A 114,719-nucleotide genomic window follows, 5' to 3' on the forward strand; every position below is an offset into this window, starting at 1 on the left:
CCGTGTCTGACCTATCGTCGGATCGACTGACGCATTTGCGGATGCTTGAGGCGGAGTCGATCCACATTCTTCGGGAGGTTGCGTCGGAGTTCCGCAACCCGGTGATGCTGTATTCGATCGGCAAGGATTCGTCGGTGATGCTGCATCTGGCGATGAAGGCGTTCCACCCTTCGCGCCCGCCCTTTCCCCTGATGCATGTCGACACGACGTGGAAGTTCCGCGAGATGATCGCCTTCCGCGACGCCGCCGCCAGGCGCGCGGGGATGGAGCTCATCGTCCATCAGAACGCGGAGGGCATCGCCAAGGGCGTCACGCCCTTCACCCACGGCGCCTCGCTCTACACCAACATCATGAAGACCGACTCCCTCAAGCAGGCGCTGACCCAGCACGGCTTCGACGCCGCCTTCGGCGGGGCGCGGCGCGACGAGGAGAAGAGCCGCGCCAAGGAGCGCATCTTCTCCTTCCGCTCCGAGAACCACGGCTGGGACCCCAAGAACCAGCGCCCCGAGCTCTGGAACGTCTACAATGCCCGCATCCGCAAGGGCGAGTCGATCCGCGCCTTCCCCCTGTCGAACTGGACCGAGCTCGACATCTGGCAGTACATCCTGAAGGAGAACATCCCCATCGTTCCCCTCTACTTCGCCGACCGGCGCCCGGTCGTGGAACGCGACGGCCAGCTCATCATGGTCGACGACGACCGCATGCCGCTCGCCCCCGGCGAGACCCCGCAGATGCGCAAGGTGCGCTTCCGCACGCTCGGCTGCTACCCGCTGACCGCGGCCATGGAGTCGGACGCCACGACCCTGCCCGAGATCGTCTACGAGATGCTGCTGGCCAAGACGTCCGAGCGCTCGGGCCGGCTGATCGACCACGACGAGGCCGGGTCGATGGAGAAGAAGAAGCGCGAGGGATATTTCTGATGGACATCGTCGAACTCGATCCGACCGCCTTCACCGACTATCTCGCCCGCCACGAGGAGAAGGGGCTCCTGCGCTTCCTCACCTGCGGCTCGGTGGACGACGGCAAGTCGACCCTCATCGGGCGCCTGCTCTACGATACCAAGCTGCTCTTCGAGGACCAGCTGGCGAGCCTGGAGCGCGACTCCGTCAAGCACGGCACGGTGGGCGAGGACATCGACTTCGCCCTCCTCGTCGACGGGCTGGAGGCCGAGCGCGAGCAGGGCATCACCATCGACGTCGCCTACCGCTTCTTCGCCACCGACAAGCGCAAGTTCATCGTCGCCGACACGCCCGGCCACGAGCAGTACACGCGCAACATGGCCACCGGCGCCTCCAATGCCGACGTCGCCATCCTCCTCGTCGACGCGCGCAAGGGCATCCTCACCCAGACCCGGCGCCATTCCTTCATCGCCTCGCTTCTGGGCATCCGCCACGTCGTGGTGGCCGTCAACAAGATCGACCTCGTCGGCTATTCGGAGGAGATCTTCGACAGGATCGTCGCCGACTACCGCGAGTTCGCCGTCGATCTCGGCTTCCAGACGCTGCAGCCGATCCCGCTCTCGGCGCGCTTCGGCGACAACGTGACGGGCCGGGGCGAGAACCTGTCCTGGTACGACGGGCCGACGCTGCTGGAGCATCTGGAGACGCTGGACGTTTCGCAGGAGCGCACGAGCCTGCCCTTCCGCTTCCCCGTGCAATGGGTGAACCGGCCGAACCTCGACTTCCGCGGCTATTCCGGCACGATCGCCGGCGGGCGCGTTTCGGTGGGCGACGAGGTGGCGGTGGCCATGTCGGGGCGCACCTCGACGGTGAAGGCGATCTCCACCTTCGACGGCGAGCGTGCGAGCGCCATCGCCGGCGAGGCGGTGACGCTGGTCCTGTCGGACGAGGTGGACATCTCGCGCGGCGACGTGATCGCGGCGGCGGGCGCGCGCCCGGAAGTGACCGACCAGTTCGCCGCCCATCTCATCTGGATGCACGACGACGCGCTGATCCCGGGGCGGCCGTATCTGTTCAAGATCGGCGCCAAGAGCGTGGCCGGCTCGGTGACGGAGATCAAGCACGCGATCGACGTCAACACGTTCCAGCATCTGGCGGCCAAGTCGCTGGAGCTGAACGCGGTGGCGGTGGTCAACGTCTCGCTGCGCGAGCCGGTGGCCTTCGACCCCTATTCGGAGAACCCGCAGACCGGCGGCTTCATCGTGATCGACCGCCTGTCGAACCTGACGGTGGGCGCGGGGATGATCGACTTCGGCCTGCGCCGGGCGACGAACATCCACTGGCAGGCKGTGGACCTGACCAAGCGGCTGCGCGGCGAGGCGATGGGCCAGCGGCCGGCGGTCCTGTGGTTCACGGGTCTTTCGGGGGCGGGCAAGTCGACGGTGGCCAACCTCGTGGAGAAGAAGCTCTTCGCGCTCGGCAAGCACACCTATCTGCTCGACGGCGACAACGTGCGCCACGGGCTGAACCGGGATCTGGGCTTCACCGAGGTGGACCGGGTGGAGAACATCCGGCGCGTGGCGGAGACGGCGCGGCTCTTCGTGGACGCSGGSCTGATCGTGCTGGCCTCGTTCATCTCGCCGTTCCGCTCGGAGCGGCAGATGGCGCGCGAGCTGTTCGATCCGGGCGAGTTCGTGGAGATCTTCGTGGACACGCCGCTGCGCGTGGCCGAGAGCCGGGACCCGAAGGGCCTGTACAAGCGGGCGCGGGAGGGATCGATCAAGAACTTCACGGGTATCGACAGCCCCTACGAGGCGCCCGAGAGCCCCGAACTGCAGCTGGCCGGCGGCATGAACGCCGCCGAGACCCTCGCCGACCAGGTCGTGGCCTATCTCAAGGCCCATCACTACATCGACTGACGACCGACGACCGACGCATCCCCGCGGCGCAAACCGCCGCGGAGGAGATCTTCGTGGACACGCCGCTGCGCGTGGCCGAGAGCCGGGACCCGAAGGGCCTGTACAAGCGGGCGCGGGAGGGATCGATCAAGAACTTCACGGGCATCGACAGCCCCTACGAGGCGCCCGAGAGCCCCGAACTGCAGCTGGCCGGCGGCATGAACGCCGCCGAGACCCTCGCCGACCAGGTCGTGGCCTATCTCAAGGCCCATCACTACATCGACTGACGACCGACGACCGACGCATCCCCGCGGCGCAAACCGCCGCGGAGATGCGCCCAAGCCGAGGGTCGACAGGCCCGGCGCCTCGCAAGGGCGTCAGGCCCGGCGCCGGAAGACCGACACGATCGAACGCCCCGCCGGGAAACCCCCGCGCGGGGCGTTCGCATGTCAAACACGCATCAGATGCGCGGCGACGAGCACCGAGGCGAGGAGGACGAGCGTCGCCACCGCCATGAAGCTGCGGTTCCAGACGATGCCGACATGCAGCGCCGAGACCTCGCCGAGCCGCCCGACAAGGAGCGTCGTGGCGGTGAAGGGCGAGCTTGCGCCCGCCAGCGCCCAGCCGGCGGTGATGGCGACGACGACGGCGTTCGGCGAGACGCCCATCGCCTGGGCCGACGGCAGGAGAGGGGCGAAGAGCGAGACGGACAGGATCGGGTTCATGCCGAGCTGCCCCAGAAGCGGCACCAGGAGAACGAGGCCCGCCAGGATGGCGGGCGTCGGCAGCGCGGCGAGATCGAGGCGCGCGCCCGATCCCGCGAGCCAGGGCTCGATGAGCGCGGCGCCCAGCGTGCCGATGATGCCGGCCATGGCGAGGAGCAGGATCTCCGGCGCGTAGGAGGGGACGTCGACCAGGGCGAGGCGCTGCAGCCGGCCCGTGAACCGGCTCTGCGGTGCCGTCTCCCCGCGCGCCTGCAGCGCGATCCAGCCGAGCGCGACGACCGGCACGAGCGCCATCACGACCGTGATGAACTTCAGCCCCGTCAGGAGCTCCACCACGCCGACGCCGGCGAAGAGGACGAGGAGGAGCACGAAGAGCGGCGCCGCGTCGCGGATCGTGCCGAGCGTGTTGACCGCCAGCGGCACGGCGCGCGGCACTTTCGGCTTGTAGCGGCTGTCCAGCCGCCAGCCGACGAGGGTGAGGAGCGCGGCGTTGACGAGCGCGAAGGGCGCCGCCCCGCTCCAGGAGGAGTGCGGCACGAGCGAGGTCGTGACCGCCATAGCGAAGGCGAGCGGAGACCAGGCGAGGGAGGCGACGAACCCGCGCTGGATGGCGAGCAGCATGCGCCGGTTGCGCACGGTGCGGATCTCGGGATCGGTCTCCTGGCGCGTGACGCTCTCGGTGAGGCCGCCCAGAAGCGTGATCGCGCCGTAGCTGAGGACCAGCGCGAAGAGGTGGCCGCCGCCGGTGAGGGCCAGATAGCGCCGGCCGGGCGGCTGCGTGGCGAGATAGCGCCCGCAGCGGGCGATGGCCGGCGACGTGCTCGCCGGCGAGCGCAACGAGGCGAGGGCCACGAAGAAGGCGCCGATGAAGGCCCCTTGCGAGAGCGCGCGCAGCCCGAGCGCCGGCCAGTCGTCGCGCGTGGCGACGCAGGCGAGGAAGAGAAGCGTGCCGACCGCCACGAAGGCCTGCCGGCCGCGCTGCGCCTTCGGCGTGGCGAGGGCGATGAAGAGAAGCACCGTGCCGGCGGCGAGGCTCCCCGCCACGGCGCTGCCCGCCGCGTCGCGCAGGAGGACGAGCGGCACAAGGGCGACGAGGACGAGGCCGAGGAGGCGGTGGATCACGCGGCAGGTTCGCTTGCGGTCGAGGGGGTTCGTCGGGTGCCCCGTCCTTGGACCGGGACGGCCGGCTTGGCAACGCCCTGCCTTCGGGCCCGTCCGGGGCAGGGCGATTGTGAGGCCCGGCGCGCGGCGCTAAGAGGCGGCATGGAATTCCAGGTCGCCGCCTTCTATCGCTTCGTGCCCCTTTCGGGCCTGCCCGCGCTGAAAACGCGCCTCGAGACCCTGTGCCGCGCGCAGGCCATCCGCGGGACGATCCTCATCGCGCAGGAGGGGATCAACGGCACGGTGGCCGGCGCGCCGGCCAGCGTGGCCGCGCTTCTCGACGCGCTCGACGAGGAGGCCGGCATCCGGCGCGGCGAAGTGAAGCTGTCCTCCGCCGACCGGGCGCCCTTCGCGCGGCTGAAGGTGCGCATCCGCCCGGAGATCATCACGATGCGCGCGCCCGAGGCCGACCCGTCGCGGCGTGTCGGCACCTATGTCGAGCCGGCCGACTGGAACGCGCTGATCGCGGCGCCCGGCACGCTCCTTCTCGACACGCGCAACCGCTACGAGACGCGCGTCGGCACGTTCGAGGGCGCGGTGGACCCGCAGATCGACGCGTTCACCGCCTTCAAGCGCTATGCGCAGGAGCATCTCGATCCCGCGCGCGACGAGACGATCGCCATGTTCTGCACGGGCGGCATCCGCTGCGAGAAGGCCTCGGCCTATCTCCTCGCCCGGGGCTTTCGCAACGTCTTCCACCTGAAGGGCGGCATCCTCGCCTATCTCGAGCAGGTGCCGGCCGAGGAGAGCCGCTGGCAGGGCGACTGCTACGTCTTCGACGGGCGCGTGGCGGTCGGCCACGGGGTCGCGCCGGCGCAGTGGGGCGCCTGCCATGGCTGCGGGGCGCCGCTGTCGACCGATGACCGCGCCAGCGCGGAGTACGAGCCGGGCGTCTCCTGCCCGCAGTGCCGCGCGCAGCTGACGCCGGCAAAGGCCGCCTCGCTTCGCATGCGCCATCGGCAGATCACCGGGGGCTGACGGAAACGGCGCGGTCCGCGGTCAGGCCGTCGCGGCGACCGCATCGTCGCGCGAGTCCGCCGCTGCGGCCGCGGCGAGTTCGGCGAAGACGCGGCCGACGCCGATGAGGATCGGGCGATCGACGCCGATGCGCTCCACGATGGCGCCGAGATCGGCGAGCGTGCCGAGCCCGCGCGTCTCGTCGTGGCGCGAGAGATTGGCGGCGACGGCGACGGGCGTGGAGGCGGGCAGGCCGTTCTCGATCAGCCGCGCGGCGATCTTCGGGGCCATGCGGCCGCCCATGTAGAAGATGGTCGTGGCGTAGTCGTCGGCGAGCGCCTGCCAGTCGAGTTCCTCGGGCAGGCCGCCGGACTTGGAATGGCCGGTGACGAAACGCAGCTGCTGGGCGCGGTCGCGATGGGTGAGCGAGACGCCGAAGCTGGCCGCCAGCGCCGAGGCCGCCGTGATGCCGGGCACGATGGCGACCGGGATGCCCTGCCGCTTCAGCGCGTCGATCTCCTCGCCGGCGCGGCCGAAGACCGAGACGTCGCCCGATTTCAGGCGCACGACGTGCCGGCCGGCCTTGGCGAACTGGATCATCAGCGCGTTGATGTCCTCCTGCCGGCAGCTCTCGCGGCTGGCGCGCTTGCCCACGAGCATGCGCTTGGCCTCGCGGCGCGAGAGCTCCAGGATCTCGTCGGAGACGAGGTCGTCGAAGAGGATGACGTCGGCGGCCTGCAGCGCGCGCACGGCCTTCAGCGTCAGGAGTTCGGCCTCGCCCGGCCCGCAGCCGACGAGGGTCACCCGCCCGCCGGCGGCCGGCGAGCGGGTCAGTTCGTCGAGGAAGCGGCCGGCGTCGGCCTCGGCCTTCTCGTCGGGCGCCGTCGCGGTGAAGGCGCGGTCCGAGAGGCGCTCCCAGAAGGCGCGGCGCGAGGGGCCGGGCTCCAGCCGCTCCATCACCTCTGCCCGCAGCCGCGTGGCGAGCGCCGCCCAGCCGGCGAGCGAGGGCGGAAGCAGCGTCTCGATGCGCCGGCGGATCGACTGGCCGAGAATGGGCGCGGCGCCGTCCGTGGAGATGGAGACGACGACGGGCGAGCGGTTGACGATCGTGCCGAAGCGGAACTGGCAGAAATCGGGCTTGTCGACCGTGTTGACCGGCACGCCCGCGGCCCGCGCCGCGCAGGCGAAGCCCCGCGCCTCGGCCGCGCTTTCGAGGTCGCCGACCGCGATGGCCGCGCCCTCGAAGATGCCGATGCTCCAGGGCCGGTCGTGATGGACGACCGTGCCGGAGGGGCTGCCCGCGACGAGAAGCTCGCGCATCTCCTCGCACAGCGTCTCGTCCGGCGCGTAGAGATGGACCTCGGCTCCGGCCGCGGCGAGAAGCTCCGCCTTCCAGGCCGCACCCGCCGATCCGCCCGCCATCACGGCCCTGCGGCCCTTCAGCTCGAAGAAGACGGGCAGGGTCGCGAGCGCGCCCATGCGCTGCGAGCGCGCCGGCGGCGTCACGTCGGCGGCGTCCTTCCGAGGGGGAAGCGGGGTGGTCGTCTGGATCACGGCAGGGCCCATGGCGAGCGTCGGATGGACATCCTTATACGCCAGGGGCCAAGCCCCTCGCGAGGCCATATTTTCCGCAAGGCCTGCCCGTTTTCGCAGCAGGTCCCAAGCTTCGCCGCCGCACGCAACGCGCGTTGCGCGCGGTCAGCTCTCGACGAGGATCGTGCCGCAGACCTCGATGCCGAAACCGGTGAGGCCGACATAGGAGCGTTCCTGCGTCGCCACCACGGCGATGGAGCGCACGTCGAGATCGCGCAGGATCTGCGCCCCGACGCCGACCTCGCGCCAGCGCTGCTGGCGCTTCAGCGCGGAGCCGTGCTTCTCGCCGTCGACGGGTTCGGACGCCTGGTCGGCGAGCGCGGGGCCGATGGCGTCGAAATCGTCGACGCTCGGGGTGCGAAGGAGCATCAGGATGCCCGCCCCCTCGGGGCGGAAGGCGTCCACCGCCGAATCGACCCAGCTGCGCGCGGAGCTGCGCGAGCGGCCGAACACGTCCAGAACCGGCTGCTCGCGATGGATGCGCGTCGGCACCTTCTCGCGGCCGCGCACGTCGCCGAAGACGGCGACGACGTGCTGCATCGGGTCGAAGGGCGTCTCGTAGATGCGCACGACGCCGTCGAGGCCGGCGACGCGCATGCGCTCCTCCTTCACGCAGCGCACGAAGGACTCGCGGCGGATGCGGTAGGCGATGAGGTCCTCGATCGAGATGATCTTCAGCCCGTGCTCGCGCGCGAAGGGCAGGAGCTGGGGCAGACGCATGACCGTGCCGTCGTCGTTGACGACCTCGGCGAGGATGCCGACGGGCTCGAGCCCGGCGAGCGTGGCGAGATCGGTGCCGGCCTCGGTGTGGCCGGAGCGCGTGAGGACGCCGCCCTCGCGCGAGATCAGCGGGAACATGTGGCCGGGGCGCAGGAAGTCGGTGCCCGAACAGTTGTTGTTGGCGAGCGCGCGCGCCGTGTTGGCGCGCTCCTCGGCCGAGATGCCGGTCGTCATGCCGAGCTTGTAGTCGACCGAGACGGTGAAGGCGGTGCGCATCGGGTCGAGATTGTTGGCGACCATGGGCGGCAGGTTCAGGGCGCTGGCGCGCTCGCCCGTCATCGGCACGCAGAGGATGCCGCTCGTGTGGCGGATCATGAAGGCGAGCTTCTCGGGCACGGCCTTGGAGGCGGCCATGATGAGGTCGCCCTCGTTCTCGCGGTCCGTGTCGTCGACGACGACGACGAGTTCGCCGTTGGCGATCGCGGCGATGGCGTCTTCGATCCGGTCGAGTTCCATGGACTTTCCTCTCCTCGTTGTCCGCTCCCCGCGGGCGCCCTGCGGCGGGTGCCCTTTAGGCCTTTGCGGCGGGCGGTACAATGCGGAGCGTGCGGAGGGACCGTCTCGCCGGTCGGCTCAGCCGCGTCCGCGATAGGGCGGCACGCCCATCTCGGGCAGGAAGGCGCCGGCCGGCGGCTCGCCGCTCTGCCAGAACACGTCGATCGGGATGCCGCCGCGCGGGTACCAGAAGGCGCCGATGCGCAGCCAGCGCGGCTGCGTCGCCGCCATCACGCGCCGGGCGATCGTCAGCGTGCAGTCCTCGTGGAAGGCGCCGTGGTTGCGGAAGCTGGTGAGGAAGAGTTTCAGCGACTTCGATTCGACCAGCCGGCCCGCCGGCGCGTAGTCGAGGACGATATGGGCGAAGTCCGGCTGGCCGGTGACCGGGCAGAGCGAGGTGAATTCGGGGCAGGTGAAGCGCACGATGGCGGCCGGTCCCTCGCCGGGCGCGAAGGGCACGGTCTCCAGAGGCGCCTCCTCGGGGCTGGCGGCGGGGCGGCTGTCGCGGCCGAGCTGGGTGAGGGTCGGGTCGGTCAAACGGGCGGGCTCCGGCGGTTTGCTGTGTCGGCCGTGTATCGGCCGAAGACCGTTTACGGTTCAACCGGCGATTCCATCCCTCGCGACCGTTGAAAATTTGAGTGATCCGCCTTAAAGCCGCCAGCAGCCAGCCCGGGCCCCTCTGGCAGCCACTCCAGGCTGCGATGTCGGACTGGCGGACGATTCCCCACGCGTGCACCGCCGGGATCCGTTGTCCGCCGGAAGACCCGACGGCGAACGGATGCGACGCGGCGGCGCTCGCCTGTTCCGTTCGCGGTCACGAAAGGCTCCCGTATGTTCGAACTCCTCACGCCGGAAGGGTGGCTGGCGCTCGGCCAGATCATCATGATCGACGTCGTCCTCGCCGGCGACAACGCCATCGTCATCGGCCTCGCGGTCGCCGGGCTCCCCAAGGAGCAGCGCACCAAGGCGATCTTCTGGGGCATCGCCGCGGCCACGGGCCTGCGCATCGCCTTCACCCTCGTCGCCACCCAGCTTCTCGGCGTCTTCGGCCTGCTCCTGGCGGGCGGCGTCCTGCTTCTGTGGGTCTGCTGGAAGATGTGGTCCGAACTGCGCCAGTCGCATCACAATGCCGACGAGGTCGACGCATCGGGCGCCGCGGTCGGCGCGCCGCAGAAGACCTTCCGCCAGGCCGCCACGCAGATCATCCTCGCCGACGTCTCGATGTCGCTCGACAACGTGCTCGCCGTGGCCGGCGCCGCGGAGGGCCATCACTGGTCGCTGCTCGCCTTCGGCCTTCTCCTGTCGATCGCGCTGATGGGCCTTGCGGCCAACTTCATCGCCCAGCTCCTCAACCGGCACCGCTGGATCGCCTATGTGGGCCTTGTCGTCATCCTCTACGTGGCGGTGGAGATGGTGCTGAAGGGCCTCGTGCAGGTCTACCCGCCGGTCGGCGAATACATCCCGTTCGCGGTCGAGGACACGGCCCATCCGGCGCTGCCGGCCGGCGTCGAGCGGCCCGGCGCGCCGGTCACAACCGCCCCGGCCACCGCGCCCGCCGTGCAGTAGCCGCCGGCTTGCGATAGGGGTCGCCTCCGGCGGCCCCGCGATGCCAGACTGCGACGCCGCGCATGATCCCCGTGCGCGGCGTTTGACGTTCGGGCGGGGCGGGAGGACGCGAATGATCGACAAGCTCGAATATCTCATCATGCTGGCGAGCGAGAAGCATTTCGGCCGCGCGGCCGAGCGGCTCGGCATCACCCAGCCGACGCTCTCGGCCGGCCTTCGCCAGCTCGAGGAGCGGCTCGGCGTCACGCTCGTCAATCGCGGGTCGCGCTTCCAGGGCATGACGGCGGAGGGCGAGCGGGTGCTGGCCTGGGCGCGGCGCATCACCGACGACATGCGCACCATGCGCGAGGAGATCCGCGCCGTGCGCACCGGCCTTTTCGGCCATATCCGCATCGGCGCCGTGCCGACCGCGCTCGCCGTCGTCGCCAAGCTCGCCACGTCCTTCCGCGAGCGGCACGGCAACGTGACCTTCGAGATCACCTCCCACACCTCGGCGGAGCTCGCCGCGGGGATCGAGAATTTCGAGATCGACCTCGCGCTCACCTATCTCGACGACGAGCGGCTGAAGCGGCTCGACCAGCGCCCGCTTTACCAGGAGCGCTACTGCCTCGTGACGACGCGGGGGAACGCGTTGGCGGGCCGCGCCTCGCTGAGCTGGCAGGAGGCGGCCTCCGCGCCCCTCTGCCTGCTCAGCGCCACCATGCAGAACCGGCAGATCCTCAACCGGCATCTGGGCGAGGGCGGGCGCAGCTTCCAGACGGTGATGGAGTCGAACTCGATGATCGCGCTCCTCGCCAGCGTGCGCGCCGGGCGAGACCTCGCCACGATCATGCCCTATGCGAGCGCGGAGGTGCTGGGCCTCGCCGACCCGATGGTCGCCATCCCCATCACCGACCCGGATGTCGGCTACCGCGTCGGCGTCGTCGCCGCGCGGCGCGATCCGCGCCCGCCCGTGGTGGCGGCCTTCTTCGACGAATGCGCCTCCTTCGCGCCGGACTGACCGATGCCGGCCCGGCCCGGGCGATAGAGGCGCTCTATCGTTGAACGCGAGCGAGGCCATTGATCGGACAGGCGTTTTGGTGTCACCCTCTTGGAATTATTCCAATTGGCTGGGCTGGGAGGCTTGCCGGTGCGATTGAATTCGGCGTTCGATGCTGAGGCGGCCACGGAGATCGTTCGCGAGCTCAGCACCCTCGAAGGCCCGCTTCTGCCCATTCTCCACGCGCTGCAGAACCGTTTCGGCCATGTGAGCGAAGAGGCCATCCGGCTGATCTCGGCCGAGCTGAACCTCTCGCGCGCCGAGGTCTACGGCGTCGTCTCCTTCTATCACGATTACCATCGTGAACCGCAGGGGCGGCACGTGCTCAAGGTCTGCCGGGCGGAGGCCTGCCAGGCGGCGGGGGGCGACGCCATCGCCGCCTCGATCGAGGAGGCGCTCGGCCTCTCCTTCGGGCAGACCTCGCCGGACGGGCAGGTGACGCTCGAAGCCGTCTACTGCCTCGGCCTGTGCGCCACCGCCCCCTCCGCCATGGTCGACAAGCGCCTCGTCGGCCGGCTCAACGCCGCCAAGGTGGCGGCTCTCGTCGACGAGGTGCGCCTGTGACCCGCGTCTACATTCCGCTGGACTCCTTCGCCGTCGCCTGCGGCGCCGACGAGATCGCCGCCGAGCTGCAGCTGCTCGCCGTCTCGCGCAAGCTCGACATCACCATCGTGCGCAACGGATCGCGCGGCATGGCCTTCGCCGAGCCGATGGTCGAGGTCGAGACGCCGCAGGGGCGCATCGCCTACGGGCCGATCGAGCCCGGCGAGATGGAGGGCCTCGTCAAGGCCGGCTTCCTCACCGGCGGCGCGCACGAGAAGCGCATCGGCCGGCCCGAGGAGCATCCGTTCCTCGCCGGCCAGACGCGGCTGACCTTCAAGCGCTGCGGCCTCACCGACCCGCTGTCGATCGAGGACTACGAGGCCCATGGGGGCCTCAAGGGCCTTCGCCGGGCCATCGCCATGACGGCGGCCGAGATCGGCGCGGAGGTCCTGGCATCGGGTCTGCGCGGGCGCGGCGGCGCGGGCTTTCCCACGGGCATCAAGTGGAAGACGGTGCTGGAGGCGAAGGACGACCGCAAGTACATCGTCGCCAATGCCGACGAGGGCGACAGCGGCACCTTCGCCGACCGCATGATCATGGAGGGCGATCCCTACTGCCTGATCGAGGGCATGGCGATCGCCGGCCTCGCGACGGAGGCGCGGAAGGGCTTCGTCTATCTGCGCTCGGAATATCCGGTCGCCATCCGCATCCTCGGCGAGGCGATCGAGCGGGCGCGAGAGGCCGGCCTTCTCGGCGCCTCGGTGCTCGGCTGCGGCCGGGCCTTCGACATCGAGCTGCGCGTGGGCGCCGGCGCCTATGTCTGCGGCGAGGAGACATCGCTCCTGGAAAGCATCGAGGGCAAGCGCGGCCAGGTGCGCTTCAAGCCGCCGCTGCCAGCCCACAAGGGCCTCTTCGGCAAGCCGACCGTCATCAACAATGTCATCACGCTGGCCTCCACGCCCGAGATCCTCGCCGGCGGGGCGGAGGCCTACAAGAATTTCGGCATGGGCCGCTCGCGCGGCACGATCCCGCTGCAGATCGCCGGCAACGTGAAGCATGGCGGCCTCTACGAGACCGCCTTCGGCCTGACGCTCGGCGAGATCGTGGAGGGCATCGCCGGAGGCACGCAGTCCGGCCGGCCGATCCGCGCGGTGCAGGTGGGCGGACCGCTCGGCGCCTATTTCCCCGCCTCCTATTTCGACACGCCCTTCGACTACGAGGCCTTCGCCGCGCGCGACGGGCTGATCGGCCATGCCGGCATCGTCATCTTCGACGACAGCGTCGACATGATGAAGCAGGCCCGCTTCGCCTTCGAGTTCTGCGCCGTGGAATCCTGCGGCAAGTGCACGCCCTGCCGCGTCGGCGCGGTGCGCGGGCGCGAGACGGTGGACAAGATCATCGCCGGCGAGCGCACGGCCGAGAATCTCGCCGTGGTCGAGGACCTCTGCAACACGATGAAGTTCGGCTCGCTCTGCGCGCTCGGCGGCTTCACGCCCTATCCCGTGATGAGCGCCATCCGGCATTTCCCCGAGGATTTCCACGGCCACGGCGCGCCCCTGCGCGAAGCGGCGGAATAGTCCCGGGCCTTCGGCCGGCGCCGCGCATCCCGCGCGCCGGCCGCATTGCACTCAAGCCTTTCGAAAGGGCTCGATCCATGAGTCTCATCCAGGAAATCGACTACGGGACGCCGAAGGCCAAGTCGGAGACGATGGTCACGGTGACGATCGACGGCCATGCGGTGAGCGTGCCGGAAGGCACCTCGCTGATGCGCGCGGCGATGGAGGCGGGCATCCAGGTGCCCAAGCTCTGCGCCACCGACATGATGGACGCCTTCGGCTCCTGCCGCCTCTGCGTCGTCGAGATCGAGGGGCGCAACGGCACGCCCGCCTCCTGCACCACGCCGGCGGTGGAGGGGCTGAAGGTCTTCACGCAGACCGAGCGGCTGAAGAAGATCCGCAAGGGGGTGATGGAGCTCTACATCTCCGACCACCCGCTCGACTGCCTCACCTGCGCGGCGAACGGCGACTGCGAGCTGCAGGACATGGCCGGCGCGGTCGGCCTTCGCGAGGTGCGCTACGGCTATGACGGCGCCAACCATCTCGGCAAGGCCAAGGACCAGTCGAACCCCTATTTCCAGTTCGACGCCTCCAAATGCATCGTCTGCTCGCGCTGCGTGCGGGCCTGCGAGGAAGTGCAGGGCACGTTCGCGCTCACCGTCTCGGGCCGCGGCTTCGACAGCCTGATCTCGGCCGGCACTTCCTACGACGACTTCCTCTCCTCCGAATGCGTCTCCTGCGGCGCCTGCGTGCAGGCCTGCCCAACGGCGACGCTGGAGGAGAAGTCGGTCATCGAGATCGGCACGCCCGAGCATTCGGTCGTCACGACCTGCGCCTATTGCGGCGTCGGCTGCTCCTTCAAGGCCGAGATGCGCGGCGAGGAGCTCGTGCGCATGGTGCCCTACAAGGACGGCAAGGCCAATCGCGGCCATTCCTGCGTCAAGGGCCGCTTCGCGCTCGGCTACGCGACCCACAAGGATCGCATCCTCAATCCGATGATCCGCGACCACTACACGCAGCCCTGGAAGGAAGTCTCCTGGGAGGAGGCGATCGGCTTCGCGGCCGCCAGGATCAAGGAGATCCAGGCGAAATACGGCCGCGGCTCGGTGGGTGGCATCTCCTCCTCGCGCTGCACCAACGAGGAGGTCTACGTCGTCCAGAAGATGATCCGGGCGGGCTTTCTGAACAACAACATCGACACCTGCGCCCGCGTCTGCCACTCGCCGACGGGCTACGGCCTGAAGACGACCTTCGGCACTTCGGCCGGCACGCAGGACTTCGACTCGGTCGAGGAGTCGGACGTCATCCTCGTCATCGGCGCCAACCCGACGGACGGGCATCCCGTCTTCGGCTCGCGCATGAAGAAGCGGCTGCGCGAGGGCGCCCGGCTCATCGTCATCGACCCGCGCCGCATCGATCTCGTCAAGACGCCGCACGTGAAGGCGGACTACCACCTGCCGCTGAAGCCGGGCACCAATGTCGCGATGCTGACGGCGCTCGCCCATGTCATCGTCACCGAAGGGCTGATGGACGAGGCCTTCATCCGCGAGCGCTGCGACTGGGACGAGTTCCAGGACTGGGCCGCCTTCGTGGCCGACGAGACGCGCTCGCCCGAGGCGGTCGCCTCCGTCACCGGCGTTCCCGCCGACCTCGTGCGCAAGGCCGCCCGCCTCTACGCCACCGGCGGCAACGGCGCGATCTATTACGGTCTCGGCGTCACCGAGCATTCCCAGGGCTCGACCTCGGTCATCGCCATCGCGAACCTCGCCATGGCGACCGGCAACATCGGCCGTCGCGGCGTCGGCGTGAACCCGCTGCGCGGGCAGAACAACGTGCAGGGCTCCTGCGACATGGGCTCCTTCCCGCACGAGCTGCCGGGCTACCGCCATGTCTCGGATGCGGCGACGCGCGCGATCTACGAGGAACTGTGGGGCGTCTCCATCGACGAGGAGCCGGGCCTTCGCATTCCCAACATGTTCGACGCGGCCGTGGAGGGGACCTTCAAGGGCCTCTACGTGCAGGGCGAGGACATCCTCCAGTCCGATCCCGACACGAAGCATGTGTCGGCCGGTCTGGCCGCGCTCGACCTCCTCATCGTCCACGATCTCTTCCTGAACGAGACGGCGAACTACGCCACCGTCTTCCTGCCGGGCTCCTCGTTCCTGGAGAAGAACGGCACCTTCACCAATGCCGAGCGGCGCATCAACCGCGTGCGCAAGGTGATGAGCCCGAAGAACGGCTACGAGGACTGGGAAGTGACCCAGCTTCTCGCCCGCGCCATCGGGATGGACATGAACTACACCCATCCCGAACAGATCATGGCCGAGATCGCGGCGACGACGCCCTCCTTCGCGGGCGTGACCTACGCGCTCCTGGAGGAGAAGGGTTCGGTGCAGTGGCCCTGCAACGAGGCCCATCCCGAGGGCTCGCCGATCATGCACATGGACGGGTTCGTGCGCGGCAAGGGCAAGTTCGTCGTCACCGAATACGTGGCGACCGACGAGCGCACCGGCCCGCGCTTCCCGCTGCTCCTCACCACCGGGCGCATCCTCTCGCAGTACAATGTCGGCGCGCAGACACGGCGCACCGAGAACGTCGTCTGGCATGCCGAGGACATGCTGGAGATCCACCCGCACGACGCCGAGCAGCGCGGCATTCGCGACGGCGACTGGGTGAAGCTCGACAGCCGCGCCGGCTCCACCTCGCTCCATGCCAGGATCACCGACCGCGTGGCGCCGGGCGTCGTCTACACGACCTTCCACCACCCGGCGACGCAGGCCAACGTCATCACCACGGACTTCTCCGACTGGGCGACGAACTGCCCGGAATACAAGGTGACGGCGGTGCAGATCTCGCCCTCCAACGGCCCGACCGAATGGCAGGAGGATTATCGCGAGCTCTCCGAGGAAAGCCGGCGCATCGCGCCGGCGGAAGCGGCCGAATAGGGAGTTCGCCCGTGCCCCATCGCGCCAGCGCCACGGCGCGGAGCGTCGCCTTCCGGGACGGCGCCTTCACGGTGACGACCCGCGCGGTGCCGGCGGAGACGGCGATCGCCATCTCCGTCAACGGTTCGACGCACGCCGTGATGATGGCGACGCCCGACCTCGTGGAGGAACTCGGTCTCGGCCTCGCGCTCAACGAGGGCATCGTCTCGCGCCCGGACGAGATCGAGCGGATCGAGGTGGCGCAGAGCGATCTCGGCCTCGACTGCCGCCTCTGGCTCACCGAGGCGCGGGGCGCGACCTATGTCGCGCGGCGCCGCCAGATGACGGGGCCGGTCGGCTGCGGTCTGTGCGGCGTGGAATCGCTGGAACTCGCCCGCCGCGCCTTGCCGCCCGTCTCCTCGGCCTTGAGCGTCTCGCCCGGGGCGATCGCGGCGGCGATGGCGGCGATGGGCGGTGCGCAGGCGCTCGGGCGCGAGACGCGGGCCGTCCATGCCGCGAGCTTCCACCGGGCAGGGCAGGGGATGGTCGCGATGGCCGAGGATGTCGGCCGCCACAACGCGCTCGACAAGGTGACCGGGCTCCTCGCGCGGGCGGGGGAAGACCCCTCCGCCGGCTTCATCGCGCTCACGAGCCGCGTCTCGGTGGAGCTCATCCAGAAGGCCGCCGCCATGGGCTGCGGCCTCGTCGCGGCCGTCTCCGCGCCGACGCAGCTCGCCATCGCGGAAGCCTCGGCCTGCGGGGTGACGCTCGTCGCGGTCGTGCGCGGCGCCGAATTCGAGATCTTCACCCATTTCGGGCGCGTCGAGGGCGCTCCGCAACCGGCCGAGCCCGGCCGCAGCCCCGTTCCGGAGGACGAGACCCGTGCAGCCTGACGCGACCCATGCCAAGCTGATCTACATGGCGAACCAGATCGCCACCTTCTTCCGCTCCTCCCCGGAAGCCGGCCGCACCGACGGCATCGCCGAGCATATCAACGCCTTCTGGGAGCCGCGCATGCGCCGCCAGCTCTTCGAGCGCGTCGATGGCGGTGCGACGGAAGGGATCGACCCGCTGGTGCTGGAGGCCATGCCGAAGATCCGGCGTCCGGCGGCCGAGGGGCAGGTGGCGGCGGCGGGCTGAGGCGCACGCGACGGTGAGACCTCGCGCCTGGGTTGGTGAGCCGGACCTCGTCTGAACCGGGCGTTAACCATGCCCGTTTACCACTCGTCGAGCCAACCCCTCGACGAGCTTGCCCATGGTCCGCTTCCTCCGCCCTCTTCTCCTCGCGGCCACCGCGCTGGCGCTGCCGGCCTGCGCCGGCAACCAGGCGGCGAGCCTGGCGCGCAAGCCCGCCACGGTCCGGACGGCGAGCGTCGATCCGGCGGCGACGGGCACCGTGACGGCGCTCGGTTTCGCGGCGACGGCCGAGGGCAAGACGAGCGACGCCTTCCCGCTTCTCCAGTCCTTCCGTCCCGCCGTCGATTCGCCGCTGGCCGGACGCATCCTGACCGTCTCGCGCATCGCCGATATCCAGCTCGCCGAGAAGGAAGTGGTCCTCACCTTCGACGACGGCCCGGTGCCGGAGAAGACCGAGCGCATCCTCGACACGCTCGACCGCTACGGGGTCGGCGCCACGTTCCTGATGGTCGGCGAGATGGCGAAGGCCCATCCGAAGATCGCGCAGGCCGTCGCCGAGCGCGGCCATACGATCGGGACCCATACCGAACGCCACCGCAACCTCTCCCATATGAGCGACGCGGCGGCCATGGCCGAGATCCGCTCCGGCCAGCTCAGCGTCGCCCGGGCGCTGGAGCCGATCGGGCGCGAACCGGCGCCGTTCTTCCGCTTTCCCTATCTCGCCGACCGCCCCTCGCTGCGCCAGCGGCTGACGGAGGGCGGCATCGTCGCCATCGATGTCGACGTCGATTCCAAGGACTATTTCCAGACGCCGGCCTCGATGGTGAAGGACCGCACGCTCCTGTCCCTGGAAAAGCACGGGCGCGGCATCATCCTCTTCCACGACATCCACCGTCGCACCGCCGAGATGCTGCCGGACCTCCTCGCCGCGCTCCAGACGCGCGGCTTCAAGGTCGTGCGTCTCGTGCCGCCGCAGGAAGCCCCGCTCGTCGCCGCCCTGGACAGGCGGGCGACCGGGCTCTGAGGCCGCGAGACCGCCGCGCATTCGGAACGACCCTCTCGGCCGTTGTCGCGCGGGGGCAGCCCGCGCGGCGATCGAGCGTCTCCCGCTACCCCCCGGAACGATCCGAAGGGCTGTTCCGTAGGCGGGCCGCCTCAGTCCGGATCGGCCTCGACGTCGAGGGCCTGCGCGGCCTCCACGGTCGGCTGGCGCGTGAAGCCCTTCAGCCCGGCATGCACGTTGCGGTCGCGCTCGATCTCGACGGGCGAGGTGGCGTAGGCAGTGATGAGTTCGGCCAGCGAGCGCAGCGCGTGGACATGGATGCGCTCCCAGCCGTGGCTGGCATCGACGCCGAAGGTGATGAGCGCGGTGCGCACGTCGTGGCCGGCCTCGATGGCGGAGGCGGAATCGGAGCGGTAGTAGCGGAAGATGTCCTTCTGGTAGCGGATGTCCTCGTCGCGGCACAGGCGCACGAGCTTCTTGGTCAGGTGGTAGTCGAACGGCCCCGTCTGGTCGGCCATGGCGACGGTCACGCCGAATTCGGACGAGTTCTGCCCCGGCGCCGAGGTGCCGTTGTCGACGGCGACCATGGAGGCGATGTCGGGCGTGAGGATGGAGGCGGCGCCCACTCCCACCTCCTCGGCGATGGTGAAGAGCCAGTGCGTGTCCACCGGCGTCGCGGCGCCTTCGCGCTCCAGCGCCTCGATCGCCGCGAGCATGATCGCCACGCCCGCCTTGTTGTCGAGATGGCGCGAGACGATGAAGCCGTTGTCGAGGAATTCGGGCTGTGGATCGATGGCGACGATGTCGCCGATCTCGATGCCCAGCTTGTGGAGTTCGGGAATGCTGCGGGCGAGCGCGTCGACGCGCAGCTCCACATGGTCCCAGCCGACCGGCGCGGTGTCGATCTCCATGTTGTAGGTGTGGCCGGAGGCCTTGAGCGGCAGGATGGTGCCGCGATAGGTGCCGGCCTCCGAGAAGATCGTGGTGCGCGCGCCCTCGGCGAAGCGCGCCGACCAGGTGCCGATGGGCACGAGTTCGAGGCGCCCGTTGTCCTTCAGGTTCTTCACCTGCGCGCCCAGCGTGTCGACATGGCTGACGATGGCGCGGGCCGAGGCGCGGCGCGAGCCCTGGCGCAGCGCCGTGATCGCGCCGCGGCGCGTCAGCTCCATCGTCAGGCCCAGCCGCTCCAGCTCGTGGCTGACATAGCGCACCACCGTGTCGGTGTAGCCGGTGGGGCTCGGGATCTTGAGCAGCGCCTTCAGCTGGTCCGTCAGATAGTCGGTGTCGATGGCAAGGCGTGGCACTCTGGAACTCCTGGGGCGGCTTGCGGAGGGCGGCGGCTAGGCGGTCTTGGCGCTGCGGCGCCGGCGCACCTGGTTGCGCACGGCGGTCGGCACCGAGAGCGGGAAGAGAAGGTCCACGAAGCGTTCGGCGGTCGGCTGGGGCTCGTGATTGGCAAGGCCCGGCCGCTCGTTGGCCTCGATGAACACGTAGTCGCTCTCGCGCGGCGACTTGACCATGAGATCGATGCCGGTGACGGGAATGTCGATGGCGCGCGCCGCCGCGATGCCGGCCTCCACCAGCGTCGGGTGGACCTCGCCCGTCACGTCGTGGATCGTGCCACCGGTGTGGAGATTGGCGGTCTTGCGCACGGTGAGCGTCTCGCCTTCGGGCGGCACGGCGTCGAGATCGTAGCCGGCGGCCTTCACGCAGCGCTCGGTCTCGGCGTCGAGCGGAATGCGGCTCTCCCCGTGCGTGGCCGCCTCGCGCCGCCGCGACTGGCGCTCGATGAGGGCGCGCACGGTGGAGGTGCCGTCGCCCGTGACGACGGGCGGCCGGCGCAAGGCGGCCGCCACGACCTTGAAGTTGATGACGACGAGGCGCAGGTCGTCGCCCTCGAAGCAGGATTCGATCAGCACGCGCTCGCACTGCTCGCGCGCGGCGGCGACGGCCGCCCTGGCATCGTCCAGCGTCGTCACGCCGACGGAGATGCCGCGGCCCTGTTCGCCGCGCGCCGGCTTGACCACGATCGAGCCGTGCTTCTCCAGGAAGGCGCCGAGCGCCTCGTCGCTGCCGGCGATCGTCTGCGCGGGCACGGCGACGCCCGCAGCCTCCACCAGCCGGCGCGTGACGCTCTTGTCGTCGCAGATCGACATGGCGACGGCGGAGGTGAGTTCGGACAGGCTCTCGCGGCAATGGACCGAGCGCCCGCCGAAGCTGAGGCGGAAGAAGCCGCCGGCCGCGTCCGTCACGTCGACGCGGATGCCGCGGCGCAGCGCCTCGTCCACGATGATGCGGGCATAGGGGTTGAGGTCCTCGTAGCCCTCGGCGGTTCCCGCGAAGAGCTTCTCGTTGATCTCGTTGCGGCGCTTGATGGAGAAGGAGGGCACGCGGAAGAAGCCGAGCTTCTCGTAGAGCGCGATGGCCTGCGCGTTGTCGTGCATGACCGAGAGATCCATGAAGGCGCAGCCGCGCGCCTGGAAATGCTCGGCGAGACGGCGCACCAGCGCCTCGCCGACGCCGCCGTGGGGCGCCTGCGCGTCCACCGCCAGACACCAGAGGGAGGAGCCGTTCTCGGGATCGGCGAAGGCCCGCTCGTTGAAGACGCCCGTGACCGTGCCGAGGATCGCCCCCGTGGCCTCGTCCTCGGCGACGAAATAGGTGAGCGCCCGGCTGTCGCGATGGGCGTGGAAGAAGGCCGGGTCCACCGTCACCATGCCGCGGCTCTGGTAGATGCGGTTCACCTCCGCCGCGTCCGCCGCCGAGGCGAGGCGGCGCACGAAGAAGCCGCGCGGCCGGCGCTGGCCGGGGCGGTAGGTCGCAAGGTCCAGACGGTAGGTATGCGAGGGGTCGAGGAAGAGTTCCTGCGGCGCCTGCGAGAGGAGGACATGCGGGTCGCGCACGTTGAAGGCGATGTCGCGCCGGCCCGAGCCCTCGTCGCGCAGCACCTGCACGAGGCTTTCGGCGTCGGCGAAGGTCTGGCCGAAGACGAGGCGGCCCCAGCCGCAGTCGAGGCAGGCGTCCGCCTGGGGCGCGCCGCCGTCTCCCGCGCCTCTTGCGAGCGGCCTCGGGCCGTCGACGCGGTCGCGGCCGGGATTCGGCGTCCTGGTGCGGCGCTCGGCCATGTCAGACCCCCTGCGCCTGCAGCCAGAGCTCGAGCAGCGCCACCTGCCAGAGCTCCGAGCCGCGCAGCGGCGTGATATGGCCGGCCGGATCGGCGAAGAGCGCGTCGAGATAGGCCGGCGCGAACAGGCCGCGCTCGCGCGCCGCCTTGGCCGAGAGCGTGTCCTTCACCATGGCCAGCGTGTCGCCCGCGAGATATTTCAGCTGCGGGACGGGGAAGTAGCCCTTCTTGCGGTCGATGACCTCGGAGGGGATGACGAGGCGCGCGACCTCCTTCAGGACGCCCTTGCCATCCTGCTTGAGCTTCTCGGCGGTCGGCACGCGGGCGGCGAGCTCCACCAGCTCGTGGTCGAGGAAGGGCACGCGGGCCTCGAGGCCCCAGGCCATGGTCATGTTGTCGACGCGCTTCACGGGATCGTCGACGAGCATGACATTGGTGTCGATGCGCAGCGCCTTGGACACGGGATCGTCGGCGCCGGGCATGGCGAACTGGTCGCGCACGAAGTCGCCGGTCACGTCGCGGTCGAGCACCCAGGCCGGCGACAGATGGCGCTTCAGGGCCGCGTGGTCGCGGTCGAAGAAGGCCGCCGCATAGGCCGCGGCCGGGTCCGCCGCGCCCTGCATCTTCGGATACCAGTGGTAGCCGGCGAAGACCTCGTCGGCGCCCTGGCCGGACTGGACGACCTTGATGTGCTTGGAGACCTCGCGCGACAGGAGGTAGAAGCCGACATTGTCGTAGGAGACCATGGGCTCGGACATGGCCTGGATCGTGCCGGGCAGGTGCTCCATCAGTTCGTGCCCCGGCACGAAGATCTTGTGATGGCGCGTGTCGTAGTGCCGGGCGATGAGGTCGGAGAACTCGAACTCGTTGCCGACCTCGCCATTGGCGTCCTCGAAGCCGATCGAGAACGTGTTGAGATCCTGCTGGCCGGCCTCCGCGAGAAGCCCGACGATGACCGAGCTGTCGACGCCGCCCGACAGGAGGACGCCGACCGGCACGTCGGCGACCATGCGCCGCTTCACCGCCGTCTTCAGGCCCGCCAGCACCATGTCGCGCCAGTCGTCGGGGCTCAGCGCCTCGTCGCCCGGCCGGGGCGCGAAGTCCGGCGCCCAGAAGGTCACGTCGTCGAAAGAGCCGTCCGGCTCGATCATGCGGGTCGTCGCCGGCGGCAGCTTGCGCACGCCCTTCAGGATGGTGAGGGGCGGCGGCACCACGGCGTGGAAGGTCATGTAGTGGGCGAGCGCTTCCGGGTCGATCGCGGTGTCGACCTGCCGCGTCGCGAGGATCGCCTGGAGCGAGGAGGCGAAGAACAGGCGCTTCTCGTCCTGCGCGAGATAGAGCGGCTTGATGCCGAAGCGGTCGCGCGCCAGCATCACGCGGCCGCTCTCGCGCTCGTGGATGGCGAAGGCGAACATGCCGTGGAAGCGCTTCACGCAGTCCCGGCCCCAGGCGTGGTAGGCCTTGACGATGACCTCGGTGTCGCCGCTCGAGAAGAAGCGGTAGCCCTTGGCCGTCAGTTCCGCGCGCAGCTCGGGATAGTTGTAGATGCAGCCGTTGAAGGCGATGGTCAGCCCGAGCTCGGGATCGACCATGGGCTGCGCGGCGCGCTCGGAGAGGTCGATGATCTTCAGGCGCCGATGCGCGAAGCCCACGCGCCCGCGCATGACGAGGCCCGAGCCGTCCGGCCCGCGCCGGGCGAGGCACGCGCCCATCCGCTCGATCGTCTCGGGGGAGGCCTCGCGTCCGTCGAAGCGGATCTCACCGCAAATTCCGCACATGGCTTCTGCCTCGCTGCAACTGTCCCGGCGTCAGGTTTGCAGCGCATATAGGCGGGGGCACCGCGACAGGAACCGCCCGCACGGCACAAATCCCGACGCATCGTCCCTCGTCAGGGCACGAGGACGAGCTTGCCGACGGTGCCGCGCGCATGGATGCGCGCCAGGGCGTCCGCCGCCCGCGCCAGCGGCAGGCGCTCGGAGACGAGGGGGCGGATGCGGCCCTCGGCCACCCAGGCGAAGAGCGTCTCGACATTGGCCGCGAAGGCCGCCGGCTGCTTCCTGGTGAAGGCGCCCCAGAAGACGCCGACCACCGAGAAGCCCTTCACCAGCGCCAGATTGACCGGCAGCGAGGGAATGGTGCCGGAGGCGAAGCCGACGACGAGGAGGCGCCCGTTCCAGGCCATGGAACGGGCGAGCGTGTCGAAGGCCTCGCCGCCGACCGGGTCGAAGGCGACGTCGACGCCGCGTCCCTCCGTCAGCCGTTTCAGGTCGGCGCGCAGGTCCTGGTAGCCGATGGCCTCGTGCGCGCCGGCCTCCAGCGCGACGCGGCGCTTGTCCTTCGTGCTGGCGACGGCGATCACGCGCGCTCCCATGGCGCGGCCGATCTCGATGGCGCCGAGACCCGTGAGGCCCGAGGCGCCGAGGACGAGGAGCGTTTCGCCCGGCCGGAGCGCCGCCCGCTGCTTCAGCGCATGATGCGCGGTGCCGTAGCCGCACAGGAGCGCGCAGGCCACGCCCGCCTCGATCCCGTCCGGCAGGGCGAAGGCGGACGTTTCCGGCGCCAGGACCCGGGTGGCATAGGCGCCGGTGTCGAGGAGCACGGCCACGCGGTCGCCGGGCCCGAAGTGGGTGACGCCCGGACCGACCTCGAGAACGCGGCCCGCCGCCTCCATGCCGGGCACGAAGGGCAGGGCGGGGCGGGCCTGATAGAGTCCCTGGACGAGGAGCCCGTCCGGATAGTTGACGCCGATCGCCTCGGGCGCGATCAGGATCTCGCCGGGGCCCGGCGAAGGGTCCGGCAGGTCCTCGACCTTGAGATCGGCGATCGGCCCGTAGGCCTCGCAGACGACGGCTCGCATGGCGATCCTTTCCTGGCGACCCGTCAGGACAGGTCGTGCAGATCCTTGTCCTCGGCCGGGCCGAGGACGAAATCGGAGAACGCGACCGCAAGGCCCGAGCGCTTGGGCGCGCAGGCCATCGGGCCGACGAGGACGGGGCCCTTCGCCGCGAACGGGCAGAGGCGCAGGAGGCGGAAGTCGCCCGCCGCGTCGCGCACCTGCAGGCGCAGCACGCCGTCCTTCAGGCTCAGGCGCAGGGTGAAGTCGCTCGGATCGCCGGAGAAGGGCGCGCAGGCCCAGTCCGAACGATCCTCCGTCAGCACGCTGCCGATCTGGGCGATGCCGTCGGAGATCTCGACGCCGCCCTTCAGCCAGTGCCGCTCGCTGGCGCGCACCATGAGGCCGGCCTGATCGTAGAGTTCGGCCAGCGCGGCGCGCACGCGCACCTGCGCCGTGAAGGCGGGCGCCGTCTCCAGGCCGAGGAAATGCCCGCTGTCGTGGACGAAGCCGTAATGGGTCTCGCGCCAGAAGTCGGACCCTTCCTCGGCGACGAGCGCGATGCCGTCCGCGGTGCCGCGCCAGTCGGCCGGCTCGTTCAGCCAGCGCCCGTCGGACAGGCTCGGTCCCCTGGTCATTGCCGCTCCTGGCTGTGCTTGGCGAGTTCCCAGCGGGCGACCTGCCGTCGGTGGACGGCGTCCGGCCCGTCGGCGAGGCGCAGGGTGCGAAGATGCGTCCACATGCGGGCGAGCGGCGTGTCCTGGCTGATGCCCATGGCGCCGTGCATCTGCACGGCCGCGTCCACCACCTTCAGCGCCACATTGGGCGCGACGACCTTGATCTGGCTGATCCAGGGCGCGGCGGCGCGCTGGTCGCCCTGGTCCATCATCCAGGCCGCCTTCAGGCAGAGAAGGCGGGCCATCTCGATCTCCATGCGGCACTCGGCGATGAGATCGAAATTGCCGCCGAGCTGCGACAGCGGCTTGCCGAAGGCCTCGCGGCCCAGCGAGCGCTTGCACATCAGCTCCAGCGCCGCCTCCGCCTGGCCGATGGCGCGCATGCAATGGTGGATGCGGCCCGGCCCGAGGCGCCCCTGCGCCACCTCGAAGCCGCGGCCCTCCTCCAGGATGAGGTTGGCCTTCGGCACCCGCGCGTCGGTGAAGCGGATGTGCATGTGCCCGTGCGGCGCGTCGTCCTCGCCGTAGACGGTCATGGCGCGCAGCACCTCTACGCCGGGCGTGTCGGCCGGCACGAGCACCATGGAATGGCGCCGGTGCTTGGGAAGGTCGTCGCCGCCGGTCCTCACCATCACGATATAGATGCGGCAGCGCGGATCGCCGGCGCCGGACGCCCACCACTTGTCGCCGTTGAGGACGTAGTCGTCGCCGTCGCGCACGCAGGAGAGCGAGATGTTGGTCGCGTCCGAGGAGGCGACGTCCGGCTCGGTCATCAGATAGGCCGAGCGGATTTCGCCGGCGAGGAGCTTCGGCAGCCAGGGCGCCTGCTGCTCGGGCGTGCAGTAGCGCTCGAACACTTCCATGTTGCCGGTGTCGGGGGCCGAGCAGTTGAAGGTCTCCGCCCCCAGATGCACCTTGCCCATCTCCTCGGCGAGATAGGCGTATTCCACCGTCGACAGGCCGTAGCCGCGCTCCGAATCCGTCAGCCAGAAATTCCAGAGGTTGCGCTCGCGCGCCTTGGCCTTCAGCCCCTCCAGGATCTGCGACTGGCGCGGCGTGTAGACCCAGCGCCCGTCCTTGGGAACGTCGGCGAGGAACTCCTCGCTCATCGGCCCGATCTCGTCGCGCACCATCGCCGCGACGGCCGCGTGGATGGGTTTCAGCCTCTCGCTCATGCCGAGTGCCATGGTGCTCATCGGGTCAGTTCCTCCTCGAGAATGTCGTCCGGCGTGCCGACGCCGCGCAGGGCGAAGCGCGCCGTGTCGCGCACGAGCCGCCCGCGCTCGGCCTCTCCCTCGCCGGCGCGCGGCCGGTACCAGGCGACGGGCGAGTTGAGGACGGACAGGAGCGTGCGGTTGGCGAAGGACGGCGTGCCGGACAGGGTCACGTCGCCTTCCTTGGCGGCTTCCGCCAGCACGCCCCGGAACAGCGCCTCGTAGCGGTCGCGCTCCTGCGTGAGGCGGGCGAGCGCCGCCGCCTCGCCGCCCTTGACGGCCGTCGTCATCGGCCGGGCGACGCCCTGCAGGATCACGTGCTGGTAGGCGACATGCTCCAGCATCGTCTGGAGATGGGCGATGGACATGCGGCAGAGCCGCGTGGCGGCCCGCTCCTTCGCCCGCGCGTGCGGCTCTACGGCCGTGAAGCACAGCGCCATGCCGCTCAAGGCGACGTCGAAGAACAGGTCCGTCTTGGTCCGGTAGTAGTGGTAGACGAGGCCCTTGGTCGCCCCCAGCCGGCGGGCGACGTCGTCGATCGAGGCGAGCGCGAAGCCGCGCTCGCGGAAAGCCTCGGCCGCCGCCGTCAGGATGGCGGTGCGCGTGGCGTCCATCTCGCCCGGCACGGCGCCGCCGGCGGCCACGAACGCGCGTTCGCGCCGCGAGGGACGGGGCTCGCGCGCCGGCTCGGCTGTGCTTCCTGCCTTGTCCTGCGACGGAGCGTGGGCCATGGCAACACTGGACATACTCTCTCGTATGATGTCAACTCCCGGCAAGCGCCGCCCTGTCCCGCTTTCGGGGCCAAGGCGGCTCGAACGGGAGGGATGCGCATGGGTCTCATCGACGATCTCTTCTCGCTGGACGGGCGCACGGCGCTCGTCACAGGCGGGGCGACCGGCATCGGACGGATGATCGCGACCGGCTTCGCTGGCGCGGGCGCCCGCGTCCTGATCGCCTCGCGCAAGGCCGAGGCCTGCGAGGCGACGGCCGGCGAGATCAACGCAATGGGCCTGCCCGGCCATGTGGAGGCCTTCGGCGGCGACGTGGCGAGCGAGGCCGGCGTGAAGGCGCTCGTCGCTTCGGTGGCCGAGCGCACGCAGGCGCTGCACATCCTCGTCAACAATGCCGGCATCTCCTGGGGCGCGCCCTTCGAGAGCTTCCCGCACGAGGCCTTCGCCCGCGTGATGGGGGTGAACGTCGCCGGGCTCTTCTCGCTGACGCAGGGGCTGATGCCGATGCTCGTCGCCTCGGCGAGCGCGGAGGCGCCCTCGCGCGTCCTCAATCTCGGCTCGGTGATGGGCGCGGTGCCGCTCGCCGAGCGCGTCTATTCCTACGCCGCCTCCAAGGCCGCCGTGCATCACCTCACGCGCTGCCTCGCCAAGGAATTCGCCGCGCGCCACGTGACGGTGAACGCGCTGGCGCCCGGACCCTTCGCCTCGAAGATGACGGCCTTCGCCACGGGCACGGACGAGAAGGCGGCGGCCATCGGCGCCGGCGTGCCGCTCGGGCGCATCGGCCGGCCGGACGACGCGGCGGGCGCCGCGCTCTTCCTTTGCTCGCGCGCGGGTGCATATGTGACCGGCGCCATCCTGCCGCTCGACGGCGGCATCGGCGTTCAGACGGGGCCGGAACTCTTTCCGGAGTGACGGTCCGGCGAAGGGGACGGGAAGGCGAGGCAGCGATGAGCGCGACGGACAGGCAGGCGGCCGAGGAGAGGCTGCGCGAGAAGCTGGTGCCGCTGGAGGCGTTCCGCTCTCATCTCCACGGCGCGGAGTTCGTCTCCGGCTGGATCACCGTCGATCAGGCGATGATCGACACGTTCGCGGACGCCACGATCGACCACCAGTTCATCCATGTCGATCCCGAGCGCGCCAAGGCCGAGACGCCCTATGGCGGCACGATCGCGCACGGGTTCCTGACGCTCTCGCTGCTCTCCACGCTCGCCTACGACGCTCTACCGGGCATCGAGCGCACGCGGATGGGCATCAATTACGGCTTCGACAAGGTCCGCTTCCTGACGCCGGTGAAGGCGGGGGCGCGCGTGCGCGGCCGCTTCCGCCTGATCGGCCTCACCGAGCGGGCGGTGAGCGTGCAGACGGCCTGGGACGCGCAGGTGGAGATCGAGGGGGCGCCAAGGCCCGCGCTCTCGGCCCACTGGATCACGCTGGCGGTGCTGGAGCCGCCGACGGACTGACGCATGGCAGGGCCGGCCGCCGGCGGGACCCGGATCGGGAGGATCGAATGGACACGGGCGCACCGGGCTTCGGCTTCGACATCGGCGAACTCGGCCGCTATCTGGCACGGGAGGTGCCGGGTTTCGGCAGCCTCGTCCATGTCGCCAAGTTCGCGGCCGGCCAGTCCAACCCGACCTACCGGCTCGACGCCTCGGGCGGCTCCTTCGTGCTGCGCGCCAAGCCGCCGGGCGAACTCCTGAAATCCGCCCATCAGGTGGATCGCGAGTTCCGGGTGATGGCGGCGCTCGCCGAGACGCCGGTCCCCGTGCCGCGCGTCTTCCATCTGGCAAGCGACGACGACTCGCCGATCGGGCGCGCCTTCTTCGTGATGGAGTTCCTGGACGGGCGCATCTTCTTCGACCCCGCCGTGCCGCAGGCGCGCGACCGCGCCGAGCGGGCGGCGATCTACGACGCGATGAACGCGGTGCTCGCCGACCTTCACGGCGTCGACGTTTCCGCCGTCGGCCTTGCCGATTACGGCCGGCCCGGCAACTACTTCGCCCGCCAGCTCTCGCGCTGGGCGGAACAGTATCGCCTTTCCGAGATCGAGCCCAATGCCGACATGGCGCGGCTGCGAGACTGGCTGGAGGCGAACCTGCCGGCCGACGACGGCGCCGTTTCGCTCGTCCACGGCGACTTCCGCATCGACAACATGATCTTCGACCCGGAAGCCCCGAAGATCCTGGCGCTGCTCGACTGGGAACTCTCCACGCTCGGCCATCCCTTCGCCGACCTCGCCTACCAGTGCATGCAGTGGCGCCTGCCGAACGAGGGCGCCTTCCGCGGCCTGGGCGGGCTCGACCGCGAGGCGCTCGGCATTCCGACGGAGGCCGCCTATGTCGCGCGCTATTGCGAGCGGCGCGGGCTGGAAGGGATCGGGGACTGGACCTTCCACCTCGCCTTCTCCTTCTTCCGCCTCGCGGCGATCCTGCAGGGCGTCTACAAGCGCTTCACGCTCGGCAACGCCTCCAATCCGGCGCTGGCACAAGTCTACGGGCGCTCGGTGCCGCTCCTCGCCCGCATGGCCAACGAGACGATCGATGCCGGACGCTGAGGGCTTCGAGGGCGCGCGCGTCCTCGTCACGGGGGCGGCCGGCGGCTTCGGGCGGGCGCTGGCGCGCGCCTTCGCGGCCCGCGGGGCGAGCCTCATCCTCTGCGACCTCGACGCCCATGCGCTGGCGGACGCGGCGGCGGCCTTCGACCCGGCGCGCGTGGCGATCCTCTCCGGCGACGTCGCGCGGGAGGAGACGCATCGCCGCCTCGTGGAACTCTCGTCCGAGCGGTTCGGCGGGCTCGACGTCGCGGTCAACAATGCCGGCATCGTCCATCCCTTGCAGCGGCTGGAGACGATCGAGGCGGACCTTGCGGCGCGTGTCCTCGCCGTCGATCTCCTGGGCGTGGTGCTCGCCCTCCAGCATCAGATATCCGCGATGGCCGAAGGCTTCGCCGCCGACGGGCGGGTGCGCTCGATCGTCAATATCGCCTCCATCGCCGGATTGAAGGGCGCGCCGCATCTCTCCGTCTATGCCGCCGCCAAACACGGCGTCGTCGGCCTGACCCGGTCGGCCGCGCTCGAGAACGCGCGCCGCGGCATCCGCATCAACGCCGTCTGCCCCGCCTTCGCGCGCACCGCGATGGTGACGGGCGCAGGTGGGCTCGACGCCGGCGAGGAGGAGCGCCTCGTGCGCGGCGTGCCGATGCGGCGCCTGGGCGAAGTGGAGGAGGTGGTCGGCGCCGTCCTGCATCTTGCGGATCCGCGCTCGGGCTTCACGACCGGCGTCGCGCTGCCGGTGGACGGCGGCCTCTCGGCGCTGTGAGCGCCGCGTTCCGCGGGCTTTGCCTATCGGGCGATGGGAGAGAGCCCGTCGATTTCGGCCTGCGTCCTCCTATACTGCGGTTCGGCGGGCGCCGAGGCGGACGAAGACGGGACGGCGGCGGCGCCATGGCCGATCCGCGCATCCGGCGCATGCGCCGGGCGAAACGGCGGACGCTCCGCTCGCGCCCGGCGGGGGAGCGTCTCGAGGCGCTGCCGGCGGCCGTTCGATCCAAGGGAAGGGAACGCGATGACCTCACATGCCTGGCCGAAGGCCGTGCTCTTCGACCTCGACGGGACGCTCGTCGATTCCGTGCCCGACATCCACGAGGCGCTGAACGAGATGATGGCGATGGAGGGCCGCTCGCTCTTCACCGTCGAGGATGTCGGGCGGATGATCGGCGGCGGCGTGCCCAAGCTCGTCGACCGCGCCTATGGCGCGCTGGGCGTCGCGCTCGCCCCCGACGACCGCGAGCGCCTCGTCGCGCTCTATCTGTCGCTCTACGAGCCGCGCGCCACGCGGCTGACGCGTCTCAACGCGGGAGCGGAGGAGATCCTCTCCCATCTCACGGATCGGGGGCTGAAGGTCGGCGTCGTCACCAACAAGCCGGGCGCCGCGACGGTGGAGATCCTGCGCCATTTCACCCTGGAAGACCGGCTGCACGTGGTGGTGGGCGGCGACAGCGGCCCGCCGGTCAAGCCGGCGCCGGGCCTTCTCCTGATGGCGGCCGAGCGGCTCGGCCTCGATCCCGCCGACATCGTCTTCGTGGGCGACAGCGACAATGACGTGGACGCGGCGAAGGCCGCGGGAATGACCGTGGTCGTCGTGCGCGGCGGCTACACGATCCGCCCGGCCGACGCGCTCGGCGCCCATGCCGTGATCGACCGGCTGGACCTCCTGCCGCACGAGTTCGAAGGCCTCGGCGCCCGGGTCCTCGCCTCGTGACGGCGCTGATCTTCGACGTCGACGGGACGCTGGCCGAGACTGAGGAACTGCACCGGCGCGCCTTCAACGAGGCCTTCGCCGCGGAGGGCCTCGGCTGGCACTGGGACGAGTACCGCTACAAGGATCTTCTCGCCGTGACCGGCGGCAAGGAGCGGATGCATCACTTCATCGAACGCGAGACCATCGCGCTGAAGGAGCCGGCGGAGAGCCTCGTGCCCCGGCTGCACGCGGCCAAGACCGCGCTCTACGCGCGCGCCGTGGAGGCGGGCGCGCTGGACCTTCGCGACGGCATCCTCGATCTGGTGACGGCGGCGAAGGCGGCGGGCGTGCGCCTCGCCATCGCCACCACGACGACGCGCGGCAATGTGGAGGCGCTGCTCGCCAATACGCCGCTCGGCGCCGCGGCCTCCTTCGAGGTCATGGTCTGCGGCGACGAGGTCCGCGCCAAGAAGCCGGCGCCCGACGTCTACCGCCGCGCGCTGGAGCTTCTGGCCCTCGACGCCTCGCAGGCGCTCGCGGTGGAAGATACCGCGAACGGCCTTGCCGCCGCGACGGCCGCCGGGCTGCGCTGCGTCGTCGTCCCCTCCCGCTACAGCCGCGACGAGGATTTCGCGGGCGCCGAACTCGTGCTGGAGCGCCTCGGCGCGCCGCAGGCGGTGCTGCGGCTCCTGACCGCCTGACCGCCGCGCCGGGGCGGAAGGCGCCCCGGACGCCCGCCTCCTCCGCGAGCGCCGTCGACGCGCCGCCGCCGGTCGGCCGGCCCGCCGCAAGGGGCGAGTCACCCGAACGACACGGTCGGCAGACAAACGGGACGAATATTCCCCTAGGTCATCCCGTGGCGCCTTCGATGTATGGACGCCTGACTTTCCATTTCCTTAGATGGTCCATCCAAGTCGAAATGGCTTTCGGCCTGGATGAGTCGAGGTTTCGTTCGGGCAGGCTTTCGCAGTGAGAGGTCTGCCCGCGGCGCGGGGAACGTCCGGGCATGTCGATGGGAACGAAGCCGTCGCGCGACGGCGCTCGCGTGGGCTGCGGCCTGACGGGTCTGGCGGCGGCTGCCACCATGGCGATCGTCGCGGCCGGACCGTGTGCGGCGCAGACGCAGGTGCCGCCGCGCGCCGAGGCCGTCGGCGCCGGCCCGGAGATCGACGCCCGCCGGGACGCCCTGTTCCGGCGGATGATGGCCGACCCGTCCAATCTCGACCTTGCCTTCGACTATGCGGCGCTTTCCTCGCAGGCCGGCGATCTCGAGGCGGCGGTGGCGACGCTGGAGCGCATGCTGATCTTCGCGCCGGGCCTGCCGCGCCTGCAGCTCGAGCTCGGCGTCCTCTACTACCGGCTGGGCGCCACGCAGACCGCGCGTACCTATTTCGAGGCCGCCGTCTCCGGCCCGGACGTTCCGCAGCCCGTGCGCGATCGCGTCGACGTCTATCTCGCGCGGCTCGACGATGCCGACGCGCCCTCGCGCCTCGATGGGCTTGTCACGCTCGGCGGCGCCTACCAGACGAACGCCAATGCCGCCCCGTCCTCGCGCACGATCGGGCTGAACGGCGTCGACTACATTCTCGACGACACGTTCACCGAGCGCCCGGACGTCAACGGCTTCGCCTCGCTTCTCCTCAACTACAGCCACGACCTGCCGGGGCAGGGCGACCGGCTGGAGGCGACCTTCACCGCCTACGGCTCGCTCTATGCCGAGCGCGACGAGCTGAACACCGCGCTCGCCGAACTCACCGTCGGCCCGTCCTTCGACCTCGGCCGCTACGGCCTCGACGACACGCGCCTCTCGGTCTACGGCATCCTGGGCGGGGCGGTTCTTCAGGCCGATCCCTATCTCGCCTCCGGCGGTCTCGGCATCCAGGCCTCGACGCTGATCGACCCGCAGCTGCGCCTCACCGGCAATCTCGAGGCGCGCCACGAGGCCTTCCAGGATTCGACGGACCGGCCGACCTCCTCCGATCGCACGGGCGAGCGCTACAACGCCTCGCTGGCCGCCCAGTACGCTTTGAGCGACCGCACCGTCCTCTTCTCCACGCTGATCGGCGAGCGTCGCCTCGCGGACGCGGACTATCTCAGCTACGGCGAGGTCGGCGGCGTCCTCGGCGTCAGCCACAGTTTCGCCTCGCCGGTCGCCGCGCTGGAGGCGCCCTGGACGCTGACGCTCGCCGCCGGCCTCTCCGGCCGCTGGTTCGACGAGCCGGACCGGCTGGTCGGAAGCGACGAGGAGCACGATCGCGAGTTCTTCCTCCAGGCCACGCAGCTCGTGCCGCTGCGCGACGAATGGGCCATGCAGCTGCAGGCCGGCTACCGCGACGTCGCCTCCAACTACGACATGCGCGACTACGACAATCTTCGCGCCGCCATCGCCATCCTCAAGCGCTTCTGACGGAGACGACGATGCTGAAGACCGGGCTTCTCGCCTCGCTCGCCCTCCTCGCGGCGGCCGGCACCGCCCCCGCGCTCGCGCAGGGGATCGGCGTCGCGGCCGCCGTCAACCAGTCGGCGCGGGGCCTGCCGCCCGGACAGGCGGTGCGCACCATCGCGCTCGGCGACAACCTCATCTTCGACGAGCGCATCGACACCGACACGGTCGGCCTCGTGCAGATCCTGCTTTCGGACGGCACCGCCTTCACCGTGGGGCCGAACTCCTCGATCACGATCGACCGCTTCGTCTACGATCCGCAGGCCGGCACGGCGAAGGTCACGGCGAGCCTCACCAAGGGCGTCTTCCGCTTCGTCGGCGGCAAGACGTCGAAGACGCCGGGCGGCGTGACGCTGAACACGCCGGTCGGCACGGTCGGCATCCGGGGCGCGGTCGCCGATATCGACCTTCAGGGGCAGGGCGGCGGGGCCTCCGGCGTGCCGCCGCACATCTCGCTGATCTTCGGCAAGGAAGTCGTCCTGACCTGCGGTTCGGCGGTCTGCGGGCGGCTCTACCAGCCGGGCTATTCGCTGGCCTTCTCGGGCGGCCAGGTGCGCACGGTCAGGACGCCGGCCGGCTGGGCGAGCCGCATCCAGTCCTCGCTGGCCGGTGGCGCCGGCACGTCGGGCGGCTCGCGCAACCCGCCGACGGAGGGCTATGTCGCCGCCAACCCGTTCGAGCGCACGAATTCGGGCGTCTCCGTCACCCTGAACAGGGTGCCGCTGCCGACGCCCCGGCCCGAACTCGTCCCCGCGCAGCTCGTCGACGTCGCCGAGGCGACGAACGACACGGTGCGGCAGGAGATCGTGGCGACGGTGACCGAGGCGCCGGACGGATCCGACGGCGGGGACGGCGGTGACGACGGCGGCGGCGATGGTGGAGACGGCGGGGGCGATGGCGGCGGCAACGGCGGCGATGGCGGTGGCGGCGATGGCGATGGCGATGGCGATGGCGGCGGCGGCGAGGTGCCGAGCGTCACGCGGTCCTTCCGCGTCCAGACCGCGCGCGTCGGATCGCAGCAGCCGAGCGGGCGGACCGGCGGCTCGGCCGAGGCGGACGGCCTTGCCGATCTCGTCCTCTCCGCCGACGGCACGCTTGCGACCGGCACGTTCGGCGCGCGGGCGCTGACGCTTCCGGTCCGGGACAGCCGGACGCTGACGGGCTGGAACATCGCCGCCGGCTCGGGCGCGTCGCTCGGCGGCCTGCCGCTCACGGGCACACTCTACACCGACAAGGAAGGCTTCTCGGCCTATCTCCTCGCCGAACAGGGCGACATCGCGCGCCCCGTCGTGGCGCTCACCGGCACGACGACGCCGGCAAGCGTCCTCACCGGCACGGATCTGCGGCGCTACGCGCTGACGCGCGATCCGATCCAGGCTTCGGCCCTTCCCTTCACGCTGAATTACGGGCTGGGCGAGGCCGGCGCGCTCGTCTCGGACCTCCTCGTTCTCGAGCAGCCCTCCGGCCCCGGCCGGGTCCTCCAGACCTCTCTCCAGGTGCAGGGCAGCGGCCCCACCCAGAAGAGCCTCCTCTCGGTCAATGTCGGCGCGCTCCTCGTCAACGAGGGCGGCGGCCCCTATGTCTTCGCGCGGCGCGGCGGATCGCTCCGGGCCGAGGGCGAGGCGATCGGGCTCTATCTCGGCGGGCAGGTGGCCTCTTTGGCGGGCGCGGACGCCTCGGCCGGCAGTCTCTTCGGCTCCGACGGCTCCAACTTCCTCATCACGGAGGAACAGTCGCGACCGCTCGGCTATTTCGACACGCTCGCCTATGGCGGCGGGACGGTCTCCGACTATGCGACGACCCATGTCGCCGATCTCCAGTCGGAAGTCGCCGGCCTCACCCGCAGCCTCGACCTGCGCCAGGGCTTCGCCGCGGGCGTCATCGACGCCTATGACGGCTACACGAACGGCAGCCCCGTGCTGCACAACGATCTGTTCCGCAATTTCGACCCGGAGCGCGTCTTCGTCGATTTCGACGCCGCCGCAGCCTCACTGCGGGCGCAGTTCGAGGTCTACAACGTCTATGCGGTGACCGGCGGCGCCCCGCGCTTCTCGATCGCCTTCGGCGGAACGGCACAGGACCGGGTGCGCTCGGCCTATGTCGACGACCGGACCTTCGCCGCCGTCGAGAACGGCGACAATGCCAACACCCGCTTCCGGCGCACCGACACCAATCTCGGCGCCTCGGGCAATCCGAACAGCTATCTCGTCTCGTCCCGCGCCATCCCCAACGTGGAGACGACGGCCTTCCTGCAGGGCAAGACCCTGTGCGAATGCCGCTTCCTGGAATGGGGATTCTGGGGCATGCAGGCCGAGTTCCGCCGCCAGAGCGGCACGACGCAGGTCGGTTTCCACATGGGCGCCTTCGTGACCGGCGACATCACCGCCGCGGCGGACCTCGCGCCGCTCGCCGGCACCACCGCGACCTATGCGGGCCATGCCGTCGGCAGCGTCCGGTCAGCCGGCGCGACCTATCTGGCGGCTGGGCAGATGGCGGCCTCCATCGACCTCGGGAGCCGGAACGGGCGCGTCGACGTCACCGGTTTCGACGGTCGCGACTTCGGCGCCGCGGTCGGCGGCCTTTCAGGCCCTTCGGCCCGCTTCTCCGGCGCGATCGACACGCCGAATCTCGTCGGCTCGCTCGACGGAGCGCTCGTCGACAACGGGGCGATCCCCGCCGCTGGGCTGATCGGCGGCTTCGACGTGGGCACTGGCGACCGGTCCTGGACGGCGACCGGAATCGTGGCCGGCCAGCGGAACTGACGCGGCCGGCCGGGCCGCATCCGCCGCCTGTCGGGACGCGAGGGCCTTCGCGGCCGGCTCAGAGTGCGAGCAGCGCCTCGAGGGCGAGGTGATAGGACTGGTCGCCGAAGCCCGCGATCACGCCCTTGCAGGCCGGCGCGAGATAGGAATGGTGGCGGAATTCCTCGCGCGCATGGACGTTCGACAGATGCACCTCGATGGCGACGGCCTTGGCGCCGCGGATCGCGTCGGCGATGGCGATGGACGTGTGCGTGTAGGCGCCGGCATTGAGGATGACGCCGGCCCCTTCGAGCCCGGCCTCCTGAACGAAGGTGACGAGATCGCCCTCGATATTGGACTGGCGGAAGACGAGCTCGACGCGGTCGCCGGCGCGCGCGCGCAGCTCCGCCTCGATATCGGCCAGCGTCTTGGCGCCGTAGACGCCGGGCTCGCGGCGGCCGAGGAGATTGAGGTTCGGCCCGTTGAGGACGACGATCTTCTGGAAGGCCATGCGTGTCTCCGGCGTGGGGCGCGGTCGCCGGGCCTCTCGCCCCGACCGGCGGTCGCCCGCGCTATAGACCATCGCACGCGCGATCGCACCCGCCCCGTGCCGCCTGGCGAAAGAAGTCCGGCGCGTGCCGCCGGGGGAGGCCGACCCGCCACGCGTTTTGTGCGGGACAGACGCCGCGCCCGGCGATATCACGGCGCGCCGCGGCCTGGCCGGCGGCCTATCCGCGGGAGGGGAGACGACCCATGCTGAAGACCATCGATCCGGCGCTGAACGCCGACATCCTGCACGCGCTGCGGTCCATGGGCCATGGCGACCGGCTGGCGCTCGTCGACACCAACTTTCCCGCCGATTCGATCGCGCGCCGCACGGTTCGCGGCTCGCTCCTGCGCATGGACAACATCTCCGCTCCCCGGGCGATCCGCGCGATCCTCTCGGTCTTTCCCCTCGACACGCCGCTGCAGCCCTCCGTCGGGCGCATGGAGGTGATGGGCGCGCCGGACGAGATGCCGGCCGTGCAGCGCGAGGTGCAGGCGGAGGTGGACCGGGCGGAAGGCGCGTCCGCGCCGCTCTACGGCATCGAGCGCTTCGCCTTCTACGACCGGGCCGCCACCGCCTATTGCGTGATCGCCACGGGCGAGACGCGCTTCTACGGCTGCTTCATGCTGACCAAGGGCGTCGTGGCGCCGGACGCCTCCTGGTCGGCCTGACGCTTCCTTCCCGTCATCAGGCCGCCGCCGGCTCGGGCCAGGACGTTATGGGCCCGCGCCAGGTCTCGTAGAGGCGCGACAGGCGAAGGATGGTCAGATCTGCAAAGCGCGGGCCGACGATCTGGAGGCCGATGGGAAAGCCGTCCGGCGAGAAGCCGCAATTGATCGAGGCGGCCGGCTGGTCCGACATGTTCCACGGCACCGTGAAGGCGATGTGCTCGAAGGGCCGCGCCGGATCGTTGGTGGGCGAGGCCCAGTCGGCGGGGTAGGAGACGATCGGGTTGGTCGGCGAGAGCACCGCGTCGACGCTCTGGAAGAGGGTGCCGCAGGCCCGGCGCATCGCCATCGTCTGGTCGAAGCCGGCGATCGCGGCGACGCCCGAGACCGCATCGCCCGCCTTCGCCCAGTCGAGGATATAGGGCAGGATCGTCGCGCGCCGCGCCTCGTCGAGCTTGAGCATCTCGCCCCAGAAGCGGGCGCGCCAGAAGTCGTCGAGACCGTCGAGCATGGCGCGCGTCAGAACGGGAGGGACCTCGACGAGCGTCGCGCCGGCGGCCTCGAAGCGCTTCGCGGCGGCGACCACGGCCCGACGGACCGCGTCCTCGACCGGCAGGCCGCAGCCGGCGTCGAGCATGAGGCCGATGCGAAGGCCGGCGACGTCGAGCCCGTCCAGCGCCATCCAGTCGATCTCCTGCGGCGGCAGGCTCGTGCCGTCGCGCCAGTCCGGCCGGGCGAGCGTCTCCATGAGAAGCGCGGCATCGGCGACGGTGCGCGTCATCGGGCCGGCGCAGCGGCCGACATAATAGGGATCGACGGGGATGCGTCCCTGGCTCGGCTTGAAGCCGAACGTGCCGGTCCAGCCGGCGGGAAGGCGCACCGAGCCGCCGATATCGGTGCCGACATGCAGGGGGCCGTAGCCGGCCGCCGCCGCCGCGCCCGCCCCGGCGCTGGAGCCGCCGGGATTCATCGCCGTGTTCCAAGGGTTGCGCGAGAGCCGGTGGAAGGAGGAGAGGCCGGAGGAGAGCATGCCGTAGTCGGGGCAGGTCGTCTTGGCGAAGAGGATCGCGCCGTCCTCGCGAAGCCGGGCGGCGGCCGGCGCGTCGGCCTCGGCCGGCACGAGCCGCGTCGCGCGGGTGCCGAGCGGCACGGGGCAGCCCTTCGTCGCGATGAGTTCCTTCACCGTCGCCGGCACGCCGTCGAGCCGCCCGTTCGGCGCGCCCTTCGCCCAGCGCCGCGTCGAGGCTTCGGCCTCGCGCCGCGCGGTCTCGGGATCGTAGGCCCAGAGCGCGGCGATCGCCGGCTCGAAGGCATCGACGCGCTGTTCCACCGCGTCCCAGTAGTCCAGCGGCGAGAGGCGGCGCGCGGCATAGGCGTCGAGGAGGTCGACGGCCGAAAGGTCGAGGGGCGATGTCATGGCTTCTGAGCTTTCGCGGGCGGCAGGCGGTGCGGCTCGGCCGCCATCGCCTCGGCATGGTGGCAGGCGACGAACCGGCCCGGCAGGGAGGGCAGGTCCCGTGGCAGCGGGGTCTCGGCGCGGCAGCGCTCGGTGGCGAGCGGGCAGCGCGGGCGGAAGGCGCAGCCCTGCCAGGTCGCGGGGTCGCCGGCGAAGGGCGCCGGGCGGCGCGGCGGCGGCATCTGCGCCGCGTCCAGACGCGGCTCGGCCTCGAGAAGAAGCCGCGTATAGGGGTGGAGCGGGCGTTCGAAGGCCTCCGCCGCCGGCCCCGTCTCCACGAGACGGCCGAGATACATGACGCCGACGCGGTCGCAGATCGCGTCCACGACGCCGAGATTATGGGTGATGAAGAGGAAGGCGACGCCGTCCCTCTCGCGCAGGTCCAGAACGAGGTTGAGCACCTGCGCCTGCACGGACAGGTCGAGCGCGGAGACCGCCTCGTCGGCGACGACGAGCTTCGGCCCGGTGACGAGCGCGCGGGCGATGGCGATGCGCTGGCGCTGGCCGCCGGAGAACTCGTGCGGGAAGCGCGCGGCATCGCCCGCCCGAAGACCGACGCTTTCCAGAACCTCCGCGACGCGCGCCTCGCGCGCGGCCTTCGAGGGCCGGGGATCGAGGACGTGCAGCGGCTCGGCGACGATGCGCCCGACGCGCTGGCGCGGATCGAGCGAGCCGTAGGGGTCCTGGAAGACCATCTGGAAATCGCGCCGGCGGCGGGCGAGCGCGCGGGCATTGAGCGCGAAGAGATCCTCGCCCTCGAGGAGCACCTCCCCCTGGGTCGGCGTGTCGAGGGCCGCGACGAGGCGCGCGAGGGTGGACTTGCCGCAGCCGCTCTCGCCGACGATACCGAAGATGCTGGCGCGCTCGACCGTCAGCGACACGGCGTCGAGCGCGCGCTGGCCGCCGGCCTTGCCCGTCAGACCGCCGCCATAGTGGCGCGAGAGGTTTCGCAGTTCCAGAAGCGGCGCGGTCATGGCAGGTCTCCGGCGGCGCCGCCGCGGATGCAGCGCAGGCCGCGACCTTCGCCGAGCGCCTCCCAGGCGGGTTCGCGCGCCTCGCATGGGGGCAGGCGGAAGGCGCAGCGCGGCGCGAAGCGGCAGCCGGGCGGCAGGGCCGAGAAGCCCGGCACGGTGCCGGGAATGGTGGCGAGGCGCCCGGCGCCCCCCGCGCCGGGCGAGGGCCGGCGGGGCATGGCGGCGAGGAGTCCGCGCGTATAGGGGTTGCGCGGGGCTTCGAGGACTTCGCGCGTTCGCCCTTCCTCGAGGCGCGCGCCGGCATAGAGGACGAGGACGCGCTCCGTGGCCCGCGCGACGACGCCGAGATCGTGGCTGACGAAGATCATCGCCATCGCGCTCTCGCGCACGAGTTCGGCGAGAATGTCGAGGATCTCGGCCTGGACGGTGACGTCGAGCGCGGTCGTCGGCTCGTCGGCGATGAGGAGGGCGGGTTCGAGCGCGAGCGCGATGGCGATGCCGACGCGCTGGCGCTGGCCGCCGGACATTTCGTGCGGGAAGGCGTCGAGGCGTCGGGCGGCATCGGGAATGCGCACGCGGTCGAGAAGCGCCAGCGCGCGCGCCCGCGCCTCGCGGCGCGACAGGCCGCGGCCGCGCACCAGGCCTTCGGCGATCTGGTCGCCGACGCGCATCGACGGGTTCAGCGCCGTCATCGGCTCCTGGAAGATCATGCCGATCCGGCGGCCGCGCAGCGCGCAGAGTTCGCGCTCGGAGGCGCGCAGGAGATCGGTGCCTTCCAGGAGCGCCTCGCCGTCGGCCTCGGCCCCGCCGGGCAGGAGGCCGATCAGCGCCAGCGCCAGCATCGACTTGCCCGAGCCGCTCTCGCCGACGATGCCGAGCGTCTCGCCCTTGCCGAGGGTGAAGGAGATGTCGGCGAGGATCGGCAGGCGCGCGCCGTCGCGCCCGTTCACCGAGACGCGGAGCGCGCGCACGTCGAGAAGCGGCGGGGGCGTCATCGGCCGAGGCTCCGGCGCGGGTCGAGATGGTCGCGCAACCCGTCGCCGAGGAGGTTGAGGCCGAGGACGGCGAGCGCGATCGTGGCGCCGGGGACGACGGCGAGCCAGGGCGCCTGGGCGAGATAGGTCTGCGCGTCGGCCAGCATGCGGCCCCAGCTCGGGGCTGGCGGCGGCGCCCCGAGCCCGAGGAAGGAGAGCCCCGCCTCGGTGAGGATCGCAAGGCCGAGCTGGATCGTCGCCTGGACGATGATCTGGCCGGAAATGTTGGGCAGGACATGCTCGACCGTGATCGCCGGTCCCGCCTTTCCGGCGCCGCGCGCGGCCATCACATAGTCGCGCGACCAGATCTGGAGCGCGGCGCCGCGCGTGACGCGGGCGAAGACCGGCACCATGAAGACGGCGATGGCGACGATGGCGGTGAGGCGGCCGGGCCCGAGAAGGGCGCCCAGCATCATGGCGGAGACGATGGGCGGGAAGGCGAAGATCACGTCGCAGGCGCGCATCAGGAGCGCCTCCACCGTCCCCCGGCAGGCCGCGACGCCGACGCCGACCAGCGTGCCGACCGCTCCGCCGAGCGCGACCGCGCTGAGGGCGACGGACAGCGAATTGCGCGCGCCGGCCATCAGCATCGACAGGACGTCGCGGCCGAAATGGTCGGTGCCGAGAAGCCCGTGTTCCAGCGGGGCCTTCAGCTTGGCGAGGATCGCGATCTTGGTCGGCGGCAGCGGCGTCCAGACCAGCGAGAGCAGCGCCATGCCGACGAGAAGACCGGTGATGGCGAGCCCGGCCACGAGCCGCGCGGGCAGGGCCGTGCGCCGGCGCGCGGCCGCCGGCGGGGCGGCGAGGGCGCTCATGCCGCGCCCCGGCCGCGCAGGCGCGGATCGAGGACGAGATAGGCGAGGTCCACGAGGAAGTTCACGACGATCACCAGCGCGGCGAAGAAGAGGACGGTGCTCTGCATCACGATGAGGTCGCGCTGGGTGAAGGCCTGGTAGGCGAGGCGCCCGACGCCCGGCAGGGCGAAGATGTTCTCGACCAGCACCGAGCCCGCGATGAGGAAGGTGAACTGCAGGCCGAGAATGGTGACGACCGGCACCAGCGCGTTGGGCACGGCATGGCGCCACAAAGCCGCGCGTCGCGTCAGCCCCTTGGCGCGCGCGGTGCGCACGAAATCCTCGCCGAGCACGTCGAGGACGGCGGTCTTGGTCACGCGCGTCAGGATGCCGGCCTGCGGCAGGGCAAGCGCGACGGCGGGCAGGACGAGCGCGGAGAGCGCGGGCCCCGCGCCGGCCTGCCAGCCGGGAAAGCCGCCGGAGGGCAGCCAGCCGAGCTGCACCGAGAAGAGGAGGATGAGGAGGAGCCCGATCCAGAAGTTCGGCAGGGCGACGCTGCCTTGCGTGAAGGCCGTGACCAGCGCGTCCGGCCAGCGGCCCTGGCGCGAGGCGGCGAGCACCCCGAGCGGGATGGCGAGCGCCATCGAGAGAAGGATCGCCAGGCAGGCGAGGGGAAGCGTCACCGCCAGCCGCTCGGCGATGAGGCCCGCGACGGGCACGCCATAGGTGTAGGATTGCCCGAGATCGCCGGTCGCGGCGGCACCGATCCAGGAGAGGAAGCGCAGGACGGCGGGCTCGTCGAGCCCCATCTGCGTGCGCAGCGCCGCCAGCGTCTCGGGCTGGGCCGAGGTGCCGAGCATGATCGCGGCGGGGTCGCCCGGCAGGACGTCCATCACCAGGAAGATGAGGACGGAGACGGCGAGGAGCGTCGCCGCGAGGCCGAGGGCGCGGCGCGACAGGAGGGCGAGCATCGGCGGGCCTCAGCTTCGGGATGTTCGGTCGACGGTCGGCGGCGGCGGGTTTCCCGGCCGGGCGGGCCTCACTCGCGCCAGCGCACGTCCGTCACGTCGTTGGAGGGGATCGGCTCGTTCTCCCACAGCCCTTCGAGCTTGGCGTTCCACACGCCGAGCTTGGGCATGACGAAGAGGTAGAGGGCGGGCACGTCCTCGGCGAGCATGCGTTGCGCCTCGCCGTAGAGCGAGAGGCGGCTCGCCTCGTCGGTGGCCGCTTCGGCCTTGGCGATCGTCTCGTCGAAGGCGGGATTGCGATAGCCGAAATAGTAGTCGGGGCGGGCGTAGATATCGATGTCGAGCGGCTCGGCATGGGCCACCATCGTCATCTCGAAATCCTTGCCCTTCAGCACCTCCGCCACCCATTTGGCGGGAAACTCCGTCGGCACGATGGTCATCGTCACGCCGATCTCGGAGAAGAGCGCCTGCAGGAGTTCGGCCGAGCGCGTCGCATAGGACATCTGCGGCACCTTGATCGAGAAAGCGAGGCCGTCGGCATGGCCGGCCTCCGCCAGCAGCGCCCTGGCCTTCTCCACGTCGTAGGGGTGGACGCCCGTGAGGTCGACATAGCCCGGATCGTTCGGCGTGTAGTGGCTGCCGATCGGCTGGCCGAAGCCGCTATAGGCGCCCTCGATCAGCATCGCGCGATCGACCGCCATCATCAGGGCCTGGCGCACGCGCCTGTCGTCGAAGGGCTTGCGGGCATTGTTCATGCCGGCGACGACCTTCAGCTCGGTGTTGCCGGCCACCGCCGTGAAGCGCTCGTCGGTCTGGAACGCGCCGAAGAGTTCGGGCGCCGAGAGCTCGGGAAAGGCGTCGATATCGCCCGACTGGAGGGCGGCGACCTGGGCCTGCGGATCGGCGAGGAAGCGGAAGGTGACGCGCTCCAGCGCCGCCGCGCCGGCCGCGTCCCAATAGGAGGGGTTCTTCTCCAGGACGACGCGGTCGCCCTTGGCCCAGCTGGCGAAACGGAAGGGGCCGGTGCCGACCGGCTGCGTGCGGTCGGTCTCGGCGGTCTTGGGCGCCACCATGACGGAGGCGGGCCAGCCCAGCCAGTAGAGGAGGTTGCCGGCGGGCTTCTTCAGCTTCAGCACCAGCGTCGCGGCGTCCGGCGTCTCGATCGCGTCGATCACGGCGTAGAACTGCTTCTGCGGATTGGTGGACGCCTCGCCGCGCGCCCGGTCGAGGGTGAACTTCGCCGTCGAGGCGTCGAAGGGCGTGCCGTCGTGGAAGGCGACCCCGGTCCGCAGGGCGAACGTATAGGTCAGGCCGTCCTCGGAGATCGTCCAGCTGCGCGCGAGCTGCGGCTGGACCGTGCCGTCCCGGTCGAGCCGCACGAGCCCCTCGAAGACGTTCTGCCAGACGACCTGCCCGATGGCGACGGGCGCGGCGACGGTCGGGTCGAGCCCGGCCGGCTCGATGGACATGCCGAGGGTGAGGTCGGTGCGCGGCGCCGCGCCCGCCGTGCCGAGCGGGCCGAGAAGCGAGGCGGCGAGGAGGAGGGGCGCGAGCAACCGGGACAGCGGCATCGTCAGAAACCTTTGCGCGTTCGGCGGCCGGGGCGGGCCCGCCTGCGAGGAGTGGGCCGAGACTGGACCGGAATGAGTGTGGCGACAACGACAATCTGGTTTGCGCCGTGTAGCCGAAAGCGAAGCACTGACGCCTGCGCCGGTCGCGGTCCGCCCGAGGTCACGGGATCAGCGCGCCGAGATGGCGTTCGAGATGGGCGACGAGCTTGGAGGCGGCGAAGGACAGGGGCCGGCCGCGCGCCACGGACAGGACGAGGCGCGTGCGGATCTGCCAGCCGCCGCGGATGGGAACGCTTGTCAGTTCCCCGAGCGCGATCTCCCGCGCGACGGCGAGCGCGGGCAGGATGAGTACGGCGGCGCCGCGCCGGGCGAGTTCCTTCTGCATCTCCAGCGAGTTGGTGACGAAGAGACGCTGGAGCTCGACGCCGGCCTGCGCGGCCGTCTCCTCCAGGGCGAGGCGCGCGCCGAAGCTCTCCTCGGGAATGGCGAGAGGAAAGGCGGCGATCTCGGCCATGGTCACGTGCGGGCGCGCGGCGAGCGGGTGGCCGGGCGCCACCACCGCGGCATGCACCACGTCGCCGCTGAAGCGCATGGCGACGTCGGGATGGGGCGGGGTGAAGATCGTCAGGGCGAGATCGGCCTCCGCGCCGGCGAGAAGGTCGATCGCCGCGCGGGCGCTGGAGATGGCGATGCGGAAGGAGATGCTGGGATAGTCGGCGCTGAAGGCGGCGAGCGCCGGGGCGAGGATGCCGCTCGTCAGCGCGCCGTTGGTGACGATGGCGACCTTTCCGCGGCGCAGGCCCTTCAGGTCGTCGATGAGGTCGTTCACCTGTTCGAGGTCGCGCAGCGTGCGCGACAGGCGGTCGGCGAGGAGTTCGCCGGCGGCGGTGAGGCGGATGCCGCGCGCGCCGCGCTCCACGAGCGGCGTGCCGAACTGGTGCTCCAGATTCTCGACCTGCCGGCTGATCGCGGTCGGGGCGACGTTCAGCCGCTCCGCCGCCTGGCGCATGGAGCGGCAGCGCGCCAGCTCGTTGAAATAGACCAGCGCCCTGATCTGCATGGCGATGCCTTCCAAGAAAAGCGGCCCGGCGCCGGCGGGAGCGGGGCGTCGACCCTTCCCCCATAGACGGTCCGCGCGCCGCGCCAAAGCCGTCGCGCGCCGGGACGTGACGGTGCCGAGGGCCTGCGATGCGGGCGAGGCGTTCGCGCCGCGAGGCGCGCGATGGGGATCGCCTCAGGCGCGACGCATCTCCGGCGTCGCGGGCGCCGGAGCCTCGCCCGACACGAGGCTGCGGGCCGCCGCCCCCGACATCGGGCGGTCGATGAAATAGCCCTGCGCCGCGTCGCAGCCGGTGCGGGCGAGGAGATCGAGCTGTTCTGCCGTCTCCACGCCCTCGCCGATCGTGCGCACGCCGAGATCGCGCGCCACCTGGACGACGCCGCGCAGGATCGCGAGCGCGGCCTTGTCCCGCGGGGCCGCCTGCACGAAGCTGCGGTCGATCTTGATGCGGTCGAGCCCGAAGTCGCGCAGATGCGCGAAGGAGGAGTAGCCGGTGCCGAAATCGTCCATGGCCACGCGCACGCCGAGCGCGCGGAAGGCCGAGAGCGCCATGGCGATGCTCTCCTGATCCTCGACCAGCGCGGTCTCGGTCAGCTCGATCTCGAGCCGCCCGGGCAGGAGGCCGTTGGCGGCGAGCGCCTGCGTCACATGGCCGAGGATGCGGCTCGACTTCAGCTGCACGGGCGAGACGTTGACGGCGACATGCACGTCCCGCGGCCAATGCGCGGCCGCGCGGCAGGCCTCGCCGATCACCCAGTCGCCGATGGGGCAGATGAGGCCCGTGTCCTCGGCGACGGGAATGAACTCGGCCGGCGAGATGGCGCCCTTGCGCGGATGCGTCCAGCGGATGAGGGCCTCGAAGCCGAAGATGCGCCTCTCCGCAATCGAATAGAGCGGCTGGTAGACGAGGGCGAACTGGCGCTCGGCGATGGCGATGCGCAGATCCGCCTCCAGTTCCTGGCGTCGTGCCGCCAGCTCGCTCATCCCCGCCTCGTAGCGCCGGCTGGTGCCGCGCCCGCCGGCCTTGGCGGCGAAGAGGGCGAGATCGGCGAACTGCGCGAGTCGCGCGGCGTCCTGCGTGTCGCGCGTGGTGGCGATGCCGATGCTGCAGCCGACGTCGATGAGATGCCCGCAGACATGGAGCGGCTCGCGGAACGTCGCCCCGAGGCGCTCGGCCAGCCGCTCGTCGCTCGCCGGATCGGCGGCGGGGCGCAGGATCGCCATCTCGTCTCCGCCCAGGCGCGCCACGAGGTCGCGCGGGTTCTCGCAGGCGCCCAGGAGGCGGCGGCCGACCTCGACGAGCAGCGCGTCGCCGACGGCATGGCCGAGCGTGTCGTTGATGCTCTTGAACCGGTCGAGATCGACGACGAAGAGCGACCGGTCGCCGGGCGTCTCCAGCGCCTCGGCGACGGCGGCCTGGAAGGCGCGCCGGTTGGCGAGGCCGGTCAGCGAATCGCGGAAGGCGAGGCGCTCGATCTCGCGCTGGGCGCGCCGCTCGGCGGTCACATCGTCGTAGGTCAGGACCGCGCCGCCGCCCGCGACGGGGCGGCAGGCGACGCTGATCACGCGCCCGTCCTCGCGGTCGTGCTCCAGATAGGTCGACTGCGCCTTGGCGAACCAGTCGTCGTGATTGGCGATGACGCGCTGCAGGCGCTCGGCGTCCCAGCCGTCCGAGGCCCCGATATGCTCGAGATATTCGTGCCAGTGCATGCCGAGGCGAAGCTCGGTCTCGTCGAGACCGAACAGGGCCTTCAGGCGGTCGTTGAAGAGTTTGATGCGGCCCTTGCCGTCGATGAAGACGAGACCGTTCGACATATTGCCGAGCGCCGTCGAGAGAAGGCCGGCCTGAAGCTCCTGCGCCTCCAGCCGCATGGAGGAGACGGCGCAGACCGAGCCGGCGAGGAAGAGGGCGAGCGCCGTGCCGGCGGTGAAGACGCCGATGGTGAAACCGTCGACGCCCGCCCCTTCGGCGAGCGTCGCGGCTTCGAGCGAGAGCCCGCCGATGCCGACGACATGCACGGCCGCGACGGCCGCGACGATCAGGACGAGGCTCGCGCTCCCGGCGAAGCGGCGGGGCCTCAGGGCGAAGGCTGCGCCGAACAGGACGGTGCCGAGGAGCCCGGCCACGGCGTAGGTCGCCGAGGAATGGGTCACGACGCATCCCTGCAGCGCGTTCATGCCCGTGAAATGCATGGCGGCCACGCCGATGCCGGAGAGCATGCCGAGCGGAACGCGCAGGAGGCGCGAGCGCGAGAGCGCGCAGGCGGCGGCCGGCAGGCCGATCAGTCCGGCGCCGACCAGGGCCGAGACGAGGGTCGTGTCCGCGTCGTAGACGAAGGCGATGTCGGGCCGGTAGCCGAGGACGGCGATGAAATGCGTCGTCCACACGCCCATGCCGGCCACCGCCGCCACGCCGCCCATCCAGACCAGCCGGTGCAGCCCGCCATGGGTGCTCGCCCGCTCGAGAAGAACGAGCAACAGCCAGGCCGTCGTCGCACAGATGAGCATCGCCCCCGCGACGAAGGGCAGGGAATGCATCTGGCCGAGATCGAGCAGGGACTGCGTCATGGCCGGAGAATTACCTAGGGAAGCTTACGGATGGATGAAGCAGGACGGCAAGCCGCAAGAATACAACTCCGGCGGGCATGAAACGGGAGCGAAACCAGCGAGAGGACATGCATGGATCGACGCGATGTCAACTCTCGCGGGACCATGTCGGTGGTTCGGGCAGCGGTTCGGCGGATGACGCGGCCTCCCGTCCCCTGTCCGTCAGGCCGTAGAGACCGCGCTCGATCCGCACGAACCAGCCGTAGACGTTGCGCGACAGGATCGAGAGCGCGCGCGGGCTCGCGGGTTTCAGGTCGCGCGGGCGCAGGCACCCGGCGGTTGCAAGGAGCCGCGCGCAGGCGATCGCCTCCTGCCGGTAGGCCGTCATGATCGGCGCCCTCGTTCCGCCGCCGACGACGGGGTCGCCCTTGCGCCGGCGATGCTCGTCGACGAGCCGCGAGCGGCGCTTCGGATCGCGGCGCGGGGCCGGGGCTGCGGGGCTGAGCAGGATGTGCACCGTCTCGTCGGCCGCCACGCCCAGGAGGCCGAAGCCGAGCCGGCGGCAGAGATTGCGGAAGCGCGCGTCGTTCTCGCGCCCGCCGCGCCGGCCCGCGAGGCGGGCGGCCAGCCAGACCTCGTCGCAGGCCGCGGCGCGATCGACGCCCTGGAGGACGAGTTCGAGATTGAAGGAGAGCTTGAGTTCGCAGATCACCGCCACCGGCGTCTCGCCCGGCGACAGGGCGAGGAGATCGCAGCCGCCGATCTCGCCCTTGACCTCGTAGCCGAACGTCTCGAGGAAGCGCTTCACCGGAGCGTAGAGGGTGGTTTCGGATGGGCCGGCCATGGCAAGCGGCCGTATCACTCCGCCGGCGCCCGCGCCAGCGAGGCCGGGCGCAAACGAAGACGCCCGCCGGGGGAGGACCGGCGGGCGTCGAATAGTGCCCTGCAGCTTTGGGAGGAGGATGCTGCGGACAATCCGCTCGGGCCTTTGGGAGGAGGATGGCCCTTGCGAAACTCTATGATCGGAAGATAGCCCGTCGCCTCGCCGAGCAGCAGAGCCAAAAATGCATGGGAGGCCTGCAGGAGACGGAGCGCTCCTCCCCGCCGGGCGACCCGCGTCGGGCCGTCCTCGTCTTCGCCGGGCGCGCCGGAGCCCGGACGCCGCGCCGGGGTCAGGCGGCGATGACGGCATCGTTGGCGGGCGTCTTGCGGGCGACGACGGCGAGGAAGGCGATGACGCAGGCGGGGTCGAACTGGCGGCCGGACTGCTCGGTGATATAGGCGACCGCCTTCTCGCGGGGCCAGGCGCGTTTGTAGGGGCGCACGCTGATGAGGGCGTCGAAGACGTCCGCCACCGCGGCGATGCGCCCGGCGAGCGGAATGGCGGGGCCGGACAGGCCGGACGGATAGCCCGTGCCGTCCCAGCATTCGTGATGCGTCAGGGCGATATCAGAGGCGAGACGCAGGAGGTCGCAGTCCGATCCGTCGAGGATGTCGCCGCCGATGCGCGCATGCTCGCGCATGTGGTCGCGCTCGGCCGCATCGAGGCGGCCCGGCTTCTGCAGGACTTCGTCGCGGATGCCGACCTTGCCGATGTCGTGCATGGTCGCCGCGAGTTCGATGTCCCGGCACTCCGCCGACGGCAGGCCGAGTTCGCGGGCGATGTCGCCGCACATCCGCGCCATCCGCACCGTGTGGGCGGCGGTGTCGTCGTCCTTGTAGCCGGCGGCGAGCGTCAGGCGGTGGATGATCTCCTCCTCCCGGCGGCGCAGCTCGGCCGTCGCCGCCTCCACCTCCTCGCGCAGCCAGGCCGCGTGGTCGGCGAGCTTGCGCTGCGCCTCGCACAGGCGCCCGAGATTGGCGACGCGCGCGGCGAACTCGACGGGATCGATCGGCTTGGAGAGGAACTCCACCGCGCCGGCCTTCAGCGCGGCGAGGCGCAACTCGCTGTCGCTGTCCGCCGTGACCATCACCACGGGCTTGTCGGCATTGCGCGGCACCGCACGGATGTGCCCGATGAGGTCCAGGCCGCTCATGCCGGGCATCTGATAGTCCCCGATCGCCATGTCGAAGGTCAGGCCGGGCAGGGCTTCCGCCGCTTCAACGGGGTCGTGGAAGGAGATCGCGTCGTAGTCGCCGGCTCGCTCCACCAGCTTGCGCATCAGGACGAGGTTCGTGCGGTTGTCCTCGACGAGGAGGACCCTCAGTCGCTTGGTCATGCCGCCCGTTCTCCCTGCAGGACGTCCGCGGTCAGCTGCCGCACTTCCTCGACCAGCCGGCCATGAAGGTCGGGTGCGGCGCTCTCGCGCCGCATGGCCTGCGCCAGCGCGGCGAGGCGGCGATAGCCGATATTGGAGGCGGCGCCCTTGATCGTGTGCAGCACGGCGTCGGTGCGTGCCGCGTCGTTGGCTTCCATGGACGCCCGAAGATCGCCGAGAAGCGCGGCGGCGTCGTCGGCGAAGGCCTCGCGCAATTCGGCGAGCCCGTCCTCGCCGATCGCCTCGACGAGGTCCGCGACGCGCGCCTCGTCGATATCGACGCCCGGCGGGGGGGCGGCCTGCGCCTCGTCATCGAGCGCTGGGGGCGCCGCCTCGACCGGCGCTGCCGCGCGCCGGCCCCCCCAGCGCTCGATGACGAGGCGCAGGCGGTCCATCGGCATGGGTTTGGTCTCGAAGCCTTCCATCCCCACGGCAATGCAGCGCTCGCGGTCGCTCTCGGAGGCATTGGCCGTGAGGGCGACGACCGGAACGGAGCGCGCCTCGCCGGGCAGGGCGCGGATCGCCCGCGTCGCCTCGATCCCGTCCATGACCGGCATCTGCATGTCCATGAGGACGAGGTCGAAACGGCCCTGCCGCACGCGCTCGACGGCATCGCGCCCGTTCTCGCAGAACTCCGCCGTGTGGCCGAGCTTCTCCAGGAAACGGCCGGCGACGCGGCGGTTGAAGGCGTTGTCCTCGACGACGAGGATATGCCGCGAAATGGCCGGGGCCGTCGCCTCGCCGGCAAGATCGTGCGGCCGTCTCGCATCCGCGGGGGCGGGAGCGGCCGGAATCTCGAACCAGAAGCGGCTGCCGACGCCCGGTTCGCTGTCGACCCCGATCTCGCCGCCCGCCGCCTCGACGATGCGCTTGCAGATCGCGAGCCCGAGACCCGTACCGCCGAAGCGCCGGCCGATCGAGCCGTCGACCTGGCTGAAGGGGAGGAACAGGCGATGACGCGACTCGGGCGCGATGCCGATGCCGCTGTCGGTGATCTCGAAGCGCAGGCGCGGATCGTTCGCGGAGCCGGTCTGCGAGAGCTTCACCCGCACGACGCCGTTCTCGGTGAACTTCACGGCATTGCTGAGAAGATTGAGGAGGACGCGGCGCAACCGCGTCGGGTCGCCCATGTAGAGGCCAGCGACATCACCCTCCGCGATCTTGACCGCGTTGCCGCGCTCGCGCGCCCGGCCATGCACGACGACGGCGGCTTCGCGCAGGAGTTCGGCGGGATCGAAGAGCACGCGTTCGGAGCCCGTGTCGCCGTGCTCGATCTTGGCGAAGTCGAGGATCTCGTTGATGATCTCGAGGAGGGCCGTGCCCGAGGAGCGGATCGCGGCGACGCTCTCGCGGTCGTCGCGGGCCAGATCCGACATGGACAGGAGTTCGGCCATGCCGAGGATGGCGTTGAGCGGCGTGCGGATCTCGTGGCCCATCGTGGCCATGAACTCGGACTTCGCCTTGTTGCCCGCCTCGGCGGCGGCGAAGGCGGCCGTCAGCTGCTCGGCGACGCTCTGGAGCTCGTCGCCGATCGCGCGCGTGGCGCGCAGCCGGTAGGCGAGGCTCAGAACGAGAAGACCGAAGGAGACGACGAGGGCGAGCACGATCCAGGCGGCCGCGTGCTGCAGCCGCAGCACCTCGGCGCGTGCGTCGGCGCGCGCGGCCGAGACCACGGAATTGGTGCGCAGGAGAAGGCTCTCGGACGTCTCGACGAGGTCGGTCGCCGTCGGCACGAGGGCTGCGAGAGCCTCGGCGTCCGCGCTCGTCACGGCGTCGAAGACGGGCTCCATCGCCACGATCCCCGTCCGCACCGCCGTGCGCAGGGCGCGGATGTCATCGTCCTCGGCGAAGTAGGCGCCGTAATTGGCGTTGTCGACGACGGACATGCGCGAGTAGACGATGTCGTAGCGCAGCGTGAGCGCCTCGCGCTCGGCGCCGTCGAGCCGGCCGTCGGCCAGGGCGTCGCGCATCTCCTCGGCGAGCGTGCCCGATTCCCGTCCGATCTGGTAGACGGCCCATAGCGCGTCTTCCCGGATGCCGTCCTGCAGGCTGCGGCTGCGGTCCGCGAGGTTGACATAGGCGGCCAGAAGCAGAGCGAGGAGCAGGACCGAGGTGGCGAGCGACAGCCACGTCGCCCGCGTCGACCGGCGGACGGCCTCCCGGCCGACGGCGAGTCCGGGCGTCATTCGACGACCTTGATCTCTTTGATCTGCCAGACGGAGCGGGAGAAATACTTCTCGTTGTAGAGGTCGGCCGACTGGTCGAACGGGTAGATCAGGAAGAGCGGGCCCTTGTCGCGCACCGACATGGGTGCGCCGTCCATGCGCGTGGCCAGCATCGTGTCGAGCTCCGCGGCGTCTTCCACCGGCAGATCGGAGGCGTAGTCGTTGAGCGCGACGAGCCGGATCGTCCGGCCCTTGGCGCCGACGGCGGCGAGCACGCTGCGCAGGAGCGGGCCGCTGAAGGTGGTGGCCTTGGCGGTCCAGGGCGTCTCCATCGTGGCGGAGCGGTCCTGCATGGCCTCGAGGGTCGCCATGTCGAAGCGCGCGAAGCCGTCGACATTGGTGTTGGCGATCGCGCCGCTGACGGTCAGCACCGCCGGGCCGGAGGGCGCGGGGAGCTCGCCCGCGACGGCGGATCCGAGAAAGGCGGCGGCGACGCAGGCGGCCAGGACGAGACGCTTCATGATTCCATACCTTCGACCGGGCGCCGACCTGGAGGGCGTCCGAGACCCGTCTTTGCGTCAACCGCCTCATGGCCGCGTCGACTTGCGCATGAAGTTTGACGTCAGAACCGTGACGAAATCGCCAAAATCAAAGCTCGCCTTCCGTTCATCGGGCGGCAAGGCGAGGACGTGGCTAGCGATTCGTAAAGGCGGGGCATGAGGACTGCGCGAGCCCACGGGGCTCCGCGGCGCCGAAGCCGCCAAGACATCGCGATGCCGCCGAATCGCCCGGAGGCGTGATCGGCGCGAAACCGGCGAGGACGCTTCATCAGGATGGCCGCGACCCGCAGGACGTCGCGAAACGGCCTGCGCTCAAGAAAAAGCCGCCGGCGTCTCACGACACCGGCGGCTGATCACGATCGGATCAGGCGAAGCCTGGAGCCCAATGGGCTCAGAGCGGGATGCCCGTCGACTGGAAGATGAAGTCGCTGTCGTCGATATCGGTCGCCATGACGTTCTTCAGGAGAACGTCCGAGCCGTTGGAGAAGGTCAGCTTGGTGCCGGTCGCCGTCTGTTCCGTGGAGACCACCGTCAGATCGCGCAGGACGATCTTGTCGACGCCGTTCTGGAAGTCGGCGATCTTGTCGTTCGAATCGCTGCCGTCGGAGGCGAGGAAGTAGAAGCGGTCCGCGTCCGCGCCGCCAGCAAGCGTGTCGTCGCCGGAGCCGCCATACAGGTTGTCGAAACCGTCGCCGCCGACCAGCGCGTCGTTGCCTTCGCCGCCCAGGAGCCTGTCGTCGCCTTCGCCGCCGTTGAGCCTGTCGTTGCCCGCGCCGCCGTTGAGAACGTCGTTGCCGTTCGAGCCCTTCAGGAGATCGTCTCCGTTCGAGCCACGGAGGGTGTCGTTGCCGCCTCCACCGTTGATCGAGTCGTTTCCGCCTCCACCGTTGATCGTGTCGTTGCCGGCTTGACCGCTGATCGAGTCGTTGCCGCCAAGACCGTTGATCGTGTCGGGACCGTTCGTGCCGGTGAGCACGTCTGCCTGATTGGTGGGTATGGCCATATCAACCTCTAGGAGCGCTAAGGAGTGGATTTTGTGTGAAGCGCAGCCGCACCTAGCGGCCAAACGTGACCCAAGGTCAATGAGGTGTTAAAACCCGGTCATTCCATTTGCGTGGCTGTGTGATTTTCAGGCAACGGAACTTTGTGGGGAGATCGTTCCGACGGCCTGGCAGTTGTGCCTTTGAATTGAAACGGCATTCTGTCGCCAGCACTGTTCGTCGGCCTTTTGTTCACGACCGTGTGACCCGGTCGACGTCCATTACTCTCATATAAAACAATACCCTATGGAGAATTTTTCGGGCCGGTTCAGGCTTGTCGGCGGCCTTGCCGAGGAGAGTTGTCTCCAACGCCGGCCCTTTGCGTAGCCGAGTACCGGCACGCGCCGAGGTAGCCGTCGCAGAGCGCGAACCGTCCGCTTCGCTTCTCAAATGGCGCGATCAATTTTTCGGCAATCGTGCCAGGAAGGCATGTGCCGACGAGCCGGACCCAGTCGATCGCCGCGTATCCCGCCTGCAGCTTGAAGCTGCGTTTGGGGCGCGGCGTGCTTCGCGGGTCACTGAGGCATCGTGAAGGGCGGGGACCAGTCTGACCCCGAGGCGCTTCGGTTGGGGCACCCGCGGCTTTCAACCTGTCGGACGGGCGAGGCTGCAGGCCGTGCTTCCGGCGGCGTCCCACCGGCGGCGCGGTGCCGAAGGTCCGGTGTCAGCCTATTCTGCGACCTCCCCGGATGGCCGCGGCCCGGCGTCGCCATCATACGAACGACCGTCACATCGAACGCTTCGGCGAACCGCTTTGCCCCCGATTGTCTGCTCTTTCTGGGAAGACCTCTCGTCCGTCTCGAAGCGATCTCGACGGGCAGGCGACCCGAGCTTCCTCAGTGGGCCAGTCTCACCTGATTGATGGAACGCGCTATGCCCGAAAATGCGCTGAGGAGCTTGCTGCGGTTGGAGGCATCGAAATAATGCTTGGCGTCGCTGGCGCATGTCTCCAGCATCGTCTTCGCGGTCGAATTGCTGACCATGAAGGCCACGGTGAAGATCTCGATACGCTTCGACTTCGCATAGGTGCAGATCGACAACGTATCCTTGTTGGTCTCGCTGACCTCTGTCGCGGCCTTCGAGGCCGGCGAACTCAGGGAGATGTGACGACCATTGTTGGCATTGAAGCGAAGCGTGTTGTCGCCATCGGTCATCAGGATGAGGACCTTGCGGGGATCGACATTCTGTTCGTCATAGTCCGCGCCATCGTCGAACGGCTCGGTGCGGGACAGCACGTTCTGCCCCCAGATCATGCCGGCGGGAATGTAGGTGTAAGGTTTGTAATCTCCGACCTTGATGACCATTCCATCGATCGCCTTCAGGAGTGCGGGGCGGTCGTTCGTAAGTTTGACGATGGGGCTCAGGCATTTCTGGCTGGTCTCGAGATAGCCCGGATAACCCACCGTCGGCGACTGGTCGTCCAGACGCGTCGTGCCCGGCTTGCGGGAGCCGACGCACCCATACCACTTGTAATATGTCGTGCTTCCGCCGCCGGAACATGACTTATACGGAGGCACGGTCTGTTTTTCCTGCGATGTGCACTCGCCGCCGCAAGTCGCCGGTTCGGCGACGCCGTCGACGGTCCGCGTGCAGGCGTAGGTCGGCTTCTTCGCGAGACAGATCGTCTTCTCGGTTTTCTCGACGCAGACCTGTTCACTCGGAGGCACGGAGTAATCCTTGCCGACATCCAGCCAGGCGGCGTTTCGGTTAGTCGTTCCCACATTCACGTAGTCCGCATAGGGAACGAGGCCGATCCTGACCGGGCTGTCGTCGGTCGTGATCAACGCATTCACGAGTTCGCGCGACGCCTCCTTCAACGTGTTGATCTTCGATATGCCGCTCGCGTCCTGTTCCGACATCGACCACGTGTTATCGAGGACCAGCGCGAGTTCGACGTTGCGGATCGGCGAGCGCATCGCCCTCGCGTCCGCGTCCAGTTCCACGTCGACGAGGTTCGCCAGCCGCATGAAGGTCAGCGGCATCTTTCCCGACGCCGTCAGTTCGATTTGCTCCGCATCCGCAGACGTGACGCTGACGTCCAGCCCTTCGACATCTGCACCCGACATATTGGCGACGAGATAGGAGGCGGCGAGCTGCCCGAGCACGTCGCGGTCCTGCTCGCTGGAAGCCGCCAGCGCGAGAGCGGCCATATCCGTCGCGTTCTGAAGCTTGGCCCGGGCGGAATAATAACGGGCCCCGTCGACGCCGGATCCGATGGCGAAGATGAGCGGAAGGGCGAGGATCGCGGTGATCACCGCGAAATTCCCAGACGTGTCGTTCGATATCTTCCGCATCGTCTCGTCGGCTTTCGTCGTGTCGTACCAAGGGGAAGTCAGCAGTTCGCGCAGGTGATCGCGGTTCGTCCTCGAGGCCGGGCATAGACCTGTCCGGTCAGGCCGATCGATTTGGTGACGACAAAGCCCGTCAAGGGCGCGTAGGAATAGTTCGACTCGGCGATGATCAGCGATTTCTGTTCTTGTGTCGTCAGTCCGGCGGGCAGCGTCATCCGCGAGCCGATCTGTCGCTTCGTCAAGCCGCGGGACGAGGACCAGGCCACCTTCGCACCGCCATCGGCCTCGATGGTCAACACCGAGACGCGGATCGCGAAGGGCTGCGCACTGTAGGGCTGCAGCACGGCGTCGGCAGCCACGAAAAACCCGCTTATCTCATCGGAGGTGAGTTTGACGGACTGAGCCACAAGGTCCGCCACGACGTTGGTCGCGTGCATGACCTTCTGATTGCAAGTAATCGCCAGTGTCAGGTCTACGCCGCCCAGATAAAGCATGATGATGACGGGAGCGACGATCGCGAATTCGACCGCAGCCGCGCCCGATCTGTCGTCGAGCCCGCGCGCTCGTTTTCCCAGGCGGAACGGCAGCGACAGCCTCATTGGAACGGCTCGGTCTTGAAGACGTCCACCGCCACCAGCATGTGCTGCCCGCTCGGGACATTCGACAGGTAAATGCGCATGATGTCCGTATGGATCGGCCATTCGTAGAACGCGCGCAAAGCCATGATCTGGCCTGGCGAGCCGCGTTCGTACTTCATGTTGTCGGCATCGAGCGAAGCATCCTTCATCGGGATCGTAGAAGGGATTTCGGAAAAGCTTGAATAGCTTCGCAGGTCGATGCTGAGTTTGCTGCAGTCGATCGGCAGGGGAACGAGCGAACAGAGTCTGTTCCGAATGGTCTCGTTCGACGCCTGCTCCTGCGCCACTTCACCGGTGCGCACGGTTCGACCTACACGCATCACGGCATTCTCGAGCGCCAGCTCCCCAATGAAGACAGCTGCCGTCTCAAGCACAGCGAAAGTCAGGAGGAAGAATGGCGGCGCCAGGATCGAGAACTCGACGGCGACGGAGCCCCGTTTGTTACGGAAAAAATTACGGCAAAAGCAAGACATACTCAGCCAATCAGGAGTTCTAGACCGAAGCTGCGGTTCGAGAGAAAGATGTTGTATTGGGGTACTCATAAATCTCACCTGATATCGGTATTATCCGGTAGTGAAATCTTGTTTAAATAAGGTAGGCTTACAATAATTGACGTAGAGATCCTGCCTGCGTCAAGGCGTGAACTCTAGAAAGGATTTCAACTATAGGGGGCGCTCAGGGGCTATCTCGTATGCCGTAAGGTCAGCGATCTATATGCGAGGCGTAGCATGGCAGGGCGTAAAAATATTTTCACCTGTCGCCGATGTGAATGTATTGTCAGATTAACATATGATTTACGTCGATCTGCGGGCGCGGTAACCAATCGTTATTTCTCTACAGGATGATGAGCTTCGGGCGTTCGATCGAAAGCTTGCGGCCCCTCTGGCGTGCCTTGCGGGTGGCCTCTCACCGATTTGCCTTCACGCATGGTGTCCGGATGTCCGACAAGGTGCCGCGACGTCGCGAAGCCGCTGTCGACCGGGTGCTCGTAAAGGACGGTCGGGAGGAGGGGCCGGGTCCGGCGCCGCGCCCCGGCAGACCTTGGTGGCCCTCTGTCGGCGCCTCTCGCGCAGGATGGCCGTGCTCCAGGCGACCTGCCTCCGTCCGCGCCGAAACTTGCGAGGTCACGCCGGCGGGTTCTGCGTTCGTATGGATCGGCTCACCTGAGTGCCATGCCCGGCGGAAGCCAGCGCTGCGATGCGTGGGACCGTGCGGCTTCCGGACCTGTGGCGGAGTTGCCGGAGGCACGTGGCCTGCCCCAACGCCCGGATCGCCGAGGCATGTGGCAAGCACACGTCCGGAACGCAATCGGCTCCCCCGAAGCCTCCGGCCGCCGGGCCAGATCCCGCAAATCGCCATCCGCACAGGCAACGCGATCGCCGACGGGGACGTGTCCATCGAGTGTCTGAAGGTCTTGGTGCCGCTTGCGTGACTCGAACACGCGACCCCATCATTACGAATGATGTGCTCTACCGACTGAGCTAAAGCGGCCGGCCCGGACCGGGCGGCTGGCGCCCGCGGACGAGTGGCTGATAGACGGAAACGGCCGACGGTTCAAGCGGCAATTGAGGGCGGGCTTGCGCGGAGCTTGAGGCCGGCGGCGCGCGGTCAGTTGGCGAGGCGCCGGCGGGCGGCGGCATATTCGGCGGAGAGGCGCGCGACGAGGTCGGCGACGGAGCCCCGCGACTCGACCGCGCCGATGCCCTGGCCCGAGCCCCAGACGTCCTTCCAGGCCTTGGCGCCGCTCGCGCCGAAATCCATGGCGGAGGGATCGCTCTCGGGGAGCTTGTCCGGATCGAGGCCGGCGGCCTCGATGGAGGCGCGCAGGTAGTTGCCGTGAATGCCGGTGAAGAGGTTGGTGTAGACGATGTCGGCCGCGCGTCCGGCGACGATGCCCTGCTTGTAGGCCTCGGCTGCGCGCGCCTCGTGCGTGGCGATGAAGGCCGAGCCGATATAGGCGCCGTCCGCGCCCATGGCCTGCGCGGCCAGCACGTTGCCGCCGGTGGCGATGGCGCCCGACAGGAAGAGCGGGCCGTCGAACCATTGCCGGATCTCGGAGACGAGCGCGAAGGGCGAGAGCGTTCCGGCATGGCCGCCGGCGCCGGCCGCCACGGCCACGAGACCGTCGGCGCCCTTCTCGATCGCCTTGCGGGCGAAACGGTCGTCGATCACGTCGTGGAGGACGAGGCCGCCATAGGAATGGACCGCCTCGTTCACCTCGGGCCGGGCGCCGAGCGAGGTGATGACGATGGGCACCTTGTGGCGCACGCAGGTCTCGAGATCGGCCTCCAGCCGCGCGTTGGAGCGGTGGACGATCTGGTTGACGGCGAAGGGCGCGGCGGGACTTTCGGGATGGTCGCGGTCATGCGCGGCGAGCGTCTCCTCGATCTCGCAGAGCCATTCGTCGAGCTGCGCGGCGGGCCGTGCGTTGAGGGCGGGGAAGGAGCCGACGATCCCCGCCTTGCACTGCGCCATGACGAGGGGAGGATGGGAGATGATGAAGAGCGGCGCCGCGACGACGGGCAGGCGGAGGCGGGCGGCAAGGGGTTCTGGAAGGGCCATCGCGATGCGCTCTCTCTTTTGACGTAAACGTAAGTCGCGGCGACAAGCGCTACCAGATCGGCGGGGCCCGTGCAAAGCCGCCGCCTCTCGGAAGCCTCGGCCGATATCGCGCGGCCCGCTCGGTATGGCGACACGCATCGCGGAGGCGCAGGCCGTGCCGCGACGCCGCGCCGGTCTTGCATGACGGCGCGAACCGTCCGATCCTCTTTGCAATGGATCTCTTCCCGCCCGTCGCCGCAACGCCCTTCCTCTTCGCCGATACGCTACCGACCCTCGTGCGCGTCATCGACACGGAGACGGCCGGGCAGCGGCTGGAGGAGGACGCGGTGATCGAGATCGGCTCGGTCGATCTCGACCTGGCGAACGGGGCGATCCTCAACCCGCTGCAGACCCTGTGCGATCCCGCCGGCGTCGAGATCAACCCGCATGCCCGCCGCGTCCACCGCATCAGCGACGAGATGCTGGCGGGCGCGCCGCCCTTCGCGGAGGCGATCGGCCCGTTTCTCGGCGCGCCGACCTTCGCCGCGCAGCGGGCGAGCTTCGACCGCTCGCGCCTGCGCTTTCCCGGCCGCTGGCTGTGCACCTACAAGCTGGCGCTGAGGGCCTTTCCCCAGGTGCGGGCGCATGGGCTTCAGAGCCTCGTCAAATACGTGCCGCTCGACCTCTCGCCCGTTTCCGGCCTTCTCGCCGACCTTCATCCCCATCGCGCGCTCTACGATGCGGTCTGCACCGCCGTCCTCCTGCGCGAGATCGCCAACGTCCTGATGCCGCGCTGCGCGGGCGTGGAGGATTTCCTGGAGCGCGCCCACCGCGTCTCGAACGAGCCGGCGCTGCTCGCGCGCCTGCGCTTCGGCCGCCACAAGGGCGTGGTGCTCGCGGAAGTGCCAACGGACTATCTGGAATGGCTCGTCGCCGAGCCGGGCATGGAGGCGGACGCCGTCTACACCGCGCGCCACCATCTGGAGCGCCGCGTCATGCGCGGCCTGCGCGCGCTCGCGCCGGAGGCCCGGCTCGAAGGATAGGCGGCAGGGGCGGCGGGACGGGGCGCCCAGAGCGCCCTATCTGCAGCGGAGCCTTCGCTCGGGACCGCCATGAAGCCCTTCGCCGATCTCCTCGACCGACTCGTGCTGACGCCCTCGCGCAACGGCAAGCTGAAGCTCCTCGTCGACTATTTCCGCACCGAGCCGGACCCCGAGCGCGGCACGGCGCTCGCGGCGATCACGGGCGGTCTCGACCTTCGCAGCGTCAAGCCGGCCATGCTGCGGGCGCTCATGGCGGACCGGATGGACGAGATCCTCTTCGGCTATTCCTACGACTATGTCGGCGATCTCGCCGAGACGATCGCTCTCGTCTGGCCGGCGCCGCACGACGGCGCAGAGAGGCCGGTGGATGCCGGGCCGACGCTGGCCGAAGTGGTGGTGGCGCTGAACGCGGCGACGCGGCAGGAGGGGCCGAAGCTCGTGGAGGCCTGGCTCGACCGGCTGGATTCCTCCGGCCGCTACGCGCTGCTCAAGCTCGTCACCGGCTCGATGCGCATCGGCGTCTCCTCGCGCCTCGCCAAGCAGGCGCTGGCCGATTTCGGCGGGCGCGACGTCGCCGAGATCGAGGAGCTCTGGCACGGGCTGGAGCCGCCCTATCTCGATCTCTTCGCCTGGCTGGAGGGACAGGCGGAGAAGCCGGTCTCGGCCGCCGCCTCGCCTTTCCGGCCGGTGATGCTCAGCCAGGCGCTGGAGGCGCCTGACTACGGGCGCATCACGCCGCAGGACTATGCCGCCGAGTGGAAATGGGACGGGATCCGCGTGCAGGCGACCGTGGAGCGCGGCGTGCGCCGGCTCTATTCGCGCACCGGCGACGATATCGGCCACGCCTTTCCCGATCTCCTGGAGGCGATGGACTACGACGGCTCGCTCGACGGCGAACTCCTCGTGGCCCGGCCGGCGGGGGGCAAGCCCGGCGCGCCGCAGGTCGCCCCGCATGAAGGGCCGCCGCGCGACGACATCGTCGTCGGCACCTTCTCGGACCTGCAGCAGCGGCTGAACCGAAAGAGCGTGGCCGCCGCCATCATGAAGAAGCACCCCGTGTTCCTGCGCGCCTACGATCTCCTGCAGGAGGGGCCCGAGGATCTGCGCACGCTGCCCTTCGCCGAGCGCCGCCGCCGGCTCGACCGCTTCGTGGAGGGGCTGGAGCCGACGCGTTTCGACATCTCGCCCTTCGTGCCCTTCGAGAGCTTCGAGACGCTGGCCGGCTTTCGCGCCAGCCCGCCCCATCCGGTGATCGAGGGCGTGATGCTGAAGCGCTGGGACAGCGCCTATGTGCCGGGCCGGCCGAAGGGGCCGTGGTTCAAGTGGAAGCAGGACCCCCATCTCATCGACGCCGTGCTGATGTATGCCCAGCGTGGGCACGGCAAGCGCTCGAGCTTCTATTCCGACTATACGTTCGGCGTCTGGACCGGGCCGCAGGACGCGCCCGAGCTGGTGCCCGTCGGCAAGGCCTATTTCGGCTTCACCGACGAGGAGCTGAAGCAGCTCGACAAGTATATCCGCGACAACACGATCGAGCGCTTCGGGCCGGTGCGCTCGGTGCGCGCCGACCCCGACCACGGGCTCGTCATCGAGGTGGCCTTCGAGGGCCTGGCGCGCTCGGCGCGGCACAAGTCGGGCGTGGCCATGCGCTTTCCCCGCGTGTCGCGCCTTCGCTGGGACAAGCCGGCCTTCGAGGCGGACCGGCTGGAGACGCTGCAGGCCATGCTGGCCTGACGGCCGCGCGCCGCCCGATGCCGCGCCGCCCTTGTGTCGCCGCAAGCCGCCCCTTACCTGCGGCGGCGAAGACCGGCGCCGTGGTGCCGGTTCCCGTGCGGGGCCGCGCAAGGCGGACCCCGGCGATTCGAGCCGCGGTGGAGAGTTTCGATGTCGGACAGCGTGACACGGTTCCTCGGCGGCTCGCCCGTCAGCGTGGCCATCCGGCTCGTGCTCCTGTCGATCGTCGTCGGACTGATCCTGTCCTGGCTCTCCTGGAGCCCGCGCGACGTGATCGACTGGTTCACGGGCCTGTTCGACTGGATCTGGGTCAGCGTCTTCGGCTCGCTCGACCGGGCCTTCGACTATTTCATCCTGGGCGCGGCGATCGTCGTGCCGGTCTTCCTGGTTTCGCGGCTCCTGAAGTCCGGCCGCAGCTGACGGCCGATTCTCAAGCGAACTCGTGGGCCACGCGATGCAGGATCGTGTGGCGGCGCGAGAGCGCCTCGATGTCGCGCGAATAGCCGCCGCCGATGACGGCGGCCACCGGCACCCCGCGATCCCGGAAGAAGCCGATGACCTGCCGGTCGCGCTCGGCGAGCCCCGCGTCGGAAAGCGAGAGCCGCCCGAGCCGGTCCTGCGCGTGCGGGTCCACCCCGGCATTGTAGAAGACGAGGTCGGGCGCCGCCTCCAGGCAGGTCTGCAGCGCGAAGGGTAGGACGGCGAGATAGGAGGCGTCGGGCGTTCCGTCGGGCAGGGCGATGTCGAGATCGGAGGGCGGCTTCACGTCGGGATAGTTGCGCGCCGCGTGGATGGAGAGCGTGAAGACGCTCTCGTCGCCGGCGAAGATGCGCGCCGTGCCGTCGCCCTGATGGACGTCGCAGTCGAAGACGGCGATCCGGCGCGCCGCGCCGTCGCGCAGGATGACGCGCGCGGCGACGGCGACGTCGTTGAACACCGAGAAGCCCGCCCCGCCGGAGGGGCCGGCATGGTGGCTGCCGCCCGCCGTGTTGCAGGCAAGGCCCGTGTCGAGCGCGAGGCGCGCGGTGAGGAGCGTGCCCCCGGTGGCGCAGCGCGAGCGCATGGCGACGCGCTCGTCCACCTTGAAGCCGATCGCCTTCTCGACCGCCGGATCAACGCTCTGCGTCAGCACCGCCTCGACGTAAGCCCCGTCATGGGCAAGGGCCAGCCAGTCCGGCAGCGCCGGGGCGGGCACGTGGAACCCGGCCGGGCCGACGATACCGTCCTCGACGAGGATCTGCGCGAGGCGCGTGAACTTCGACATCGGGAAGCGATGCGCCGCGTCGAAACTGGCGTCGAAGGCCGGATGATGGACGATGGGGAGGGTCATTGCTGCGAAATAGGGCAGGGCGCGCGGGCCTTCACGCCGGCGGCGGCCCCGCCTCGATCAGCGCCTCCACGCTCCGGTCGCGGAAGTCGGCGACATGGTCGACGCCCATCTTCTCCATCGTGCGCAGCATGCCCTTCAGGATCTTCACCGGAAGGTCCGGCCCGCCATAGACGAGGCCGGTATAGAGCTGCACCAGATCGGCGCCGGCCTCCATCTTGAGGATCGCCGTGCGCGCCGAATCGACGCCGCCCACGCCGATGAGCGGCATGTTCGGGCCGACCGCCCGGCGGAAGGCGGCGAGGACGTAGGTCGAGCGTTCGAGGAGCGGGCGCCCCGAGAGGCCGCCGGCCTCGCCCGCGCCCGGCTCGTTCTCGACGCCGCGCCGCGACAGGGTCGTGTTGGAGACGATCAGCCCGTCGATCGCATGCGTCAGCGCCCCGTCGGCGATGACGCCGATCTCCTCGTCGGAAAGGTCCGGCGCCACCTTCACGAAGAGCGGCTTGCGCTGCGTGGCGGTGATGGCGGCGAGCCCGTTGCGGGCGGCGACGACGGATTTCAGGAGCCGGTCGAGCTCCGAGCCGGTCTGCAGCGTGCGAAGGCCCGGCGTGTTGGGCGAGGAGATGTTGACGGTGAGATAGCTCGCCACTTCCTCGAAGCGGTTCACGCCCGCCACGTAGTCGGCGATCCGGTCGGTCGAATCCTTGTTGGCGCCGATATTGACGCCGACGATGCCGGCCTTGCGCTGGCGCTCGCAGAGCCGCTCGAAGGCGTCGGCATGGCCGTCATTGTTGAAGCCGAGCCGATTGACGACGGCATGCGCGCCCTCGAGCCGGAAGACGCGGGGCTTCGGGTTGCCCTCCTGCGGCTGCGGCGTGAGCGTGCCCACCTCCACGAAGCCGAAGCCGAGGCGGAGCGCTCGGTCGGGCACCTCGGCGTTCTTGTCGTAGCCGGCGGCCAGACCGAGCGGGTTCGGGAAGGCGATGCCGGCGACCCTCGTGGAGAGCCGGCGATCGACGGGGATGTTTGGCCGCGGGCCGAGGCCCCGTTTCAGCGCCTCGATCGACAGGGCGTGGCTGCGCTCGGGGTCGATCCGGAACAGGAGCGGCCGGGCGGCGCGGTAGAGACGGCTCAACGGATGCTGCCGGGGAACTGGTGGTGGCCGTCGGCGCCCAGACCGAGTTCCTCCACCCAGAGGACGGCGTCCATGGGCAGCGGACCGTAGAGATGAGGGAAGAGCGCCCCGCCGCGCGACGGCTCGTGCTTCAGCGCCGCGCCCAGGCGTTCGGGATCCACCGCCACGAGAAGAAGGCCGTCCTGGCCGGCGAAATGGCGGGCGGCCGTGTCGCGCACCTGCGCGCCGTTGGAGAAATGGATGAAGCCGTCGCTCTCGTCGACGGGGGCGCCGTCGAAGCGCCCCTTGTCGCGGGCGGCGATCCAGAGATCCTTGGGGACGATCTTGTAGATGGGGTCCATGGGGCGTTGTCCCGCTGGCTGGGGGGCTGGGGCCGCGGCGGGCGGCCGAGAGGAGGAAGATGATATGGCCGCGCGCCGTGTTGGGAAGGCTCGCGGGGGCCGCCGACGGCGTCAGTCCAGCGCTTCGTCGAGAAAGGCGTGCATGCGCGCCAGCGAAGCGCTCGCGGCCGCGCTCGGGAAGGCCTGGAAGACATGGGCCCCGCCATTGGTGAGCGAGAGCGCCGCGCCGTTGCCGGCCGCCGCCCAGCGCTGCGCCATGAACAGCGTGTCGTCGATGAGGAGATCGCCCGTGCCGCAGGTGAAGAGGGCGGGCGCGAGGCCTGCGAGATCGGCATGGAGCGGGGAGACGGCCGGGTCGCTCGGCGAGACGCCCGCCGGCACGAAGCGGCGCACGAACTCGCCGATATCGGACGTGTTGAGCACCAGACGGTCCTCGCCGAAGCGGCGCACGCTCGGCGTCAGCGCGAGATCGAAGCAGCCGGCCACGAGGTTCGCCGCGCCGAACGGCGTCAGGGCGTGGACGTCGCGAAGGGCGATGAGCGTCAGGACGGAGAGATGGGCGCCGGCCGATTCGCCGCCGATGGCGAGGCTCCGCGTCGGCAGGTCCGCGAGCGTGCCGCCGACGAGGGCGAGCGCCACGTCGAGGCAGTCGTTCGGGCCGGCGGGGAAGGGGTGCTCGGGCGACAGGCGATAGTCGACGGAGGCGACCGACAGGCCGGTCGCCTCGCTCAGGGCCCGCAGCCGCACGTCGTTCTCCACGGCGGCGCCGAAGACCCAGCCGCCGCCGTGGATATGGAGATAGGTGCCGCGCCTCGCCCCGTTCGACGGACGCATCACGCGCACGGGGATGGCGTTGCCATCGCGCCCGCGCACTTCCACGACCTCGGCCGCCGGATCGGGCCGGGCGGCGGGGAAGACGCCGCGCCCCTGGCGCCGCGCCTCGCGCACGACGGCTTCCGGCATCGACCAGGGGCTCGGCGCGGCCTTCTGGAAGGCGGCGATCTCGGCGTTCTGGGTGGCGATCTCGGGGTCGATCGCGGCCGGGTCGAAGAGGGCGGGATCGAGGATGAGGGGATCGGCGCGCATCGAAGGTCCGCTTCTGTTGCTCGTCGCGTCTGCTATCACGGAACGCGGGCTGCGGTCATCGGGCGGGGAGACGGGTGATGGAACAATGGATGGACACGTTCGGCGTCGAGACGCCCGGCCGCGCGCTGGTCGAGGTGACGCAGCAGATCGCCCGGCGCCTGACCGGCGCTCGGGTCGGCGACGGACTCCTGACCGTCTTCATCCGCCACACCTCGGCCTCGCTCCTCATCCAGGAGAATGCCGACCCGGACGTGCGCCTCGATCTTCTCGACGCGCTCGACCGTCTGGCGCCCGAGGACGCGCCTTACGTCCATGCCGAGGAGGGGCCGGACGACATGCCCGCGCATGTGAAGACGGCGCTGACCGGCGTCAGCCTCGCCATTCCCGTCCTCGGCGGCCGCATGGCGCTCGGGACGTGGCAGGGGATCTACGTGGCCGAGCATCGCGCGCGCGGGCACCGGCGCGATCTCGTCCTGCATTTCGCCGGCACGATGCGGGGCGCTTGATCGGCGCGCCGTTCCGGCGTCTCTACGCCTTCTGGCGCGCGAACCGGGCGCGCCGCCCACGGGCCCGCGCGGGGCCCCGCGCCAAGCCCGAGCGAACCGGAGGGTCCGTCCCATGAGTCCCGTCTTCGTCGTCGCCGACGACCATCCGCTGTTTCGCGGCGCGCTGACGGAAATCCTGCGCTCGCTGCCCGAGCCGCCGACCGTGGTGGAGGCGGAGGATTTCGATTCGGCCGCCGCCGCCCTCGTCGCCCACCCGGAGGCGGACCTCATGCTGCTGGATCTCGCCATGCCCGGCACGAGCGGCCTGTCGGGCCTGGCGCTCCTGCGCGCCGAGCATCCGGGCGTGCCGATCGCCATCGTCTCGGGCACGGAAGACCCCGCCGTCGTCACCCGCGCGCTGGAGCTCGGCGCCTCCGGCTTCATCGCCAAGTCCTCGAGCCTCGACGAGATCCGCGCGGCGATCGCGGCCCTCATGCGCGGCGAGGTCTATCTTCCCAAGGGCGTGACGCCCGGCGTCGAGCGCGATCCGGAGGTCGGGGCGCTCATCGAGCGGCTGAAGACGCTGACGCCGCAGCAGACGCGCGTCCTGACGATGCTGGGGCGCGGGCTCCTCAACAAGCAGATCGCCTACGAGCTCGGCATCTCCGAGGCGACGATCAAGGCGCATGTGTCGGCCGTCCTGCAGAAGCTCGATGTCGACAGCCGCACGCAGGCCGTCATCAGCCTCTCCAAGCTCGGGCTCGATCTCGACGCGGCGCGCGCCGTCTGACCTATTCCGCCGCTGCGGCGGCGCGGCGCGCGCGACGCCGCCCGGCCACGACGGCCCGCAGCGAGGCGGGCTTCACGGGTTTCGTCAGAAGATCGATGCCGGAAAGCGCCGCCTCCTGGCGCAGCGCCTTCGAGCGGTCGGCGGTGACGAGGACGGCGGGGAGCGCCGCGTCCATCGCCGCGCGCAGGCGCTCGATCGCGGCAAGGCCCGTCTCGCCGTCGAGATGGTAGTCCACGAGCGCGATGTCCGGCGCCCGGCCTGCGCCCCAGCCCTCCAGCGCCTCGCGCGATCCGGGAAAGGCGCGGGCGACGCAGCCCCAGCCGCCGAGAAGGACGGCCATGCCGTCGCGGATCGTGGCGTCGTTGTCGATGACGAGGACGGTGATGCCCGAGAGGTCGAGCCCCGCGCCGAGCGGAGCGGCGGGGACGGGGGCCGGCATCGAGGATTCGAGGGCGAGCGGCAGGCGCACCTCGAAACGCGTGCCCTTGCCGTGGCGCGAGACGGCGCTGACCTCGTGGTCGAGGACGCGCGCGATGCGCTCGACGATGGAGAGGCCGAGGCCGAGGCCGCTCGCCGTGCGCGTGCCCTCGTCGAGCCGGATGAACTCCTCGTAGATCGAACTCAGCTTGTCGGCGGGAATGCCGATGCCGCTGTCGGCGACGACGAGTGCGACATGGCCCGCCCCGCGCCGCCGCACGCCGACGACGACCTTGCCCGTTCGCGTGTACTTCACCGCGTTGGAGACGAGGTTCTGGATGACGCGGCGCAGGAGGTTGCGGTCCGAGCGCACGACGCGACGCGTCGGCACGAAGGTCAGCGTCAGCCCCTTCTCGGCGGCGAGCGGGGCAAGGTCGGTGCGCACCTGCTCCAGGAGCGGGCCGAGCGCGAAACTCTCCACCACCGGCTCCATGCCGCCAGTGTCGAGGCGCGAGATGTCGAGGACGGCGCCCAGGATCGTCTCCACCGAATCGAGCGAGGAGCCGATATTGCCGGCGAGATCGGCGGCCGAGCCGTCCGGCACGCGCTCCTGCAGGGCGCTGGCATAGAGGCGGGCGGCATTCAGCGGCTGCAGGATGTCGTGCCCGGCGCCCGCCAGGAAGCGCGTCTTGGAGAGGTTGGCCTTGTCGGCGGCCCTGCGTGCCTTCTTCAGCGCCTCGTTGACCCGGAGAATCTCGGCGGTGCGCTCGCGCACGCGGCTCTCCAGCGTCTCGTTGAGGCGCGTCAGGGCGGCGGCGGCGGCGACGCGCTCGGTCATGTCGGAGACGGTCGCCACCAGTCCGCCCTCGGGCATGGGGTTGGTGCGCAGCTCGATCGTGCGGCTGGAGGCCTGCAGCGCCACCTGGCGCACGGCGGGCGGGCGGGCCAGGATCTCGAAGGCCGAAAGCCCCTGCTCGGCGTCGATCTCGCCTGCGGCGGCAAGTTCCTCGAAGACGGCGGTGAGCGGCGTTCCCACCTGACCGAAGCGCGGCGACAGGCCGAGAAGGTCGCGGAACTGCCGGTTCCAGAAGGTCAGCCGGAAGTCGGCGTCGAAGACGGCGAGGCCCTGGCCGACCTGCTCGAGCGCGATGTGCAGGATGTCGCGATTGTACTGCAGCGCCTCGGAGGCGTCGTCGAGGAGGCGCAGCGCCGAGCGCGGGGAGCGCGCGTGGCGCTGGAAGAGAAGCGAGAGGACGAGGCGCGAGGAGGCCGAGCCGATGGCCGAGCCGAGGAGCTGCTCGCAGAAGCGGATCGTGCCGCCGTCGGCCTGGGCGCCCTCGTCGAGGCTGCGGCCCTCGCTCAGAGCGAAATCGGCGAAGGCCCGCTCTGTGCGTTCGGCGCCGAGATAGCGGGCGATGGTCGCCTTCAGGTCGCCGATGCTGACATTGCCGCGCATGCGGCGCGGCACCATGGCCTCGCTCGTCTCCTGCGCGGTGAAGATCGCCGCCTGGATGCGCTCGACCGGGCGCGGCGGGCGGGTCAGCGAGCCGGCGAAGACGAGGAAGGCGTTGATCGAGAGGCTGACGATCGAGCCGTAGAGGAGCGGATCGAGCGTCACGCCGAGGAGGACGCGCTCGGGCGTGCCGCCGGGCGAGAGCGCGGGCAGGAGGAGGAGCCCCGCCCAGGAGGCGATGCCCGCCACGAGGCCGAGCTTGGCGCCGCGCGCGTTCGCCCGCTTCCAGCTGAGGCCGATGAGGAAGGCCGGGGCGAACTGCGCGATGGCCGCGAAGGAGAGGAGCCCGATCGAGGCGAGGCCGACGCCGCCGCTCGCCATCCGGTGGTAGAGATAGCCGAGGAGGACGACGACGAGGATGGCCGAGCGGCGGATGTTGAGGATCGTGCGCGTCTCGTCGCGCACCCCGCCCGCCCGCGCGCCGCGCCGCTTGAGGATCAGCGGCAGGACGAGGTCGTTGGAGATCATGATGGAGAGCGCGACGCTCGCCACGATCACCATGGCGGTGGCCGCCGAGAGGCCGCCGATGAAGGCGGCGAGCGTCAGGAAGTCCTGGCCCTGCGAGAGCGGCAGGCGGATGACGTAGACGTCGGGATCGACGCCCTCGCCGAGGCCTGCGAGTCCGGCCATCGCCAGCGGCAGCACGAAGAGGTTGATCGCCACGAGATAGAGCGGGAACAGCCAGCGGGCGCGCCGCACCTCGTTGCGGTCGCGGTTCTCCACCACGGTCACGTGGAACTGGCGCGGCAGCATCAGGATGGCGAAGGCGCTGAGGAAGAAGGCGGCGACGAAGTTGCCGTCGAAGCCGAAGGCGGGCACCTCGGCGACATGGGCGAGGATGGCGAGCGAGAGTTCCGCCGGATCGGACAGGGCGAAGGTGGCCCAGGCGCCGACCGCCACGAAGGCCGCGAGCTTCACGACCGATTCGGTCGCCACCGCCAGCATCAGCCCGTCCTGGTGCTCCGTGGCGTCGGCGTGGCGCGTGCCGAAGAGGACGGCGAAGAGACCGAGAAGCAGCGTGACGAAGAGCGAGAGGTCGCCGACGAAGGGCGCCTGCGCCAGCGCCTCGGGCTCGTAGTGGGCGGCGAGCGTGGAGATGGAGGTCGAGATCGCCTTCAGCTGCAGCGCGATGTAGGGCACCGTCGCCGCGATCGCGATGAGCGTGGCGATGGCCGCGACCGCCGTGCTCTTGCCGTAGCGCGAGCCGAGGAAGTCGGCGATCGAGGTGATGCGCTCGGCCTTGGCGAGGCGGATGACGCGCTCCACGAGGCCGGGCGCGAAGACGAAGACGCAGATCGGCCCGAGATAGATGGCGAGGAAGGTGAGCCCGTCGCGCGCGGCGACGCCCACCGAGCCGAAGAAGGTCCAGGACGTGCAGTAGACGGCAAGGCTCAGGGCGTAGACGCCCGGCCGCCCGGCCTGCGAGCCGCGCCGCGCCGCCCGCCGGTCGCCCGACCAGGCGACGCCGAACAGGGCGAGCAGATAGATGATCGCGCTGAGGGCGATGATCGCGCTGTTCACGAGGCAGATGTCTCCCGACCCCCTCCGGCCGAGACGGCGAAGGTGCCGGAAGGAACCATCGTCGCGCGCCCGAGTCCAGTTCGCCCGGTTTCTCTCCACCTGTGGCGGTTTTCGCCCGCGACGCTAAGTCTTGTTTCGCCGGACTTCGCGGCTCTTGTGGGGAGTTGAAGCAGTGTTGAAGGAATTTCGGGAATTCGCCCTCAAGGGCAACATGGTGGAACTGGCCATCGGCATCATCATCGGCGCGGCCTTTTCCGGTCTCGTCAATTCGATCGTGCAGGACATGGTCATGCCGGTGGTCGGACTGCTGACCGGCGGCGTCGACTTCTCCAACAAGTTCTTCGCCCTCTCGTCCAACGTCACGGCGACGAGCCTGGCCGCCGCGCGCGAGCAGGGGGCGGTGATCGCCTACGGCAACTTCCTGACGCTGCTCATCAACTTCCTCATCGTCGCCTTCATCCTCTTCATGGTCGTCAAGGGCATGAACCGGATGAAGCGCAAGGAGGAGGCCAAGCCGGCCGCCGTGGCCGAGGTGCCGCGCGACGAGAAGCTCCTGGAGGAGATCCGCGACATCCTGGCCGGCGCGGCCGCGGCGACGCCGCGCGTCTGAGGCACCCGCCGTCCCGCCCGCCTCTCCGCGTCGCCGCCGGGGACGAGACGGGGTCGCGGGCCGGTCGTCGCGCGGGGCGTGACGAAACCTGTTGACTGCGCAGGCCGATGGCGCGATGCCCCGCCCATCCGTCCCGCCCCTCGTCACGCTCGCCTTCAGGATTTCGCCATGGACCTCTCCCGCCTTCGCCGCGAGGCAAGGGACGCGCCGGAAAGCGGCATCGTCGCGGTCATGAACTACGCGCGCGGCAAGGAGGGGCTGATCCCGCTCTGGGCCGGCGAGGGCGATCTCTCCACGCCCGACTTCATCACCCGCGCCGCCTCCGAGAGCCTCGCGCGCGGCGAGACCTTCTACACCTGGCAGCGCGGGCTGCCCGAGCTTCGCGACGCGCTCGCCGCCTATGCGAGCGCGCTCTACGGCACGACCTTGGCGCCCGAGCGCTTCGTCGTCACCGGATCGGGCATGCACGCGATCCAGCTGGCGCTCGCGGCGCTCGCGGGCGCGGGCGACGAGGTCGTCTATATCGGCCCGGCCTGGCCGAACTTCGCGGGCGCGGCCGGCGTCAACGGCTCCATCCCCGTCGAGGTCTCGCTCGATTTCGACGCCGCGCGCGGCTGGTCGCTCGACATCGACAAGCTGCGCGCCGCCATCGGCCCCAAGACGCGCGCGCTCTTCGTCAACACGCCGTCCAACCCGACCGGCTGGACGGCCGACGAGGCGACGCTGCGGGCGATCCTGGCTTTGTCGCGCGCGACGGGCCTGGCGATCATCGCCGACGAGATCTACAGCCGCTTCTACTACGAGGGGCAGCGCGCGCCCTCCTTCCACGATGTGATGGAGCCGGAGGAGGCGATCCTCTTCGTCAATTCCTTCTCCAAGAACTGGGCGATGACGGGCTGGCGCGTCGGCTGGATCGAGGCGCCGCAGGCCTATGGCGGGGTTCTGGAGAACCTCATCCAATATTCGAATTCGGGCGTCGCCGCCTTCATGCAGCGCGGCGCCATCGCGGCGCTCCAGGAGGGCGGGGCCTTCGTCGACGCGCAGGTCGAGCGCGCGCATCAGGCCCGCGACATCTTCGTCTCGCGCCTGCGGGCGACGAACCGCGTGGCGCTGACGCCGCCGGAAGGGGCCTTCTACGCCTTCTTCGCCGTCGACGGGCTGGAGGACACGCGCGCGGCCGCCTTCGCCATCGCCGACGAGGCGCGGGTGGGGCTGGCGCCCGGTACCGCCTTCGGTCCCACGGGGCCGCGCTTCCTGCGCGCCTGCTTCCATCGCCGCCTCGACGAGGTGGAAGCCTCGGCCGACCGGCTCGCCGCCTGGATCTCGCGCCTGCCGTGACGGGGTTCCTGCCGAAGAACGGCGGCGCCTTCGCCGCCACCCTGGCGCTCGGGGCGGCGGGCGGCGGGGCGGCGGCGGCGGCGGGCCTGCCCGTCGCCTGGCTCCTCGGCCCGGTCTTCGTCGTCTCGGCGGCGACGCTTGCCGGGCTCGACACGCGCATGCCCGACCGGCTGCGCGACCTCGTGTTCTTCATCCTCGGCCTGCAGGCGGGTTCGGGCGTGACGCCGGACGTCCTCGACCAGATCGCGCTCTGGCCGCTCTCCTTCGCCGTGCAGATGATCGGCGTGCTCTTCGTGATCGCGGCGACCTACGGCTTCCTGCGCCTTCTCTCCTGGGACCGGCAGACGGCGCTCTTCTCGGCCATTCCCGGCGCGCTCTCCTTCGTCATCGCCGCCGCCTCGCAGACGCGGGCCGACATGACGCGCATCACCGTCCTTCAGAGCGTGCGGCTGCTCCTTCTCATCGGCGCCCTGGCGCCGGCGCTCGCATTCGTGGAAGGAGGCGAGGGGACGGTCACCGTGGCCCGCGGCCACGCGGGCACGCCCGGCCAGTACGCCATCCTCTTCGGCGTCTCGGCGCTCGCGGCCCTTCTCGGCCACCGTTCGCGGCTTCCCGGCGGCATGATGCTGGGCGCGCTCCTGTCGAGCGCGGCGCTGCACGTCACGGAGATCGCGCCGGTGCCGATCCCGCCCTTCCTCGCCGTGCCGAGCCTTGTCCTCCTGGGCATCACGATCGGGGCGCGCCTGCAAGGGCTCGACCGGCGGGGCGTCGTGGCGCTGATCCCGGCCTCGCTCGGCTCCTTCGCCATCGGCCTGACGGTCGCGGGCCTCTCGGCCGCCGTCGCCGTCCTTCTCCTGTCGCTCGCGCCGGCCAAGGTCGCGCTCGCCTATGCGCCGGGCGCGCTCGAGGCGCTGACGGTTCTGGCCTTCCAGTTCGGCCAGGATCCCGCCTATGTCGCCGCCCACCATGTCGTGCGCTTCATGGCGCTGGCGCTGACCATGCCCTTCCTCGCCCGCTCGCTCGGCGCGCCGCCGGTCGCCGACCAGCCTCCGGCACCGCCCGCGTCCGATTCAGGCATCGACATCGGCGAAGACGGACGGTGAGGGCGCGGGCGCCTCGCCGCCCTCCGGCCCGTAGACGATCGCCCAGGCGACGAAGGTCTCGGACGGTTCCGTGACGCGGTGGGAGCGCCCGGCCCGCACGAAGAAGACGTCGCCGGCCGTCGCCTGCGTCTCCTCGCCGTCGAGCTCGAAGCCGGCCGAGCCGCCGGCGATCACGTAGAGCGCGTCCTGCGCCAGCGGCGCGGTCGGCGTCCCCGTCTGCGGCGTGACGAGTTCGACCGCCATCGAACCGTGGGCGAGGGCCTGGCGCGGCGGCGTCTCGGCGCCGGGGCGAAGGCCGGCCGAGACGATCTGCGGAAGGAGCGTTTCGAGCGAGATCTTCATCGGTGTCGGCCTCCGGCGGATGATGCCCGGGCCTGCCGCAGGACGGCGCGCCGGGCGATGTCGGACGACAAGCCGCAAGGCCCCCGCAGCGTTCCATCGCCGCGCCGGAACGAGGACGGGGCCGCGCGATGGTCTCGCGCGGCCCCGACGAAGAGGAGACGGTTCGATGCGAGGCCGCGTCAGCCGCCGGCCTGCGCCACCACGAGGGGCGTCGCCATGCTGGCCCGCTCGTCCTGTGCGGGGCGCTGCGAGGCGAAGGGGATGCCGACGGCCCGGAAGGTCTCGACCAGCGCGTCGCGCAGCGTCTCGATCAAGGCGTCGCCATGCAGCGGCGTCGGCGTGATGCGCAGCCGCTCGGTGCCGCGCGGCACGGTCGGGTAGTTGATCGGCTGGATATAGATGCCGTGGCGCTCCAGGAGGCGGTCGCTCGCCTTCTTGCAGAGGTCGGCGTCGCCGACGAGGAGGGGCACGATATGCGTCTGCGACGGCATGACCGGCAGGTCGGCGTCGGCGAAGACCGCCTTGGCGCGCGCGGCCTGGCGCTGCTGGCCGTCGCGCTCGGCCTGGCTTTCCTTCAGATGGCGGATCGAGGCGGTGGCGGCGGCCGCGAGCGCCGGCGGCAGGGCCGTGGTGAAGATGAAGCCCGGCGCGTAGGAGCGCACGGCATCGACCATCGCCCTGGTGCCGGCGATGTAGCCGCCGAGGACGCCATAGGCCTTGGCGAGCGTGCCCTCGATCACGTCGAGCCGCGCGGCCAGCCCCTCGCGCTCGCAGATGCCGCCGCCGCGCGGCCCGTACATGCCCACGGCATGGACCTCGTCGATATAGGTCATGGCGTTGTATTTCTCGGCGAGCGCCACGATCTCGGCGATCGGCGCGATGTCGCCGTCCATCGAATAGACGCTCTCGAAGACGACGAGCTTCGGCCGGTCGGGCGCGGCGGCCTTCAGGAGCTCTTCCAGATGCGCCACGTCGTTGTGGCGGAAGATCTGCTTCTTGGCGCCCGACTTGCGCACGCCCTCGATCATCGAGGCGTGGTTCAGCTCGTCCGAGATGATGAGGCAGTCCGGCAGGAGCTTGGCGATCGTGGAGATCGAGGCCTCGTTGGAGACGAAGCCGGAGGTGAAGACGAGGGCGGCCTCCTTGCCGTGCAGGTCGGCGAGCTCGCGCTCCAGCTCGACCAGCGGATGATTGGTGCCCGAGATGTTGCGCGTGCCGCCGGCGCCCGTGCCCATGCCGCGCGCGGTCTGCGTCATCGCGGCGACGACGCTCTCGTGCTGGCCCATGCCGAGATAGTCGTTGGAACACCAGACGGTGATCTCGCGCGAGCCGCCGTCGTGGCGCCAGAGGGCCTTCGGGAACTGGCCGGCGATGCGTTCCAGATCGGCGAAGACGCGGTAGCGCTTCTCGGCATGGAGCGCCTCGATGGCGGATTCGAAATGGCCCTGATAGTCGATCATCCGATACTCCTTGTCGGAGCCGTTCTAGGGAAGCGCCCTTCGCGCGTCCACGGCTCCGCCCGGCTTTGCGGCGTCGCGCCCGCACGCTGTGCCGGTGGGCACGCGCGGGCGAGGGGAACCTTCGAGCGGTTCGGCTCCCGGCTCCGATATGGGAACGACCTTCGCACGAAACAGTGGAACGGTTCCAGCCTGCGACGAGACCGCGCGCCTATCCGGGGATGGGATGCGCCTGCCGCCGCGGGCCTTGCCCGTCCGGAGCCGGACCCTCGGCACTGTCGCCTTCGCCCTCCGTCGCGGCTTCGCCCGCCGCTGCGCCCTCGCCGTCGCCGGCGCGCCGTCCGCGCGCCTGTTCGCGGCGCCGCTTCAGGTTCTCGCGCAGCTGCGCTTCCAGGCGTTCCTGTCGCGTCGGCTTGGCCATGGCGTCCCGCTTGCGTTGGATGCGGCAGAGCTACGGGGCGCTGCCCGGCGCGTCAACGGGCCGGGCGGGCGGGCGTCCCGCGCGCCAGATCGGCCAGGCGCCCCGGCGTGTCTGGCTCCGGCCGCCAGCCGAGCGCGCGTGCCGCGGCCGAAGGATCGACGGCGAAGGGCGCCGTCAGCGTGGCGAGTGCCCGGTCGCGGCCGGACAGACGCGCGGCCCAGCGCAGAAGACCGGACGGGGCGGGAAGGAGGCCGGGCGTGCGCGAGCGTCCGGCGCGCGCGGCCGCGACGATCTGCGCGGGCGTCACCGGCGCGGCGTCGGCGAGAAGGAAGGTCCCGGCCGGCGCCTGCGGATCGATCGCCCGCAGGATCGCGGCCGCCAGGGCCTGAACCGAGAGCAGGCTGCGCGGGGCGCCGAAGCCGTGAAGCGGCAGGGGAAGGGGAGATGCGGCGAGCTTCAGGAGGAGCGCCGTCGTGCCGCGCCCGCCCGGCCCGTAGACGGGCACCGGCCGCAGGATCGTGACGGCGAGCCGGGTGCGCGCCGCGATCTCGCCGAGCGCCGTCTCGCCCTTCAGCTTGGAGGCGGCATAGGGGCTCTGGGGGGCGAGCGGCGAGCCCTCGGTGACGGCGTCGCCCGTCGCGTGGACATTGGCCGTGGAGAGGAAGACGAAACGGGGCACGCCGTGCAGCACGGCGCGTTCGGCGAGCGCCGCGGTGTCCGCCGCGTTGGCACGGTCGAGCGACGCGGCGTCCGCACCGGGGCCGCCGCGCGAGGGGTTGAGGGCGGCCAGATGCAGCACGGCGTCCAGCCCGTCCGGCCAGGGCTCGTCGGGGCCGAGGCGCGGCAGCCGGGCCGGCGCGGAGGCCGGCACGGCCGCGTCGCGGCGCAGGAGCGCGAAGACCTCGTGGCCGGCGGCCTCGAGCCCGGGCAGGAGATGGCCGGCGACGAAGCCGCTGGTGCCGGTGACGAGAATGCGCATGGCCGGTCGTCCTCCTGCCGTGTTCGTCGGAACGCTCGCCCCTCGGGCCGCCGAGCCATCCCACAACGGCGCGCGCCGTGCTACCCGCAGGAGCATGAAACGGATCTTCGACCTTCTCGCCAGCCTCGCGGGCCTCGTGGCGCTCGGCTGGCTGATCGTGCTTCTCGTGGTGCTGGTGCGGCGCGGCAGCGAGGGGCCCGGCCTCTTCGCCCAGCCGCGCGTCGGGCGCGGCGGCTCGGTCTTCATCTGCTACAAGCTGCGCACCATGCACAGCGCGACGCTCTCGGCCCCCTCGCACGAGACGCCGGCGAGCGCGGTGACGCCGCTCGGGGCGAAGCTCCGGCACTGGAAGCTCGACGAGCTGCCGCAGCTGTGGAACGTGCTGAAGGGGGAGATGAGCCTCGTCGGGCCGCGCCCCTGCCTGCCGACGCAGACCGTGCTCGTGGAGGAGCGCCGCGCGCGCGGCGTCGATCGCGTGCGGCCGGGCATCACGGGCCTGGCGCAGGTGCAGGGGATCGATATGTCCGACCCGGTGCGGCTGGCCGAGGAGGACGCGCGCTACGTCGCCACGCGCAGCTTTCTCGGCGATCTCGGGCTGATCCTGCGCACGGTCACCGGCGGGGGAAGCGGCGACCGCGTGAAGGTCTGACCCCGGCGCCGGGTCCGTCCGCGCCGGTTCGGGGCCGCGCTCGCCCGCGGCCTCTCGTCCATGCCTATCCAAAGCGCTGAACAGGTTCTAGAACCGTCGCCTGATTCACAAGGACAGGCCGCGCCGGCTCGACGCCGGCGCCTCGGCCGAGTCTCCAGCGGGACGACGTGTCGATGATCGAGCGCATCGGTTTTGCGACCGAACTGGCCGCCCATGCCGAACGGCACGGGCCGGTGACGATCGGCCTTGCCGGAGCCGGGCAGATGGGCACCGACATCGTCGTGCAGGCGGCGCTGATGCAGGGCCTGCGCGTCGGCGCCATTGCGGCCGGCAGCCCCCGGCGCCCGATGGAGGCGGTGGCCATGGCCGGCCATTCGCACGACCACGGCGTGCTCGCCTCCAGCCCCCAGGCGGTCGACGCGGCCATCGAGGCCGGGCGCATCGCGGTGACCGACGACCTGGCAGTCCTGTGCGCGGCGGGACGCATCGACGTGATCGTGGACGCCACGGGCAGCCCGGAGGCGGGGGCCTTCCTCGCCATGGAGGCGATCCGCAACGGCAAGCATATCGTGATGCTGAACGTGGAGGCCGACATCACGATCGGCCGCCTTCTCGCCCGCAAGGCGCGCGAGGCGGGCGTCGTCTATACCGGCTCGGCCGGCGACGAGCCGGCCGCGACGCTGGAACTCGTCGCCTTCGCGCAGTCGCTCGGCATGGAGGTGATCTCGGCCGGCAAGGGCAAGAACAATCCGCTGCGCCACGACGCCGTGCCCGCCGAATACGAGGCGGAGGCGGCGGCGCGCAACATGAACGCGCGCATGCTGGTGGAGTTCGTCGACGGCTCCAAGACCATGGTGGAGATGACGGCCATCGCCAACTGCACGGGGCTGACGCCGGACGTGCCGGGCATGCACGGGCCGGAGGCGACGCTCGACAATCTCGCGCAGGTCCTGTGCGCGGCCGAGGACGGCGGCATCCTGTCGCGCGCGGGCTGCGTCGACTTCACCATCGGCAAGGGCGTGGCGCCCGGCGTCTTCTGCATCGTCAAGCCGCGCCATCCGCGCGCCATCGAGCGCATGGCCGATCTGAAGGTCGGTCCCGGCCCCTGCTTCGCGCTGGTGCGCCCCTTCCACCTGACGAGCCTCGAGACGCCGCTCTCGGCGGCCCGCGCCGTGCTGCACCGGCGGCCGGACATGGTGCCGCTCGACCGGCCCGTCGCCGAATGTGGCGCGGTGGCCAAGCGCGACCTGAAGCGCGGCGAGCGGCTCGGGCGCATCGGCGAGGCGGAGTATCGGGGCTTTGCGATGACGGCGCCGGACGCGGTCTCGCGCCAGGCGCTGCCGATCGGCCTCGTGGAACGGGCGAAGGTCCTGCGCCCCATCGCCAAGGGCGAACTCCTCACGCGCGCCAACTGCGCGCCCGACGAGAACCTCCTCGTCACGCGCCTGCGCGACGAACTCGACCGGGCCGATCGCGGGCTCGGCGCCGAAGCGGTGCCGGCCTGACCGCGCCCCTTCGGGACGGGCGCGAGGGCCCAGGCCTTCGGCTCGTCAGCTTCAACTGTCACGGATCGATCGGCGCCGACCGGCGCTGCGATCCCGGCCGCATCCTTTCGGTGATCGAGCGCCTGTCGCCGGACATCCTGGCGCTGCAGGAGGTGGACGGGCGCAGTCATCTCGGCCGGCGCGCCGGCGCCTTCGAGTTCTTCCTCGACGCTCTCGGCGGCCATGTCGCGCAGGCGCGCACCGTGCCGCGGCCGGGCCGCGACCACGGGCATCTCCTCTGGTCGCGCTTTCCGCTGGAGGAGGTCGTCGTGCACGTCCTTCCCGGGCCGGGCCTCGAGCGGCGCGCGGCGATCGAGGCGGTGGTCGCGGGCCCGCACGGACCCTTGCGCGTCATCGCCGTGCATCTCGGGCTGATTCCACGCGCCCGCGCCAACCAGTCGGCCTTTCTCGCCGCGCGCATGGCGGAGAGCGCCGAGCCCGTGGCGGTGACGGGCGACTTCAACGACTGGCGCCTGTCCGGCTCGGTGCATCGGCGTCTCGCGCCGCTGTCGGGGGAGAGCCTGACGCCGCCGAGCTTTCCGGCCCGCCGTCCGATCCTGCGCTTCGACCGCCTCTATCTTCGCGGCGCCGTGCGGCTCGTGCGCGGCCATGTCGACGCAGAGGCGCGCGCCTCCGACCATCGCCCGCTCGTGGCGGATCTCGACCTGTCCTGACGCGGGGTCGTCAGAAGATCTCGCGCGGATTGGTCGCCCGGATCGCGCGCCGCAGACCCTGCGCCAGGACGGTGCGCTCCGCCTCGCCGAGCTCGCCGAGCGCGTGGGCGAGGGATTTCAGCGGATCGCGGCGCAGGGCCTGGCGGCCGGCATCGGTGAGCGCCAGTCCCTCGGCGCGGCCCCGGCCGACCGTGCCGGCCTTGGCGAGAAAGCCCTTCTCGATCAGCGTGCGCACGCTGCGCGCCACGGCGCCGGCGGCAAGGCCCTGGTGGCGGGCGACGTCGATGGCGGTGTTGCGGCCGGGCGGCGCCGAGGCGACGTAGCGCAGCGCCGCCCATTGCGCGGGAAAGAGCTGGAAGGCGTGGCCCTGCGAATGGAGGCGGCGCGACAGCTGCTCGGCCAGCGCCGCCAGATCCGCCCCGTCGGGAACGCGCTCGCCGCCCTCCGGCAGATCCGCGGAAGCCGCCGCTTTCGGCTCCACCCTTAAGGCCGGCGCAGCCAGTAGATGCGCAAGGGCTGCACGAGAACGTGCGCGCCGCCCTCCTGCACGGCGTTGCGCTCGAACAGCGCCGCCACCTCCGCGCGCTTCTCCCGCGCGAGGGCCGCCCGCGCCGGGTCGACGGCGACGACGCGGTCGAGAAAGGCGTCGAGATCGGCGAAACGCTCGCGCCGCTCGTAGACGACATTGCCGCGCAGCGTGAAGAGCGAGGCGCGCAGCGCGTCGGCGACCGCCACGGCCGCCGCGTGGCGCACCTCGGTCTCGTCGTCGATGGGGCGGACGGTCTCGAATTGCGGGCCCTCGGCCAGCGGCTCGACGACGAAGACCGTGCCGCCCGACACCGTGACGCGAGCCGCCTCCCTCAGCGCCGCCTCCATCGCCGCCACCGGCACGTGGTGCAGCGAATTGACGAAGATCGCCGCGTCGAAGCTCTCGTCGGCGTAAGGCAGCTTCTCGGCGACCGCGGCGTCGAAGGTCAGGTCCGGCGCCGTCTCGCGGGCGGCGCGGATTGCCGCCTCGCCCGGCTCGACGCCGCGCGTGGCAAAGCCCCGGTCGGCGAGCGAGCGCGAAAGCGCGCCGCGCCCGCAGCCGATGTCGAGGACGCTGGTCGCCCCTTCCATGTGCAGGGCCTCGGCCAGGACCGTGGCGGTATCGCCGGCGGCGAAGGCCCGCGACAGGGCGTCCGGGGGCGTCATGTGCATCGTCGTTCCTCCCTCGCGAAGCGGACCCATGCTCGATGCCGCCCGTTCCGGGCCGACCATAGCGGAAGCGCGGGGCCCGCGTCAGCGCCCGATCGCACGAAGACCGGTATGGCGGTCGCGGAGACCTCGGCCTGCCTTCGAATTGAGCTATGCGGACGGGCGATAGAAAAATATGCGGACGGCGCGCGTTTACGACTTCGCAAGGCTTCGCCCCGGGTGCACACTGCCGGCCGCAAGCCACAGGAGACTGCAGCCCGGATGGGTGCCTACCATTTCGATCTCGGTGGCGAACGCCACGTCTTCGCCGACCTCAGGGCGCTTCTCGCCGCCGCCTCGCCGAAGCGCTCGGGCGACGAGTTGGCGGGTCTTTCGGCGACGAGCGACGCGCAGCGCATCGCCGCGCGCTACTGCCTGGCCGACCTGCCGCTGAAGACCTTCCTCGAGGACCTGACCGTGCCCTACGAGGCCGACGAGGTGACGCGGCTCATCGTCGACACGCACGATGCCGCGGCCTTCGCCGCCGTCTCGCATCTCACCGTCGGCGGCTTTCGCGACTGGCTGCTTTCGGCCGAGGCGGACGGGCCGGCGCTGTCGCGTCTGGCGCCGGGCCTCACGCCCGAGATGGTCGCGGCCGTCTCCAAGCTGATGCGCAACCAGGACCTCATCGCCGTCGCCCGCAAGGTGCGCGTCGTCACCGCCTTCCGCACGACGCTCGGCCTGCCCGGCCGGCTGGCGACGCGCCTGCAGCCCAACCACCCGACGGACGACCGGCGCGGCATCGCGGTCTCGACGCTGGACGGGCTCCTCTACGGCGTCGGCGACGCGGTGATCGGCATCAACCCGGCGACCGACAACGTGCCGAACGCCATCGCGCTGATGGAGATGCTGGACGCCCTGCGCCTGCAATACGAGATGCCGGTGCAGACCTGCGTGCTCACCCACGTGACCAACGCCATCGAGATCATGAATCGCGGCGCGCCGGTGGACCTCGTGTTCCAGTCGATCGCGGGCTCGCAAGGGGCCAACCGTTCCTTCGGCGTCGATCTGGCGATCCTCCGGGAGGCGCACGAGGCCGGGCGGTCGCTGAAGCGCGGCACGGTCGGCGACAACGTCATGTATTTCGAGACCGGACAGGGCTCGGCGCTCTCGGCGGACGCCCATCACGGCGTCGACCAGCAGACGATGGAGGCGCGGGCCTATGCCGTGGCGCGGGCCTTCCGGCCGCTCCTCGTCAACACCGTCGTCGGCTTCATCGGCCCGGAATATCTCTACGACGGCAAGGAGATCGTGCGGGCCGGGCTGGAGGACCATTTCTGCGGCAAGCTTCTCGGCCTGCCGATGGGCTGCGACGTCTGCTACACCAACCATGCCGAGGCGGACCAGGACGACATGGACGGGCTGATGACCCTCCTGACGGTGGCCGGCTGCACCTTCCTCATCGCGGTGCCGGGCTCGGACGACATCATGCTGAACTACCAGAGCCTGTCGTTCCACGACGTGCTCTTCCTGCGCTCCACGCTCGGAGTGCGGGCCGCGCCCGAGTTCGAGGCCTGGCTGGAGCGCATGGAGATGCTGCGCCCGGACGGCGGCATCGCCGAGTTCGAGCCGCGCGACCCGCGCCTGTCCCACCTCCTCCAGCGCATCCCGGCGGTCGCATGACGGGCGGGGGCGACGATTCTCGCGCGGATCGGGAAGCGGCGGCGGCGCCCGGCGCGCTCGCGCCCGGCGATCCCTGGCGGGCCCTTCGCGCGGCGACGAGCGCTCGGGTGGGTCTTGGCCGGCGCGGCGATGCGGCGCCCATCGGGGCGGTGCTCGATTTCCAGCTGGCCCATGCCAAGGCGCGCGACGCGGTGCATCTGCCGCTCGATCTCGACGCGCTGCAGGCCGATCTCTCCCCCGTGGAGGCGCTGCGGCTGGAGAGCGAGGCCCCGGACCGGACGACCTATCTGCGCCGCCCCGATCTCGGCCGCCGGCTCGCCGAGGGCTCGCGCGCGGCGCTGGCGCAGGCGGGGCAGGGCTTCGACATCGCCTTCGTCATCGCCGACGGTCTCTCGGCGACGGCCGTGCAGCGCCACGCGGCGCCGCTCCTCAAGGCCGCGCTGGCCCGGCTGCAGGGCTTCTCCGTCGCGCCCCTCGTCATCGGCAGCCAGGCCCGCGTCGCCTTCGGCGACGATGTCGGCGAGGCGCTCGGCGCCCGGCTCGCGGTGGTGCTGATCGGGGAGCGGCCGGGTCTCAGCGTCGCCGAGAGTCTCGGCGTCTATCTCACCTTCGACCCGCGCCGCGGCCGGCGCGACCACGAGCGCAACTGCATCTCCAACGTCCACGGTCTCGGCGGCCTGTCCTACGCGCAGGCGGCCGACAAGCTCGCCTGGCTCGCGCGCCAGGCGCTGGCGCGCGGGCTGACGGGCGTCGGGCTGAAGGACGACGCGCCGCAGGCCGAGCTCGGGCCGACGCAGGAGACGCCGCGCCTCGAATGAACCGCAGCGGTCCCGCGCGGGGAGGGCGCGGCCGGTGCAGACCTTTGATCGACCGCAAGAGGGGACCGCCGTGCAGGACGAACATCACACGACACTCGCCAGGAATCTCAACGCCTTCCATCTCTGGGGCATCGCCGTCGGCCTCGTCATCTCCGGCGAGTATTTCGGCTGGAGCTACGGCTGGGCCGCCGCCGGCACGCTCGGCTTCCTCGTCACCACCACCGTCATCGCGGCGATGTACGTGGCCTTCATCTTCTCCTTCACGGAACTGACGACCGCCATCCCGCAGGCGGGCGGGCCCTTCGCCTATTCCTACCGCGCCTTCGGGCCCGTGGGCGGGGCGGTGGCGGGTTTCGCCACGCTCATCGAGTTCGTCTTCGCGCCGCCCGCCATCGCGCTCGCCATCGGCGCCTATCTCAACGTCCAGTTCCCGACGCTCGACCCCAAGCTCGCGGCCCTGTGCGTCTACATCCTGTTCATGGGGCTCAACATCGCCGGCGTGAAGATCGCCGCGACCTTCGAGCTCTTCGTCACGATCCTGGCGGTCGGCGAACTCCTCGTCTTCATGGGCGTCGTCGCGCCCGCCTTCTCCTGGGCGAACTTCGCGGCCAACGGCTGGGCCGGCGCGCCCGATTTCTCCATCGCCTCGATCGGCGGCATCTTCGCCGCCATTCCCTTCGCCATCTGGTTCTTCCTCGCCATCGAGGGCGTCGCCATGGCGGCGGAAGAGGCCAAGGACCCCAAGCGCACCATTCCCGTCGCCTACGTCACGGGCATCCTGACCCTGACGGCGCTCGCCTTCGGCGTCATGATCTTCGCCGGCGGCTCGGGCGACTGGACCCTTCTCTCCAACCTCAACGACCCGCTGCCGCAGGCGATGAAGAGCGTCGTCGGCGAGAGCAGCGGCTGGCTGCACATGCTGGTCTGGCTCGGCCTCTTCGGCCTCGTCGCCTCCTTCCACGGCATCATCATGGGCTACGGGCGCCAGATCTTCGCGCTGTCGCGGGCGGGCTACCTGCCGGCGGTCTTCTCGCGCCTGCATCCGCGCTTCCGCACGCCGCATGTCGCCACGATCGTCGGCGGCCTCGTCGGCATCGCGGCGATCTATTCCGACAGTCTCGTCACGATCGGCGGCCTGTCGCTCACGGCGAGCATCGTCACGATGGCCGTGTTCGGGGCGCTCGTCATGTATCTCATGAGCATGGCGAGCCTCTTCAAGCTGCGCCGCAGCGAGCCCGAACTCCATCGCAGCTACCGCGCGCCGCTCTACCCCTACGCGCCGGGCTTCGCCCTCGCCATGGCGGTCGTGGCGCTGGTGGCGATGACCTACTACAATTTCGCGATCTTCTGCGCCTTCGCCCTCATCATGGCGCTGTGCGTGGGCATGAGCCTCGCGCTGCGGCGCGATCCGGACGCCGGGCTGCTGGCGGCCGAGCGCATCTGAGCGTCGCCCGCATGTCGCCCGCGCCGCGTCAGATGAAGCGGTAGGGCACGGCGCCGCGGCGGTCCGGGTCGAGCGCGATCCGGCTCGCCGCCGGCGGGAAGGCCCGCTGGTCGCAGTCCTCGCGCGGGCAGATGCGGCAGGAGACGCCGATCGGCGTCGCCATGCCGCTCGTCTGCACGCCGTCGGCATAGACGAAGCTGCCGGCATGGCTCGCCTCGCAGCCGAGCGCCACGGCGTAGCGGCGCGGCATGCGCGAGAAGCTCGGCGAGGGCTTCACGAGGCCCTTGGCCATGGAGATGTAGCGGGTGCCGTCCGGCGTCTCGGCGAGCTGCACGAGGATGCGGTCGGGAATGGCGACGGCCTCGTGCACGATCCACAGGGGGCAGGCGCCGCCGAAGCGGGCGAACTGCAGCGGCGTCGCCGAATGGCGCTTGGTGATGTTGCCGGCCATGTCCACCCGGCAGAAGAACAGGGGAATGCCCGGCAGGCCCGGCCGCTGCAGCGTCGAGAGGCGGTGGCAGGTCTGCTCGAAGCTCGTGCCGAACAGGCCGCGCAGCCGGTCGACATCGTGGCGCATGGCAAGCGCCTCGGCGCGGAACCGCGCATAGGGCATCAGCAGCGCGCCGGCGGCGTAGTTGGTGAGGCCGGTGGCGAGAAGCTCGTGGGCCGCCGCTTCCGGCAGCCCGCGCGCGATCTCGGCCGTCCGGCGCGCGAAGGCGAGCCGGGCGAACTGGTAGGCGATCTGGAAGCGCCTCGTCTCGGCGGTCTGCAGCGGATCGAGCCGCAGCATCTTCTCGGCCGGGTCGTAGAGGCGGATCGCCCCGGCCTCGCCGCCCCGGTGCACGACGGTGACGCCGTAGCGGTCGCGCAGCAGCCGTTCCAGCCCTTGCGCGATGGCGCCCTCCTCGAAGGGCGCGACGATCTCCTCGGCGGCCCGGTCGAGCGGGTCGATGTAGTTGCGCTCGTCGTGGAACCAGTCGCGCACGCGCTCCCAGGGAAGCTGCGCGGCGCTGCCGCTGCGCTGGTCCAGCCGGTCGTCGAGGACGCGCAGCTGGTCCTGGCTGCGGCGGAAGGCGGCGTGGAGGGCGACGAGGCGGCGCGCCAGAAGCGGCTGGCGCTCCACCGTGCGGCGCACGATCTCGGGCGGCACGGCGCCTTCCACGCTCGGGTCGCCGCCCGCCTCCAGCGCGTCGACGGTGAGGGCCGCCTCGAGGCTCTCGTCGACCGCGGTCCAGTCGGCGGGGAAGGCGCGGGCGAGCGCGGCGAGCACGATCGGCGTCAGAGGCCTGTCGCCGCCCTCGATCTGCGACAGATAGCTCACCGAAATGCCGAGCGCGCGGGCCATGTCGCCCTGGCTGAGGAGCCGCGCCTTGCGAAGCGAACGGATACGGTCTCCGGCGAAGAGGCGCTTGTGGCGGTCGGTCATGCGCGCAGTGTATTCCGCGGAACCGCCATCCACAACTTCGCAAGATTACACTTGCGGGCGCGCACGGGTGTGGGACAAGTCGTCCAGCGCATGAGAGGGAGGCCTGATGTCGTCGACGATCCGGGAAGTTGAGCGCCGCCGTGCGGCGGCCCGCGCCGGGGGCGGGGAGCGGCGCGTGGCCGCCCAGCACGCCAAGGGCAAGCTCACCGCACGCGAGCGGCTCGACGTGCTTCTCGACGAGGGCTCCTTCGAGGAGCTCGACATGTATGTCGAGCACAATTGCGTCGATTTCGGCATGGAGGCGCAGATCGTGCCGGGCGACGGCGTGGTGACGGGCTCGGGCACGATCAACGGCCGGCTCGTCTTCGTCTTCAGCCAGGATTTCACCGTCTTCGGCGGCTCGCTGTCCGAGCGCCACGCGGCCAAGATCTGCAAGATCATGGACATGGCGCTGAAGGTCGGCGCGCCGGTGATCGGGCTGAACGATTCGGGCGGCGCGCGCATCCAGGAGGGCGTCGCCTCGCTCGGCGGCTATGCCGAGGTCTTCCAGCGCAACGTGCTCGCCTCGGGCGTCGTGCCGCAGCTCAGCCTCGTCATGGGCCCCTGCGCGGGCGGGGCCGTCTATTCGCCGGCGATGACGGACTTCATCTTCATGGTGAAGGACTCCAGCTACATGTTCGTCACCGGGCCGGACGTCGTGAAGACCGTGACGAACGAGGTCGTCACCCAGGAGGAGCTCGGCGGTGCGGTGACGCACACGACGAAATCCTCCGTCGCCGACCTCGCGTTCGAGAACGACATCGAGACGCTGCTGGCCGCGCGAGACTTCTTCGACTTCCTGCCCGCCTCCAACCGGACCGGCGTGCCGGTGCGCGAGGCGGACGATCCGTTCGACCGCGAGGAGCCGAGCCTCGACACGCTGATCCCGCCCTCCGCCAACCAGCCCTACGACATGCACGAACTGGTGCGGAAGGTCGTGGACGAGGGCGACTTCTTCGAGCTGCAGCCCGCCCATGCCGGCAATATCATCATCGGCTTCGGGCGCATCGAGGGGCGCACGGTCGGCATCGTCGCCAACCAGCCCATGGTGCTCGCCGGCTGCCTCGACATCAATTCCTCGAAGAAGGCGGCGCGCTTCGTGCGCTTCTGCGACGCGTTCGAGATCCCGCTCGTGACCTTCGTCGACGTGCCGGGCTTCCTGCCGGGCGTCGGCCAGGAACATGCCGGCATCATCAAGCACGGGGCCAAGCTTCTCTTCGCCTATGGCGAGGCGACCGTGCCGAAGATCACCGTCATCACCCGCAAGGCCTATGGCGGGGCCTACGACGTGATGGCCTCCAAGCACCTGCGCGGCGACCTGAACTACGCCTGGCCGACGGCCGAGATCGCGGTGATGGGCGCCAAGGGCGCCACCGAGATCATCTATCGCGGCCGCAGTCCCGAAGAGATCGCCGAGCGCACGGCCGAATACGAGGCGCGCTTCGCCAACCCTTTCGTGGCCGCCTCCAAGGGCTTCATCGACGAGGTGATCCTGCCGCATTCGACGCGCCGGCGCATCGCGCTGGCCTTGCGCAAGCTGCGCGGCAAGAGGCTCGAGAACCCCTGGAAGAAGCACGACAACATCCCGCTGTGAGGCCGCCGCCGTGACACGCCTTCCGACCCTCGGACGCCTGAACCATGCGGGCGTCGCCACGCCCTCGATCGCCCGCTCGCTCGAGACCTACGCGCGGCTCTTCGGGGCAAAGGCCTGCGGCGAGCCCTTCGACCTGCCGGCGCAAGGGGTGAAGGTCTGCTTCGTCGACGCGCCGAACACGCAGATCGAGCTGATCGAGCCGCTGGACGGGACCTCGCCCATCGCCGCCTTCCTCGCACGCAACCCGGCCGGCGGCCAGCATCACCTGTGTTTCGAGGTGGAGGATCTCGAGGCCGCCATGGGCGCGCTGACGGCCGAGGGCGCGCGCATCCTCGGGAGCCCGCGGATCGGCGCGCACGGCACGCGCATCGTCTTCGTCCACCCGAAGGATACGGGCGGCGTTCTCGTGGAACTGATGGAGGCTCCCGATGGCGGACACTGAGCGCCCGACGCTGGACGACTGGACGGCGGCCGCCACCGCCGAGGTCAAGGGCCGCGACCTTTCCTGGCACACGCCCGAGGGCATCGTGGTCAAGCCGCTCTATACGGCCGAGGACGCGACGGTGGATCCCGGCCTGCCGGGCTTTGCGCCCTTCACGCGCGGCGTGCGCGCCTCGATGTATGCCGGCCGGCCCTGGACGATCCGCCAATATGCCGGCTTCTCCACCGCCGAGGAGTCCAACGCCTTCTACCGCCGAAACCTGAAGGCGGGGCAGAAGGGCCTCTCTGTCGCCTTCGACCTCGCCACCCACCGCGGCTACGATTCGGACCACCCGCGCGTGACGGGCGACGTCGGCAAGGCGGGCGTCGCGATCGATACGGTGGAGGACATGAAGATCCTCTTCGACGCCATCCCGCTCGATCAGATGAGCGTGTCGATGACGATGAACGGCGCGGTGATCCCGATCCTCGCCTTCTTCATCGTGACCGGCGAGGAGCAGGGCGTGCCGCGCGCCAAGCTCGACGGGACCATCCAGAACGACATCCTCAAGGAGTTCATGGTCCGCAACACCTACATCTACCCGCCCGAGCCCTCCATGCGGATCATCTCGGACATTTTCGGCTTCACGAGCCGCCAGATGCCGAAGTTCAACTCCATCTCCATTTCCGGCTACCACATGCAGGAGGCGGGGGCGACGCAGCTCCAGGAACTCGCCTTCACCATCGCCGACGGCATCGAATACGTGAAATACGGCGTCGCCTCGGGCCTCGACATCGACAGGTTCGCCGGGCGCCTCTCCTTCTTCTTCGCCATCGGCATGAACTTCTTCATGGAGATCGCCAAGCTGCGCGCCGCGCGCGTGCTCTGGCACCGGGCGATGACGAGGCTCGGCGCGAAGGACGAGCGCTCCAAGATGCTGCGCACCCATTGCCAGACCTCCGGCGTCTCGCTCACCGAGCAGGACCCCTACAACAACGTCATGCGCACGACGATCGAGGCGATGGCGGCCATGCTCGGCGGCACGCAGTCGCTGCACACCAACGCGCTCGACGAGGCGATCGCGCTGCCGACCGACTTCTCCGCCCGCATCGCCCGCAACACGCAGCTCGTGCTCCAGGAAGAGACGGGCATGACAAGGGTCGTCGACCCGCTCGGCGGCAGCTACTATGTCGAGAGCCTGACGCAGGCGCTGGTCGACGGCGCCTCGGCGCTGATCGAGCGCATCGAGGCGGAGGGCGGCATGGCCAGGGCGGTCGCCGCCGGCTGGCCGAAGGCGATGATCGAGGAGGCCTCCGCCGCCAAGGCCGCCCGCATCGACCGGGGCGAGGACGTCGTCGTCGGCGTCAACAAGTATCGGCTCGAGGTCGAGGACCCGATCGAGATCCTGAACGTCGACAATCACGCCGTGCGCGAGGCGCAGGTGCGGCGCATCGAACACGTGAAGGCGACGCGCGACGCCGCCGCCGTGACCGCCGCGCTCGACGCGCTGCGCGAGGGGGCGAGGGGCGGCGGCAACCTCCTGGAACTCGCCGTCGACTGCGCGCGGGCGCGCGCCACGCTGGGCGAGATCTCCTCGGCGATGGAGGACGTGTTCGGCCGCTTCGGCACGCAGCCGGTTCCCGTGAAGGGCATCTATGGCGGCGCCTATGCCGACGATCCCCGCTGGACGCGCCTCACCGACGCGGTGGGGGCCACGCAGCGCCGTCTCGGCCGGCGCCCGCGCATGCTCGTCGCCAAGATGGGGCAGGACGGGCACGACCGGGGCGCCAATCTCGTCTCCTCCATGTTCGGCGATCTCGGCTTCGAGATCGTGCCGGGTCCGCTCTTCCAGACGCCGAAGGAGGCCGCCGAGCTCGCGGTCTCGCACGATGTCGACATCGTCGGCGCCTCCTCGCTCGCCGCCGGACACCGCACCCTGATCCCCGAACTCATCGGGCATCTCTCGGAGGCCGGTCGCGCCGACATCAAGGTGATCGCCGGCGGCGTCATCCCCGCGCAGGACTACGACGCGCTGCGCAAGGCCGGCGTCCACGCCATCTTCGGCCCCGGCACCAATCTCGTGGAGGCGGCGGCCGACGTCCTGCGCCTCCTCGGCCACAACATGCCGCCGGCCGGCGACGAGGCCGACGCGACCACCAGCGGCGCCGCCGCGCAATGAAGGCTTCTCCCGTGTTCAAGAAGATCCTCGTCGCCAATCGCGGCGAAATCGCCTGCCGCGTCATGCGCACCGCCCGGCGCATGGGGATCGCGACGGTCGCGGTCTATTCCGACGCCGACGCGCGCAGTCCGCATGTCGCGCTCGCCGACGAGGCCGTGCGGCTCGGACCGGCGCCCGCCGCCGAGAGCTACCTGCGCGCCGACCTCATCCTGGAGGCGGCGCGCGCGACGGGAGCGGACTGCATCCATCCCGGCTACGGCTTCCTCTCCGAGCGCGAGAGCTTCGCGCGGGCCTGCGAGGCGGCGGGCATCGCCTTCGTCGGCCCGCCGCCCGCCGCCATCGCCGCCATGGGCGACAAGATCCAGTCCAAGAAGCTGGCTGCCGAGGCCGGCGTCAACGTCGTGCCGGGATTCCTCGGCGAGATCGCGGACACCGACCACGCCGTGCGCATCGCCGGCGAGATCGGCTATCCCGTGATGATGAAGGCCTCCGCCGGGGGCGGCGGCAAGGGCATGCGCCTCGCCTGGTCCGAGAAGGACGTGCGCGAGGGTTTCGAGGCGACGCGGCGCGAGGGGCTTTCGAGCTTCGGCGACGACCGCGTCTTCATCGAGAAGTTCATCGAGAGCCCGCGCCATATCGAGATCCAGGTGCTCGGCGACAAGCACGGCACCATCCTCTATCTCGGCGAGCGCGAATGCTCGATCCAGCGCCGCCACCAGAAGGTGGTCGAGGAGGCGCCGTCGCCCTTCGTCACGCCGCAGATGCGCCGCGCCATGGGCGAGCAGGCCGTCGCGCTGGCGCGGGCCGTCGGCTATTTCTCGGCCGGCACGGTGGAGCTGATCGTCTCGGGCGCCGACACAAGCGGCCAGGGCTTCTACTTCCTGGAGATGAACACGCGCCTGCAGGTGGAGCATCCGGTGACCGAGATGGTGACCGGGCTCGACCTCGTGGAGGCGATGATCCGCGTCGCCGCCGGCGAGCGGCTGGGCCTCGCGCAGGAGGACGTGACGCTTTCCGGCTGGTCCATCGAGACGCGCGTCTATGCCGAGGATCCCTATCGCGGCTTCCTGCCCTCCACCGGGCGCCTCGTGCGCTACGCGCCGCCGCCGGTGGGCGAGGGGGTGCGCGTCGACGACGGCGTGGCCGAGGGCGGCGAGGTCTCGATGTTCTACGATCCGATGATCGCCAAGCTCGTCACCCATGGCGAGACCCGCGAGGCGGCGATCGACCGGCAGATCGAGGCGCTCGACCGGTTCGAGCTGGAGGGCGTCGGCAACAATGTCGACTTCCTCTCCGCCATCATGCAGCACGAGCGCTTCCGCGCCGGCGCGCTGACGACGGGTTTCATCGCCGAGGAATATCCGGACGGCTTTTCCGGCGCGCCGGCCTCGGACGCGCTGAAGCGCCGTCTCGCCATGATCGCCGCCCTCGCCGATCTCGAACGCGCGCGGCGCGCGGCGACGATCGACGGGCAGCTCGGTCCGGCAAGGCCGCTGCCGCGCGCTCGCGTCGTCGAGATCGGGGGCCTGCGGCTTGCCCTCGAGATCTCCGGCACGGGAAGCGAGCGCATGGTCGGCGTGGACGGCGCGCCGCCGGTCCCCGTCTCGATGGACTATCGCCCGGCGCAGCGCGTGAGCGAGGCGCGGATCGGCGGGGAGACGATGGCGCTGCGCATCCGGCGCGTGTCCGGCGGCTATCGCCTCACCGCGCGCGGCGCCGCGCACGAGGCGCGGGTCTACCTGCCGCGCGCCGCCGACCTCGCGCGCCACATGATCGAGAAGGTGCCGCCGGACCTCTCGCGTTTCCTCATCTGCCCCATGCCGGGCCTTCTCACGCGGCTCGAAGTGGCGGAAGGGGACCGGTTCGAGGCCGGCCAGCCGCTCGCCGTCGTGGAGGCGATGAAGATGGAGAACATCCTGCGGGCGCCCAAGGCCGGCACCGTCGGCAAGGTAAACGCCGCCGTCGGCGACAGTCTCGCGGTGGACGCGGTGATCCTCGAGATCGCCTGACGCACGCACCCCACGACAAAAGACGGGCGCTGGCGGCGCACGGGGCCCCGCGCTATCTCGAAGGCCGCGGCCGGGCGCGGGCGATGAGCCACGGGGCCCGGCCGGCAACGCCGGAGCCGCCATGGACCGCCGCCTGCCCCGCCGAAAGATCCTGAAGGCCGCCGCCGCCGCGATCGCCGGCGTCTCGCTCGCGCCGCGGCCGGGGCGCGCGGCGCCGGCGCGGGGCGAGCGGATCGAGGCGCAGATCGCGCGCATGACGCCTGCCGAGAAGGCCGGCCAGCTCTCCTGCTTCTCCGACCAGATCCGCCCGACCGGCATCGCCTTCAATCCCGACCTGCCGGTCGGGGGCGCCGCCGAGCAGCTGGAGCGCATCCGGCGCGGCGAGATCGGCATGCTGTTCAACGGCGTCGGCGTCGCCGGCGCGCGGATGGCGCAGAAGGCCGCCGTCGAAGGCTCGCGGCTCGGCATCCCGCTCGTCTTCGCCGGCGACATCATCCACGGGCTTCGCACCATCTTCCCGCTGCCCGTCGCCGAGGCCTGCGCCTTCGATCCCGATCTCGCCGAGCGCACCGCGCGGGCGGCCGCAGAGGAGGCGACGGCGCTCGGCCTGCACTGGACCTTCGCCCCGATGGTGGACGTGGCGCGCGATCAGCGCTGGGGGCGCGTCGCCGAGGGCTCGGGCGAGGACGTGCATCTGGGATCGCGCCTCGCCGCCGCGCGGGTGCGCGGCTTCCAGGGCGCGGACCTTCGCGATCCAACGAGCCTTGCGGCCTGCGCCAAGCATTTCGCGGGCTACGGCGCGGTCTCCGGCGGCATGGAATACAATTTCACGGAAATTTCGCCGGGCACGCTGCGCGAGGTCCATCTCCCGCCCTTCGAGGCCGGGATCGAAGCCGGGGTCGCCACGATCATGTCGGCCTTCAACGACGTGGAGGGCGTGCCGGCATCCGGAAACGCATGGCTGATGACGCGCCTCCTGCGCGGCGACTGGCGCTTCGAGGGGCTCGTCGTCGGCGACTACGCGGCCGACGAGAACCTGGTCGCCCACGGTTTCGCCGCCGACGGGCGCGACGCGGCGAGGAAGGCCTTCCTCGCCGGCATGGACATGTCCATGCAGTCCGATCTCTTCAATCGATGGCTGCCGGATCTCGTGGAGGCCGGCGAGGTGCCGATGGCGCAGCTCGACGAGGCGGTGCGCCGCGTGCTCGGGCTGAAGGAGGCGCTCGGCCTCTTCGACGACCCCTACCGCTCGCTCGACGCGGCCGCCGAGCGCCTGCGGGTCTCGACGCCCGCCCATCTCGCGCTTGCCCGCGAGGCCGGGACCCGCTCGATCGTGCTCCTGAAGAACGAGGACGATCTCCTGCCGCTCGCCGAGAATCCCGGCCGCCTCGCGCTGATCGGTCCCTTCGCGAACGATCGCGACAACGTCGTCGGCACCTGGGCCTTCATGGCCGATCCCGAGCTCAACGTCTCGATCGCCGAGGGACTGGCGGCGCGCGGCGTCGGGTTCGACGTCGCCCGCGGCTGCGGGATCGAGGCCGCGCTCGACGGCGGCATCGAGGAGGCGGTCGCGCTGGCGCGTCGGAGCGACGTGGTGCTTCTCGCCCTCGGCGAGGCGCAGGATATGTCCGGCGAGGCGCAGGCCCGCACCGAGATCACCCTCCCGCAGCCGCAGCTCGATCTCGCCAGGGCCGTGCTCGCCGCCCATCCGCGCACCGTCGTTCTCCTGCGCCACGGCCGCGCGCTGGCGCTCGGGAGCGGGGTGCGCGAGGCGCCGGCGATCCTCGCCACCTGGTTTCTCGGCTCGCAGAGCGGCCATGCCATCGCCGACATCCTCTTCGGCGCGGTGAACCCTTCGGCGAGGCTCTCCGTCAGCTTCCCTGAGGCGAGCGGCCAGCAGCCCTTCTTCTACGACCGAAAGGCGACGGGCCGGCCGGCGCCGGAGGTCGGCGCGCAGGAATACACGGCGCGCTACCGCGAGACGCGCAACGAGGCGCTGTTCCCCTTCGGCCATGGCCTCGGCTACACGCGCTTCGCGCTGACCGACATCCGCGTGCCCGCGCGCATGGGCGAGCGGATGGAGGTGAGCGCCGTCCTCACCAATACGGGGCCGCGCGACGGCGCCGAGGTCGTGCAGCTCTACGTGCACGACCGTGTGGCGAGCCGCACGCGGCCCATGCGCCAGCTGAAGGGGTTCCGCAGGGTCGAGCTGGCGCCGGAGGAATCGGTCACCGTGCGCTTCACCCTCACGCGCGACGATCTGCGCTTCTGGGGCGAGGACGGCTGGACCGTTGAGCCCGGCACGATCGACGTCTGGCTGGCGACGAGTTCGCGGACCGGCGAGCGGCGCAGCTTCGAGCTGGACTAGGCCGCGGGACGATGCCGGATATGGCATCGCGCGGGCCGAGCGGCTAGAACGCTCCCATGCTGCGTCTTTCAGAATTGCGACTGCCGCTCGGCCATGCGCCCGAAGCGCTCCTTCCCGCGCTCCAGGCCCGCCTGGCGATCGAACCCGGCGATCTTCTCGACCACGCCGTCGTGCGCCGCGCGAGCGACGCGCGCAAGAAGTCGGCGATCATGATGGTCTACACGGTGGACGTCGCGCTGCGCGACGAGGCGGCGGTGCTCGCGCGCTTTGCGGGCGATGCGAATGTGCGGCCGCGCCCGGACACGGACTACCGCTTCGTGGCCCAGGCCGAGCCCGGCGAGAGCCGGCGCCCGGTCGTCATCGGCGCGGGCCCCTGCGGCCTCTTCGCCGGGCTCGTCCTCGCCCAGATGGGCTTTCGCCCGATCATCCTGGACCGCGGCAAGGCGGTGCGCGAGCGCACCAAGGACACGTGGGGCCTTTGGCGGCGCGGGCTTCTGGAGCCCGAGTCCAACGTCCAGTTCGGGGAAGGAGGGGCCGGCACCTTCTCGGACGGCAAGCTCTGGAGCCAGGTGAAGGACCCGCCCCATCTCGGCCGCAAGGTGCTGACCGAATTCGTCAAGGCGGGCGCGCCGGCCGAGATCCTCACCGAGGCCCATCCCCATATCGGCACGTTCCGGCTCGTCACCATGGTGGAGGCGATGCGCCGCACGATCGAGGAGCTCGGCGGCGAATATCGCTGGCAGACGCGCGTCGACGACGTCGAGCTGCAGCTGCGCGCCGACGGTTCGAAGCGCCTCGCCGCGCTCCATCTGAGCACGGGCGAGCGCCTGCCCGCCGGCCATGTGGTGATGGCGGTCGGCCATAGCGCGCGCGACACGTTCGCCATGCTCCACGAGCGCGGCGTGCATGTGGAGGCCAAGCCCTTTTCCATCGGGGTGCGCATCGAGCATCCGCAGTCCTGGATCGACGAGGCGCGCTTCGGCGCCTGCGCGCGCCACCCGGATCTGGGCGCCGCCGCCTACACCCTGTCGCATCATTGCCGCGACGCGCGCACGGTCTACAGTTTCTGCATGTGCCCCGGCGGGCGCGTGGTCGCCGCCGCGTCCGAGCCCGGGCGGCTCGTCACCAACGGCATGAGCCAATATTCGCGCGCCGAGTTCAACGCCAATTCCGGCCTCGTCGTCGGCATCGATCCCGAACGCGACTATCCCGGCCATCCGCTCGCGGGAATCGCGCTGCAGCGCGACCTCGAGGCCCGCGCCTTCGCGGCCGGCGGCGGCGACTACAGCGCGCCGGCGCAGACGGTCGGCGATCTCATGGCGGGGCGCCCCTCGCAGGCGCTCGGCTCCGTGACGCCCTCCTACAAGCCGGGCGTGCGCCCCACCGATCTCGCCGAATGCCTTCCCGCCTTCGTCATCGAGGCCTTCCGCGAGGCGCTGCCGGTCTTCGGCCGCCAGATCCGCAACTACGACCATCCCGACGCGGTGATGACCGGCGTGGAAACGCGCACCTCCTCGCCCGTACGCATCCGCCGCGGCAAGGATTTCCAGAGCGTCAATGTCGCGGGCCTGTTCCCGGCCGGCGAAGGCGCGGGCTATGCCGGCGGCATCCTCTCGGCCGCCATCGACGGCATCAAGGTCGCCGAGGCCGTGGCGCAGGCGATGGAAGCGGACCGACCGGCGCGGCTGGCGTCGTAGGCCGTCGTCGCGGGCCAAGTCTGTCCCGACACGCGAGGCCGCGACGAAATCGTAGCGGCGGCGTCGTGCGACGCATGACGCACACAGGCCGCGCGCAGACGCTCGACGGTCGATGAACCTGACGGCGGGTCCGTCGGATGAACCCGTCTGGTCGCCAGGTGATTGGAAGAAGGAGAACCGGATGGTGGGCGTGACAGGGATTGAACCTGTGACCCCTACGATGTCAACGTAGTGCTCTCCCGCTGAGCTACACGCCCATCCGGTGAGCGCGGATAAACCACAGGGGGGAAGCGCTCGTCAATAGGGTTCGGCGCGTTGCCCCGCGCCGGCCGCGAACGGGCCGAAACCGGCGTTTCCGAGCGGATTTTGGCGGGGTTGGAGGACGTTTGGGGACGAGACCGGCGCGACGGCGGCGCGAATCGCGGGCCGGCCTGCGCGGCCGCCAGGATGAAACGGGGGATCGGGCCGGTGGTGAGTCCGCAGCGCGTCCGGAGACGCCTTCGCATTCGGAAAGTCCCGGAGCGGCGGAACCTGGAAACGAAAAATGCCGGGCGCAAGCACCCGGCATCTCTGTTTCGATAAGGGAAGGCCGAAGGGCCGTCAGGCGGCGTCGGCGAGCATCTTGCCGACTTCGTCGACGAGATCGCGCAGGTGGAAGGGCTTGGACAGGATCTTGGCGTCCTTGGGCGCCTTCGATTCCGGGTTCAGCGCCACGGCCGCGAAGCCGGTGATGAACATGACCTTGAGGTCCGGATCGAGCTCGGTCGCGCGGCGGGCGAGCTCGATGCCGTCCATCTCGGGCATCACGATATCGGTGAGGAGGAGCGAGAAGGGCTCTTCGCGCAGACGGTCGTAGGCGCTTCCGCCATTGTCGTAGGCGGCCACTTCGTAGCCCGCCTTCTCGAGCGCCTTGGCCAGGAAGCGCCGCATGTCGTTGTCGTCTTCGGCCAGCAGAATCTTTGACATTCTTGTTATCCGAGGTCCGCCCGGGCAACGATCCCGGCCGCAGTTTCATTTCAGTCCTGATAGCATAGCAGAGTGAAGAAACATTCTCTAAAAGGGAATGGCGGCGAGCCGGCCTTGGCAAAAAATCGGCTCGACCGACGGGGGAGAGAGAACACGCATTGGCTCAAGCGCCGAGCTTCACCACATCCGTCGCCACCGTTCCGGCCTTCGAGGTGACGGAGCCGGCCGAACAGACGATCCCCTTCGTCTTCTGCTCGCCCCATTCGGGCCGCGACTATCCCGACGCCTTCCTGAAGGCCACCCGCCTGACCGGCGAGGCGATCCGGCGCTCCGAGGATCTCTTCGTCGACCGCATCTTCGATTTCGTGCCGGCCTGCGGCGCCCCGCTGATCGCCGCGCGCTTTCCCCGCGCCTTTCTCGACGTGAACCGCGAGCCCTACGAACTCGATCCGCGCATGTTCGCGCAAGGGTTGCCGGCCTATGCGAACGCGGCCTCCGTGCGCGTCGCCGGCGGGCTCGGCACGATCCCGCGCATCGTCGCGGAGAACGAGGAGATCTATCGCGGGCCGCTCGATCTCGACGAAGGGCTCGCGCGCATCGAGACGATCTACAAGCCGTTCCACGAGACGCTGGACGGGCTTCTGGAGCGCACGCGCGAGCGTTTCGGCATCGCGATCCTCGTGGACTGCCATTCCATGCCCTCCAGCGTGCGCACGCTGCCGGGCGGGCGGCGCCCCGACATCGTGCTCGGGGACCGCTACGGCACCAGCGCCTCGGGCCGTCTCGTGGCGATGGCGAGCGCGCGCCTTGCGGGCCTCGGCTACGACGTGACGCGCAACAAGCCCTATGCCGGCGGCTTCATCACCGAGCGCTACGGCCGGCCGTCCATCGGCTTCCATGCGCTGCAGATCGAGATCAACCGGGCGCTCTATGCCGACGAGCGGCGGTTCACGCCCCATCACGGCCTGTCGGCGCTGCGCGACGATATGGAAAGCTTCGTGCGCCGGTTCGCCGAGGAGGTGAGCGCGGAATATCTCGCCCCGCCGGCGGCCGCTGCCGCCGAATAGAACCCGACCTTTCCTGCGGACGACATCCGCCGCCCGCCGAAGCCACATGCGCGGGCAAAAAAAACCGCACTGCGTTGCCACAGCGCGGTGTCAAGTCTAGGGAGGAAACGCCCGTAAGGGCAGCGGCAAATCAATGCCGCAGTGCAAAAGTATGTTGCGATGCGGGACGAGTCAAGTCTCTTTCGTCATACGTTTGCAGGCCGCCGGACGGGGGCGGCGGAGAGAGCTTTCCCGCTCCGGGGCGGCGGAGCCCGAAGCCTCAGGCCGCCGCTGCGACTCCGGTGCAGAATCGGTCGAACGCTTCCAGAAACGGCTCGCGATAGCGATCCGCCTCCTGCAGCAGCTCGTGCCGGGCGGCCGGCAGCGTCAGGCTGCGGGCCGAGCGCATGCGCCAGGCGAGGCGCTCGGCGGCCGCGTTGGAGACGATCTCGTCGCCCCCCGCCAGCACCATGAGGGTGGGCACGCGGAAGGCGGCGACGACGTCGGACTCCTCCAGCCGGCGCATCGCGCCGGTGACGGCGGCGAGCCAGGCGACGCTCGGGGCGCCGAGGAAGAGCTGCGGGGCGGCCTGCGTCAGCGCCATATTGCGCTCGAAGCGTCGCGCGTCGTGGGTGAGCGGGTTGTCGCGCGCCGTCATGCGGCGCGAGGCCGGCGCTTCGCGGCGTACGGGCAGGGCGCCGAGACCGAACAGCCGCCCGAGCGTCGCGCCCACATGCATCGGCGCCGGCCCGATCACCGCGGCGGGCAGGGCGACGAGCGGGGCCGCCAGAACCATGCGCTCCACGATATTGGCAAGGCGCGGCGCGGCGGTGAGCGCCACGAGCGCGCCCATCGAATGGGCCATCACCACATAGGGGCCCCGGCAGTCCGGCAGAAGCACGCTCTGCACGATGCTCTCGAGGTCGTTGAGATAGTTGGTGAAGGAGGAGACGTGGCCGCGACGGGCCGAGCGGGTCAGGCGCGAGGAGCCGCCCTGGCCGCGCCAGTCGAAGGTCAGGACGCCCCAGCCCATGCGGTTGAGGTCGGCGATCGTCTCGAAATACTTCTCGATCGCCTCGTTGCGCCCCTGCAGGAGGAGGACCGTGCCGCGGCTGTGGTCGAGCGTGCTCGCCGAGAAGGCATGGCGCAGGGTCACCTGGTCGAGAAGGCGCAGCTTGCCGCCGAAGAGCCCGTGCGGGGCGGGGTTGGCCTGCGTCTCGTAGAAGCGGGTGCGTTCTGCCTGGTCGTCCATTGGGTACCGCTCGGGAGAAACGGGCGCCGGGTGCGCCGGCCGCGCAGCGCGCCGCCCGTCGCAGGAATGCACCCCGGGAGTGGGGCATGGCAAGGCGCAGCGGCGCGCGGAACCATCGAAAAAGGCAAAGGCCGGGAGCTTCTTTCGAGGCTCCCGGCCCCTGACGACCGCTGCGGAAGGGACGGAACGCGGCGGCCGTTCTCTGTCTCCCGGCGCTCGGCCGGGAACGGATCCGCACAGTGCGGGACCCGGAATTCGTCATGCGGGAGCGATCCCGCCCGGAGCGCTTCGGCTCCGAAGATCGGCGCGGCGACGCGCGATCAGAGATTGGCGAGCCCCGTGGCGCGCCGTGCGAGCGTCGGCGGCCGGCGATGGACCTCGCCGCTTCCGAGCCAGCCGATCCGCTCGCTGGCAACCATCTGGCCGCTCGTGGCGTCCAGCGTCAGCCGCATCACCGCACCCGTGGGACGCACGGCCTGCAGCACGATCAGCCGGCCCTGCCGTTCGACGCGCTCGACGTCGCGAAAGCCCTGGCGGCGCATCTGCCGCAGAAGGAACCGCTCGTCCGAGGGCTCCGCCGCGACCATCCGCTCCTCGGCCGGCGGATTGGCGGGCGAGGCGGATGCCGCGCCGAGATTCGCCAGGAACAGCCCTGCCACCGCAATCGTCAGTCTGGCAGCGCTTTCCATTCCGGTCACCTCGCCGGGAGCGCTCTTCGCTCCGTTTGTGGAGGATAGGGTTAAGTGCCGATGCATGAACGATGGCGGAAGCCTTCATTCATCTGCCGTTCACCTTCGGAGCCCGCAACCGTCCGGCCATGCTTGCTGACGGCACGCGGGGTTCTTCTTCGAGGGGGAGCCCTGTAGAGGCACGCGCGCGATGGGGCCATGGCCGGGTCCCGGGCGTCGGGGAGAGACGGCCGCGGCGACGGCCGGCTGAAAAAAATTTGGGGCCACGTGAAAATTCGGCCCTGCCGCCCGCACAAACCTTTGTTCGGGAAACGAGTCTCGAAATCCGCCGATCGATCCGAAAAACTCTTGAAGGGCGTTTCGCCGCTTCCTACCTCTGTCCTGCGGTCGCCGAACGGGGCCGCTGACCGGCAAGCATCGCCCCTGCGGGATGCGGAGGCCGGCCATTCGCTAACAGTTGCTTCTATTGGAGAACGACCATGCGTCAGTACGATTTCGCTCCCCTCTATCGCTCCACCGTCGGCTTCGACCGTCTCTTCTCCATGCTGGACACGCTGTCCCAGCCGGACAACGGCCAGGCCTATCCGCCCTACAATATCGAGCGCACCGGCGAGAACGCCTACCGCATCACCATGGCGGTGGCCGGGTTCAGCGAGACGGAACTCTCGATCGAGTCGCGTGAGAACACGCTGACCGTGAAGGGCGAGAAGCCGGAGGACAGTGCCGAGGGTAAGACGTCCGAACTCCTCTATCGCGGCATTGCCGGGCGCGCCTTCGAGCGCCGCTTCCAGCTGGCCGAGCATGTGGAGGTGAAGGGCGCGAGCCTGAAGAACGGCCTTCTGCACGTCGATCTCGTGCGCATCGTCCCCGAGGCGATGAAGCCGCGCAAGATCGCGATCGCCGCCGCCGGCGAGAACCAGAACAGCCGCCAGATCGAGGCGAACGCCGCCTGACGACGGCCGGCTCGCCCTTTCGGATCTATGGAGCGGCGCCCTCGGGCGCCGCTTTTCGTTCGTCCGTCGCCATTTCGAAGGCCTGCGGTCCGCAGGGGACCGCATCATCGAGGCGATCGACGATCAGCGCGATGGGCCGGAGACGTCGGCCGCGACGGCGCCCGGGCCGATCGGGGTCTTCGCGGCCATCGCCTTGTCGGCCACCGGGCTGTGGCCCCCCTTCGTCTCGGCCCCGTGGGGCGCGGCGTTGCGGGCCTGCGTCCAGCCGGACATCCAGTCCTGGCGCAGGCTGGAGCCGACCGGGTAGTCGCAGGCCGACATGGGGTGATTGTTCTGGAACGCGAGCTTGCCTTGCGCGAATGCATCCGTTGGCATGGTGAACCTCCCTGTTCGGTGGTCCGGGAGAAATCCGTCAGCCCACCCCAGGGTTCCCGCGCACGGACTCGGCCGGATGGGACGGGCCGCGCGGAGCGACTCAGCGCAGCGCGCGGCAGAAGCGCTCGACGTCGGCATCTGCCGTCGACCAGCTCGTGACGAGGCGCACGAGCCGCTCCTGCGGCGCGACCGTGTCGGGCAGGCCGCGCGGCATGTTCCAGTCGTAGAAGACGGCGCCCGCCGCCTCCAGATCGGCGGCCAGATCGCGGTCGAGGATGGCGAAGACCTCGTTGGTCACCGTCGGCCAGGCCTCGCGGGCCCGGTCGCTGTGGCGCAGGCCGGCGCGCAGGGCATCGGCCATGGCGTTGGACCGGGCGGCGAGGCGCAGCCACAGGTCGTCCTCCAGATAGGCCATGAACTGCGCGGCCACGAAGCGCGTCTTGGAGAAGAGCTGCGCGCCGCGCTTGCGGATATAGGGAAACTGGCTCGCCTTGGCGGGATCGAAGAAGACGACGGCCTCGGCGCACCAGCAGCCGTTCTTGGTGGCGCCGAAGGAGAGGATGTCGACGCCGCGCTTCCAGGTCATCTCGGCGGGCGTCATGGCGCCGGCGACGAGCGCGTTGGCGAAGCGGGCGCCGTCCATGTGCAGCGTGAGGCCAGCGCCATGGGCGATGCCGGCGATCTCGTCGATCTGAGCGGCGCCGTACATGGTGCCGGCCTCGCCGGGCTGGCTGATCGTGACGGCCATCGGCTGGCCGGCATGGACGAAGCCGGGGCGGAAGCGCGTCAGCTCGCGGCGCAGGTTCGCCGGGTCGATCAGGCCGTTCGCCCCGTCCACCGGCGCCATGCGCGCCCCATGGGTGAAGAATTCGGGCGCGCCGCACTCGTCCTCGACGACATGCGCCTCGCGATGGCACAGGACGACGCCGCCCGGCCGGTTCACGGCGGCGAAGGCGAGCGAATTGGCGGCCGTGCCGGTGCCGACGAAGAACACGGCGCATTCGCGCTCGAAGATCTCGTCGAAGCGGCGCTCGACGGCCTTGTCCAGCGTGCTGGCGCCATAGGCCGCCGCCATGCCCTCGCCATGGGCGGCGAGAGCGGCGTTGATCGCCGGGTGGGCACCCGACCAATTGTCCGAAGCAAAGATCATCGCGGACGATTATCGCGCCGCCGGCAAGCGGGCAAGCGGCGCGCATGCCCGCGTCCCGGCCCCGTTCTCAGCCGCGGATCGCCATGATCGACTTGTTGAGGCCGGCGACCTTCTCCATCGCGATCTCCGCCTCCGGGAAGAAGCGCGCCATCATGGCCGCGTCGAGGAGACGGATGTCGCGCACGTTGGCATAGGCCTCCTCGACGCTGCGGGCGCGGGGAAAGAAGCCGAGGTTGAAGCGCTTCATCAGCGCCGCGCGAACGCCGAGCGGGAGATACTGGAAGCCGAGGACGCGGAAATGCGGCTCGAGCGGGAACCAGTAGTTCGGCGTCTGGACGAAGTAGCGGTCCGACAGGCGCCGCACCGTGTCGGCGAAGGCCCGCATCTGCGTCTCGTCGCCGACATGCTCGATGACGGAATTGGAATGGACGAGGTCGAACCTGCGCCCGGCGAAGAGCTGCGGGTCGCAGGCATTGCCGAGGAGGCTGCGGAACATGGCGCCGCGCGGGGCCGGCGCCTCCTCGTTGTTGACGAGCGTGATCGTCAGCCGGTCGCGCACCGGGGCGAGAAAGGGCGCGGCGATGCTCCAATAGGCTTCCGTCCCGCCGAGATCGAGGATCTCCACATGGTCCTTCCGCGCCAGCGCCGCCTCGATCAGCGGTCGGATGCGCTCGAAGCGGCGTGCACGGAACCGGAACTCGAGGCTTTGCGGGTCGGCGAGCGGGTCGCGCTTCTGCCATCCGTCGATCGCGATGCTCATTCTATACCCTTAACGAATGATTACTTGATGGCAAACTGTGTCGGCCGGGCAGTATTGTCAAACGACGTCGGAATTATTATTGCTCGGTATTTTAATGACTTTTTCGCAAAGCAACGCTTAGTCGTTGTGTTGCAATCGCAATCGCCCCACGGCGCCGGACTTCACTTCGGCGTGCAACTCGGTGCGCCGCCACGCAAGGGCCGGAATTTGCGGCGTCGGCGTTGAAACGGGACAGGGTCTCCCGTTGTGCCGGGCCTGCTTTCGTCCTCTACTGCGCGGCCGACCGAGGCGACGGGGGACGGGGCGGATGGACGGGGGCGCGGGCGCTCGCACGCAGGACGTCGCGGCGCATTGGTGGCGGCGCCGGCGGCGGATCGAGCGCAGTTCGCGGCGCAAGAGCCGCCTCGTCTTCGGCGCCGGTCTCGCGGTGCTCCTTGCCGTCGTCTTCGCCGGCTCGCTGAACAAGGCCGCGCTCGACCGGCTGACCTTCCTCGTCTTCGACGCCTACCAGCGGATCGAGCCGCGTGTCCAGGCGGGCGCGCCCATCGTCGTCGTCGATATCGACGAGGCCTCCATCGCCGCGCTCGGCCAGTGGCCCTGGCCCCGCTCGGTCCTCGCCCGGATGGTCGACCGGATGGCCGAGGCGGGCGCTGCGACGATCGCCTTCGACATCGTCTTCCCGGAAGCCGACCGCACCTCGCTCGGCGCGATGGCGCGCGACCTTCAGGCCAGCGGCGCGCGGGTCGAGCTGCCGCCCGGGGGGCTTGCCGACAACGACACGATCCTCGCCGAGGCCTTCGAACGGGCCGGCAATGTCACGGCCGGCATCGCGGTCAGCAACGAGACGACGGCGCGCCTTGCCGCGCCCAGGAGCGGCCTGTCCTTCGCCGGCGCCGATCCGCGTGCCTTCCTGCCGCCCTTCACGGGGGGCATCCAGAACATTCCCCGCCTGCAGGAGGCGGCGCGCGGAGCGGGCTTCTTCACCTTCCCGCCGAGCCGCGACGGCGTGGTGCGGGTCATTCCCACCATCCAGGCCGCGCAGGGACAGATCTTCCCCTCGCTGGCGCTGGAGGCGCTGCGCGTGGCGCAAGGGGCGGGCTCGCTCGTGGTGCGCTCGACGGGGGCGAGCGGCGAGCTCGACGCGGGCCGGCCGGGCGTGACCGCCGTGCGAACCGGCGATCTCGAAGTGCCGACGGGGCCGGAGGGCGAGTTCTGGGTCTATTTCTCGGGCCTGCCGCAGATGCGCACGATCTCCGCAAGCGCACTCCTCTCCGAGGAGACGGGGGCGGAAGAGGCGCTCGGTGCCACGCTCGGCGGCCATATCGTCCTCGTCGGCACCAGTGCGGTCGGCCTGCGCGATCTCGTGGCGACGCCCATCGCCGCCGCCATGCCCGGCGTGCGCGTCCATGCCGAGATCGTCGACCAGATCGTCGGCCAGACCTTCCTGCAGCGGCCGGACTGGGCGCCGGGCGCAGAGACGCTGGCGGCGCTCACCTTCGGCGTCCTGTTCCTTCTGCTCCAGCGGCGGCGCGGGGCTCTCGTCAGCTCCGTCGCGCTCGTCTCCCTGCTCGTTCTCGCCGCGGCGGTTTCCTGGTTCGCCTTCGCCCGGTACCGGCTCCTCCTCGATCCGATCCTGCCCTCGCTCGCCATCCTCGCCGCCTTCGGCGCCACGATGCCGATCCTCCTTCTCCTCACCGACCGCGAGAAGGCCTTCGTGCGCTCGGCCTTCGCGCGCTACCTCGCGCCCTCGCTGGTCGAGCGGCTGGCGGAGAACCCGGCGGCGCTCAGGCTCGGCGGCGAGACGCGCGAGATCACCGTGCTCTTCTCCGACATCCGCTCCTTCACGACGCTCTCCGAGACGCTCGATCCGGATGCGCTGACGCTCCTGCTCAACGGTTTCCTCACGCCGATGACCGATATCCTGCTGCGGCACGAGGCGACGATCGACAAGTATATCGGCGACGCCATCATGGCCTTCTGGAACGCCCCGCTCGACATATCGGACCATCGCCGCAAGGCCTGCCTCGCCGCGCTCGCCATGCAGGAGGGGCTGGCGGCGCTCAACCGCGAGACGGGCAGCAGCCTCTCCATCGGCATCGGCCTGCATGCGGGCCCGGCCTGCGTCGGCAATCTGGGCTCGAGCCAGCGCTTCAGCTACTCGGCCATCGGCGACGGGGTGAATCTCGCCTCGCGCACCGAGGGGCTGACGAAGTTCTACGGCGTGCCGATCGCGGTGACGCAGAGCGTGAGGGACGGGGCGCAGGGTCTCGCCTTCGTCGAGATCGACCGCGTGCGCGTCGTCGGCCGGCGCGAGCCGGTGGTCCTCCACGCGCTTCTCGGCGACGCCGCCTTCGCGCGGCGCGCCTCGTTCGGCAAGCTCGCGGAGGGCCATGGCGCGATGCTCGACGCCTATCGGGCGGGTTCCGTGGAGGCGGCGAGCGCCCTGCTTCTTGCGTTGCAGCGCCATGCGCCGGACGCATTGGCCAAGCTCTACGGCCTCTATGCCGCGCGCCTTGCCGCGCTGGTGACGGATCCGCCGCCGCCGGACTGGGACGGCGTCTTCGAGGCGCGCGAGAAATAGCGCTTCGGGCGGTGGTCCCGCACCGCCGGGCCGCGCGCCCCGCCTTTCTTTCGCCGTCTTGCACGAAGGCACCGTCTCTGGCATAGACGGATGGATTAGGTCAGCATCACTGCCATATCCGGGGCATCCGGATGCGGCATCGGCGCCGGGAGGCGGGCCGATGGCGCGCGGCGGGTGTGCGAAGCCTGGAAGCGTTGTAGAACGAGCGCGGGTGCGGGCCTTCCCGGAGGAGGGCGGTGCCCGCGCGATTGCGGCCGCAGACGGCCAGAAACGGGCGCCGACCGCAAGGCGGGCGCCGCGACAAGGGAGACGAAGCGATGACGATCGAAACGCCATCCAGCCTCGAGGCCGCGCAGCTCCGCGCGACGACCGCCCCTGCCGTTGCGGTGAAAGCGCGCAAGAATCCCGGCCGCGTCGGTCTCTACGACCCGAAGAACGAGCACGATGCCTGCGGCGTCGGCTTCATCGCGCATATGAAGAACCGGAAGTCCCACTCGATCGTCGAGAAGGGCCTGCAGATCCTCGAGAACCTCACCCATCGCGGCGCGGTCGGTGCCGATCCGCTGATGGGCGACGGCGCGGGCATGCTCGTGCAGATCCCGCATGCCTTCTTCAAGGAGGAGATGGCAAAGCAAGGCGTGGATCTGCCTGAGCCCGGCCAGTACGGCGTCGGCTTCGTCTTCATGCCGCAGGACGAGGCGCGCCGCCTGCATTTCAAGGAACTGTTCGAGAAGGCCGCGGCCGAAGAGGGCCAGCAGGTGCTCGGCTGGCGCGAGGTTCCCGTCGACAACGGCTCGCTGTCGAAGGCGCCAGAGATCGTGGCGACCGAGCCGGTGCACCGGCAGGTCTTCATCGCGCGGTCTCCCTCGCTGGAGAGCGACGACGACTTCGAGCGCAAGCTCTTCATCATCCGCAAGGTCGTCTCCAACCGCGTCTATGCCGAGGCGCAGGCCGAGGAGTCGGACTTCTACGTCGTGTCGCTCTCGGCGCGCACCATCGTCTACAAGGGCATGTTCCTCGCCTACCAGCTCGGCGCCTATTACGCCGACCTGAAGGACCCGCGCTTCGAATCGGCGCTCGCGCTCGTCCACCAGCGCTTCTCCACCAACACGTTCCCCTCGTGGAAACTGTCGCATCCCTACCGGATGGTCGCCCATAACGGCGAGATCAACACGCTGCGCGGCAACGTCAACTGGATGGCGGCGCGCCAGGCCTCGGTCGATTCCGAGCTCTTCGGCAACGACATCTCCAAGCTCTGGCCGATCTCCTACGAGGGCCAGTCCGACACGGCCTGTTTCGACAACGCGCTCGAGTTCCTCGTCGAGGGCGGCTATCCGCTCGTCCACGCCATGATGATGCTGATCCCCGAGGCGTGGTCGGGCAACAAGCAGATGAGCCCGGAGCGCTCGGCCTTCTACGAGTATCACGCCGCGCTGATGGAGCCCTGGGACGGGCCGGCCGCCGTCGCCTTCACCGACGGGCGCCAGATCGGCGCCACGCTCGACCGCAACGGCCTGCGCCCGGCGCGCTACATCGTGACCGACGACGACCTCGTCATCCTCGCCTCGGAAGCGGGCACGCTGCCCGTGGACGAGGAGCGCATCGTCACGAAGTGGCGCCTGCAGCCGGGCCGCATGCTTCTGATCGACCTCGAGAAGGGCAAGATCGTCTCGGATGCCGACATCAAGGAGGAGTTGGCGACGGCCAATCCCTATCGCGACTGGCTGAAGAACACCCAGATCATCCTGGAGGACCTCAAGCCCGTGGCGCCTCGCGCCTCGCGCTCGGACGTCTCGCTGCTCGATCGCCAGCAGACCTTCGGCTACACGAGCGAGGACACGCGCATCCTGATGGCGCCCATGGCGACCACCGGCCAGGAGGCCGTGGGCTCGATGGGCACCGACACGCCGATCTCGGCGATGAGCGCGCAGCCCAAGCTCCTCTACACCTACTTCAAGCAGAACTTCGCGCAGGTCACGAACCCGCCGATCGACCCGATCCGCGAGGAACTCGTCATGAGCCTCGTCTCGTTCATCGGGCCGCGGCCGAACATCTTCGACCTCGAAGGCTCCTCGCGTCGCAAGCGGCTGGAGGTGCGCCAGCCGATCCTGACCAATGGCGACCTGGAGAAGATCCGCAATATCGGCCATACCGAGGACCGGTTCGACACCAAGACGATCGACATGACCTACCCGTCCGAGCAGGGCGCCTCGGGCATGGCGGGCGCGCTCGAGCGTCTCTGCGAGCGGGCCGAGGCGGCGGTCGTGGGCGGCTACAACATCATCGTCCTGTCGGATCGCCAGATCGGGCCGGACCGCATCCCGATCCCCGCGCTGCTCGCCTGCGCGGCCGTGCATCACCACCTCATCCGCAAGGGCCTTCGCACCGCGGCGGGCCTCGTCATCGAATCGGGCGAGCCGCGCGAGGTGCATCACTTCGCGTGTCTGGCGGGCTTCGGCGCCGAGGCGATCAACCCCTATCTCGCCTTCGACACGCTGCTGGAGATGCATCGCAAGAAGGAGTTCCCGCCGGAGGTGGAGGCCGAGGAGGTCGTCTCGCGCTTCATCAAGTCGGTGGGCAAGGGCATGCTGAAGGTCATGTCCAAGATGGGCATCTCGACCTACCAGTCCTATTGCGGCGCGCAGATCTTCGACGCGATCGGCCTTCGCAGCGAGTTCGTCGACCGCTTCTTCTTCGGCACCTCGACCTCCATCGAGGGCGTCGGGCTGGAGGAGATCGCCCGCGAGACGGCCGAGCGCCATGCGCGCGCCTTCTCCGACGATCCGGTTCTGGCGCGCTCGCTCGAGGTCGGCGGCGAATATGTCTACCGCATGCGCGGCGAGGCCCATATGTGGACGCCCGACGCGGTGGCCACGCTCCAGCACGCCGTGCGCACCGAGAGCTTCGAGAAATACTCGGACTACGCGAAGATGGTGAACGAGGCGGCGGTCCACACCTCGACGATCCGCGGCCTGTTCCGCATCAAGATGGCCGAGGAGGCCGGGCGCACGCCCGTGCCGCTCGACGAGGTGGAGCCGGCCAAGGACATCGTGCGCCGCTTCTGCACCGGCGCCATGTCCTTCGGCTCGATCTCGCGCGAGGCGCACGCGACCCTCGCCGTCGCCATGAACCGCATCGGCGGCAAGTCGAACACGGGCGAGGGCGGCGAGGAGAGCGACCGCTTCCTGCCGCTGCGCGACGGCTCCCCCAACCCCGAGCGTTCGGCCATCAAGCAGATCGCGTCGGGCCGGTTCGGCGTGACGACCGAGTATCTCGTCAATGCCGACATGCTGCAGATCAAGGTCGCGCAGGGCGCCAAGCCCGGCGAGGGCGGCCAGCTGCCCGGCCACAAGGTGGACGCGACGATCGCCAAGACGCGCCACTCGACGCCGGGCGTCGGCCTCATCTCGCCGCCGCCGCACCATGACATCTACTCGATCGAGGATCTGGCGCAGCTCATCTACGACCTGAAGAACGTCAACCCGGAGGCCGACATCTCGGTGAAGCTCGTCTCCGAGGTCGGCGTCGGCACGGTGGCGGCGGGCGTGGCCAAGGCGCGCGCCGACCACATCATCGTCTCGGGCTTCGACGGGGGAACCGGCGCCTCGCCGCTCACCTCGATCAAGCATGCCGGCTCCCCCTGGGAGATGGGCCTGGCCGAGACGCAGCAGACGCTCGTCCTCAACGGGCTGCGCTCGCGCGTCTGCCTGCAGGTGGACGGCGGGCTGCGCACGGGCCGCGACGTCGTCATCGGCGCGCTGCTCGGGGCCGACGAGTTCGGCTTCGCCACCGCGCCGCTGATCGCGGCCGGCTGCATCATGATGCGCAAGTGCCATCTCAACACCTGCCCCGTCGGCGTCGCCACGCAGGACCCGGTCCTGCGCAAGCGCTTCAAGGGCACGCCCGAGCATGTCGTCAACTTCTTCTTCTACGTCGCGGAAGAGGTGCGCCAGATCATGGCCGAGATGGGCGTGCGCCATCTCTCCGAGCTGATCGGCCAGTCGAACCTCCTCGACCGCGAGGACATGATCGAGCACTGGAAGGCGCAGGGGCTCGACTTCTCCAAGGTCTTCTTCAAGCCCGAGGCCGAGGTGGACGAGCTGCGCTGGACGAAGCGCCAGAAGCACCCGATCGACGACGTGCTCGACCGGACGCTGATCGAGAAGGCCATGCCGGCGCTCTCCTCCCGCCAGCCGGTGCGGATCGAGACGGCGATCACCAATGTCGACCGCTCGGCCGGCGCCATGCTCGCCGGCGAGGTCGCCAAGCGCTACGGGCTGAAGGGCCTGCGCGACGACACGATCAACGTCACGCTCACCGGCACGGCCGGCCAGAGCTTCGGCGCCTTCCTGTCGCGCGGCATCACCTTCGATCTCGTGGGCGACGGCAACGACTATGTCGGCAAGGGCCTCTCGGGCGGCCGCCTCATCGTGCGTCCGCGTGACAACACGCGCGTGGTGCCGCACGAGTCGATCATCGTCGGCAACACCGTGCTCTACGGGGCGATCTCCGGCGAGTGCTACATTCGGGGCTTCGCCGGCGAGCGCTTCGCCGTGCGCAACTCCGGCGCCATCGCGGTGGTGGAGGGGGTCGGCGACCACGGCTGCGAGTATATGACCGGCGGCGTCGTCGTCATCCTCGGCCAGACCGGGCGCAACTTCGCGGCCGGCATGTCCGGCGGCGTGGCCTATGTCTACGACGAGAAGGGCGATTTCGCCGAGCGCTGCAACATGGCGATGGTGGACCTCGAGCCGGTGCCCGAGGAGGACGATCTCCTGGAGAAGCTGCACCACCACGGCGGCGATCTCGACCACAAGGGCCGCGTCGACGTCTCCTCGGACATGACCGGCCACGACGACGAGCGCCTCTACCAGCTCATCTCCAACCACGCCCACTACACGCACTCGTCGCGGGCCAAGGAGATGCTGGAGCACTGGGAGACCTTCCGCCCGAAATTCGTGAAGGTCATGCCCGTCGAGTATCGCCGCGCACTGCGCGAAATCGAGCGCATGCGCATGGGCGTGGCGGCGGAGTAGTTACGTCGGCGACCTCGGCACGATCGCCTGCGCGATCGTGCCGAGGCGTCTTCCGGACGTCCCGGGGCGCACGCCTTGAAGGCGGACGCGGCCCTCGCTAGGCTTGTCCATGCCCGGGTTCGGCCGCCGCTCGCCTGTGTCCTGCCGACGGGCGGTCGTCTGGAGGTCCGCAATGAGCCAGCGCGTGAAGATCAGCCGCGAGCGGGGCAGCCAGATCGTCCGCATCCCGAACGAGTTGGAACTGCCGGGCGACGAGGTCGATATCTCGCTCGTCGACGGAAGGCTTCTCCTGACGCCGGTGGACCCGAAGACCGTCACCACCGTGCGCGACCTCGTGGCCTATCTGCGGACCATGGAGCCGGTCGATCTGCCGCACTTCGAGATCGACGACCCGTTTCCCGAGCCCGTGGGGCCGCTCGCCTTCGAGGCAGACGATGGTCGCAGATGAGCTTTCATCTCGATACCAACATCGTCGCGCATCTCATGCGCGAGCCGACCGGTTTCGTTGCCCGCCGTCTGGAGGAGAGAGCGGTATCGCGGTCCGTCTCCATCAGCGTGATCGTCGCGGCCGAAATCCGCTTCGGCATCGAGAAGAGCGGTTCGTCGCGGCACAGAGAGGCGTTCGAACGCTTGTTGGCGTTCCTGCCGGTCGAGGCCTGGAGCCCCCCGGCCGATACACATTACGGGCGCATCCGCGCCGACCTCGAACGGGTGGGGCGTCCCATCGGCGCGAACGACTATCTCGTCGCCGCCCACGCTCTTGCGCTCGGTGCGACACTCGTCACCGACAATACCGGCGAATTTGAGCGTGTGCCGGGACTGGCGATCGAGAACTGGCTCCCGCCGCGATCGTCGGCGTGATCCCGTCGCCGCCCGGCGTCCGGCGCCTATATCGCCTGCGCGGCCCGTTTTCGCGGCCGACGGGAGACCTTCATGACGGATATCAAACTCTACGGCTTCGACGGCTCGACCTATGTCCGCACCGTGCGCATGCTGCTCGCCGAGAAAGGCGTGACGGACTACGCGCAGGATCCGGTGAACGTGCTCGAAGGCGAGCCGAAGAGCGCGGAGCATCTGAAGCGCCATCCGTTCGGCAAGGTGCCGGTGCTGGAGCATGACGGCTTCAAGGTGATCGAGACGGCGGCGATCTGCCAGTATCTCGACACGGTGCTGCCGGGCGCTTCGCTGATCCCTGCCGATCCGAAGGCGCGGGCGCGGATGGACATGGTCGTCAACATCGTCGACTCCTACGGCTACGGGCCGATCATCGGCGGCGTCGTCGCCTATCACCTCTTCCCCGACTTCGTCGGCGGCAAGGACGAGGCGGCCCATCGCGACGGGATCGAGAAGGCCCGCAAGGTCCTCTCCGAGATCATGGCGATACGGGTCACCTCGGCCTTCATCGCCGGCGACACGATCAGCGTCGCCGACCTCTACGTCGCGCCGCTCGTGGCCTATATCGCGATGACCCCGCACAAGGACGAGTTCCTCGCGCTGCCCGGCCTGTCGGACTGGTGGTCGGCGGTCTCATCCCGCCCGAGCTTTCAGTCCACAAGCCCGCAGTGAGGACGGCGCGGGCCGTCCGTCCGGTCCGCCTCCCTCCAGGCGCGCGCTTCATCGTCCGCCCCCGCCTGCGCCGCGTGCGGCCGATCCGGTGCGGTCATGCGACATTGCCCTTGCGATCGCCGGCGGATTAGGGCAGGAGTGCTGACGTATTTCCCGTTCCTTCGGTGGGAGGATCGCGGCGGAGCCTCGCGCTTGCGAAGTCTCGCCGCGTTCTCACGCCGGGCGGCTTGGTGTAAGGCGGAGGGGGTTCCGCCCGCGCCATTCGCCTCCCGCCGGAGGAGCAGGCGGGACGGATCAGGGCGTTCGGAGGGTTTGGCGCATGGGTAAGGTCACTGGCTTCCTCGAGATCGATCGCCAGACGCACAAATACCAGCCGGCGTCCGATCGCATCCGTCACTTCCGCGAGTTCACGCTGCCCATGTCCGACGAAGAGGTCGGCAAGCAGGCGGCGCGCTGCATGGATTGCGGCATTCCCTATTGCCACGGCCCGACGGGCTGCCCCGTGCACAACCAGATTCCCGACTGGAACGACCTCGTCTACCAGGGCGACTGGGAGACGGCGGCGCGCAACCTTCATTCCACGAACAATTTCCCCGAGTTCACCGGTCGCATCTGCCCCGCGCCCTGCGAGGAGGCCTGCACGCTGAACCTCGAGGACACGCCGGTCGCCATCAAGACGGTGGAACAGGCGATCGCCGACAAGGCCTATCAGCTCGGCCTCATCAAGCCCCAGCCCGCCAAGGAGAAGTCCGGGCGCAAGGTGGCGGTGGTGGGCTCGGGCCCAGCCGGCATGGCGGCGGCCCAGCAGCTCGGCCGCGCCGGCCACGAGGTGCATGTCTTCGAGCGCGAGTCCCGTCCGGGCGGCCTCCTGCGCTACGGCATTCCCGACTTCAAGATGGAGAAGCACTGGATCGACCGGCGCGTCGAGCAGATGAAGGGCGAGGGCGTCACCTTCTTCTGCGGCGTCGAGATCGGCCGGCACAAGAAGGTCGCCGAGCTTCAGGCCGACTACGACGCCGTGCTCTTCTGCGGCGGCGCCGAGGCCCCGCGCGACAGCGGCATTCCCCAGGACGGTCTCACCGGCGTCTTCCCGGCGATGAACTACCTCGTGCAGCAGAACCGGCGCGTCGGCGGCGAGGGCGTGATGAGCGCGGGCTGGCAGGGGCCGGAGATCTGGGCTGGCGGCAAGCATGTCGTCGTCGTCGGCGGCGGCGACACGGCGTCGGACTGCGTGGGCACGGCGTTCCGGCAGGGCGCGGTCAAGGTGACCCAGCTCGACATCCGCCCGCAGCCGCCCAAGACCGAGAACAAGCTCGAGGTCTGGCCCTATTGGGCGACCAAGATGCGCACCTCTTCCAGCCAGGCCGAGGGCGCGATCCGCGAGTTCCAGGTCGCGACGCTCGAGTTCGTGGGTGAGGACGGCCAGCTCGTCGGCGTGAAATGCGCCGAGGTCGACGCCTCGCGCAAGCCGATCGCGGGCACCGAATTCGTCATCAAGGCCGATCTTGCCTTCATCGCCATCGGCTTTGCCGGGCCGCTGGAAGACGGTTTCCTCGCCGATGCGGGGCAGGGGATACAGACGAAGCGCGA

The 114,719-nt window shown here is 70.2% G+C and carries 95 protein-coding genes, 2 tRNA genes and 1 pseudogene (1 of these 98 running past the window's edge); 49 read left to right on the top strand and 49 right to left on the bottom strand.

Annotation, left to right across the window (positions count from 1 at the left end; translation table 11 throughout):
• The first annotated feature begins 2 nt into the window (after positions 1-2).
• Genes cysD through ASG48_RS04745 form a run of 3 tightly spaced genes read left to right on the top strand, consistent with a single transcriptional unit; the run spans position 3 to position 3,084 of the window.
• A complete protein-coding gene (cysD, locus tag ASG48_RS04735) occupies positions 3-920 on the top strand; it encodes a sulfate adenylyltransferase subunit CysD (RefSeq protein WP_348271116.1) in 918 nt (305 codons plus the stop codon).
• Complete coding sequence (gene cysN / locus ASG48_RS04740; protein WP_055846088.1) at positions 920-2,818, top strand: sulfate adenylyltransferase subunit CysN; 1,899 nt, start codon at positions 920-922, stop codon at positions 2,816-2,818. Before cysD ends, cysN begins: the two co-directional genes overlap by 1 nt.
• Positions 2,819-2,865: 47 nt before the next feature.
• Complete coding sequence (locus ASG48_RS04745; protein ID WP_280138009.1) at positions 2,866-3,084, top strand: adenylyl-sulfate kinase; 219 nt, start codon at positions 2,866-2,868, stop codon at positions 3,082-3,084.
• A gap of 162 nt (positions 3,085-3,246) precedes the next feature.
• On the opposite strand, the gene ASG48_RS04750 is transcribed toward ASG48_RS04745, so the two are convergent.
• Positions 3,247-4,644 (bottom strand): hypothetical protein, encoded by a 1,398-nt coding sequence (locus ASG48_RS04750; protein ID WP_244486761.1) that lies wholly within the window; start codon positions 4,642-4,644, stop codon positions 3,247-3,249.
• A gap of 141 nt (positions 4,645-4,785) precedes the next feature.
• On the opposite strand from ASG48_RS04750, the gene ASG48_RS04755 reads away from it, so the two are divergent.
• A complete protein-coding gene (locus tag ASG48_RS04755; protein WP_055846093.1) occupies positions 4,786-5,661 on the top strand; it encodes a rhodanese-related sulfurtransferase in 876 nt (291 codons plus the stop codon).
• Positions 5,662-5,682: 21 nt separating this feature from the next.
• Here the strand turns inward: ASG48_RS04755 and cysG are convergent, their stop codons facing one another.
• From cysG to queF, 3 genes are all read right to left on the bottom strand, one after another.
• The gene (gene cysG, locus ASG48_RS04760) at positions 5,683-7,119 is read right to left on the bottom strand and encodes a siroheme synthase CysG (RefSeq protein ID WP_055847823.1); all 1,437 of its coding nucleotides are present in this window, start codon (positions 7,117-7,119) and stop codon (positions 5,683-5,685) included.
• A 219-nt stretch (positions 7,120-7,338) separates the two neighbouring features.
• Complete coding sequence (gene ribB / locus ASG48_RS04765; RefSeq protein ID WP_055846096.1) at positions 7,339-8,469, bottom strand: 3,4-dihydroxy-2-butanone-4-phosphate synthase; 1,131 nt, start codon at positions 8,467-8,469, stop codon at positions 7,339-7,341.
• A gap of 117 nt (positions 8,470-8,586) precedes the next feature.
• The gene (gene queF, locus ASG48_RS04770) at positions 8,587-9,045 is read right to left on the bottom strand and encodes a preQ(1) synthase (protein ID WP_055846100.1); all 459 of its coding nucleotides are present in this window, start codon (positions 9,043-9,045) and stop codon (positions 8,587-8,589) included.
• A gap of 294 nt (positions 9,046-9,339) precedes the next feature.
• Between queF and ASG48_RS04775 the strand changes: the two are divergent.
• The 8 genes and pseudogenes from ASG48_RS04775 to ASG48_RS04810 form a co-directional block, all read left to right on the top strand.
• Positions 9,340-9,951: pseudogene (locus tag ASG48_RS04775) on the top strand (TerC family protein); the annotation flags it as partial.
• 235 nt (positions 9,952-10,186) lie between these two features.
• Positions 10,187-11,074, top strand: a complete 888-nt coding sequence (locus ASG48_RS04780; RefSeq protein ID WP_055846104.1) for a LysR family transcriptional regulator — start codon at positions 10,187-10,189, stop codon at positions 11,072-11,074.
• Between the two features lie 135 nt (positions 11,075-11,209).
• Positions 11,210-11,677, top strand: a complete 468-nt coding sequence (locus tag ASG48_RS04785; protein WP_244486762.1) for a formate dehydrogenase subunit gamma — start codon at positions 11,210-11,212, stop codon at positions 11,675-11,677.
• Complete coding sequence (locus ASG48_RS04790; RefSeq protein WP_055846110.1) at positions 11,674-13,233, top strand: NADH-quinone oxidoreductase subunit NuoF; 1,560 nt, start codon at positions 11,674-11,676, stop codon at positions 13,231-13,233. The genes ASG48_RS04785 and ASG48_RS04790 overlap by 4 nt, the downstream gene beginning before the upstream one ends.
• A gap of 77 nt (positions 13,234-13,310) precedes the next feature.
• On the top strand, positions 13,311-16,157 hold the full coding sequence (fdhF, locus tag ASG48_RS04795) for a formate dehydrogenase subunit alpha (protein WP_055846113.1): 2,847 nt from the start codon (positions 13,311-13,313) through the stop codon (positions 16,155-16,157).
• Between the two features lie 11 nt (positions 16,158-16,168).
• Positions 16,169-17,029, top strand: coding sequence for a formate dehydrogenase accessory sulfurtransferase FdhD (gene fdhD, locus ASG48_RS04800; protein WP_055846116.1), 861 nt, complete (start codon positions 16,169-16,171; stop codon positions 17,027-17,029).
• Positions 17,030-17,054: 25 nt separating this feature from the next.
• Positions 17,055-17,276, top strand: a complete 222-nt coding sequence (locus tag ASG48_RS04805) for a formate dehydrogenase subunit delta (RefSeq protein ID WP_055847827.1) — start codon at positions 17,055-17,057, stop codon at positions 17,274-17,276.
• Positions 17,277-17,391: 115 nt separating this feature from the next.
• Positions 17,392-18,297, top strand: coding sequence for a polysaccharide deacetylase family protein (locus tag ASG48_RS04810; protein WP_055846119.1), 906 nt, complete (start codon positions 17,392-17,394; stop codon positions 18,295-18,297).
• 131 nt (positions 18,298-18,428) lie between these two features.
• Here the strand turns inward: ASG48_RS04810 and ASG48_RS04815 are convergent, their stop codons facing one another.
• The 7 genes from ASG48_RS04815 to ASG48_RS04845 all read right to left on the bottom strand — a co-directional run bounded on the left by ASG48_RS04815 (position 18,429) and on the right by ASG48_RS04845 (position 26,870).
• Positions 18,429-19,580: an osmoprotectant NAGGN system M42 family peptidase gene (locus ASG48_RS04815; RefSeq protein ID WP_055846122.1), complete on the bottom strand. Its 1,152-nt coding sequence runs from the start codon at positions 19,578-19,580 to the stop codon at positions 18,429-18,431.
• Between the two features lie 36 nt (positions 19,581-19,616).
• Positions 19,617-21,401 carry an N-acetylglutaminylglutamine synthetase gene (ngg, locus tag ASG48_RS04820; RefSeq protein ID WP_055846126.1) on the bottom strand — a complete coding sequence of 595 codons (1,785 nt, stop codon included), beginning with the start codon at positions 21,399-21,401 and terminating at the stop codon, positions 19,617-19,619.
• 1 nt (position 21,402) lies between these two features.
• Positions 21,403-23,178, bottom strand: coding sequence for an N-acetylglutaminylglutamine amidotransferase (locus tag ASG48_RS04825; RefSeq protein WP_055846128.1), 1,776 nt, complete (start codon positions 23,176-23,178; stop codon positions 21,403-21,405).
• Positions 23,179-23,288: 110 nt separating this feature from the next.
• Positions 23,289-24,257: an NADPH:quinone oxidoreductase family protein gene (locus ASG48_RS04830; protein ID WP_055846131.1), complete on the bottom strand. Its 969-nt coding sequence runs from the start codon at positions 24,255-24,257 to the stop codon at positions 23,289-23,291.
• A gap of 23 nt (positions 24,258-24,280) precedes the next feature.
• The gene (locus tag ASG48_RS04835) at positions 24,281-24,871 is read right to left on the bottom strand and encodes a DUF1349 domain-containing protein (protein WP_055846133.1); all 591 of its coding nucleotides are present in this window, start codon (positions 24,869-24,871) and stop codon (positions 24,281-24,283) included.
• On the bottom strand, positions 24,868-26,106 hold the full coding sequence (locus ASG48_RS04840; protein ID WP_055846135.1) for an acyl-CoA dehydrogenase family protein: 1,239 nt from the start codon (positions 26,104-26,106) through the stop codon (positions 24,868-24,870). The genes ASG48_RS04835 and ASG48_RS04840 overlap by 4 nt, the downstream gene beginning before the upstream one ends.
• Positions 26,103-26,870, bottom strand: a complete 768-nt coding sequence (locus ASG48_RS04845) for a TetR/AcrR family transcriptional regulator (protein ID WP_082529252.1) — start codon at positions 26,868-26,870, stop codon at positions 26,103-26,105. Before ASG48_RS04845 ends, ASG48_RS04840 begins: the two co-directional genes overlap by 4 nt.
• An 84-nt stretch (positions 26,871-26,954) precedes the next feature.
• On the opposite strand from ASG48_RS04845, the gene ASG48_RS04850 reads away from it, so the two are divergent.
• From ASG48_RS04850 to ASG48_RS04885, 8 genes are all read left to right on the top strand, one after another.
• On the top strand, positions 26,955-27,770 hold the full coding sequence (locus ASG48_RS04850; RefSeq protein ID WP_055847829.1) for an SDR family oxidoreductase: 816 nt from the start codon (positions 26,955-26,957) through the stop codon (positions 27,768-27,770).
• A 35-nt stretch (positions 27,771-27,805) separates the two neighbouring features.
• Positions 27,806-28,318 (top strand): MaoC family dehydratase, encoded by a 513-nt coding sequence (locus ASG48_RS04855; RefSeq protein ID WP_082529253.1) that lies wholly within the window; start codon positions 27,806-27,808, stop codon positions 28,316-28,318.
• 47 nt (positions 28,319-28,365) lie between these two features.
• Positions 28,366-29,412, top strand: a complete 1,047-nt coding sequence (locus ASG48_RS04860; RefSeq protein WP_055846140.1) for a phosphotransferase — start codon at positions 28,366-28,368, stop codon at positions 29,410-29,412.
• Positions 29,399-30,175 carry an SDR family oxidoreductase gene (locus tag ASG48_RS04865; RefSeq protein WP_055846143.1) on the top strand — a complete coding sequence of 259 codons (777 nt, stop codon included), beginning with the start codon at positions 29,399-29,401 and terminating at the stop codon, positions 30,173-30,175. The genes ASG48_RS04860 and ASG48_RS04865 overlap by 14 nt, the downstream gene beginning before the upstream one ends.
• A gap of 246 nt (positions 30,176-30,421) precedes the next feature.
• Complete coding sequence (gene gph, locus ASG48_RS04870; protein WP_055846146.1) at positions 30,422-31,117, top strand: phosphoglycolate phosphatase; 696 nt, start codon at positions 30,422-30,424, stop codon at positions 31,115-31,117.
• The gene (locus ASG48_RS04875; RefSeq protein ID WP_055846150.1) at positions 31,114-31,797 is read left to right on the top strand and encodes an HAD-IA family hydrolase; all 684 of its coding nucleotides are present in this window, start codon (positions 31,114-31,116) and stop codon (positions 31,795-31,797) included. The genes gph and ASG48_RS04875 overlap by 4 nt, the downstream gene beginning before the upstream one ends.
• Positions 31,798-32,102: 305 nt before the next feature.
• Positions 32,103-33,503, top strand: coding sequence for a tetratricopeptide repeat protein (locus ASG48_RS04880; protein WP_055846153.1), 1,401 nt, complete (start codon positions 32,103-32,105; stop codon positions 33,501-33,503).
• An 11-nt stretch (positions 33,504-33,514) separates the two neighbouring features.
• Positions 33,515-36,301, top strand: a complete 2,787-nt coding sequence (locus ASG48_RS04885; protein ID WP_055846155.1) for a FecR domain-containing protein — start codon at positions 33,515-33,517, stop codon at positions 36,299-36,301.
• A gap of 58 nt (positions 36,302-36,359) precedes the next feature.
• Here ASG48_RS04885 and aroQ read toward each other — a convergent pair whose 3' ends face one another.
• The gene (aroQ, locus tag ASG48_RS04890) at positions 36,360-36,791 is read right to left on the bottom strand and encodes a type II 3-dehydroquinate dehydratase (RefSeq protein WP_055846158.1); all 432 of its coding nucleotides are present in this window, start codon (positions 36,789-36,791) and stop codon (positions 36,360-36,362) included.
• A gap of 242 nt (positions 36,792-37,033) precedes the next feature.
• Here aroQ and ASG48_RS04895 point away from each other — a divergent pair, with 242 nt between their 5' ends.
• Complete coding sequence (locus tag ASG48_RS04895; RefSeq protein ID WP_055846160.1) at positions 37,034-37,498, top strand: RbsD/FucU family protein; 465 nt, start codon at positions 37,034-37,036, stop codon at positions 37,496-37,498.
• Positions 37,499-37,514: 16 nt separating this feature from the next.
• On the opposite strand, the gene ASG48_RS04900 is transcribed toward ASG48_RS04895, so the two are convergent.
• The 18 genes from ASG48_RS04900 to ASG48_RS04985 form a co-directional block, all read right to left on the bottom strand.
• The gene (locus ASG48_RS04900; protein WP_055846163.1) at positions 37,515-38,912 is read right to left on the bottom strand and encodes an amidase; all 1,398 of its coding nucleotides are present in this window, start codon (positions 38,910-38,912) and stop codon (positions 37,515-37,517) included.
• Positions 38,909-39,925, bottom strand: a complete 1,017-nt coding sequence (locus ASG48_RS04905; RefSeq protein WP_055846165.1) for an oligopeptide/dipeptide ABC transporter ATP-binding protein — start codon at positions 39,923-39,925, stop codon at positions 38,909-38,911. Before ASG48_RS04905 ends, ASG48_RS04900 begins: the two co-directional genes overlap by 4 nt.
• Positions 39,922-40,920 carry an ABC transporter ATP-binding protein gene (locus tag ASG48_RS04910; protein ID WP_055846167.1) on the bottom strand — a complete coding sequence of 333 codons (999 nt, stop codon included), beginning with the start codon at positions 40,918-40,920 and terminating at the stop codon, positions 39,922-39,924. Before ASG48_RS04910 ends, ASG48_RS04905 begins: the two co-directional genes overlap by 4 nt.
• Complete coding sequence (locus ASG48_RS04915) at positions 40,917-41,774, bottom strand: ABC transporter permease (RefSeq protein WP_055846170.1); 858 nt, start codon at positions 41,772-41,774, stop codon at positions 40,917-40,919. The genes ASG48_RS04910 and ASG48_RS04915 overlap by 4 nt, the downstream gene beginning before the upstream one ends.
• Positions 41,771-42,724: an ABC transporter permease gene (locus ASG48_RS04920; RefSeq protein ID WP_055846171.1), complete on the bottom strand. Its 954-nt coding sequence runs from the start codon at positions 42,722-42,724 to the stop codon at positions 41,771-41,773. Before ASG48_RS04920 ends, ASG48_RS04915 begins: the two co-directional genes overlap by 4 nt.
• 68 nt (positions 42,725-42,792) lie before the next feature.
• A complete protein-coding gene (locus ASG48_RS04925; RefSeq protein ID WP_055846174.1) occupies positions 42,793-44,292 on the bottom strand; it encodes an ABC transporter substrate-binding protein in 1,500 nt (499 codons plus the stop codon).
• 160 nt (positions 44,293-44,452) lie between these two features.
• Entirely contained in the window at positions 44,453-45,352 is a 900-nt protein-coding gene (locus ASG48_RS04930; RefSeq protein WP_055846175.1) for a LysR family transcriptional regulator, read from the bottom strand.
• Positions 45,353-45,526: 174 nt separating this feature from the next.
• Positions 45,527-47,920 (bottom strand): EAL domain-containing protein, encoded by a 2,394-nt coding sequence (locus tag ASG48_RS04935; protein ID WP_055846178.1) that lies wholly within the window; start codon positions 47,918-47,920, stop codon positions 45,527-45,529.
• Between the two features lie 127 nt (positions 47,921-48,047).
• Positions 48,048-48,743 (bottom strand): DUF2161 family putative PD-(D/E)XK-type phosphodiesterase, encoded by a 696-nt coding sequence (locus ASG48_RS04940; RefSeq protein WP_055846182.1) that lies wholly within the window; start codon positions 48,741-48,743, stop codon positions 48,048-48,050.
• A 328-nt stretch (positions 48,744-49,071) separates the two neighbouring features.
• The gene (locus tag ASG48_RS04945; RefSeq protein WP_055846184.1) at positions 49,072-50,118 is read right to left on the bottom strand and encodes an HD domain-containing phosphohydrolase; all 1,047 of its coding nucleotides are present in this window, start codon (positions 50,116-50,118) and stop codon (positions 49,072-49,074) included.
• The gene (locus tag ASG48_RS04950) at positions 50,115-52,343 is read right to left on the bottom strand and encodes an ATP-binding protein (RefSeq protein WP_055846187.1); all 2,229 of its coding nucleotides are present in this window, start codon (positions 52,341-52,343) and stop codon (positions 50,115-50,117) included. The genes ASG48_RS04945 and ASG48_RS04950 overlap by 4 nt, the downstream gene beginning before the upstream one ends.
• Positions 52,340-52,843, bottom strand: a complete 504-nt coding sequence (locus tag ASG48_RS04955) for a molybdopterin-dependent oxidoreductase (protein ID WP_055846190.1) — start codon at positions 52,841-52,843, stop codon at positions 52,340-52,342. The genes ASG48_RS04950 and ASG48_RS04955 overlap by 4 nt, the downstream gene beginning before the upstream one ends.
• 430 nt (positions 52,844-53,273) lie before the next feature.
• Positions 53,274-53,885 carry a calcium-binding protein gene (locus tag ASG48_RS04960; protein WP_055846192.1) on the bottom strand — a complete coding sequence of 204 codons (612 nt, stop codon included), beginning with the start codon at positions 53,883-53,885 and terminating at the stop codon, positions 53,274-53,276.
• 873 nt (positions 53,886-54,758) lie between these two features.
• The gene (locus ASG48_RS04965) at positions 54,759-56,177 is read right to left on the bottom strand and encodes a pilus assembly protein TadG-related protein (protein ID WP_055846196.1); all 1,419 of its coding nucleotides are present in this window, start codon (positions 56,175-56,177) and stop codon (positions 54,759-54,761) included.
• Positions 56,178-56,254: 77 nt separating this feature from the next.
• Complete coding sequence (locus ASG48_RS04970; RefSeq protein WP_055846198.1) at positions 56,255-56,812, bottom strand: TadE/TadG family type IV pilus assembly protein; 558 nt, start codon at positions 56,810-56,812, stop codon at positions 56,255-56,257.
• Entirely contained in the window at positions 56,809-57,324 is a 516-nt protein-coding gene (locus ASG48_RS04975; protein WP_055846200.1) for a TadE/TadG family type IV pilus assembly protein, read from the bottom strand. Before ASG48_RS04975 ends, ASG48_RS04970 begins: the two co-directional genes overlap by 4 nt.
• A 942-nt stretch (positions 57,325-58,266) precedes the next feature.
• Positions 58,267-58,342: transfer RNA gene (locus tag ASG48_RS04980), tRNA-Thr, on the bottom strand.
• Between the two features lie 117 nt (positions 58,343-58,459).
• Complete coding sequence (locus ASG48_RS04985; protein ID WP_055846202.1) at positions 58,460-59,413, bottom strand: nitronate monooxygenase family protein; 954 nt, start codon at positions 59,411-59,413, stop codon at positions 58,460-58,462.
• 212 nt (positions 59,414-59,625) lie between these two features.
• Here ASG48_RS04985 and ASG48_RS04990 point away from each other — a divergent pair, with 212 nt between their 5' ends.
• From ASG48_RS04990 to ASG48_RS05000, 3 genes are all read left to right on the top strand, one after another.
• Positions 59,626-60,435 (top strand): exonuclease domain-containing protein, encoded by an 810-nt coding sequence (locus tag ASG48_RS04990; protein ID WP_055846204.1) that lies wholly within the window; start codon positions 59,626-59,628, stop codon positions 60,433-60,435.
• A 69-nt stretch (positions 60,436-60,504) separates the two neighbouring features.
• On the top strand, positions 60,505-62,169 hold the full coding sequence (locus ASG48_RS04995) for a cisplatin damage response ATP-dependent DNA ligase (protein WP_055846207.1): 1,665 nt from the start codon (positions 60,505-60,507) through the stop codon (positions 62,167-62,169).
• Between the two features lie 150 nt (positions 62,170-62,319).
• Positions 62,320-62,589 carry a DUF6460 domain-containing protein gene (locus tag ASG48_RS05000; protein WP_055846210.1) on the top strand — a complete coding sequence of 90 codons (270 nt, stop codon included), beginning with the start codon at positions 62,320-62,322 and terminating at the stop codon, positions 62,587-62,589.
• 10 nt (positions 62,590-62,599) lie between these two features.
• Here ASG48_RS05000 and ASG48_RS05005 read toward each other — a convergent pair whose 3' ends face one another.
• The 4 genes from ASG48_RS05005 to ASG48_RS05020 all read right to left on the bottom strand — a co-directional run bounded on the left by ASG48_RS05005 (position 62,600) and on the right by ASG48_RS05020 (position 66,040).
• On the bottom strand, positions 62,600-63,499 hold the full coding sequence (locus ASG48_RS05005; RefSeq protein ID WP_055846213.1) for a histone deacetylase: 900 nt from the start codon (positions 63,497-63,499) through the stop codon (positions 62,600-62,602).
• A 31-nt stretch (positions 63,500-63,530) separates the two neighbouring features.
• Positions 63,531-64,631 (bottom strand): quinone-dependent dihydroorotate dehydrogenase, encoded by a 1,101-nt coding sequence (locus ASG48_RS05010; RefSeq protein WP_055846216.1) that lies wholly within the window; start codon positions 64,629-64,631, stop codon positions 63,531-63,533.
• On the bottom strand, positions 64,628-64,972 hold the full coding sequence (locus ASG48_RS05015) for a DUF952 domain-containing protein (RefSeq protein ID WP_055846218.1): 345 nt from the start codon (positions 64,970-64,972) through the stop codon (positions 64,628-64,630). The genes ASG48_RS05010 and ASG48_RS05015 overlap by 4 nt, the downstream gene beginning before the upstream one ends.
• A gap of 111 nt (positions 64,973-65,083) precedes the next feature.
• Complete coding sequence (locus ASG48_RS05020) at positions 65,084-66,040, bottom strand: alpha/beta hydrolase (RefSeq protein ID WP_055847835.1); 957 nt, start codon at positions 66,038-66,040, stop codon at positions 65,084-65,086.
• A gap of 95 nt (positions 66,041-66,135) precedes the next feature.
• On the opposite strand from ASG48_RS05020, the gene ASG48_RS05025 reads away from it, so the two are divergent.
• Positions 66,136-66,564, top strand: coding sequence for a secondary thiamine-phosphate synthase enzyme YjbQ (locus ASG48_RS05025; protein WP_055846221.1), 429 nt, complete (start codon positions 66,136-66,138; stop codon positions 66,562-66,564).
• A gap of 112 nt (positions 66,565-66,676) precedes the next feature.
• A complete protein-coding gene (locus ASG48_RS05030; RefSeq protein WP_055846224.1) occupies positions 66,677-67,333 on the top strand; it encodes a response regulator transcription factor in 657 nt (218 codons plus the stop codon).
• Between the two features lies 1 nt (position 67,334).
• Here the strand turns inward: ASG48_RS05030 and ASG48_RS05035 are convergent, their stop codons facing one another.
• Entirely contained in the window at positions 67,335-70,784 is a 3,450-nt protein-coding gene (locus tag ASG48_RS05035) for a hybrid sensor histidine kinase/response regulator (RefSeq protein WP_055846228.1), read from the bottom strand.
• A 172-nt stretch (positions 70,785-70,956) separates the two neighbouring features.
• Here ASG48_RS05035 and mscL point away from each other — a divergent pair, with 172 nt between their 5' ends.
• The 3 genes from mscL to ASG48_RS05050 all read left to right on the top strand — a co-directional run bounded on the left by mscL (position 70,957) and on the right by ASG48_RS05050 (position 73,835).
• Complete coding sequence (gene mscL, locus ASG48_RS05040; RefSeq protein WP_055846230.1) at positions 70,957-71,394, top strand: large conductance mechanosensitive channel protein MscL; 438 nt, start codon at positions 70,957-70,959, stop codon at positions 71,392-71,394.
• Between the two features lie 168 nt (positions 71,395-71,562).
• A complete protein-coding gene (locus ASG48_RS05045; protein ID WP_055846233.1) occupies positions 71,563-72,732 on the top strand; it encodes a pyridoxal phosphate-dependent aminotransferase in 1,170 nt (389 codons plus the stop codon).
• A complete protein-coding gene (locus ASG48_RS05050; RefSeq protein WP_055846236.1) occupies positions 72,729-73,835 on the top strand; it encodes an AbrB family transcriptional regulator in 1,107 nt (368 codons plus the stop codon). Before ASG48_RS05045 ends, ASG48_RS05050 begins: the two co-directional genes overlap by 4 nt.
• Here the strand turns inward: ASG48_RS05050 and ASG48_RS05055 are convergent.
• The 4 genes from ASG48_RS05055 to ASG48_RS05070 all read right to left on the bottom strand — a co-directional run bounded on the left by ASG48_RS05055 (position 73,803) and on the right by ASG48_RS05070 (position 77,034).
• Positions 73,803-74,177 (bottom strand): cupin domain-containing protein, encoded by a 375-nt coding sequence (locus ASG48_RS05055; protein WP_055846238.1) that lies wholly within the window; start codon positions 74,175-74,177, stop codon positions 73,803-73,805. The two genes, ASG48_RS05050 and ASG48_RS05055, sit on opposite strands and share 33 nt — an antisense overlap.
• Positions 74,178-74,356: 179 nt before the next feature.
• Complete coding sequence (gene hemA, locus ASG48_RS05060; RefSeq protein ID WP_055847838.1) at positions 74,357-75,634, bottom strand: 5-aminolevulinate synthase; 1,278 nt, start codon at positions 75,632-75,634, stop codon at positions 74,357-74,359.
• Between the two features lie 211 nt (positions 75,635-75,845).
• Positions 75,846-76,055: a hypothetical protein gene (locus ASG48_RS05065; protein WP_055846241.1), complete on the bottom strand. Its 210-nt coding sequence runs from the start codon at positions 76,053-76,055 to the stop codon at positions 75,846-75,848.
• 52 nt (positions 76,056-76,107) lie between these two features.
• Positions 76,108-77,034 (bottom strand): NAD-dependent epimerase/dehydratase family protein, encoded by a 927-nt coding sequence (locus ASG48_RS05070; RefSeq protein WP_055846244.1) that lies wholly within the window; start codon positions 77,032-77,034, stop codon positions 76,108-76,110.
• 94 nt (positions 77,035-77,128) lie between these two features.
• On the opposite strand from ASG48_RS05070, the gene ASG48_RS05075 reads away from it, so the two are divergent.
• The 3 genes from ASG48_RS05075 to ASG48_RS18510 all read left to right on the top strand — a co-directional run bounded on the left by ASG48_RS05075 (position 77,129) and on the right by ASG48_RS18510 (position 79,901).
• Positions 77,129-77,683 (top strand): sugar transferase, encoded by a 555-nt coding sequence (locus ASG48_RS05075; protein ID WP_055846245.1) that lies wholly within the window; start codon positions 77,129-77,131, stop codon positions 77,681-77,683.
• A 173-nt stretch (positions 77,684-77,856) separates the two neighbouring features.
• Complete coding sequence (locus tag ASG48_RS05080) at positions 77,857-79,188, top strand: SAF domain-containing protein (RefSeq protein WP_055846248.1); 1,332 nt, start codon at positions 77,857-77,859, stop codon at positions 79,186-79,188.
• On the top strand, positions 79,185-79,901 hold the full coding sequence (locus tag ASG48_RS18510; RefSeq protein WP_280138010.1) for an endonuclease/exonuclease/phosphatase family protein: 717 nt from the start codon (positions 79,185-79,187) through the stop codon (positions 79,899-79,901). Before ASG48_RS05080 ends, ASG48_RS18510 begins: the two co-directional genes overlap by 4 nt.
• A gap of 10 nt (positions 79,902-79,911) precedes the next feature.
• On the opposite strand, the gene ASG48_RS05090 is transcribed toward ASG48_RS18510, so the two are convergent.
• Together ASG48_RS05090 and ASG48_RS05095 are read right to left on the bottom strand one after the other, a co-directional pair.
• On the bottom strand, positions 79,912-80,382 hold the full coding sequence (locus ASG48_RS05090) for a MarR family winged helix-turn-helix transcriptional regulator (protein ID WP_055846253.1): 471 nt from the start codon (positions 80,380-80,382) through the stop codon (positions 79,912-79,914).
• Between the two features lie 2 nt (positions 80,383-80,384).
• On the bottom strand, positions 80,385-81,101 hold the full coding sequence (locus tag ASG48_RS05095) for a class I SAM-dependent methyltransferase (RefSeq protein ID WP_244486763.1): 717 nt from the start codon (positions 81,099-81,101) through the stop codon (positions 80,385-80,387).
• 258 nt (positions 81,102-81,359) lie between these two features.
• On the opposite strand from ASG48_RS05095, the gene ASG48_RS05100 reads away from it, so the two are divergent.
• The 3 genes from ASG48_RS05100 (at position 81,360) to eat (ending at position 85,022) form a co-directional block, all read left to right on the top strand.
• On the top strand, positions 81,360-82,760 hold the full coding sequence (locus ASG48_RS05100) for an ethanolamine ammonia-lyase subunit EutB (RefSeq protein WP_055846259.1): 1,401 nt from the start codon (positions 81,360-81,362) through the stop codon (positions 82,758-82,760).
• Positions 82,757-83,578, top strand: coding sequence for an ethanolamine ammonia-lyase subunit EutC (eutC, locus tag ASG48_RS05105; protein ID WP_055846261.1), 822 nt, complete (start codon positions 82,757-82,759; stop codon positions 83,576-83,578). The genes ASG48_RS05100 and eutC overlap by 4 nt, the downstream gene beginning before the upstream one ends.
• 70 nt (positions 83,579-83,648) lie before the next feature.
• Positions 83,649-85,022, top strand: a complete 1,374-nt coding sequence (eat, locus tag ASG48_RS05110) for an ethanolamine permease (protein ID WP_055846265.1) — start codon at positions 83,649-83,651, stop codon at positions 85,020-85,022.
• A gap of 28 nt (positions 85,023-85,050) precedes the next feature.
• On the opposite strand, the gene ASG48_RS05115 is transcribed toward eat, so the two are convergent.
• Positions 85,051-86,448, bottom strand: coding sequence for a short-chain fatty acyl-CoA regulator family protein (locus ASG48_RS05115; RefSeq protein WP_055846267.1), 1,398 nt, complete (start codon positions 86,446-86,448; stop codon positions 85,051-85,053).
• A 106-nt stretch (positions 86,449-86,554) separates the two neighbouring features.
• Here ASG48_RS05115 and ASG48_RS05120 point away from each other — a divergent pair, with 106 nt between their 5' ends.
• The 6 genes from ASG48_RS05120 to ASG48_RS05145 all read left to right on the top strand — a co-directional run bounded on the left by ASG48_RS05120 (position 86,555) and on the right by ASG48_RS05145 (position 96,755).
• On the top strand, positions 86,555-88,081 hold the full coding sequence (locus ASG48_RS05120; protein WP_055846269.1) for an acyl-CoA carboxylase subunit beta: 1,527 nt from the start codon (positions 86,555-86,557) through the stop codon (positions 88,079-88,081).
• Positions 88,082-88,091: 10 nt separating this feature from the next.
• The gene (mce, locus tag ASG48_RS05125) at positions 88,092-88,523 is read left to right on the top strand and encodes a methylmalonyl-CoA epimerase (protein WP_055846272.1); all 432 of its coding nucleotides are present in this window, start codon (positions 88,092-88,094) and stop codon (positions 88,521-88,523) included.
• Positions 88,510-90,681, top strand: coding sequence for a methylmalonyl-CoA mutase (gene scpA / locus ASG48_RS05130; protein ID WP_055846274.1), 2,172 nt, complete (start codon positions 88,510-88,512; stop codon positions 90,679-90,681). The genes mce and scpA overlap by 14 nt, the downstream gene beginning before the upstream one ends.
• Before the next feature lie 11 nt (positions 90,682-90,692).
• A complete protein-coding gene (locus tag ASG48_RS05135; protein ID WP_055846277.1) occupies positions 90,693-92,690 on the top strand; it encodes an acetyl/propionyl/methylcrotonyl-CoA carboxylase subunit alpha in 1,998 nt (665 codons plus the stop codon).
• 121 nt (positions 92,691-92,811) lie between these two features.
• Positions 92,812-95,058, top strand: a complete 2,247-nt coding sequence (locus ASG48_RS05140; protein WP_082529260.1) for a glycoside hydrolase family 3 N-terminal domain-containing protein — start codon at positions 92,812-92,814, stop codon at positions 95,056-95,058.
• A 56-nt stretch (positions 95,059-95,114) separates the two neighbouring features.
• Positions 95,115-96,755 (top strand): NAD(P)/FAD-dependent oxidoreductase, encoded by a 1,641-nt coding sequence (locus tag ASG48_RS05145; RefSeq protein ID WP_055846279.1) that lies wholly within the window; start codon positions 95,115-95,117, stop codon positions 96,753-96,755.
• A gap of 182 nt (positions 96,756-96,937) precedes the next feature.
• Here the strand turns inward: ASG48_RS05145 and ASG48_RS05150 are convergent.
• Positions 96,938-97,012 (bottom strand) — tRNA-Val (locus ASG48_RS05150).
• Between the two features lie 343 nt (positions 97,013-97,355).
• Positions 97,356-97,721 (bottom strand): response regulator, encoded by a 366-nt coding sequence (locus ASG48_RS05155; RefSeq protein ID WP_055846281.1) that lies wholly within the window; start codon positions 97,719-97,721, stop codon positions 97,356-97,358.
• Between the two features lie 158 nt (positions 97,722-97,879).
• Here ASG48_RS05155 and ASG48_RS05160 point away from each other — a divergent pair, with 158 nt between their 5' ends.
• Positions 97,880-98,788 (top strand): N-formylglutamate amidohydrolase, encoded by a 909-nt coding sequence (locus ASG48_RS05160; protein ID WP_055846284.1) that lies wholly within the window; start codon positions 97,880-97,882, stop codon positions 98,786-98,788.
• Positions 98,789-99,047: 259 nt separating this feature from the next.
• On the opposite strand, the gene ASG48_RS05165 is transcribed toward ASG48_RS05160, so the two are convergent.
• A complete protein-coding gene (locus tag ASG48_RS05165) occupies positions 99,048-100,019 on the bottom strand; it encodes an alpha/beta hydrolase (RefSeq protein ID WP_055846288.1) in 972 nt (323 codons plus the stop codon).
• A 320-nt stretch (positions 100,020-100,339) separates the two neighbouring features.
• A complete protein-coding gene (locus tag ASG48_RS05170) occupies positions 100,340-100,708 on the bottom strand; it encodes a hypothetical protein (RefSeq protein WP_156381459.1) in 369 nt (122 codons plus the stop codon).
• Between the two features lie 479 nt (positions 100,709-101,187).
• Here ASG48_RS05170 and ASG48_RS05175 point away from each other — a divergent pair, with 479 nt between their 5' ends.
• Entirely contained in the window at positions 101,188-101,661 is a 474-nt protein-coding gene (locus ASG48_RS05175; RefSeq protein ID WP_055846293.1) for an Hsp20 family protein, read from the top strand.
• A 123-nt stretch (positions 101,662-101,784) separates the two neighbouring features.
• On the opposite strand, the gene ASG48_RS05180 is transcribed toward ASG48_RS05175, so the two are convergent.
• The 3 genes from ASG48_RS05180 to ASG48_RS05190 form a co-directional block, all read right to left on the bottom strand.
• Positions 101,785-102,036, bottom strand: a complete 252-nt coding sequence (locus ASG48_RS05180; RefSeq protein WP_055846295.1) for an Rmf/CrpP family protein — start codon at positions 102,034-102,036, stop codon at positions 101,785-101,787.
• Between the two features lie 100 nt (positions 102,037-102,136).
• On the bottom strand, positions 102,137-103,186 hold the full coding sequence (locus ASG48_RS05185) for a low specificity L-threonine aldolase (RefSeq protein WP_055846297.1): 1,050 nt from the start codon (positions 103,184-103,186) through the stop codon (positions 102,137-102,139).
• A gap of 67 nt (positions 103,187-103,253) precedes the next feature.
• Positions 103,254-103,946, bottom strand: coding sequence for a class I SAM-dependent methyltransferase (locus ASG48_RS05190; RefSeq protein WP_055846299.1), 693 nt, complete (start codon positions 103,944-103,946; stop codon positions 103,254-103,256).
• Between the two features lie 307 nt (positions 103,947-104,253).
• Here ASG48_RS05190 and ASG48_RS05195 point away from each other — a divergent pair, with 307 nt between their 5' ends.
• The 6 genes from ASG48_RS05195 to ASG48_RS05220 form a co-directional block, all read left to right on the top strand.
• Complete coding sequence (locus ASG48_RS05195) at positions 104,254-106,527, top strand: adenylate/guanylate cyclase domain-containing protein (RefSeq protein WP_055846302.1); 2,274 nt, start codon at positions 104,254-104,256, stop codon at positions 106,525-106,527.
• A gap of 317 nt (positions 106,528-106,844) precedes the next feature.
• On the top strand, positions 106,845-111,563 hold the full coding sequence (gene gltB / locus ASG48_RS05200; protein WP_055846304.1) for a glutamate synthase large subunit: 4,719 nt from the start codon (positions 106,845-106,847) through the stop codon (positions 111,561-111,563).
• Positions 111,564-111,735: 172 nt separating this feature from the next.
• Positions 111,736-112,011 (top strand): hypothetical protein, encoded by a 276-nt coding sequence (locus tag ASG48_RS05205; RefSeq protein ID WP_055846308.1) that lies wholly within the window; start codon positions 111,736-111,738, stop codon positions 112,009-112,011.
• Positions 112,008-112,424: a type II toxin-antitoxin system VapC family toxin gene (locus ASG48_RS05210; protein WP_055846310.1), complete on the top strand. Its 417-nt coding sequence runs from the start codon at positions 112,008-112,010 to the stop codon at positions 112,422-112,424. Before ASG48_RS05205 ends, ASG48_RS05210 begins: the two co-directional genes overlap by 4 nt.
• A gap of 72 nt (positions 112,425-112,496) precedes the next feature.
• Positions 112,497-113,129, top strand: a complete 633-nt coding sequence (locus ASG48_RS05215) for a glutathione S-transferase family protein (RefSeq protein ID WP_055846311.1) — start codon at positions 112,497-112,499, stop codon at positions 113,127-113,129.
• A 319-nt stretch (positions 113,130-113,448) separates the two neighbouring features.
• A protein-coding gene (locus tag ASG48_RS05220) for a glutamate synthase subunit beta (protein WP_055846313.1) crosses the window boundary here: on the top strand, positions 113,449-114,719 show its 5' portion. Its footprint extends 184 nt past the window's final position; only the first 1,271 of its 1,455 coding nucleotides appear in the window; the start codon lies at positions 113,449-113,451; the stop codon falls past the right edge of the window.

Source organism: Aurantimonas sp. Leaf443 (assembly GCF_001425575.1).
GTDB lineage: Bacteria > Pseudomonadota > Alphaproteobacteria > Rhizobiales > Rhizobiaceae > Leaf443.

Bases quoted from the DNA above. Each gene is read 5' to 3' on its own strand.
- ASG48_RS04950 (WP_055846187.1), bottom strand. From the start codon at position 52,343: ATGACGCCCGGACTCGCCGTCGGCCGGGAGGCCGTCCGCCGGTCGACG.
- ASG48_RS05185 (WP_055846297.1), bottom strand. From the start codon at position 103,186: ATGATCTTTGCTTCGGACAATTGGTCGGGTGCCCACCCGGCGATCAAC.
- ASG48_RS05000 (WP_055846210.1), top strand. From the start codon at position 62,320: ATGTCGGACAGCGTGACACGGTTCCTCGGCGGCTCGCCCGTCAGCGTG.
- ASG48_RS05215 (WP_055846311.1), top strand. From the start codon at position 112,497: ATGACGGATATCAAACTCTACGGCTTCGACGGCTCGACCTATGTCCGC.
- ASG48_RS04840 (WP_055846135.1), bottom strand. From the start codon at position 26,106: ATGAGCACCATGGCACTCGGCATGAGCGAGAGGCTGAAACCCATCCAC.
- ASG48_RS05080 (WP_055846248.1), top strand. From the start codon at position 77,857: ATGATCGAGCGCATCGGTTTTGCGACCGAACTGGCCGCCCATGCCGAA.
- ASG48_RS05145 (WP_055846279.1), top strand. From the start codon at position 95,115: ATGCTGCGTCTTTCAGAATTGCGACTGCCGCTCGGCCATGCGCCCGAA.
- ASG48_RS05170 (WP_156381459.1), bottom strand. From the start codon at position 100,708: ATGGAAAGCGCTGCCAGACTGACGATTGCGGTGGCAGGGCTGTTCCTG.
- ASG48_RS04825 (WP_055846128.1), bottom strand. From the start codon at position 23,178: ATGTGCGGAATTTGCGGTGAGATCCGCTTCGACGGACGCGAGGCCTCC.
- ASG48_RS04810 (WP_055846119.1), top strand. From the start codon at position 17,392: ATGGTCCGCTTCCTCCGCCCTCTTCTCCTCGCGGCCACCGCGCTGGCG.
- ASG48_RS04880 (WP_055846153.1), top strand. From the start codon at position 32,103: ATGTCGATGGGAACGAAGCCGTCGCGCGACGGCGCTCGCGTGGGCTGC.
- ASG48_RS04755 (WP_055846093.1), top strand. From the start codon at position 4,786: ATGGAATTCCAGGTCGCCGCCTTCTATCGCTTCGTGCCCCTTTCGGGC.
- ASG48_RS04885 (WP_055846155.1), top strand. From the start codon at position 33,515: ATGCTGAAGACCGGGCTTCTCGCCTCGCTCGCCCTCCTCGCGGCGGCC.
- ASG48_RS05190 (WP_055846299.1), bottom strand. From the start codon at position 103,946: ATGAGCATCGCGATCGACGGATGGCAGAAGCGCGACCCGCTCGCCGAC.
- ASG48_RS04860 (WP_055846140.1), top strand. From the start codon at position 28,366: ATGGACACGGGCGCACCGGGCTTCGGCTTCGACATCGGCGAACTCGGC.
- ASG48_RS04985 (WP_055846202.1), bottom strand. From the start codon at position 59,413: ATGGCCCTTCCAGAACCCCTTGCCGCCCGCCTCCGCCTGCCCGTCGTC.
- ASG48_RS04865 (WP_055846143.1), top strand. From the start codon at position 29,399: ATGCCGGACGCTGAGGGCTTCGAGGGCGCGCGCGTCCTCGTCACGGGG.
- ASG48_RS05100 (WP_055846259.1), top strand. From the start codon at position 81,360: ATGGGTGCCTACCATTTCGATCTCGGTGGCGAACGCCACGTCTTCGCC.
- ASG48_RS04895 (WP_055846160.1), top strand. From the start codon at position 37,034: ATGCTGAAGACCATCGATCCGGCGCTGAACGCCGACATCCTGCACGCG.
- ASG48_RS04930 (WP_055846175.1), bottom strand. From the start codon at position 45,352: ATGCAGATCAGGGCGCTGGTCTATTTCAACGAGCTGGCGCGCTGCCGC.
- gltB (WP_055846304.1), top strand. From the start codon at position 106,845: ATGACGATCGAAACGCCATCCAGCCTCGAGGCCGCGCAGCTCCGCGCG.
- ASG48_RS04995 (WP_055846207.1), top strand. From the start codon at position 60,505: ATGAAGCCCTTCGCCGATCTCCTCGACCGACTCGTGCTGACGCCCTCG.
- ASG48_RS04925 (WP_055846174.1), bottom strand. From the start codon at position 44,292: ATGCCGCTGTCCCGGTTGCTCGCGCCCCTCCTCCTCGCCGCCTCGCTT.
- ASG48_RS04935 (WP_055846178.1), bottom strand. From the start codon at position 47,920: ATGACGCAGTCCCTGCTCGATCTCGGCCAGATGCATTCCCTGCCCTTC.
- ASG48_RS05155 (WP_055846281.1), bottom strand. From the start codon at position 97,721: ATGTCAAAGATTCTGCTGGCCGAAGACGACAACGACATGCGGCGCTTC.
- ASG48_RS04940 (WP_055846182.1), bottom strand. From the start codon at position 48,743: ATGGCCGGCCCATCCGAAACCACCCTCTACGCTCCGGTGAAGCGCTTC.
- ASG48_RS04905 (WP_055846165.1), bottom strand. From the start codon at position 39,925: ATGACCGCGCCGCTTCTGGAACTGCGAAACCTCTCGCGCCACTATGGC.
- ASG48_RS04945 (WP_055846184.1), bottom strand. From the start codon at position 50,118: ATGACCAAGCGACTGAGGGTCCTCCTCGTCGAGGACAACCGCACGAAC.
- ngg (WP_055846126.1), bottom strand. From the start codon at position 21,401: ATGGCCGAGCGCCGCACCAGGACGCCGAATCCCGGCCGCGACCGCGTC.
- ASG48_RS04990 (WP_055846204.1), top strand. From the start codon at position 59,626: ATGGATCTCTTCCCGCCCGTCGCCGCAACGCCCTTCCTCTTCGCCGAT.
- ASG48_RS05180 (WP_055846295.1), bottom strand. From the start codon at position 102,036: ATGCCAACGGATGCATTCGCGCAAGGCAAGCTCGCGTTCCAGAACAAT.
- ASG48_RS05075 (WP_055846245.1), top strand. From the start codon at position 77,129: ATGAAACGGATCTTCGACCTTCTCGCCAGCCTCGCGGGCCTCGTGGCG.
- ASG48_RS04835 (WP_055846133.1), bottom strand. From the start codon at position 24,871: ATGACCAGGGGACCGAGCCTGTCCGACGGGCGCTGGCTGAACGAGCCG.
- fdhF (WP_055846113.1), top strand. From the start codon at position 13,311: ATGAGTCTCATCCAGGAAATCGACTACGGGACGCCGAAGGCCAAGTCG.
- ASG48_RS04975 (WP_055846200.1), bottom strand. From the start codon at position 57,324: ATGTCTTGCTTTTGCCGTAATTTTTTCCGTAACAAACGGGGCTCCGTC.
- ASG48_RS04855 (WP_082529253.1), top strand. From the start codon at position 27,806: ATGAGCGCGACGGACAGGCAGGCGGCCGAGGAGAGGCTGCGCGAGAAG.
- ASG48_RS04845 (WP_082529252.1), bottom strand. From the start codon at position 26,870: ATGTCCAGTGTTGCCATGGCCCACGCTCCGTCGCAGGACAAGGCAGGA.
- ASG48_RS05045 (WP_055846233.1), top strand. From the start codon at position 71,563: ATGGACCTCTCCCGCCTTCGCCGCGAGGCAAGGGACGCGCCGGAAAGC.
- ASG48_RS05065 (WP_055846241.1), bottom strand. From the start codon at position 76,055: ATGGCCAAGCCGACGCGACAGGAACGCCTGGAAGCGCAGCTGCGCGAG.
- ASG48_RS04960 (WP_055846192.1), bottom strand. From the start codon at position 53,885: ATGGCCATACCCACCAATCAGGCAGACGTGCTCACCGGCACGAACGGT.
- ASG48_RS04915 (WP_055846170.1), bottom strand. From the start codon at position 41,774: ATGAGCGCCCTCGCCGCCCCGCCGGCGGCCGCGCGCCGGCGCACGGCC.
- ASG48_RS05120 (WP_055846269.1), top strand. From the start codon at position 86,555: ATGTCGTCGACGATCCGGGAAGTTGAGCGCCGCCGTGCGGCGGCCCGC.
- ASG48_RS05205 (WP_055846308.1), top strand. From the start codon at position 111,736: ATGAGCCAGCGCGTGAAGATCAGCCGCGAGCGGGGCAGCCAGATCGTC.
- ASG48_RS05165 (WP_055846288.1), bottom strand. From the start codon at position 100,019: ATGGACGACCAGGCAGAACGCACCCGCTTCTACGAGACGCAGGCCAAC.
- ASG48_RS04830 (WP_055846131.1), bottom strand. From the start codon at position 24,257: ATGCGAGCCGTCGTCTGCGAGGCCTACGGGCCGATCGCCGATCTCAAG.
- ASG48_RS05115 (WP_055846267.1), bottom strand. From the start codon at position 86,448: ATGACCGACCGCCACAAGCGCCTCTTCGCCGGAGACCGTATCCGTTCG.
- ASG48_RS05005 (WP_055846213.1), bottom strand. From the start codon at position 63,499: ATGACCCTCCCCATCGTCCATCATCCGGCCTTCGACGCCAGTTTCGAC.
- ASG48_RS04850 (WP_055847829.1), top strand. From the start codon at position 26,955: ATGGGTCTCATCGACGATCTCTTCTCGCTGGACGGGCGCACGGCGCTC.
- ASG48_RS05055 (WP_055846238.1), bottom strand. From the start codon at position 74,177: ATGAAGATCTCGCTCGAAACGCTCCTTCCGCAGATCGTCTCGGCCGGC.
- ASG48_RS04805 (WP_055847827.1), top strand. From the start codon at position 17,055: ATGGCGAACCAGATCGCCACCTTCTTCCGCTCCTCCCCGGAAGCCGGC.
- ASG48_RS05140 (WP_082529260.1), top strand. From the start codon at position 92,812: ATGGACCGCCGCCTGCCCCGCCGAAAGATCCTGAAGGCCGCCGCCGCC.
- ASG48_RS05070 (WP_055846244.1), bottom strand. From the start codon at position 77,034: ATGCGCATTCTCGTCACCGGCACCAGCGGCTTCGTCGCCGGCCATCTC.
- scpA (WP_055846274.1), top strand. From the start codon at position 88,510: ATGGCGGACACTGAGCGCCCGACGCTGGACGACTGGACGGCGGCCGCC.
- ASG48_RS04910 (WP_055846167.1), bottom strand. From the start codon at position 40,920: ATGACGCCCCCGCCGCTTCTCGACGTGCGCGCGCTCCGCGTCTCGGTG.
- ASG48_RS05195 (WP_055846302.1), top strand. From the start codon at position 104,254: ATGGACGGGGGCGCGGGCGCTCGCACGCAGGACGTCGCGGCGCATTGG.
- ribB (WP_055846096.1), bottom strand. From the start codon at position 8,469: ATGGAACTCGACCGGATCGAAGACGCCATCGCCGCGATCGCCAACGGC.
- ASG48_RS04780 (WP_055846104.1), top strand. From the start codon at position 10,187: ATGATCGACAAGCTCGAATATCTCATCATGCTGGCGAGCGAGAAGCAT.
- cysG (WP_055847823.1), bottom strand. From the start codon at position 7,119: ATGGGCGCGCTCGCGACCCTGCCCGTCTTCTTCGAGCTGAAGGGCCGC.
- gph (WP_055846146.1), top strand. From the start codon at position 30,422: ATGACCTCACATGCCTGGCCGAAGGCCGTGCTCTTCGACCTCGACGGG.
- ASG48_RS04970 (WP_055846198.1), bottom strand. From the start codon at position 56,812: ATGAGGCTGTCGCTGCCGTTCCGCCTGGGAAAACGAGCGCGCGGGCTC.
- ASG48_RS05030 (WP_055846224.1), top strand. From the start codon at position 66,677: ATGAGTCCCGTCTTCGTCGTCGCCGACGACCATCCGCTGTTTCGCGGC.
- ASG48_RS04920 (WP_055846171.1), bottom strand. From the start codon at position 42,724: ATGCTCGCCCTCCTGTCGCGCCGCGCCCTCGGCCTCGCGGCGACGCTC.
- ASG48_RS05210 (WP_055846310.1), top strand. From the start codon at position 112,008: ATGAGCTTTCATCTCGATACCAACATCGTCGCGCATCTCATGCGCGAG.
- ASG48_RS05095 (WP_244486763.1), bottom strand. From the start codon at position 81,101: ATGCACATGACGCCCCCGGACGCCCTGTCGCGGGCCTTCGCCGCCGGC.
- eutC (WP_055846261.1), top strand. From the start codon at position 82,757: ATGACGGGCGGGGGCGACGATTCTCGCGCGGATCGGGAAGCGGCGGCG.
- ASG48_RS04900 (WP_055846163.1), bottom strand. From the start codon at position 38,912: ATGACATCGCCCCTCGACCTTTCGGCCGTCGACCTCCTCGACGCCTAT.
- aroQ (WP_055846158.1), bottom strand. From the start codon at position 36,791: ATGGCCTTCCAGAAGATCGTCGTCCTCAACGGGCCGAACCTCAATCTC.
- ASG48_RS05175 (WP_055846293.1), top strand. From the start codon at position 101,188: ATGCGTCAGTACGATTTCGCTCCCCTCTATCGCTCCACCGTCGGCTTC.
- ASG48_RS05025 (WP_055846221.1), top strand. From the start codon at position 66,136: ATGGAACAATGGATGGACACGTTCGGCGTCGAGACGCCCGGCCGCGCG.
- ASG48_RS04955 (WP_055846190.1), bottom strand. From the start codon at position 52,843: ATGAAGCGTCTCGTCCTGGCCGCCTGCGTCGCCGCCGCCTTTCTCGGA.
- ASG48_RS05015 (WP_055846218.1), bottom strand. From the start codon at position 64,972: ATGGACCCCATCTACAAGATCGTCCCCAAGGATCTCTGGATCGCCGCC.